Source organism: Nonlabens ponticola (genome assembly GCF_003966335.1).
GTDB classification, from domain to species: Bacteria; Bacteroidota; Bacteroidia; order Flavobacteriales; family Flavobacteriaceae; genus Nonlabens; species Nonlabens ponticola.
Genome location: NZ_CP034549.1, coordinates 1 through 87,500 on the forward strand (window position 1 = coordinate 1; position 87,500 = coordinate 87,500).

The following is an 87,500-nucleotide window of genomic DNA, read 5'->3' on the forward strand; positions in this document are numbered from 1 at the left end:
ATGGTCTCATGGGCGGCTTGAGTAATTTTCAAGGCGTTATTGATTTCTTTCCAGAAAAAAGGCTATCAGGTCATTGCGCCATCTTTACCACTTTACACCATGCCTCTGGTTAAAACTAGCGTAGGCACGTTTGCAAAACACATCAAGAAATTCATTGACCATCTAGGGTTGGAAGATGTCATTCTTTTAGGCAATTCGCTAGGCGGACACATTGGTTTAGTGACTACAAAACTGTATCCAGAAAAAATCAAAGCACTCGTTATTACTGGAAGTTCTGGTTTGTATGAAAGTGCTATGGGCGAGAGCTACCCTAAACGTGGTGACTATGAGTATATCAAGAAGAAGAGTGAAGATGTATTTTATGATCCTGCGGTAGCGACTAAGGAAATTGTAGATGAGGTTTTTGGAGTGGTGAACGATCGTAAAAAATTGATTAAAACCTTGGCCATTGCAAAAAGCGCCATACGCCACAACATGTCAAAGGACTTGCCTAACATGACTACGCCTACCTGTATCATTTGGGGAAAGCAGGATGGCGTAACGCCACCAGATGTTGCCATTGAGTTTGATGAAAAGCTACCTGACAGCAAACTGTACTGGATTGATAAGTGCGGCCACGCAGCGATGATGGAGCATCCAGACGAGTTCAACGAGGTGCTGTATAGCTGGTTGCAAGAGCGACAATTCTAGAGATTATTCTTTTACTTACTGAGTTATGAAAATCAACACGGCAGAGTTTGTTATATCCAATCAGGACGTATCAAAATGCCCTAAGAACCGTATACCTGAATATGCCTTTATAGGTAGATCCAATGTGGGTAAATCTTCTTGATCAATATGCTGGCAGACCCATAAAAATCTAGCCAAAACATCTGGAAGACCTGGAAAACAACAACTCATTAATCACTTCTTGATCAACAAGGAATGGTATCTGGTAGATCTACCAGGTTATGGATATGCACGAGTTTTCAAAGTCAATAAGAAGAAGTTCCAGAAATTCATTACGAATTATTTTGAGCAACGCGAGCAACTGGTAAGTGCATTTGTTCTTGTCGATATACGCCACGAGCCACAGCCTATTGACATGGAGTTCATGGAATACCTTGGTGTTAATGGCATACATTCAGTATTATATTTACTAAGGCTGATAAGTTGAAACCTAATGCAATAGATCGTAATGTAGAGGTCTACAAGAACATTTTGCTAGAAAGCATCTGGGAAGAGATACCACCTTACTTTATAACAAGCTCCAGCCATAAAACGGGTCGCGATGAGGTGCTTAACTACATCCAATCGATTAATGAGAACATGAATCAGTGATCGTTGATGGTATTCTTTCTTATATCCTTTAATAAGTACTCGATACCTTCAACTTTCATATCGCAAACGGTTTGAAGATATCTACCTAGCTTACCATCAGGAAATCCCTTGCGGCGATACCAGATATAATAAGGCTCTGGAATATCGCTCAAGAACTGTCCTTTGTATTTGCCATAAGGCATCTTGTACCATGCAAGTTCAACAAGCGACTTTGGATCTAGCAAATGTCGCTTTAGGAATCCTTCTTAAGATCCAGCTTCTCTGCAAAGTAGTCGCAAAAGTCAAGCATCGTATCACGCATCTTCTCATCGTTGGTTGCTCGATGATAGGTATCTGCCATGCTTACCAGTGTCTGGTGAAAGAAGACACGCATCTCGTCAACAGGCATATCCTTTGTCCATAAATCAATACGGAAGCTCTCTTTCTCGACGCTATCCCACATGGATACCATCATGGCTTTTGAAACGGCAGTATCACGCCACCATCTGGCGCGCTCCACACGATGTTCTCGGGAACTCGATTCTCATCCAGCTCAATTCCTATACGTATCTCTGATCTTTTGCTCTTCTTACTCATTACTATCTTGCTGGTTTATATTTTGAATCGTTGAATAAAGTCGTTGCTGGCACACTAATTAAATCTTCTAGCTGTATAACGTTGTTATCCATATAAGCTGATACGATCTTGTAACCTATGAATCGTGCAATCGCACCTGGAGTCTGGTTATCTATTTCTAGATAAAATTTAGAAAAAGGTCCAGGTGCCATAAATCTAGCTTGTAACTGTTGGTCGGTGCTGTACAACACATCATTATCAATGAAGTATCGCCACACTTGTTCCTCGCTATTGACCGCAAAATCATATTTCTCTTGAGAATATCCCAATCGATATGAAGCTGCCGTAGTTGGCGCAAATTGTTCCTGCAGGTACAGCAACTTACCGTGATAAATCATCTGGTCTAGAAATGTGCGGCCTTGAGCTGGTGGCACAAATAGTTGTGCATACTCCATGGCAACATCAGGTACGATATTCTCGGGATTCATGCGAGCAGTTTTGTACCTACTTATACCAGCATAAAGTTCATGGTCGCTGCCCAGATAGTTATCGATACCTATGATAAGATATTGCGGCGTGGCTACTACATTAAGATCGTCATCAACTTCAGTCAAGACAGTGACGACATTAGTCTCTTTAAATTCTGGAAAGTAATACTTGACATGGCGCATCACATCTTCTACCTCATCCTGTAGTTGATCGTATTTAAAATCGGCCTCATTCACGGCATTCATGAGTAGATTGTGGATGGTGTCGCGACCTTGAAGTTTTGCTAGCCAGATGCTATCGGGAACTGATGCAGGAAAAAAAAACCGGATACTCACTTTGAAAAGTTGGTAATTCTGCGGGTTTTAAATTGTCAAACTCTTGATGAAATTTGATAAACTCAACTTGCAATGGGATATTTGATATCTCGGCTTCTTGTTTGCTTGAAGATGTGCATGAGGATAACGCTTTCGCGAAAGCTAACACTACAAAAACCCTTAGCATCTTGTTAATCATAAGAACGTTGAAAAGAGATTGAATATTTTTACAAAAATACGATTATGAAGGTAGATCTAGTAGCACAGGCTATTGCAAAATGGCTTAAAGATTATGCTGATAACGCAGGCGTCAAAGGATATGTTGTTGGAGTAAGCGGTGGTATTGATAGCGCGGTGACCTCATCTCTTTGCGCACTAACAGGGCTGGATGTCTTGTGCGTTGAGATGCCTATACATCAGCATAAAGATCATGTAACGCGTGCGCAGGAACATATCAAACAACTCAAAGCGCGATTTGACAACGTGCGTGACGTGCGCAGTGACCTTACACCAGTATTTGACAGTTTTATAGCTGCCATGCCTGAGAGTGAGATGAATGACCTGGTGGCACTAACCCAAGGAAACACGAGAGCACGATTAAGAATGACTACACTTTATTATCACGCAGGGATCAATGGACTATTAGTCGCAGGTACGGGAAATAAAGTAGAAGATTTTGGTGTAGGATTTTACACCAAATACGGTGATGGTGGCGTCGATGTAAGTCCCATTGCCGATTTATTAAAAAGTCAAGTATATAAATTAGGAAATATTTACAGGTTCCTGAAAGCATCATGACTGCAGCTCCCAGCGACGGACTTTATGGTGCAGAAAAAACCGATGAAGACCAGATAGGCGCGAGTTATGATGAGCTTGAATGGGCTATGAAACAAGTAGATAAGGATAAAACTGTAGATGCTTTTAAAGGACGTGAAAGAGAAGTCTTAAACATATATTTAACGTTGAATAGACGTAACCAGCACAAGATGAAACCTATACCTGTTTGGGAATTTCCAACTCAATTACAATAAGTTTAACCATAAAGTGCTGTGAAGTACGTATTTACCTACGAATATTAACGGTAAAAAGTGTTTATTGATTCTATCTTTGTATCAAACAAATGTTCATGAAAGTTCTTTTGGCAGATCATCATCCTCTATTTAGGCGTGTATCAAAAGCATGATGAAAAGCAGTAAGAAATTCAACTTTAAAGGTAAGGTTGAAGATGGACGTTTCTTGATATCTGAAATTCAAAAATTATCTCCAGACATTCTTGTTCTTGAAGTTGATCTACCTAACTCTAATGGAGTAGGCGTTCTAAGAGAATTGAGAACCGAGTTTCCAGATCTTAAAGTACTAGTAGTAAGCTGTCATCCAGAAGAGATTTATGCTCATTCATCCATAAAAGCTGGAGCTAACGGGTACATTGCCAAAACAAGATCAGTCAAGGAAGTGAAAAAAGCTTTTGAGACTGTTGCAGCTGGGAAGAAATTTCTATCAGAGAATATTAAAAGAAAAGAAAGCAATAAAGCCACTAGCGCTGAAGTGCTGAGATTTAAAACACTTTCTACCAGAGAGATTGAGGTCCTTAACCTACTTTCAAGAGGTAAGCGCAATAAAGAGATCGCTCAATCACTAGCCATCAATGAGAAAACTGTAAGTACTTATAAGACTCGTTTACTCAAAAAGTTGAATGTAGATAACATTGCAGAGCTGATCCACCAGTCTCGATTGTTGCAAATTACCAACTAGATTACCCTATTCAATCGTTTACCTAGATCACGATAAAGAGCTTGATAGTTCTTTATTTGTGTTAATACTTCGAGATTAGAAGCTTCTGGATCGCTGGATATATCATCCATAGCAGCATTCACTTTCTTATCAATCAATAACCTACGGAAGTTTAGAATCGTTTCAGTCAAATACCGACTAATCATATCTTCTTTTTGAGTGACAAAAATTTGCTTGTCTTCCCAACGACTCAATGCATGTCTATCTTCATCCATAATGAGATCTGCTACCAGTTGTGCTTCTTGATCATCAAGCTCTGTCATGACGATGTTCATATCAATCTTGCCTTGCAGCAGCATCATATCGATGAGCTTAGGATAAAGATTCTTGAAGTAAGTATTGCTGAACTCAAACTCATCAGACTGTAGTTCTAGAAACATTTTTTCATACACTGGTCGCTCAGACTTCATCTGTTCCATCTCAATTTCACCTTCTACGCTATCTTGATAAAACACCTCTTCAAACACCTCGCTGCGATCACCATACATGAGTAAGATTTTGATGAGCGTGCGCTCCAGTACTTCTCTTCTATCGACAGTCTCGCTGGCTACGGTCTCTACTTTTTTGAGTCTATCGACCTCTTTATCGCGACGCTGTTTATCTCTTGTTTGCGTTACGGATGCGTTGCGCACCTGGGCGAGAGTCGAGAACAGCACGTCTTCTCCTATTTCAAGGATCTCAGCACTTTCTCGCACAAATATCTCTCGTGAGATATCGTCTGGTATTTTGGCAATGCTTTGTACGATCTCGCGTATCATACTTGCCTTTTTTATGGGATCGCCTGCAGCCTCATCCTTGAGCAAGCTGGATTTGAACCTGATAAAATCTACCGCATTCTCACTTAAAAATTCCTGTATCTCGCTTTGTGTGTGAGATTTTGCAAAACTATCTGGATCTTCTCCTTCAGGAAACGTGCATACGCGCACATTCATCCCAGCTTCAAGAATAAGGTCAATACCACGTATAGCGCGCGCATTCCAGCGGCATCACCATCATATAAAACAGTGATGTTTTTAGTAAGTCTGCTTATGAGCCTTATCTGGTCTGTCGTGAGCGCTGTACCAGAGCTGGATACCACATTTTGAACGCCAGCCTGATAGAGCTGGATGACATCCGTATAGCCTTCAACTAGATAACATAGGTCCTCTTTGGCAATCGCCTGTTTTGCTTCATAGATGCCGTACAGTACTTTGGACTTGTCATAGATCTCACTTTGCGGCGAGTTGAGATATTTCGCTGCTTTTTTTGAACTGTCTAATATCCTGCCGCCAAAACCCAGCACACGACCCGACATACTGCGTATAGGAAACATCACGCGCCCCTTAAAGCGATCAAATTGCTTATCTTCCTTAACAATCGTGAGACCTGTTTTCTCAAGAAACTCTAGCTTGTAGCCAGCCTTGATAGCAGCATCTGTAAGCGCACTCCAATTATCTGGAGAGTATCCCAGCTGGAAAAATTCAATGGTCTCATCACTAAAACCACGCTCTTTGAAATAGCTGTAGCCTACTGCTTTGCCTTCGCCGGTTTTAAGTTGATCATGAAACCACTGTGCCGTATATTTTGAGACCATAAACATGGACTCCTTCTCGTCCTGTTGTTGTTTTTGCTCATCAGTCTGCTCAGTCTCCTCGATCTCAATACCGTACTTTTTGGCGAGGTATTTTATGGCTTCGGGATACGTGAGATGCTCGTGCTCCATGATAAAGGATACTGCCGTACCGCCTTTACCTGATGAAAAATCCTTCCATATTTGCTTGACGGGCGACACCATAAAACTAGGTGTGCGCTCGTCTGAAAATGGCTCAGGCCCTTGAAGTTGGATCCTGATTTCTTGAGCTGCACAAAATCACCTATCACCTCTTCTACCCTTGCGGTGTCAAAAACGGCATCTATGGTAGCTCTTGATATCAACTCTTAATTTTTGCTGGTTCACCCCAATTTTTATATCAACACAGATAGTTGACGTCCCAAAAAGTAGGATCGTAAAAATAGGGATTATTGATGGTCACGCTTTCGCGAAAGCGTAAAAACCATTAACAATCCTGCAATAAAAAGGCTGTTGTCTTATCTAAATCTAAAGCCGATGCTGGCGTACTGTTGATCTACAGGTGAATCCTTAAAAATACTATTGAGACCATATTTTGCAAAAATTTGTAATGCGCCGTTACCAACGTAGGCACTAAGACCATAGACAAAATCTTCCATCTCATAATCATTGTAACGTCGCGTGGTGACGTCGCGCCCTTCATTCTCAAACTTGAGCAATTGGTTTGTCGCGGCATTGATACCTAAGTATCCACCCAATCCTATCGTCCAACTTTCAACATCATCGTACCTAGTAACACCGTTGTCATAGGTTATTTTATCCTGCTTACCGAATTCAAGATGCACCGGCGCAATGATGGTAAGCTGTTCAAATTTTGATTTATCAACGTTGAATCCGACTGGTTGTAATCTAGTAACGTCACCGCTAGTCTCAAACTCTTTATTATCGTTAATGCGCAGCGTTTGCCATTGAAACGACAAACCGTAATTGAAACGTACGGTGTTTGCCTTGTTTACTTTAGTGCTGAACTCCAATCCAAGCTCCCATATCCCAGAACCCCAAAAGCGGTAGTCCTCGCCAATACCGTTGTCATCGCCTAATGCTTGATTCCAGCCAACAGCAAAAACACCATTGGTGACCGTTTTTACATCGCGGTCCTCTCGTGAGCTATCAAAAGCGTCTAGAAAGTCGCTAGGCACTTCTTGAGTGTCCTGATCGTCATCGTTATCATCCTGCGCGTAGGACAGTGTAAATGCAAGTAAGCAAATTGATGAGAGAAAGAATTTTTTCATAGGTTTTTGTTTTAATTTCATTAAAGATAAAAGAACCCTTGCGATAATTGAAAGGGTTCTTTACTAGCTAACATGAAAACTTATCTTGGTCTTACCTTAGTCTGTCTGTAATCTAATACCAAAAGCCACGTACTGCCCATCAACAGATCCGGATTGAAATATGTCATTTAAGCCAAGCCTACCAAATAATGACCATGAGTCAAACCCAACATATGCATCAACTCCATAGACCAGTACTTGATTGTCAAATGCATTAATTGTAGTCTGTTTGATATCTGCGCCTGCTAGATCATATTTATACTTAAGTCTGCTACTCAAATTGAAACCAGCATAACCACCTATACCAAATTTGAGCTGATCATAATTGTAATATCTCTCGCGACCATCCTCGTAGGTTTTTTTATAGCGTGGACCAAATTCCAAGTGCATAGGAAATACGAATTGATCTTGTCTGAACTTCGCTTTATCCGCGTTAAAAGTCAATCGCTCAATCTGGGTATTATCAGGATCATCAATCGTAAAAGCTCTATTTCCATTAAGCTCAGTTCCTTGTGTTTGGTATTCTACACCGTATCGCCAGCGTATCGTCTGACTCTTATTCAATGCAGTGATCCAAGTTATACCTAGGGAAAAGTAGTTGTTGTTTCCATAACTGAAATCGTCAATTCCTAAGTCATTACCATCAATAAAGTTATACCCAAAGCCTAAAGACAAGCCAGATGTAGTTTTGATTTGCTTTTTATATTTATTAGTGTTCTTACCTATTTCAAACTCCATTGCCGTGTTGTTCAATAGCTTTACGCCATCACTGCCAAGGGAAGCATAATTCAATTCAGTAGATTCAAATTTTAACTTTGCTTCAATAAGCTTATTGTATGCGTCAATTTTATCTGCATAAGTCTGTGCGGTAAGCTCTTTATCTCTGCTTGCCATCGCGGCTGTGTAAGCATCATTTTGCTCCTGACGCTGATTTATCTTTTCTATTTTCTCGGCTAATTCAGTGCGCTGATTAGATTCGTAAAGACGTCTATCTTCCTTAAGTTCATCAATGCGTTCCAATCTTTTGGTTTCACTTCTCAAGAAAGCCTTTTCAGAATTATAATAAAACTTCGAAACTTTTCCATCTACGGTGTCGGTAACCACGTAATATTCACCTTCCTGAACTCCCGTTTTTAAATTCTGCGAACGGCTTAAAAGGATGCCAGCAAATGATAAAGTTAATGTGATAAGTAATTTTTGATTTTTCATGATGCTTGTTTTTTTGATATTGAATTCCTGTCGGCACTAATTAAAATGCTGATTATTATTGATTTATGTATTGTGGTTTAATTTCTGCTATCGATAAGCGCTACCGCTTCACGTTTCAAAATTTTAAAGCCGTCCTCGACAATATTTTGAAGCCTGTCCTGTCGTCTCGCTTCCAGATCCCATTCCGTTTCTCGCAGTAGTTGTTGAGGATTTATTGACGCGTTGGTGATCATGGTTTTCGTTGCCTTGCTTTGTAAGGCTTGATCTAATAATCTATTAGCTTCGTCCTTTGGTGAGAGTGCAACATCAGCTGCTTTAGAACTAACGATGTCATCTGCGGGTTCATCCATTGTGGATGGCTCTTCAATGATGGCAATGGCTTCTATCGGTTCAGATTGCGTAGCAATTGAAGATTTGTATGATTGTGATTTCGATTTGTTTCTTTCTTTGACAGTGCTTGTGGATCGTTTGGTGTCTTTTTTTATTCGCTTGGGTTCTGCAACAACTATAGCTTCTTGTAGGAACGGCTTTCTTTTACTTGACTTAACTTCTTCCGCATCTGGTTCAGTTGTTATGACTGATTCGCTACTAACATCATTTTCCAATACAACTGTATTTTCTGGTGACGAGCTCATTTCATTATTTGAAGTAATCACTGGTACTGCAATCAATCCTAAAATCAATATGGCCGCTATCGCGCCTAGCCAATAAATCACCGGTTTTTCATTGGTGCTTTTCTGTTCTGCATCTAGCATTCCTGATAATCGATCCCAAGAGTCTGCGCTAGGCTGGATCTCACGGTTATCAAATTTCTTCTTCATATTCTCAAGCTTCATAATGTTTCTTCTTTAATAGGGTCAATTGTTCTTGTAACATCAATCGCGCCTTGCGGTATTGACTTTTGCTGGTATTCTCACTTATGGATAGCATGATGGCAATCTCGCGATGTTTTAAACCGTCTAGTGCAAACATTACAAAAACACTTTTATAACCATCTGGCAAGGTGTCGATGCATTGCTGGATTTGATCAAGTGGCACATCTTCACTATCATCTTCAACCACATCTTCAAACTGATCGTCATCGATCTCACTACTCCATTTATAGGTTTGCTTTTTACGTAGGCAGTTAAGACATTCACGTATCATGATGCGTCGCACCCAACCTTCAAAACTTCCTTCGTGGTTAAAAGTATCCAGCTTAGTAAACACCTTTAAAAAACCATTGAGCATGATTTCTTCTGCGCTCTCTATAGGTGAGATGTATTGGCGGCAAACACTCAGCATTTTACCAGCGTGCTTATCGTATAGTCGACGTTGCGACTTGCGATCACCCTTTGCGGCTCGCTCGATAAGTTTTTTCTCGTTAGTGTATAGCTGAATCACCTTCACAATTTACATGCTTTCTATTTACATAGACACAGGTGCATTTGAAAGGTTGTCTGGTGAGGTGAAAAAATGATAGTATTCTCTGCTTACTCTTACGTGAGCTCGGTTGTAACGGCTGCGCCGTGGCATTTCCCAAGAGGGAAAAGTTTATTTTTCTAATGGAAACTTGGACGTTGAGAGGCGCGGTCCTCAATTTTAAACCTAAACTTGAAAATCCAAGGAAACATGAAACAGACCATCAACTAAAAAGCCTACTTGTTATCACCTTTATAGCCAAAACGCCTTAATTGTTTCTCATCACTACGCCAGTTCTTATTCACTTTTACATACAACTCAAGATGGACTTGCTTGCCGAAGAATTTCTCAAGATCCTTCCTTGCCTCAACGCCTACGCGTTTTACCGCTGTCCCTTTATGACCTATAATGATTCCTTTTTGAGTCTCGCGCTCCACCATAATAACTGATCGTATGCGGATGATATTCTCGTCCTCAAAAAACTCCTCAGTATCAATTTCTACTGAATACGGAATTTCTTTCTTGTAATGAATCAGGATTTTCTCGCGTATGCTCTCATTGACAAAAAAGCGTTCTGGCTTGTCAGTAAGAGCATCCTTGGGATAATAAGCCGGAGAAACTGGTAGTAATTCTATAATGCGGTTAAGCAATTGCGGTACACCAAAGTTTTCAAGTGCACTTATGGCAAAAATCTCAGCATTAGGCAAACGCTCTTTCCAATGGGACAAAGCTTCTGATAATTGGTTCTCGTCGCCTTTGTCAATTTTGTTGATGAGTACAATAACCGGAACTTCCGCAAAGGTTAATCGCTTTTCAAAGTCTTCATTTTTGAGCTCTTTCTCACCTAGCTCTACCATATACAAGATGCAGTCTGCATCTTCAAAAGCATTCTTGACAAAATCCATCATGCTCTCTTGCAGCTTGTAAGCTGGTTTCATAATACCAGGTGTATCGCTCAATACCATCTGGAAGTCATCACCATTTACAATACCTAGAATCCTATGTCTAGTAGTTTGAGCCTTACTAGTAATGATAGACAAACGCTCACCTACCAGAGCATTCATGAGCGTGCTCTTACCTACATTAGGGTTTCCTACAATATTTACAAATCCTGCCTTGTGTTCCATACTGTAAAGTTAGTCCAATTAAAAATCAATGACGCCAGCGTTATCACCAAGCGGTAAAATATTGTTAAGCGCATAGTATCATGGATTCAAAAAATTATTTTTGAAAGATATGATGTTGACAATTTTACAATTAGCCCAAGCGGCTCAAGATAAATCCAAAGAAAATTCAGGCGGATCTGGATCAGGCGGTTCAGAGTCTGGTGGTAGTGCAGCCGATAAAGCTGCCAATGGTGCCGAGAAAGGTAAAGATGCCGTTGAGCTTATTCTAGGACAGCTAGAATCGTGGTACACCAGTTTTATAGAAAACCTACCCAACCTTGCCGTAGCGATCGTATTTCTAGTAGTAGCATTTTTTGTTTCTAGATGGGTCAATACAGGTGTTCAAAAATTACTTAACCATCGAGTACCACAAAAAAGCATCAAGAGAATCGCAGGTAAGTTTGCAGCGGTCATCGTTGTGCTTGCAGGTATTTTTATAGCGTTGAGTGTCATGAACCTAGACGATCTAGTAAGCGGTATCATCGCCGGTGCTGGTATATCTGGTCTAGTGGTAGGTCTTGCCTTGCAAGGCACATTATCTAACACCGTTAGTGGTGTAGTGTTATCCTTCCGTAAGCAAGTGCGCATAGGCGATTGGGTAACCACAAATGGTTATGAAGGCGAGATCGTGGATATAAAATTGAGCACCACCGTAGTAAAAGAGCCTGACAATAATCTAGTCATCATTCCCAACAAGATGGTATTAGAAAACCCTATGAAGAACGCATCATTGACTGATAAAATGCGTATCATCATTGAGTGCGGTGTTGGTTATGAGACAGACTTACAACATGCCAAGGATGTTGCGTGTAAAGCAATAAGCGATGCGTTTGAAGATGTAGAAAAGCCAGAAGATGTAGAGTTTTACTACCGTGAATTCGGCGACAGTAGTATCAATTTTATGTTGCGATTTTGGTACAATGCAGAGCGTGGTATCGAACGATTAACATCGACCAGTAAGGCTATCATGGCAATTAAAAAGGCTTATGATAACGAGGATATTAATATTCCATTCCCAATACGTACGCTGCAATTTGACAACGAGCTCACAATGAACCAACCGTCAAAAAGCAAGAAGAAAGGAAATGACAAGACCCAATCTTCTGCTGAAGAAGAGTAGCAACTTGTTATAAATTATTTGAGATTAAATCCTGCTTGTAATAAGCAGGATTTTTTGTGAATTACGCTTTCGCGAAAGCAAAATCATCACCAAAACCATGACATGAATAATCAATCTTAACAAAAGAATAAGCATGTCAACAAAATAAGCGAGCCAAAAAAAGGTTGTAACCATACCTTAAAACCCTAAAAAATGAAAAACTACCCAAAAGTAGTTGCTGCATCCCTTGTAGCTGCTGCAATGACAGTAAGTTGTGTATCAAAGAAAAAATACACAGAACTTGAAAACGATTACAATAACACTCGATCAGAGCTTGTGAAAACTCGAGTAGCTAAAGAAGATCTTGAGGCAAGATTTGAGGCTATCGAACAACGCGTGGATCGCTACAACGAGAAAATCGCATCTCTACAAGCATCGCAAGAAGGCATGATGGTCAAGACTGCAGATGGTGACCTTGTGTTAAGCGATAAGAACAAGGCGGCCATGCGTCGTACATTACAAAATGTGCCTAGCGAAAAATTATCAGGAGCCACAACACTCAAGGACAGTGTAAATCTTGCCATATCATATAAAATGAGCCAGCGACTATCTGGCGTCAATGAAGGCAAGAACATTGACATGAAGATAGAAAACACCGTAGTCATGATTGAGATCGCCGATGAAATGCTATTTAACGACAGTAGTTACCGTGTTGGCAACAAGGCGGATGATATCCTTGAAAAAATCGCACAAGTCGTCAATAGCGAGCCGTCACTAGAGGTTCTAATTGAAGGACATACCGATAGTCGCACTGTGCGAGAAGGCAGCTACATCAAAGACAATTGGGACCTGAGTACAGAACGTGCTGCGGCAATCGCTAGAAGATTGTCAACTAAATTTGAGGTGCCCAACGAGCAATTAATCGTTGCAGGTAGAGCAAGTTATGATCCAGTTGCAGCAAACGATAGCAATGAGAATCGAGCGCGCAACAGGAGAACCCAAATCATCATCATGCCAGATCTCGATAAATTCTTTGGAATGCTAGAAAGTGAGACTCAAATTGTTAATTAGCAATTCTTTTTAATTTTCATTGATCTTGTATTTAACACGCGGCCAGCTGACTCATGTATAACGCGCCGTTAAAGGCAAGGTCTAAATTGTTAAATATCCTTTAATCTATTGGTAAACAAACGTTATGAGCGATGCGTGCGAGCGCATCCTCATATACCTTTGATTCACAATTAAATCAACAATTATGAATTTTACAAAAGTATTGAGTATCGCATTGATCGCAGGAACAGTTACACTTGTTTCCTGTAATGATGCAGAGAAAGAAAAAGCAGAAAAAGAAAAAATGGAAATGGAGCAGCGCGCAGCAGACTCTGTAGCCATGGAAGAGCAAAAAATGAAAGAGCGTGAAGACAACGCAATGATGGTAGGTGGTGCAAAAATGTACCAAGATCAGACTATCGTTGAGAATGCTTCAAAAGCTAACAACTTGACAACTCTTGTAGCGGCAGTAAAAGCAGCTGGTCTTGTAGAGACTCTTAACAGTGATGGTCCATTTACAGTATTTGCACCGGTAGATGATGCATTTGCAGCACTACCTGATGGAACTGTAAGCACATTATTGAAGCCAGAGAACAAAGAAACTCTTTCTGGTATCTTAACTTACCACGTGGTAAGCGGTAACGTTGATGCAGCATCATTGACTAAAATGATTCAAGACAACAACGGTAGCGTAACTGTGGACACGGTAAACGGTGGTAAACTAACAGCAGCTATTGAAGGTGGTAATGTAGTTATTACTGATGCTAAAGGTGGAAAAGCAACTGTAGTAGTTGCAGACATCAAGCAATCTAATGGTGTAGTACATGCAGTAGATGCAGTATTGATGCCAGCTAGCTAGGAGTTAACGTCCTTTTAAAAATTAGAAAGCCTGAAGCGATGCTTCAGGCTTTTTTTATGGTACACAATTAATTGCTCTTACTTGATCAACTTTATATTCTTGATGTTAAGTTGTTTAAGTCGTTCAAATTGTGTGGCTGCATCGCCTACAATAACATAATACATAGCATCTGGATTGATGTACTGCTGGGCGAGAACCTTCACTTGCTCTACCGTTAAATTTCTAACATATTGTTGTTGCTGTAAGGCATAGTCTGCAGGTTTGTCAAATGACTGCATCGTATTAAGTAATTGCAATTTTGCTCCTGCGGTTTCATACTCTCTGGCACTTGATTTGACCATGTAGCTCTTTGTCACCTCAAGATCCTGGTCACTATAAGAATTGGCATAGTTTCTCAATATATTTCTTATTAGAGCAGTTGACTCTAACGTGACATTGCTGCGCACACCACTGCTCAATGTAAATTCACCTAGGTCCTCGTTTCCTGTAAATCTAGAGCCTATGCCATAGGTGTAACCTTTTGCTTCACGCAACTGTTGCATCAATTGGCTTGCAAATCCACCACCGCCTAAACGATAGTTCATGACCTCTACCGCATAATAATCTGGATGCATCGCAGAAATTGATGGGTTCCCGAATCTCAATACCGATTGTTTTGCACCAGGAACATCATAAAATAAAACGATTGGCTCACTAATGGCTGGTGCTGGGTCATAAACCGGTATTTCCATACCAACGGTCGTCCAGCGCTCATTTAAACTGGTTAATGACTGACCGATGGAATCTTGATCTATATCACCTACCACCATAAAAGATGTATTTGATGGTGCCATCGCCGTTGCATAGTATTGCTTAAGGTCATTGATCGACAAACTGCCAACTGTTTCTACTGTTCCTAGGCCGCTGTGTGATAATACGTGATCGTCACCGTAGAGCGCCTTATAATATTTAGAAGACGCGATGGCATTAGGATTACCCAGCTGCTCTTCAATAGCGCTCAAGGCTTGTTTCTTGAGTATTTCAAACTCTTCTTCATCCCAACGTGGTTGTAGCAGTATTTCTTCAACAAGCTCCATGGTTTTATCATAATTGCGTGCCAATGTGGTACCCGTAGTAGTGACTGATTCATTTCCTGCAAAAATATTGATGCTCGTTCCCAGATCATCAAGCGCTTCTTCTAGCTGTTGCACACTTTTATCTTGAGTTCCTTTAAGCATTAACAAGGCAGTTAGTCTAGCGGCACCAGCCTTATCTGCAGGCTCTAATAATTGTCCACCTGCTATTTCCATATTAAAAGTGACTAAGGGTACCTCGTCATTAGTAATCCCGTAGATCTTAATACCACTTGATAAACTATCAGTCCATACTTCTGGAACTTTTAGTGAAGGTTCTGCACCGTAAGCTGGTTCTATACTACGATCAAAGGACGATGGTGTTTTCTCGTAAGTTGCGACAACATTGGGATCCACATTATCATTGGCATTATTGACAATTACTTCTTCTACTACCGTTGCCATTTTTGAATCTTTTAATGCTAGTGAACTAGCACCACGAGGCACAAAACTAGTAGCAATGTATGGTTTGTCCTTAATGTATTTTTTGAACACTCGATTCACATCATTTACCGTTACTGATTTGATGTTTTCAAGATCTTTGTTAATAAACGCAGCATCGCCAGCAAAAATTTCATATTGTGCAAGCTGGAATCCCTTGCCAAGTACGCTGGAAAGACCGCGGTAAAATTGAGTCTCGTTTTGAGTCTTAATGCGTTCTAACGCTTCACTCGTGATTGGATTTTGATTATAATTTGCAAACGTATTCATCACTGCATCATGAACACTGTCTAGATCCACCTCCTCAAACGCTCTAACGGTCAACTTTACATCGCCTGCAAGCTCACCAGAATTATTTCTCATGGATACACGGGTCGCCATATTCAAACTATCAATGAGTACTTGATTTAAAGGTGCTGCTTTACCGTCTGACATATATCTGACAAGCATATTAAGAGCATAGTAGTCCTTACTGTATTGCTTGACGCCAGGCCAGGTCATGCTCAATTGTGGCAACCTGGCAAAGTTATCTTCATACATCAAGCGCTTTGAATTAGCTAATGCCACAGCAGGAACGCTTTGCTCTTCAAGCTTTTCTCCAGTTGGTATCTCACCAAAGTATTTTTCTATCCATTCTTTTGCCTGAGCTTTTTCAAAATCTCCTGCGATTGTGAGTACCGTATTTCTAGGCGTATAATACTTACCGTAAAATTGTTTAACATCTTCTAGCGTGGCGTTTTGTAAATCTTCCAGTGAGCCTATGACCTGCCAATGATATGGATGATTTTCAGGATACAGATTGCGATCGATTACATAATCCTCGTGGCCATACGGTTGATTATCCACACCTTGACGCTTCTCGTTTTTTACCACTTGCTTTTCTTTGGCAAGCACTGGTTGAGTCACTGTATTGATAAAATACCCAAGTTTATCAGCCTCTGCCCAGATCATTTTTTCTAGCGCATCATTAGGTACCGTCTGGTAATAATTTGTCCTATCCCGATTTGTGGAACCGTTGGCACCAGATCCACCTATGCGAGCACTCATGGCGTCCAAACCACCTCTTCCCAGGTTTTCAGATTCCAGGAATAGTAGATGTTCAAATAAGTGTGCAAAACCTGTACGTCCCTTTACTTCTCTCGCACTACCTACATGTGTTGTTAGCGCCACTGCCACGACTGGATCAGACGTATCAGTATGTAGCACTACGGTCAGTCCATTATCAAGCGTGTATTTCTCGATGTTTACATCAAGCGATTCATTAGTGGTTGTAGATTCCTCGTTCTTTTGCTTGCATGAGGTGATAAAAAAGGCAAGCAAGACTAGTAATAACGCTGAGTGCTTTAACATGGTGGTTATATTTTTCATGATATGAAATTAAGTGAACTGCATAAATAAAGCCGCTATGATAGCGGCTTTTGTTACAATGATTTTTATGGATTACGCTTTCGCGAAAGCGTAACAAGGCATCTACCTCTCTACAATTATAAACTCTGATCTTCTATTGAGTTGGTGCTGCTCTTCACTACACTTAACTCCATTAGAACACTCATTGATAAGTTGGTACTCGCCATAACCTTTGGAGGTTAATCGACTCGCATCAACACCTTTTGAGATAAGGTAGTTCATGGTACTCATTGCGCGACGGCTGGATAATTTCTCATTGTAATCATCATTACCTCGACTGTCAGTATGTGACCTTATATCGATTTTCATGGTAGGATTATCCTCTAGGACGGCAAGAACTTTTTGTAGTTCAAGCTCTGCATCCTCACGTATGAATGAACGATCAAAGTCAAAATAAATAGGATTGAGATTCAATAGTTTTGCAAGATCGTCACCTACTTTACCTGTAATCGTTGTAGGCTGTAGCGCTAAAGGAACATCAATATTGCTTGTTACTGTTGGAGTGTTTACAAGCTCCTCTGCAGTGTTGTAAGCTCGTTTTTCACCTCGAACAAAATAAGTCTTATCACAAGCTAATTTAAAAGCAAATTTACCGTTGTCTCTGGTCCTACGAGACGCCACGATATTATTATTGACATCAATCACGTTTATTACGGCGTTTTCTAAAGGTACTCCAGTTTGCTTATCGGTAATTGTGCCGGTAACGAACTGCTCACAAGTTTCACGCAAATCCTCTAATTGAATGAAGCGATAGATTTCATCATCATTACCGCCACCTATCCTATTAGAACTGAAATAGCCAGTGTCATTACCTTCATCAATTATAAATGCAAAATCATCGTCAGTACTATTTGCAGGCTCGCCTATGTTTACTGGATTACTCAAACTGCCATCGTCATTAATTGTACTCACAAAAATATCTAGACCACCTAGTCCTTGTAAACCATTACTGGCAAAGTACAGATTGCCGCTACGGCTGATGTAGGGATAGCTTTCACGGCCTTCTGTATTAATTGGTGACATATTCTCTGGCTCGCCATAGCTACCGTCTTCATTAATAGCGACGCGCCATATGTCAGTTTCTTTAAATTTGCTTTCCATACCCATAGTTCCCAGCATATTGCTTGAGAAATAAAGGTATTTACCATCTGGTGTTAGTGCTGGATGTGATGTGGTGTAATCTTCATCAGAGAATGGTGTTCTTTCAGGTCTGGACCATTTACCATCTTTTTTAACTGATTTGAAAATCTGTAAACGATTGACATTTTCATCGTCGCGCTCGAGATCACCTTTCTGGTAATTATTCCTGGTGAAATACATGGTATTCAAATCTGCAGTAAAGGTTGGCGTGCTCTCATGTAGTATTGAGTTGATGCGCTTGTCAAACTTTTCTGGGTTTGATAGTTTACCTTCAGCATCTCTATCTGCGATGTATAGATCAAGAAAATAGCGCTCATTCCAAGAATGGGTTCTTTTGTAAAAAACTCCAGTATCACGGGCACTTGCAAAAACGACTTTATCAGGACCATAATAAGCCGTCCCAAAATCTTGCTCGTCACTATTGACAGAAACTTTTTCTACCTCAAACCTACCTTTTTGAAAATCGATAATAGTTAAAAAATTAGGCATATTGCGAGCCGCACTAAGCCTTGAATCCTTAAGACCTACTACATTGAATCCAGATAATATTTGATTTGCCTTATCGTATTGCTTATCGCTTTTAAGTGCCTGTGCATATCTAAAGAAATATACTGTAGGAATGCTTTTTTGATCTAGTTTAAATAGCTGATTATACCATTTTAAAGCATTACTATAATCGTTATTGAAATAGTAAGAATCACCGAGATTTGAAAATATCTCAACACTCTTAAAACCACGATCTGCCATACGCTGATAGATGTCACGTGCCTCAATAAACGCGTACTTCTCTACCTTGCGCTCTGCTCGTGGTGAGTCTGCTTTTTGCGCCTGCGCAAAGGTCACTACTAGAAAAAACAGAATAACGGGAACCCTAAGCAAGTTTTTCAAGTTGTGTTTTTTCATGATTAAAAGAATCTAGGAGTCAATAGCTTATCGTAATCTCTAGTAAGTTCATACCTTAAGAATACCTCAAAACTACCGTCGTTGAATTGAGTGTTACCTAAATCTGTAGTTTCACGATCGTAAGCCAATCCTATTTGAAATTGATTACTTATCTGATACCCAAGTAAGCCACTTACCGCAGCATCCCATCTGTAAGCAGCTCCTAATGTAAGTCGCTCATTAATCAAAAAGTTTGCAGTTACATCGACTTGTAAAGGTGCTCCTGAGACTGCCTTGATCATTGTGCTAGGCTTGAACATCAAATTGGGATTGATGTCAAATACATATCCTGATGTCAAATAATAATGAATACGTTCTCTTGCTACAAAGGATGCCGTATTGTTGTTATTGGACTCTTCAAAATGCTCATTGCGCAATAAATTGGGTGCACTCAAACCTGCATAAAACTTGTCGGTATGAAAGTAAATACCTGTACCAATATTAGGCGAAAGCTTGTTGTCGATGTTTTGCTCAAAAGCTGCATCATCTAAATCAAAACGCTGCAATTCATCAAAGTTTACGTCCAGGACGTGCGCACCTAATTTGACCCCAAAGCTAAGCTTGCTATTGTAACCTGTATCAATGGTATAACTAACATCACCATTAAAGTAAGTCTCGCTGGTAGGTCCTAGCTTATCGTTGACAATAGAAAGTCCTAATCCTACTTTACCAAACCCAACTGGACTGTGTAAACTTAGACTTTGAGTTTCTGGAGCACCGTCGAGACCTACCCACTGACTTCTGTGCAACAGTATTGCACTGAACATACCTCTGTTTCCTGCGTATGCTGGATTTATAGACAAAGTGTTGTACATATACTGTGTGTACTGTGCATCCTGTTGCGCTATTCCTTTAATAGAAAGAGAAAAGAGAAACACGGCTATCAAATATTTCATCGATTGTATTTTGTTATTAGTATATCTCATTATTTCTATCTCTGTATATAAATGTAACCTGCTACTGACTTGCGTTCACCGCTTTCATCATCCTGGTAATTGAGAACGTAGTAATAGGTTCCTACAGGTAATTCTTCTCCTTGCTGGATTGTTGCTCTACCTTCAGATATTCCTCTAAATACATTACCGTTGACCCCATAGCTTTCGGTTTCATAGACTAGCACACCCCAACGATTGAAAATTTGTAAATCATTAGTTGAGAAACAGTCTAGATTTTCAATGACTAAGAAGTCATTTCTAGAGTTACCATCTGGAGAAATTCCGTTGTAAACTATTGGTTCACCGCAGACAACTTCTTCATCAAATTCTAAATAATCAAAGATTCCATCGCCATCAGTATCTCTCGTGTTTCCAGTGTTAGGATTTTGATCATTATCTGGATCTGGACCTTCGTCGATAGTATCAAAAGCATCACCATCATCATTATCATCTAGATAATCAGGAATACCATCACCATCGGTATCTTGATCTACTGGATTATCATCACCATCATAATCTTCAAATACTGTATTCACCGTATCTCCATCATCGTCAATATCGCGATAATCCACGTCCTCAGTACCGTCTAGATCTGGAAGCTCAGATGGATCACCATCTAATTCTAGACCATCTGGATCACCATATCCAGAAGTATCACCATCATAAGCATCATTAAGACCATCGTTGTCAATGTCTTGATCACTTGGTGAAACGTCTGCAATACCATCGTGATCAAAATCATGACCTTCTAACCTATCCAATACATTATCATTATCTGAATCAGAATCGATATAATCTTGAAGATCGTCGCCATCAAAGTTGAATTCTTCGATTGGTGAGCCATTGGTATCATAAGCATCATCAACACCGTTATTATCTTCATCTTGACCTGATGGACTTATATAGTCAAATGTATCTTGAGACTCTACATTATCTGTAATACCATCATTATCAGAGTCTTGATCAAGATAATCAGGCAGTAAATCTGTATCAGTTTCTCGTGGTGCTGTTGAAACACCGTTACCGTCGATACCATCATCTTCTACCGCATCAGGTATACCATTCACACCTTCTGGCCCGTCAACCATACCGTCGTTATCAGCATCAAGTGCAGAGTTTCCTGTCTCATTGACATCATAGATACCGTCATTATCGCTGTCAAGGTCTAAATGATTTGATATTCCATCACCATCAGTATCAAATTCTGGGTTTACTGCATTGTCATCGTCACCAACAGTTGGATCGTTATCATCGTCATCTAGGTATGCAGGTACGCCGTCACCGTCGTTGTCGATATCAGGATTTGATCCTACTTCTACAATATCAGGAATACCATCATTATCGTCGTCTTCGTCAAATAGATTAGTATCGTCGGTAGCGTCAAGATAGTTAGGCGTACCGTCTCCATCAGTATCATCATTGGTTGGATCGCCGTCATTATCCACATCTTCACCTTGTTCAGGATCATTATCGTCACCACCACCTTCAAAAGTTAATAATCCATCATCATCATCATCCCTATCACGGAAATCTGGGTTGTCATTTGCTCCATCTCTATTAGGTAAATCGAATGGATTGTCAATGACTAATAAACCGTTAGGGTCTTCAAAATCTCCCAATGATCCGTCATATGCGTCATCCAATCCGTCACCATCATTATCTACACCAGATGGATCTACATCCGCCACACCATCTGCGTTGTAGTCACTACCCTCGATGGAGTCAGGCACATTATCATTATCAGAATCAAGATCTAGATAATCAGGAAGTTCGTCTCCACCATCATCATCATTACCATTGTCAAAATCCTCATCTGTGTTGACTGGCTCAATAGGTGCACCATTAGTATCATAGGCATCGTCAACTCCGTTAGAATCAGAATCCATCCCTGATGGTAAGATATAATCAGCTGATGATTGAGATTCAATGTTATCTGTAATTCCGTCGCCATCAGAGTCCTGATCCTTATAATTAGGGATGTCATCATCGTCGAGATCAGACTCAAGAGGATCATCGCCAACACCATTTCCATCAACTCCATCATCCTCGGCAGCATCAGGAATACCATTAACGCCTGCAGGACCGTCTACCATACCATCATTGTCTACATCTAGATCTGAATTACCAGTTTCTACCACATCATAAATTCCGTCGTCGTCTACATCTAGATCTAATTGGTTAGGTATACCATCGCCATCCAAGTCTAATGATGGATCAAACAAGCCATCTTCATTTCCTACAAAGAAGTCGTTATCATCATCATCAAGATAGCTGGGAACACCATCTCCATCGTTATCTATATCTGGATCAAAGCCATCTAGTTCTTCTATATCCGTGATACCGTCATTATCGTCATCCAAATCAATATTATCTGGAATAGAGTCATTATCTCTATCTATAGACACGATTGTAGGATCATCTGGCTCTCCATCATTGTTTTCATCGAAGTCATTTGGATTGTTTGGATCATCAGACGTATCTGTAACATCAACACCATTAACATCTTCTCCGATACCGATTAAGGAGTTGATTGCGCGGTTATTTCTAACGTCATCTTCGTCAATTGTTTGAGTCACGGTTGCTATTACGCTTTCGCCAGGAGCTATACTATTGAATGTATCAGGCATTATGCTACCCGCATCCGCATTATCGTCTGATATCACAACATCTGTAAGAGTGATATTTCCTGTGTTTGTTATTACAATGTCATATGTAATAACGTCACCAATATTTCTGAAGAATTGCTCACGAGCAGCCTTAGTGATGCTCATCGAACTTTTCTGTCCCAGGTCCGTATCCGTTGGATCGTCGCCCACGTTGCTGTCATCATCCGAGTCATCACTTACCGTGTTGCCATCCGGAGTCTCTCCGCTCACCACTGCCTGGTTGCGTACAAAGCCGCGGTCGATGTCATCCTGAGTGATCGTATAGCTACCCGTAAAGGTCGTATCGTCAAAGGCTCCCGGTGACAGGCTAGCGATAGGACCGCCGCTTAGTGTACCGTTGGCGCCTTCCAATAGAACGTCCTCAAGGGTGATGTTCGTCAGCGTCGTGCTTCCGGTATTCGTTACCCTGAAGCTGTACGTGATCGTCTCGCCCACCTGTGCCGTACCGTTGCCGGCATCATCCGTATCACCGCTGCCGGCATCATCAAACACCGACGTCTTGATCACCGCGATGCTGCTGTCCTGTCCCAGGTCCGTATCCGTTGGATCGTCGCCTACGTTGCTGTCATCATCCGAGTCATCACTTACAGTGTTGCCATCCGGAGTCTCTCCGCTCACCACTGCCTGGTTGCGTACAAAGCCGCGGTCGATGTCATCCTGAGTGATCGTATAGCTACCCGTAAAGGTCGTATCGTCAAAGGCTCCCGGTGACAGGCTAGCGATAGGACCGCCGCTTAGTGTACCGTTGGCGCCCTCCAATAGAACGTCCTCAAGGGTGATGTTCGTCAGCGTCGTGCTTCCGGTATTCGTTACCCTGAAGCTGTACGTGATCGTCTCGCCCACCTGTGCCGTACCGTTGCCGTCATCATCCGTATCACCGCTGCCGGCATCATCAAACACCGACGTCTTGATCACCGCGATGCTGCTGTCCTGTCCCAGGTCCGTATCCGTTGGATCGTCGCCCACGTTGCTGTCATCATCCGAGTCATCACTTACCGTGTTGCCATCCGGAGTCTCTCCGCTCACCACTGCCTGGTTGCGTACAAAGCCGCGGTCGATGTCATCCTGAGTGATCGTATAGCTACCCGTAAAGGTCGTATCGTCAAAGGCTCCCGGTGACAGGCTAGCGATAGGACCGCCGCTTAGTGTACCGTTGGCGCCTTCCAATAGAACGTCCTCAAGGGTGATGTTCGTCAGCGTCGTGCTTCCGGTATTCGTTACCCTGAAGCTGTACGTGATCGTCTCGCCCACCTGTGCCGTACCGTTGCCGGCATCATCCGTATCACCGCTGCCGGCATCATCAAACACCGACGTCTTGATCACCGCGATGCTGCTGTCCTGTCCCAGGTCCGTATCCGTTGGATCGTCGCCCACGTTGCTGTCATCATCCGAGTCATCACTTACAGTGTTGCCATCCGGAGTCTCTCCGCTCACCACTGCCTGGTTGCGTACAAAGCCGCGGTCGATGTCCTCCTGAGTGATCGTATAGCTACCCGTAAAGGTCGTATCGTCAAAGGCTCCCGGTGACAGGCTAGCGATAGGACCGCCGCTTAGTGTACCGTTGGCGCCTTCCAATAGAACGTCCTCAAGGGTGATGTTCGTCAGCGTCGTGCTTCCGGTATTCGTTACCCTGAAGCTGTACGTGATCGTCTCGCCCACCTGTGCCGTACCGTTGCCGTCATCATCCGTATCACCGCTGCCGGCGTCATCAAACACCGACGTCTTGATCACCGCGATGCTGCTGTCCTGTCCCAGGTCCGTATCCGTTGGATCGTCGCCCACGTTGCTGTCATCATCCGAGTCATCACTTACAGTGTTGCCATCCGGAGTCTCTCCGCTCACCACTGCCTGGTTGCGTACAAAGCCGCGGTCGATGTCATCCTGAGTGATCGTATAGCTACCCGTAAAGGTCGTATCGTCAAAGGCTCCCGGTGACAGGCTAGCGATAGGACCGCCGCTTAGTGTACCGTTGGCGCCTTCCAATAGAACGTCCTCAAGGGTGATGTTCGTCAGCGTCGTGCTTCCGGTATTCGTTACCCTGAAGCTGTACGTGATCGTCTCGCCCACCTGTGCCGTACCGTTGCCGTCATCATCCGTATCACCGCTGCCGGCATCATCAAACACCGACGTCTTGATCACCGCGATGCTGCTGTCCTGTCCCAGGTCCGTATCCGTTGGATCGTCGCCCACGTTGCTGTCATCATCCGAGTCATCACTTACCGTGTTGCCATCCGGAGTCTCACCACTGACCACTGCCTGGTTGCGTACAAAGCCGCGGTCGATGTCATCCTGAGTGATCGTATAGCTGCCCGTAAAGGTCGTATCGTCAAAGGCTCCCGGTGACAGGCTAGCGATAGGACCGCCGCTTAGTGTACCGTTGGCGCCTTCCAATAGAACGTCCTCAAGGGTGATGTTCGTCAGCGTCGTGCTTCCGGTATTCGTTACCCTGAAGCTGTACGTGATCGTCTCACCCACCTGTGCCGTACCGTTGCCGTCATCATCCGTATCACCGCTGCCGGCGTCATCAAACACCGACGTCTTGATCACCGCGATGCTGCTGTCCTGTCCCAGGTCCGTATCCGTTGGATCGTCGCCCACGTTGCTGTCATCATCCGAGTCATCACTTACAGTGTTGCCATCCGGAGTCTCTCCGCTCACCACTGCCTGGTTGCGTACAAAGCCGCGGTCGATGTCATCCTGAGTGATCGTATAGCTACCCGTAAAGGTCGTATCGTCAAAGGCTCCCGGTGACAGGCTAGCGATAGGACCGCCGCTTAGTGTACCGTTGGCGCCTTCCAATAGAACGTCCTCAAGGGTGATGTTCGTCAGCGTCGTGCTTCCGGTATTCGTTACCCTGAAGCTGTACGTGATCGTCTCGCCCACCTGTGCCGTACCGTTGCCGGCATCATCCGTATCACCGCTGCCGGCATCATCAAACACCGACGTCTTGATCACCGCGATGCTGCTGTCCTGTCCCAGGTCCGTATCCGTTGGATCGTCGCCTACGTTGCTGTCATCATCCGAGTCATCACTTACAGTGTTGCCATCCGGAGTCTCTCCGCTCACCACTGCCTGGTTGCGTACAAAGCCGCGGTCGATGTCCTCCTGAGTGATCGTATAGCTACCCGTAAAGGTCGTATCGTCAAAGGCTCCCGGTGACAGGCTAGCGATAGGACCGCCGCTTAGTGTACCGTTGGCGCCCTCCAATAGAACGTCCTCAAGGGTGATGTTCGTCAGCGTCGTGCTTCCGGTATTCGTTACCCTGAAGCTGTACGTGATCGTCTCACCCACCTGTGCCGTACCGTTGCCGTCATCATCCGTATCACCGCTGCCGGCGTCATCAAACACCGACGTCTTGATCACCGCGATGCTGCTGTCCTGTCCCAGGTCCGTATCCGTTGGATCGTCGCCCACGTTGCTGTCATCATCCGAGTCATCACTTACCGTGTTGCCATCCGGAGTCTCTCCGCTCACCACTGCCTGGTTGCGTACAAAGCCGCGGTCGATGTCATCCTGAGTGATCGTATAGCTACCCGTAAAGGTCGTATCGTCAAAGGCTCCCGGTGACAGGCTAGCGATAGGACCGCCGCTTAGTGTACCGTTGGCGCCTTCCAATAGAACGTCCTCAAGGGTGATGTTCGTCAGCGTCGTGCTTCCGGTATTCGTTACCCTGAAGCTGTACGTGATCGTCTCGCCCACCTGTGCCGTACCGTTGCCGTCATCATCCGTATCACCGCTGCCGGCATCATCAAACACCGACGTCTTGATCACCGCGATGCTGCTGTCCTGTCCCAGGTCCGTATCCGTTGGATCGTCGCCCACGTTGCTGTCATCATCCGAGTCATCACTTACCGTGTTGCCATCCGGAGTCTCTCCGCTCACCACTGCCTGGTTGCGTACAAAGCCGCGGTCGATGTCCTCCTGAGTGATCGTATAGCTACCCGTAAAGGTCGTATCGTCAAAGGCTCCCGGTGACAGGCTAGCGATAGGACCGCCGCTTAGTGTACCGTTGGCGCCTTCCAATAGAACGTCCTCAAGGGTGATGTTCGTCAGCGTCGTGCTTCCGGTATTCGTTACCCTGAAGCTGTACGTGATCGTCTCGCCCACCTGTGCCGTACCGTTGCCGTCATCATCCGTATCACCGCTGCCGGCGTCATCAAACACCGACGTCTTGATCACCGCGATGCTGCTGTCCTGTCCCAGGTCCGTATCCGTTGGATCGTCGCCCACGTTGCTGTCATCATCCGAGTCATCACTTACCGTGTTGCCATCCGGAGTCTCACCACTGACCACTGCCTGGTTGCGTACAAAGCCGCGGTCGATGTCATCCTGAGTGATCGTATAGCTGCCCGTAAAGGTCGTATCGTCAAAGGCTCCCGGTGACAGGCTAGCGATAGGACCGCCGCTTAGTGTACCGTTGGCGCCTTCCAATAGAACGTCCTCAAGGGTGATGTTCGTCAGCGTCGTGCTTCCGGTATTCGTTACCCTGAAGCTGTACGTGATCGTCTCACCCACCTGTGCCGTACCGTTGCCGTCATCATCCGTATCACCGCTGCCGGCGTCATCAAACACCGACGTCTTGATCACCGCGATGCTGCTGTCCTGTCCCAGGTCCGTATCCGTTGGATCGTCGCCCACGTTGCTGTCATCATCCGAGTCATCACTTACAGTGTTGCCATCCGGAGTCTCTCCGCTCACCACTGCCTGGTTGCGTACAAAGCCGCGGTCGATGTCATCCTGAGTGATCGTATAGCTACCCGTAAAGGTCGTATCGTCAAAGGCTCCCGGTGACAGGCTAGCGATAGGACCGCCGCTTAGTGTACCGTTGGCGCCTTCCAATAGAACGTCCTCAAGGGTGATGTTCGTCAGCGTCGTGCTTCCGGTATTCGTTACCCTGAAGCTGTACGTGATCGTCTCGCCCACCTGTGCCGTACCGTTGCCGGCATCATCCGTATCACCGCTGCCGGCATCATCAAACACCGACGTCTTGATCACCGCGATGCTGCTGTCCTGTCCCAGGTCCGTATCCGTTGGATCGTCGCCTACGTTGCTGTCATCATCCGAGTCATCACTTACAGTGTTGCCATCCGGAGTCTCTCCGCTCACCACTGCCTGGTTGCGTACAAAGCCGCGGTCGATGTCATCCTGAGTGATCGTATAGCTACCCGTAAAGGTCGTATCGTCAAAGGCTCCCGGTGACAGGCTAGCGATAGGACCGCCGCTTAGTGTACCGTTGGCGCCCTCCAATAGAACGTCCTCAAGGGTGATGTTCGTCAGCGTCGTGCTTCCGGTATTCGTTACCCTGAAGCTGTACGTGATCGTCTCGCCCACCTGTGCCGTACCGTTGCCGTCATCATCCGTATCACCGCTGCCGGCATCATCAAACACCGACGTCTTGATCACCGCGATGCTGCTGTCCTGTCCCAGGTCCGTATCCGTTGGATCGTCGCCCACGTTGCTGTCATCATCCGAGTCATCACTTACCGTGTTGCCATCCGGAGTCTCTCCGCTCACCACTGCCTGGTTGCGTACAAAGCCGCGGTCGATGTCATCCTGAGTGATCGTATAGCTGCCCGTAAAGGTCGTATCGTCAAAGGCTCCCGGTGACAGGCTGGCGATAGGACCGCCGCTTAGTGTACCGTTGGCGCCCTCCAATAGCACGTCCTCAAGGGTGATGTTCGTCAGCGTCGTGCTTCCGGTATTCGTTACCCTGAAGCTGTACGTGATCGTCTCGCCTACCTGTGCCGTACCGTTGCCGTCATCATCCGTATCTCCGCTGCCGGCGTCATCAAACACCGACGTCTTGATCACCGCGATGCTGCTGTCTTCTAATAATAGAGTGATGGTTGGATCATCTGGCTCACCGTCTGCTTCTGTATCTACATCTGCATTGTTATCTGGATCGTCACTGATATCTTGTATAACAGCATCCGATGGGGAATCAGCCGAGACAGTAGCACTATTTTGATAGCGACCAGCGTCAATATCGTCTTGGGTTAAAATATAAGTTCCCGTAAATGTTGTGCTGTCAGAAGCTCCAGGCTCCAACTGGGCAATCGCCGTACCTGTCACTGTCGTTCCAAGGTCTGAAACTTGAAGATTTGATAATGTAGTGGTTCCTGTATTTGTAATGACAAATTGATATGAAATAATATCGCCGGCGTCGGCAACAGAATTACCATTGGAATCCTCATAAGTGTCAATTTTCAATAAAGTTACGGAGCTAGAAGGGTCGAATGATACAACCGTAGGGTCATCTGGCTCACCGTCACCATTATTATCAATATTATCTGTGTTCAAAGGATCATCTGAATCATCCACCACTATGATACCATTAGGATCTGTGGCTTCTACGCTAGCTTGATTTATAAATGATAAATTATCAATATCTGATTGTTGAATAGTATAAAATGCTGAATACGAAGCATTGTCAGATTCTCCAGGAACTAGCACAGCAATCCCACTCCCATTGACAACTACTCCAGCAGTAAGATCTGAAACAGTGATACCTGTCAATGTAGTATTTCCAGTGTTAGTTATTCTAAACGAGTATAGAATGCGATCACCAGCATCAATTACTCCATTACCATTGAAGTCTGATGCGACTCCTTGTTTGGAGAGTTGAATTTCGGAGTTGGGATCAAGAACTGTCGTCGTGGTATCATCCTCCAGGTTGCTGTCGTCATCAGATACGTCGCTCACATCGTCGCCGTCATCAGTCGTTCCCGTGGCAGTGGCCTGGTTGTTCACGAAGCCTCGGTCGATGTCTGCCTGCGTGAGCGTCAACGATCCCGTGATCGTTACACTAGTACCCGGTGCCAGATCCGCGATTGGGCTGCCCGTGATGCTACCGTTGGGTGCCACCAGTAATGGGTCGCTCACCGTGATGTTGTTGAGCGCCGTGTCTCCGGTATTGGTTACCGTAAAGTCATAGTCGATCGTCTCGCCTACCTGGGCGAAACCATCTCTATTGGCGTCGTTGAACGTACCTTCCTTGATGATCGCGATGCTGTTGTCCTGTGGAAGTGGCGTCGTCGTCGTATCATCCTCCAGGTTGCTGTCGTCATCGGATACGTCGCTCACATCGTCGCCGTCATCAGTCGTTCCAGTGGCAGTGGCCTGGTTGTTCACGAAGCCTCGGTCGATGTCCGCCTGCGTGAGCGTCAACGATCCCGTGATCGTTACACTAGCGCCTGGTGCCAGATCCGCGATTGGGCTGCCCGTGATGCTACCGTTGGGTGCCACCAGTAATGGGTCGCTCACCGTGATGTTGTTGAGCGCCGTGTCTCCGGTATTGGTTACCGTAAAGTCATAGTCGATCGTCTCGCCTACCTGGGCAAAGCCATCTGCGTTGGCATCGTTGAACGTACCTTCCTTGATGATCGCGATGCTGTTGTCCTGTGGAAGTGGCGTCGTCGTCGTATCATCCTCCAGGTTGCTGTCGTCATCAGATACGTCGCTCACATCGTCGCCGTCATCCGTCGTTCCAGTGGCAGTGGCCTGGTTGTTCACGAAGCCTCGGTCGATGTCTGCCTGCGTGAGCGTCAACGATCCCGTGATCGTTACACTAGCGCCTGGTGCCAGATCCGCGATTGGGCTGCCCGTGATGCTACCGTTGGGTGCCACCAGTAATGGGTCGCTCACCGTGATGTTGTTGAGCGCCGTGTCTCCGGTATTGGTGACCGTAAAGTCGTAGTCGATCGTCTCGCCTACCTGGGCAAAGCCATCTGCGTTGGCATCGTTGAACGTACCTTCCTTGATGATCGCGATGCTGTTGTCCTGTGGAAGTGGCGTCGTCGTCGTATCATCCTCCAGGTTGCTGTCGTCATCAGATACGTCGCTCACATCGTCGCCGTCATCCGTCGTTCCCGTGGCAGTGGCCTGGTTGTTCACGAAGCCTCGGTCGATGTCTGCCTGCGTGAGCGTCAACGATCCCGTGATCGTTACACTAGTACCCGGTGCCAGATCCGCGATTGGGCTGCCCGTGATGCTACCGTTGGGTGCCACCAGTAATGGGTCGCTCACCGTGATGTTGTTGAGTGCCGTGTCTCCGGTATTGGTGACCGTAAAGTCGTAGTCGATCGTCTCGCCTACCTGGGCAAAGCCATCTGCGTTGGCATCATTGAACGTACCTTCCTTGATGATCGCGATGCTGTTGTCCTGTGGAAGTGGCGTCGTCGTCGTATCATCCTCCAGGTTGCTGTCGTCATCGGATACGTCGCTCACATCGTCGCCGTCATCAGTCGTTCCAGTGGCAGTGGCCTGGTTGTTCACGAAGCCTCGGTCGATGTCTGCCTGCGTGAGCGTCAACGATCCCGTGATCGTTACACTAGCGCCTGGTGCCAGATCCGCGATTGGGCTGCCCGTGATGCTACCGTTGGGTGCCACCAGTAATGGGTCGCTCACCGTGATGTTGTTGAGCGCCGTGTCTCCGGTATTGGTGACCGTAAAGTCGTAGTCGATCGTCTCGCCTACCTGGGCAAAGCCATCTGCGTTGGCATCGTTGAACGTACCTTCCTTGATGATCGCGATGCTGTTGTCCTGTGGAAGTGGCGTCGTCGTCGTATCATCCTCCAGGTTGCTGTCGTCATCGGATACGTCGCTCACATCGTCGCCGTCATCAGTCGTTCCCGTGGCAGTGGCCTGGTTGTTCACGAAGCCTCGGTCGATGTCTGCCTGCGTGAGCGTCAACGATCCCGTGATCGTTACACTAGTACCCGGTGCCAGATCCGCGATTGGGCTGCCCGTGATGCTACCGTTGGGTGCCACCAGTAATGGGTCGCTCACCGTGATGTTGTTGAGCGCCGTGTCTCCGGTATTGGTTACCGTAAAGTCATAGTCGATCGTCTCGCCTACCTGGGCGAAACCATCTCTATTGGCGTCGTTGAACGTACCTTCCTTGATGATCGCGATGCTGTTGTCCTGTGGAAGTGGCGTCGTCGTCGTATCATCCTCCAGGTTGCTGTCGTCATCGGATACGTCGCTCACATCGTCGCCGTCATCAGTCGTTCCAGTGGCAGTGGCCTGGTTGTTCACGAAGCCTCGGTCGATGTCCGCCTGCGTGAGCGTCAACGATCCCGTGATCGTTACACTAGTACCCGGTGCCAGATCCGCGATTGGGCTGCCCGTGATGCTACCGTTGGGTGCCACCAGTAATGGGTCGCTCACCGTGATGTTGTTGAGCGCCGTGTCTCCGGTATTGGTTACCGTAAAGTCATAGTCGATCGTCTCGCCTACCTGGGCAAAGCCATCTGCGTTGGCATCGTTGAACGTACCTTCCTTGATGATCGCGATGCTGTTGTCCTGTGGAAGTGGCGTCGTCGTCGTATCATCCTCCAGGTTGCTGTCGTCATCAGATACGTCGCTCACATCGTCGCCGTCATCCGTCGTTCCAGTGGCAGTGGCCTGGTTGTTCACGAAGCCTCGGTCGATGTCTGCCTGCGTGAGCGTCAACGATCCCGTGATCGTTACACTAGCGCCTGGTGCCAGATCCGCGATTGGGCTGCCCGTGATGCTACCGTTGGGTGCCACCAGTAATGGGTCGCTCACCGTGATGTTGTTGAGCGCCGTGTCTCCGGTATTGGTGACCGTAAAGTCGTAGTCGATCGTCTCGCCTACCTGGGCAAAGCCATCTGCGTTGGCATCGTTGAACGTACCTTCCTTGATGATCGCGATGCTGTTGTCCTGTGGAAGTGGCGTCGTCGTCGTATCATCCTCCAGGTTGCTGTCGTCATCAGATACGTCGCTCACATCGTCGCCGTCATCCGTCGTTCCCGTGGCAGTGGCCTGGTTGTTCACGAAGCCTCGGTCGATGTCTGCCTGCGTGAGCGTCAACGATCCCGTGATCGTTACACTAGTACCCGGTGCCAGATCCGCGATTGGGCTGCCCGTGATGCTACCGTTGGGTGCCACCAGTAATGGGTCGCTCACCGTGATGTTGTTGAGCGCCGTGTCTCCGGTATTGGTGACCGTAAAGTCGTAGTCGATCGTCTCGCCTACCTGGGCAAAGCCATCTGCGTTGGCATCGTTGAACGTACCTTCCTTGATGATCGCGATGCTGTTGTCCTGTGGAAGTGGCGTCGTCGTCGTATCATCCTCCAGGTTGCTGTCGTCATCGGATACGTCGCTCACATCGTCGCCGTCATCAGTCGTTCCCGTGGCAGTGGCCTGGTTGTTCACGAAGCCTCGGTCGATGTCTGCCTGCGTGAGCGTCAACGATCCCGTGATCGTTACACTAGCGCCTGGTGCCAGATCCGCGATTGGGCTGCCCGTGATGCTACCGTTGGGTGCCACCAGTAATGGGTCGCTCACCGTGATGTTGTTGAGTGCCGTGTCTCCGGTATTGGTGACCGTAAAGTCGTAGTCGATCGTCTCGCCTACCTGGGCAAAGCCATCTGCGTTGGCATCGTTGAACGTACCTTCCTTGATGATCGCGATGCTGTTGTCCTGTGGAAGTGGCGTCGTCGTCGTATCATCCTCCAGGTTGCTGTCGTCATCAGATACGTCGCTCACATCGTCGCCGTCATCCGTCGTTCCCGTGGCAGTGGCCTGGTTGTTCACGAAGCCTCGGTCGATGTCTGCCTGCGTGAGCGTCAACGATCCCGTGATCGTTACACTAGTACCCGGTGCCAGATCCGCGATTGGGCTGCCCGTGATGCTACCGTTGGGTGCCACCAGTAATGGGTCGCTCACCGTGATGTTGTTGAGCGCCGTGTCTCCGGTATTGGTGACCGTAAAGTCGTAGTCGATCGTCTCGCCTACCTGGGCAAAGCCATCTGCGTTGGCATCGTTGAACGTACCTTCCTTGATGATCGCGATGCTGTTGTCCTGTGGAAGTGGCGTCGTCGTCGTATCATCCTCCAGGTTGCTGTCGTCATCGGATACGTCGCTCACATCGTCGCCGTCATCAGTCGTTCCCGTGGCAGTGGCCTGGTTGTTCACGAAGCCTCGGTCGATGTCTGCCTGCGTGAGCGTCAACGATCCCGTGATCGTTACACTAGCGCCTGGTGCCAGATCCGCGATTGGGCTGCCCGTGATGCTACCGTTGGGTGCCACCAGTAATGGGTCGCTCACCGTGATGTTGTTGAGTGCCGTGTCTCCGGTATTGGTGACCGTAAAGTCGTAGTCGATCGTCTCGCCTACCTGGGCAAAGCCATCTGCGTTGGCATCGTTGAACGTACCTTCCTTGATGATCGCGATGCTGTTGTCCTGTGGAAGTGGCGTCGTCGTCGTATCATCCTCCAGGTTGCTGTCGTCATCGGATACGTCGCTCACATCGTCGCCGTCATCAGTCGTTCCCGTGGCAGTGGCCTGGTTGTTCACGAAGCCTCGGTCGATGTCTGCCTGCGTGAGCGTCAACGATCCCGTGATCGTTACACTAGCGCCTGGTGCCAGATCCGCGATTGGGCTGCCCGTGATGCTACCGTTGGGTGCCACCAGTAATGGGTCGCTCACCGTGATGTTGTTGAGCGCCGTGTCTCCGGTATTGGTGACCGTAAAGTCGTAGTCGATCGTCTCGCCTACCTGGGCAAAGCCATCTGCGTTGGCATCGTTGAACGTACCTTCCTTGATGATCGCGATGCTGTTGTCCTGTGGAAGTGGCGTCGTCGTCGTATCATCCTCCAGGTTGCTGTCGTCATCAGATACGTCGCTCACATCTGGACCACTAGGTGGTGTACCTGTAGCTGTAGCTTGATTATTTATGAATCCTCGATCAATGTCCTCTTGAGTAAGAGTTAAGGAACCTGTGCGAGTTCTTACTGCACCTACAGGTAGATTTGCAATGTTACCTCCATTGATCTGGCCATTGGGAGCAACAAGTAATGGGTCTGTAATTCTAACATTAGTCAAATCACGATTCCCTGTATTTTCTATCGTAAAGGTGTATGTTATTTCTTCACCAACTTGTGCAAATCCGTCTCCATTAGCATCATTTAATATACCTTCCTTAATGATGGCGATATCGTCATTTCGCGTAAGCGGAGTTATTGTAATATCATCTGGATTACCATTTCCATTTGTATCAACATTTGTATCGTCATCTGGGTCATCAGATAAATCTGAGACGTCGTCACCATTTGAATTGATACCAGCACCAGTGATCTGATTACGGACCTCACCAGCATTAAGATCATCTTGTGTAATCGTATGACGTGAAGTGGTTGTGATCGATTGACCTACATTGAGATTCCCAATGAAATTCCTATCTAATGTGCCGTTGTCATCAGTTAAATTAATATTACGCAGTACCGTGTTACCAGTATTAGTAATCACAACGTCATACGTAATCACATCGCCTACCGAGTCGTATGTACCATCTCTATCATCCTTGGTAATTGATAGGATACTACCCACGCTGAGAAGTGCTGCATTACTTACCTCACGCGCACAAGCATAAGATGAGCTTGTAACAACTACCCTGTATAGATTTCCATTAAATGATTCTGGCGCATCCGTAACTGTGAGTGTATTAGAAAAAACACCACTATAACGAGCATTGTTATTCAAATTTGTAAAATTACCTCCATTAGTGCTTACCTGCCATCTATAAACTGGATTGCTGCCAGTAGCGGAAACGGAAAACTGTACACTATTATCGTCAGGAGTTACGGCGGTGGTAGCATCTGGCTGATCTGTAATATTGATGTCAGTTCCTGCTTCTAGAAAGTCTGGCGTTCCATTATTATTTCCATCTCGAGGTGTAGAATATCCATTACCACTTGTTACCAAACCATCTTCATCGACGGTAGGCGGAACTTGATTTCCTAATTGACCATCGCCATCATTGTCAATAAAACCTGCCTCAATTACATCTGGACATCCATCATCATCTGCATCGCGATCGATTCTATTAGGCAGTCCTGTACCATCTGTATTAGCCGTATCGCCACCTTCATCAACATCTGTAATACCATCATTGTCATCATCAAGGTCAACTGAGTCTGCTAGACCATCCTGATCGAAATCGGGTCCATCAACAAAATCATTACCAACTCTTGATGCCTCACGTACAACGACTGTTATCTCATTATCATTAGCTCCATCCGTATCAGACACTGATGCTATATCGAATCCTGTAGGCACGTCAGTTTGTAGATCGATTTCTCTAATGGTAAATACTTGTTCATTAGTCCCATCTCTAACTACGGTGAATTGGTAATCTCCATTTGCATCAGTAGTTGTGGCTTCAATGAAATTACCGCCTTCATCATACAGCTCTACTCTTACACCTGAAATTCCTGAACCGCTATCTCTCAATACCGTTCCACATATTAGTGGGTTTGAGACAAATGTTTGGACTGGTTGTTGAAATTCTGCCCTTTCAAGAACTAGAGCGTAAAAACGATTTGACTGAGTTCCATTACCTACTTTACCAACGCGGTAAGTAAAAGTATTTCTACTCTCATAATAATTACTAAAGGTGTAGCGAGGATCTTGATCAATAGGCTCTACGGGCGCGGATCGTCCATCAATATTCTGTCCTCTAATGATAGTACCATTAGCACCCGTGCGGTCTATATCAATTTCAGTCACTGCAGATACAGTATAAGCATCTGTCAAGGAAAGCTCTGCAAATTCACGTATGCTATTGGCTCCATTCCCGCCGCCACCATCTATGTCAAATGGTGACGCGTAAAAACACACATTCTGACTAGGTGTATTAGTTCCAGCATTAACCAGCCTGATAGTAAATAATGCGTTTATATTACCAGAATTATTTGCAGAAATACGTGGCTGAAAAGCCCTAGGCAAACCTGAATCTGAAACATCAATATCTAAAAGCGTCGTACGATTAAGTTCTGTGATTTCAACTAAGATATCGATAGCAGGATTGCTTGCAGTGGCTCCTGCAGCGTTAGGAAACCTATACACTGTACCCACGGCGAGCGGTGCACCACCATTATCAATTACAGGATCAGAATCAAAAGACACTATATCAAAACAGTTCTCTCTCAAGCAAGATCGCGACTGAGCTATCGCTGTCAGTGAAAAACAGCTGACGAGAAAAAATAGTAATAATGATCTAGTAGGAAAATTGTTTACTAAAGTAGAGTTGTTCATCGACAATATTATTATGATAATAAGACTGACTAGAAAGGGACAACTTTCCTACAAAGCAAAACACGAAGCAGAAACTGAGCCCCTAACCTCAGTCATCTACATTCTTAAAATTATTAGAATGTCTTGCAAAAGTAAACGTTTCGCGCTGTCCCACAAATACTTTCGGCTGGGACGCATAATAGTCGTTTAAAAGATGCTAGCGATCTTTATTGTTAACATTTGTTCAGTTAACACAGGTTGCATTTAGATTTTATTTTAGCATGTCTCCATAGATAAAACCTTTAATCCATAAAAAAAGCCATTCAACTTATATACTTAGCTTTCACGAAAGCGTAATACGTAAAACAGCCTATCTAAAAGAGTGTGTTTTTTGCGCATAATGCCGCGACCGTAAGATTATGATTTAACCCTTAACAAAGATTAAGGCTCTCTAATAATCAGTGTATGGCCAGATAAAGTGACGCATAGAGATTAAGTGATTGATAAAAAAACAGAAGCGTAGATGTATAGGATAAAGCAAAATTATCGCGTTGAATGCTCGTCAAGTTCTAGCAATAAAAAAAGCCTTTCAGTTTCCTGAAAGGCTTGCTTAGTAGCGGGAACTGGACTCGAACCAGTGACCTTCGGGTTATGAGCCCGACGAGCTACCTACTGCTCTATCCCGCGATATGGACGGCAAATATACAACTATTTCTAGATGCACAAAGCATGGATCACTAAATATTCTCGTCCTAGCGTTAAACATGTCTCAAATGACAGGTTATTAAGATTTTGCAATCTCTTTCATTTTATCTTCAAACAAAAAATCATGGATACGCAAGAAAAATTAAATGCCTTATTAGAAAAGACCTATGATGCACAACGAGGTTATGCCAATGCAGCTGAAATGGCAAAAGATCCCAATGTCAAAAACTGGTTAGCACATCAGGGCGCGCGTCGTACCGAATATGCAGCCGCTATTACAGGCGAGATGAAAGGTATGAATAAAGAACCAGAGCTGGACGGCAGCATGACCGGTGACTTACACCGCAGCTGGACTAATATTAAAGCGGCGTTGAGCAGTGAAAAGGATGAGATTGTTCTTGAAGAATGCATACGAGGCGAGAAAGCCGCGGTTGAGGAATATGAGGATGTATTAAATGATGCCTCTCACCTGCCACCAACGGTAGTAAGTATCCTACAGGCGCAAAAGGATGAAATATCTGCAACGATTAATTCAATCAAGCGCATAGAAGATATCGTTGAAAATTCAAATGACTAAATCACATCATTGAAATGTCAAAACAAAACCAGACTCGCGTCTGGTTTTTTTATTGACCTATTTCTCTAGCCTCAAAACTTACCAACTCGCCATCTTCAAAAGCTACTGATAACTCAATTGGATTGCAACAGACCTCACAATCTTCTACATAGGTCTGACTATACGCTGGATCCAGCAACATAGATATTTGCTGCCAGCAGTGTGGGCAAGAGAAAAAGTGCTCAATCATAGGCTTACGTTTAAAAACTGCCCAGTGAGCTGCAACAATTGATATTCCGCTAATTTGGCGTCATATTTAGCCAGGGTTTTTGTGGTCTGCGCATTTATGAGATTGAGTTGCGCCTGCCTGAATTCAATAGAAGTTGCCTGACCCAATTTAAATCGTTCTTGCGTACGATTAAAGTTATCTGTGTTGGTCACTAGATTTTGCTCCTGCATTTCAAAAATTCTCAAAGCATTTGCATAATTACCTCGAGCGTTGAGTACATCTCTTGTCACCTCATCGATGGTTTGCTTTTTAAGCAATTGCTCATTATCTAGATTTATCATCGCGTTGCGTATACTGTTGATAGATCTACCGCCGTCAAAAATATCCCATGTCAGATTTGCGCCTACAGCTAGGGTTTTGCTAGTGTTAGTAGTTGTAGCATCAGGAAAGAATGCACTACCAGGATTTTCCCTACGGTTCCAACCATAGGAACCTGTCAATCCTATACGCGGCAGCAATAACGAGCGAGCCACCTTAATGTCATAATCGCTTATGGTAACATTCTGTTCTGCTTGTAAGAGTCGTACATTATTCTCTTGTGCCTGTTCCACAAAGGAATCGATTACCAATAGATTTTGTAGTGTCACCGTGGTATCGACTGTAAATTGTTGATTGAAATCGCGATTGAGCAATAAGTTCAAATCGCGTTTTGTATTGCGCAGCTGTTGTCTAGTATTGAGAATATTGATACTATCTGTATTAATATCTACGCGTGCATTAAGTACCTCTAGTTTGTTTACCTGTCCATATTCAAATTGATACTGTGCCCTTGTCTCGCGCTGTTTATTAATCTCAAGACTTTGCTCAAAAGTTGCAAGGTTTTCCTTTAAACGCGCTATTTGCAAATACACGCTCATCAATTGCACACCTGTGGTTTCAATGGTAGAACGCACTTGCAGTTGACTCAATTCATACTGCTCTTGTAAAATTTTGAAATTGTAGTATCGGCCCAATCCATCAAATAATAGATAATTTGCATTGATAGCCGCACTGTAACTTCTCGTTTCTGCATCATTTTGTACAAAAGGTTCTCGTGGCTCGCCTTGTTGATTCTCTGCACCACCAAAATCGGTTCTGTTATCACTCAATTGATATTCTGCATTTGCGGTGCCCTGTAAGGTTGGTAGGTATCCAGAGTTGAGAAGCCCTGCATTATTATCGGCGATCTCGACTTGATTGCGTGCCACGATGATCCCGTAATTATTTTGCAACATGCTATCTAGAGCCATCTGCCGTGTGAGCAGTGGTACGTTGGATTGTTGGGATTCCGCTTTCGCGAAAGCAAAAACCAAGACCAGCAACTTTACATATAACAAGCTTTTATTCTTCTTCATATTCCGTATCGTTATGCTTTTCTTGATAGGCCGTGGTAACTTTTCTCTTATCGGGTTTCTCGCCTGTCCAAAGCCACGTGAGCCATACCTGAGCATTGTTACCAAAGGACAAAAAGAGCGGCAACAACAATAATGTAAGTAGCGTTGCCAAGCCAATACCGTAGGATATCGATATCGCCATAGGTTTGAGAAATTGTGCCTGCCTGCTTGTTTCCAACAACAGCGGCGCCAGACCTGCAATAGTTGTAAGTGAGGTCAGGAAAATAGCCCTAAACCTGCTCTTACCAGCTTCATATAGCGCCTCGTCAAACTCAAGACCGCTTTTAAGCAAGGTGTTGAACTTGCCTATAAGCACAAGACCGTCATTGACCATGATACCAATAAGGGCAATGATACCCAGCATCGACAATATATTTACCGGGAAACCGTGAATCCAATGTCCCCAACCTACTGCAATCAAACTAAATGGAATGAGCAAGATCAACATGATAGGCTGCGTAGCACTGCGAAAGGTAAACGCGATCACAAAGTAAATGAGTACCAGCACCATCGGGAAAACAACCGATGCGCTCTCGCTGATCTTGTTTGCCTCACGTGCCTGTCCCGATAAATAATTGGGCGATATTGTCGGGTACTTTTTTTGTAATTCTGGAACTATATTCTCTCGAATATTTGTCAAGATATCTGTCGTGCTTTGATTAGGGTCTACAAGATCTGCGGTTACCTGAATCTCTCGACGACCTTCTAGGTGGTTAATGACTACCTCACCACGTTCAATCTGATAATCTGCAATATCACGTAATGGTACCAGCGATCCATCTGGCGTGGTGATGCGCAATTCATCAAGATCTTTGATACTATTCCTGTTATCGCGATCGTATCGTACCCAGACACGTATCTCGTCTTGACCACGCTGGAAACGTTGTGCCTCACGCCCAAAAAATGCCGCTCTCACCTGACTCATGACCTGTTGCAGGTTGAGACCCAACGCATAGGCGTTCTCTTTGAGCTCCAGCTTTATTTCTTTAATACCTGCTGGATCATTATCTGTAATATCCTTGAGTAATGGATTTGATTGGAGCTCAGCTTTAAATTCTGCTGTAGCGGCTTTGAGCTCATCGATATTGTTACTTAACAAGGAAACTGCCACTGGACTACCACCAAAGTTACCACCAGAACCAAATATTAAACGCTCTGCACTAGGTATATCACCTACCAGCTCTCGCAATCTATTGGAAACGATACTGGATTTGAGGGATTGCGGCCGTTCCTCACCGGGCAGTAAATTGATGGATAGGTTTGCCGACGATGACGAGGTTTGAGAGGTAATGATATTCTCGAAAAGCTTTACAGAATCTGGATAATCTTGTAGGTACTCCTTAGTGAGTTCTTGATTGACGATTTTGGCCTTGCTTTCTATGTGAGTAATGATAGAATCGGTAATCCTTTCTGATGTGCCGTTAGGCATTTCTAATGTTACAGAAACCCGATCGCTCGAGATTTGTGGGAACAGCGTCACACCTATGATCCCACCATTGATGGAGCCTAGTGTGAGAATGAAGGCTACCAAAAAAAACGAAAACACCAACACCTTAAAATCAATGGTAAATTTGAGCGCTGGCGCGTAAACGTTATCACGCATCCAGTTCATAGCGCGGTCGCCATACTCGTTGACCGATCGCATTTTGGCAAACAACTTACCTATACCTTTTTTAGGTTTTTCAGATCTATCCTCTTGATGTTTTAGCGCTTTAGAATGCGCCAAGTGTGCTGGTAAAATGATTAGTGCCTCGACCAAAGAGACTACCAATGTCAAAATAACTATAACGCTTACCTCGCTAAAAAACTCGCCTATACGACCATCCAGAAATAAGAACGTCGAAAATGCCAATATGGTGGTGATAATAGCAGACATGATAGGCGGAATCACTTCCATCGTTCCTTCTACCGCAGCGTCTATAGGTGATTTGCCATCCTCATAATGCTGGTAGATATTTTCTGCAATCACGATACCATCATCTACCAGTATACCTATCACGATGATCATACCGAATAACGATAGTACATTGATCGTCACATCAAACTGTCCCGCAAAAATGAACATTCCCAAAAACGCAATGGGCAAACCGAATGCTACCCAAAATGCCAATCTAGTATTTAAAAACACCGATAGGAAAACCAATACTAATAACATACCGATAATCGCATTTTCAGTAAGTAATGCGGTACGTTGGTTCAATACTTTGGATTGATCGCTAACAACATTAAGCTGCACGTTGCTGTATCTCTTATTGAAGTTCTCGATGTACTCCTTAGTCTTATCTGCGCTATCAATGAGATCTTCGGCATTTGTGCTGGTGATGGTGAGCGTTACTGCAACTTCATCATTATACTCTGTACTATTGGGAGTTTCAGAAAATCGATCTCTGACAATAGCAACATCCTTGAGCAATATTTGAGTCCCATCTGCTCTGGTCCTTACAGGCGTGTAATTAAGTTCATCACCGTAGTAGGATCTACCATTAGCACGTATCAAATATTCTTCAACATCAGTCTTGATGTTACCACCTGTGACCAGAATATTGGAATTACTCACGGCTGCGGCAACCTCTGTAAAAGTGACATTGTAAGCGAGCAGGCTATTTTCATTAACGGCGATCTCAATCTCTTCTTCAGGAAAACCTGAAATGGTGATTTGCGAAATTCCTTCAATACCTCGCAAATCGTTCTCAATATCTCTAGAGATATCCTTAAGTGTCTTGAGCGGTACGTTAGAACCACTTAATGCAAAGGTGATAGTAGGCCTGCTCTCTTCCTGCTTTGCTACCACCAGCGGTTCCATACCTATCGGGAACGATGGTACGCGATCCACTGCATTCTTGACCTCTAGCAGCATGAAGTCAATGTCGTAGCCTTTGATAATCTCAACGGTAATTGTACCGCTATTTTCTCGCGATGCAGATGTCACGCGGTCAATTCCTTCTATTCCCTCGAGGTTATCCTCAATCTTGAGAACAACGCCTTCTTCAATCTCTTGTGGTGATGCTCCTGGATAAATTACATTAATTAGAATGACCTTAGAGTCAACCAATGGGAAAAATGAAGACTTAAGTGACAAAGCGCCGACGATCCCAAAAATGATAAATGCAAAAATCACGATGTTCACCGCGATGCTGTGCTTTATAAAGTATGCTATGACATTTCTCATGATTCTCTCGCCTGTGCTATGGAATCCTGAGTCTTCTTCCTGGTGGCCTGTTCCTGCGTCTGAACTTTCATGTCCTGGTAAGCGCCTGACAATACTTTATTAATAATCACCGTGTTGTCATCTAGTCCTTTAATCACAACCGTTTCATCCGTATAAAAAACTGGATCGATCTTGACTAGATCCAACCTGCCATCTACTACCGTAAATATTGAATTGCCTTGCTGCAGTAAACTACGATCTAGCTCTACCGCATTCTCAATTTGTTGTACGTTTAACCTAGCCTTGACATACATACCTTGTTTCAGGTCTGGATGACTTACCTCGATTACCGTTGTAATGGTTTGTGATGATGGATCAATTTTGGCATTGACTCTAGTTACTTTACCTACATAGGTTTGCGTACCGCTTGTATTCTCTAGCATTACAGTCTCACCTACCTGCAGGAGATCTGCAAACTCACCGCTTATCGCTACCTGCAATTCATAAGTTCCTGTAGCGATAAATTCACCCAACTGCTGGCCGTTGCGCACTAGCGTACCTTCAGTCACCATGGCCTCTGTAAGTACACCCGTGAAAGGCGCTGTCATTACAAACTTGCCCAATCGCCTCTCTAGGTTTTTGATATTGTAATAAGTGGCATTGATACCGCTGTTGGTAATAAAATATTTCTCACGATCATTAACTGGTTGCGGTAATGCTGGTGTTGAGTTATTGAGATTCCAATTATCAAGATATGATTGCCATTGCGAGAATGACTCTGGATAATCCAATCGCAAATCTGCCATGATTGCGGCGATCTGATTATACAAGGATGTGCGCGAACTTTGCACCTGTGCATAGAACTCCGTATTGTCAATACGTATCATGGCCTCACCAGCGCTATAAGCTTGACCTGTTCTAAAAAGCTTATTGACCGGCCTAAAAACGCCAGTCACTTCAGAGAATAGCTCAACTCTGCGCTTTGCAGTCAAATTACCATTTGCCGGGATAATGATGGGCACCGTTGAATTTTGTACCGTATCGGTCTCAACAATTTTGATCTCTTCCTTGACTTTTGATTGGGGCTTTTCCTTGCTTTCAACGATAAAATATGCGGCTGCTACGGCGGCAATAACGAGAACAACGCCTACAATGGATAGTACAGTCTTGCGCATGTAAGTAATTAAATTAGTGGCTGGTATACTTACAAAGCTAGGCTAGGATTGAACGCGCTGTCTTAAAGAATTCTTAAAGCTATGCTCGCTGGCTATTGGTTTATGGCGTCCAGCTCCTCGCTTATCGCTTCCCATTTTGACATCCACACGTCAAGCTCTTTTTTCTTCTTGTTATACTGATCAAAAAATAGTGGATTGGCACTCACTGCATCATAATCTGCAGCTAGCTCGGCGTCCTTTTTCTCTAGGTGACGCTCCAGTTTATTGATTTCAGATTCTGCATTTGACAAGCGATTGTTGAGCGATTTGAGCTTTTTCTGGTCTTCATAGGATGGTTTGCTGTCGTTGCTATTTTGCTTTCGCGAAAGCTTGCTCCCATCATCCTTACTGCTCTTTTCTATCTCTCTCATGTCACGAGCCTTGCGTTGCTCTAGGTAAAAATCTATATCACCCAAAAACTGAAATAACTGATGATCTCTAAATTCATGAACCACATCTGTCAAGCCCTGAAGGAACTCACGATCGTGTGATACCACGATGAGCGTACCATCAAATTTGATGAGCGCTTGTTTCAATACATTCTTTGATTGAATGTCCAGGTGGTTGGTAGGCTCATCCATGATTAAGACGTTAAATGGCTGCAACAACAGTTTACAAAGCGCCAATCGATTGCGCTCACCACCGCTCAATACCTTAACCTTTTTCTCTACTTCATCACCTCTAAACAGGAACGAACCCAACATATCGCGTACCTTGATCCTATTGGTATCATCGGCGGCATCCAGCATGGTGTCGAGTATGGTTTTCTCGCCGTCTAGATATTCTGCCTGATTTTGTGCAAAGTATCCCAGCTGGACATTGTGACCTAGGTTCACATTTCCCTTCTCATTCTTGACATCGCCTACAATGATTTTGGCAAGGGTTGATTTTCCCATACCATTTTGACCTACAAAGGCAACGCGGCTGCCTCGCTCAATCATGAGGTTAACACCGCGCAGTACGTTTTTATCTGCATAGGATTTGTGGACGTCTTCAATCTCCAGAACAACCTTTCCTGGCTGTACAGACTTGGTAAAGTTGATATTCATGGCTGCATTATCAACCTGATCAACCTCTACCACATCCATTCGGTTCAATTTCTTGACCAGTGATTGCGCCATGGTGGCTTTGCTGGCTTTGGCCTTGAACTTTTCTATTAGCTTTTCTGTTCGCTCAATTTCTTTTTGTTGATTCTTGGCGGTTGCAGCCTGTTGCTCGCGCATCTCAGCACGCAATTCTAGAAACTTCGTATAGGGTTTAGGGTAATCATAGATGCGTCCCAGACTTATCTCGATCGTTCTATTAGTAACATTATCAAGGAACATCTTATCGTGACTTACAATCACCACAGCGCCTGGATACGATTGTAAAAATTGCTCCAGCCAAAGTATGGAATCAATGTCAAGGTGATTGGTAGGCTCATCCAACAGTAGGATGTCATGTTTTTCTAGTAGAAGTTTTGCTAGTTCAATCCTCATGCGCCAGCCGCCAGAAAGCTCATCAGTCAACTTATCAAACTGCTCTGGTTTAAAAGCTAGACCTTTTAAAATTTTCTCCGTTTCACCTTTGTATAGGTAACCGCCTATAATTTCATATTCATGCGTGATGTCTCCTATATCTTGGATAAGCTGCATGTAGCTATCACTCTCGTAATCTGTTCGTGTAGCTAATTGATGATTGATCTCTTCCATTTGGGTTTCTAGGGATCTCGCTTTCGCGAAAGCGGTATACGCCTCTTCTAGAACTGTGCGTCCTTGTTCAAAATCTATGTCCTGACGCAGGAAACCAATGCTTACCTCTTTTTCAATAGCCAGCGAACCTTGATCTGCCGGTATATCACCAGCGATGACCTTGAGCATGGTGGATTTACCAGCGCCGTTTTTACCTATCAAACCCACGCGATTACCTGCGTTAAGTCTGAAGGTTATTTCTTCAAAAAGTGGCTCGCCGCCAAAGCTGACGTGCAAATCATGAATATTGAGCATAGCGATTTTTGTAACCTTGCAAAGATGCGGCTATCGCAGTTAACTCTAAAATTTAAACATGCCAAAAGGCGTCAAATTATAAAGCATTATGAAGTAATTATGTCCTGTGTGCCGTCAGGAATCGCTAAATGCGAATACACATTATTTCAACTACCGTTTGACGGAAAAAAGCGCGTGCGTCGTTCTAATCTCAACACAAAATACAGGATCAAATCGTGCCTTTTCCATAGATCTATGTTTCTCATCTCTTACTTCTTCACTGACTTGGATCGATAGTCAACATTCTTTAATGTCGTTACTGGGCTCACCGTTATGAAACCTGCAAGAATACGCTCGTAGCATAATTTATGGATGTATGTAGTCCGTTACCAATGAGCTAAAGATGCAAGTAATTAATTATTGAATCTTGCTATATCCATTTCTAATGGTAGCGATTCATGATTATAAATATGATTGAACAGTAATTGCGCTGCCCAAGGTGCGACAAGGGAAGCCCTGCTTCCCATCCCGTTGAATACATAAGATTGCTGCTGTTGCAACGAACCTAAAAAAGGTCTTCTATCAACAGTAGTAGGTCGTATACCTGTTTTATGCTCCACAACTTCATACGGTAATTTTAAGAATTGTTGCAGCCTAGCTTCCAGCCATTCTCTAGCGTGAGTGGTAGTTTGCTTACTTAAATCATCTCGATCATAAGTCGCACCTACCCAAAACAGGTCATCAGTGTACGGCATTAAAAATACAGAGGACTTGATGATACTATCCAGCTTTAAACCTGTACAACGAATTAACAGCAACTCGCCTTTGTTGCCTTGCATAGGTAACTGCGAAGTCTCTGGATTGTTGATAGCAGCATAACCTTGAGCCCAAATAATGCTATGTGCTACTGCACCATTGTAGCTGACTGAATTTACATCGTATTGTAATTTACCAGGCATCAGTTCCTCTAGCCTAACCTTTTGGTGCTCCGTAAAAAACAGTAAACTTTTTTCAATAAATACATTCACGTCCAGCCATCCAGATTGTAGCACCTTACCAAATCCATAAGGAGCAAAAACACCAGCCATTTCCCCTGCAAAAACATCATTACTCATAAAAGCATTTAGATCTTCTCTCTGGGACTTGCGCTTCCAAGTTTTAATTTCAGCTTCATCATGTAATCGTCTCCATATCTCTATGGGATGAGATACTTTAATCCCTAAGAGCTTTTCGATTTGTGGGTAAAAAGATTGCAGAACATTGAGTTGATCGGCTGCTTGCCAAACAGGTGAAAATCTTTTGAGAACAACAGGATTATATACGCCTGCGGCTACATGGCTGGACCCTTTTTTATCATCAAGATACCAGACAAATTCCTTGCCTTGCAAATACCATGTCCATGCCAGTACACAGCCTGAAATACCACCACCAACAATTATTGCATCTTTCATAATTCAAAGCTAGTTTAAAACTCAGGACATAAAAAAAGCTCTGTTTTCACAGAGCTTTTTTGAGAAGTTATATGCTATTAATAATTCCACATATCAATTTCAAAATTGCGGATAATCTCTTGCAATCTTTGAGATTCTAAAAGCTGCATCATGGAATTATCTGCAATGTAAGAGTCGATATCCCTATCGCCTTGTACATTGTCAATCTTATAGATCACAGCGTTAAACCTTCTAGAGTTCAACAAATGATCAAAGGATATTGGCCGTGCTGAGTTTTGCGAATTGAAGGATTTTGCCTCGTGTAAAATGTTGCGTGCGTCTGGATAGAACACCCAGAACAACTCTACCCCAGTCTTATCTTCTAAGAAATTTACATCTGGCGTTACTGGCGCTATACCTATCAAACGATACTTTAGTTCCGCTTGACGCGTGTCAAAATACCAAACACCACGTATGCGGTACTCATCTACCATGTTAGCGTTGATGGTGGTGGTTGTGATATACTCAGCAGGAACACTACCGGTTTGATTATAAATTTCAATACCAGCATCTGATGTATCCACGCGACGTAAACTGCTACCTAGGTCTTGGAAATTTGCCTTAGTATTGAAGTAAGAATCTCTGTATAATTCGATTTGTCCTTCACGAGCTGCTTTGGTCAATACATGAAACAACGATCTACGATTACCACCTACAAAGTTGGTATCCACAGGATAGTACAATGGGAAGTTCATACGCTCGTCCAGATCAATAGATTCCCAAACATTGCGCTGCCACAATATGTCCCGATCACCTACAAAACCGTAAGGTAAAGGCTCATCATTATCGTTAATTAATTGCTCTAGCGTTTTCTCACCTATCTCGTCCGGTGATTTTGCATTGAGAATATTGTTCTGTGCTTGCAAGCTTCCTGTGATAAACACAGCGACAAGCAATAAGAGGACTTTATTCATAATTTCTTTTTTCAATAATTAGTCTGTCAACTCAATAGAAACAGGAGTCGTTGACTTTAACTGCTGCCCTGGCACTGTTGACTTGATCTGTGCAATTTGTACTATAGCTCCTTGAGGTGCTCTTGCTAGTGCAGCCTTAGCCGCTGCATTCAATTTATTACCAGAAACCTTTACACCTGGCACACCAGGTACTTTGAAAATAAATTGAGTTACTCGTGGAGTAAGATCAAAGTCAAAGTCTAAGAACTCTGATGATACGGTAGATATTGCAAGGTTTGCACGATTTTTACGCACACCATCAAATTCTCCTGAAATCATACCCGTAGGATTAGGCAATCCTTTAATACGGAAGGTTTTTGAATCACGTACTGTCTCGCCGGTTTCTAGTGTACCTGTGACATTGATATCCACTGTTGCTCCTGAACTTGGTTTCATATTATAACTAGCTCCACCACGTGAACTCAAACCTGGCGCACTTGCCTTAACTCTGTTATTAGGAACACCTGCAAAGGATATGGTCATAGGATTATCAACACCTCTATATACCACGTTCATTTTGTCTGCACTAATAGTTGCACTGTTCGGCTTTCCTATTACAGAGTATTTTTGGTTAATAGGAATTACTATCGTAGAATCGCCTTCCATAAATTGCATCTCACCACTGATCGTCTTGTCTCCTACTGATCCAGCACCAAAGCTCAACTGAACTGCACCATTTTTAATCTGACTTGCAGGAACTTCAGAGCCATTGATAATTACTTTACTTGGTTTCAGGTTAGAGTCGTAACGACCCAACACTACTTCACCTGTAACAGTTTCTCCATTAAAGAAAGCTCCTTTATCTAAACTAACAATAGTTTGATAATTGTTCATGGACGCGATCTCGATCAACTCACCTTGTAGCAATTGACCTAAAACATCCGCTTGAGCATTCTTGACATCATTCTGCATTTGTGTCAACTTTGCTTTTGAAGCAATCAGTGGATAACCTTCATAGTGATATCTCAAATAGTTAATCTTTTCACTATCTGGATCATCCATCTCTGAAGGAACATCACTTGTGTCGAATTTCTCCTTGATCTCAGTTCTCAATTGATCGTATCCTTCTTCAGGTAACGCATCTAACATGCCGGTACGATATGCATCCATTTGAGACAAAAACTCCTGTCCATCTGGTGACAAACCATCACCGCTAAATAATTTAGAATCTAAATAATCGGTTTTATCCTGAGTCTGAAAATCACCTCGGTCTTCTTCTGGAATAGATTCCATCATCCCGCTTTTGAGAGAAGCTAGGTATTCATCAAATCGATTAGAAACTTCAGAAACCTGCTCGGCAGATGCAACGGCTTCTTTGAACTGTTCTGGTTGTTCCTGCGCTTTTTGCTCTAGTTGAGCTAGAGAAGCCTCATTACGAGTCTCTAGGGTAGCATTATTCTCTGCAACACTTTCTTCAATAATACCGAAAGCCGTAAGAACCTCTTTACTCATATTAAGGGCCAGCATCGCGATAAAAACCAAATACATTAGGTTAATCATCTTTTGCCTTGGGCCTTGTCCTCCTGCCATAATTGTAGTCTAATTGGTTGTTTTTAATTAATTGAAATGAAGAACTAATTATCCTTTCATTGCTCCTAGCATGTTTCCATACACGCCATTAAGACTACTCAAATTATTGGCAAGACCTTCCATTTGGTCCTTAAGTCTAGCAGCGTTGTTAGCAACCTCTTGGTTAACTTCTGCCTGACGAGCGGTGCTTTCTACTTGAACCTTATATAGACTATTTAATGATTCCATTTGTGCTGCGGCAAGTGCCATTTCCTCAGAGTATTTCTTAGTGGAAGACATTGCTTCAGCCGTCGGTGCCATTCCTTTGGCAGCACCTTCAAAGCTTCTGATGCTTGTTCCTAGACTCTCCATTAGTGCAGCATCTACTTTTGCTTCTTTAAGCATTTCATCCAGCTTTTTAGATAGCATACTCTCTGCCTCTGCAGTTTCCTGTAATTGATTTTTCGCTTTCGCGGAAGCGGTACCACCAGCAAGCTCTGGATAAACTAGTGACCAATCTAGATCATCATCAACTGGTTCAAACGCAGAAATCGCAAAAATCGCAGCCTCGGTGAGAAGACCAATTGCTAAAAGGTCACCACCAGTAAGAGTATAAAATCCTAAAGGAAGTTCCCAGTGTAGAATTTTAAATAGAGCTCCAACGATTACAATTGCTGCTCCTAGGCCATAAGCCATGTTAAATAATTTCTTTGTTCCTTTAGATTGTGCCATGTGTTAGGGTACTTTATTATTAAATGTTGAATAAACTTATCTAGTTGACGCGTTGAGCGTCACGTCTGTACCGACATAAGATTGTACGGTACGGAAACCAATATAACTCCTTGCTGAATCTTGATACTCATAATCGCGAGTACCTACTTGTAAAAAATACGAAACGTCTTTCCACGATCCACCGCGCACGCCTTTACGGCGATTGTTAGCGTCGTTAACCACAGGGTTCATTGAACTCATATACTCATACGCTCCTGGCTCGTAGGATGAGTTCACCCATTCTGCCACGTTACCAGACATATTGTAAAGATTGTAATCGTTAGGCTCATAAGAATCTGCCTCGACCGTATACAATGCTTGATCAGCAGCGTAATCTCCACGCAATGGCTTGAAGTTAGCTAAAAAACAACCACGGTCATTTTTTGCATAAGGACCACCCCATGGATAAGTTGCACTTTCTAGACCACCGCGAGCGGCGTATTCCCATTCTGCCTCACTAGGCAATCTGTATTCAAAAACATCATCACGGCCTTTTTGTTTTCTCACATAACCATTGTGATACAACGTTCTCCATTGAGCAAACGCCTTTGCTTGCTCCCAATTGACTCCAACAACAGGATAATCACTGTATGCCTCATGATAATAGTAATCATTGTGCATAGGTTCATTATAGCTATAATTAAAATCTCTAATCCACACGGTAGTGTCTGGATAAACATTAATCGTTTTTGTTTGAATAAAATCCTTGCGACTCATATCAGGATTTCTTGCAGCACCTTCAGAATCCTTCTCTGAATATCTAAAAATCAATTTCTCAACATCAATTGTTCTCTTACCATTGTACGCCTCTTCAAAAGGTATGTACATACTATCGTAAGCTTCAGCATAGTATTCATCAGGAATATCTTCTGTATCCCAGATAAGCTCTTCTCTCCAATTTAATTTGCGGCCCTCGTATCCAGTCTCGCCCAAACCAACATAATTGTCAATAACATACTGCTCCCATACTGTTGGGTTTTGATTGTTGGCATCAACAAAGGCAAAATCACCAGTGCCACCGCTACCAGCAGTAAGACCTTCATCATCAGCAATAATCGCTAACCTCATTCTAAGAGTAGAATCACGTACCCAATTAGTAAATTGGCGGTATTCAGAATTAGTTATTTCCGTCTCATCCATATAAAAGGAGGAAACTGTAACAGTTTTGGCAGGAGCATTTTGCACAGCAGCAATATCGTCGTCTGCCTTACCCATAATGAAAGATCCACCTGGAACTAGTGTCATTCCATACGGTTTTTCTGGATACCATTTTTTACCATCTACGCCTACTAATTGACCGCGATCGCCCTTACCACAACTAGCAAGAAAAACAACCATCACGACGAGCATGAGTAACTTTTTCATATGTAAATCCCTATTAGAAACGAATTTCAAGCTGGTAAACCTATTGTAAAGAATTTAATTACCAAACTATAATTCTCTTGTTAACGTTAATTTTAAAAGGTGCAAGATAGTTATTATACCTCATTTTTTTGCCTGGCTTTTAGCCATCTTTTTGGCAAAATTTGGTCGGCTGCCATGAGGTAGTCATTCTTATCACAGGGTAATAACGTGTACTGCTTTAATTTATTATTGAGATTTGAGATAAACGGCAGCTCAATCCACCATCGCCCTGTTTTACTGGACTCATAGAAGATAAGCGTCTGGTCGTCTACTGGTACTTTGTACTTTTTAAAGCCCCTATTTATGTCTATTGGGTACTCACCGCTACGGTATGAGTAGCCTTCAATGAAGTACCAAAGTGCCTGCGCAATGACCTTACTACCTGCTAATGAAATGCCATCAAACAGTTCAAAAAAACCTACCGCCTTTAGTCGATCACTTAATCCAGAATATCTCGATAAACTGCATAATTGAGCTGAAGAAAATCCATTAGGCTCTCCATTTGGATTTTGTAGGTCGGCTGCCTTGACACTTTTCAAGTCAAAACCTATGAGATCTGCATCTCGCAAAATAGGTTCGGCTAATTTTATATCTGCATCCAATTCACCCAATCTAATTGCGTCAAAATACATACGCTCTAGAAGATCAATCTCGTCCTGTGAATTGTAATAGGTTTGAAACCCTAAATTGCTGTAATTAAATAAATTATAAGGCTCATTAGCTACCATCTTGCCTATGTAGCTGCGACTGGTAATGGACTCCTCAATATTCCCTAGATCAAAACAATTATCTACATTGACAACATTAATCATACTCTTGATGGAGTCAAACGACCGATACATGGGATACATGAGATCTTGACTACCGCCAATGATGACTGGTATGATGTCTTGATCTATTAAAAATTCCGTGATCTTTTGAACTACAAAATAAGTATCGGTAACACTTTCTCCTGGAAGTACATTACCCAAATCAACTATGCGAGTAGGCCAATTTCCTGGAAACAATTCGTAAAACGCAGTGCGCACCGCATCTACTGAACTTAAAGGCGACATCGCATTCAAGTCATTACGATTCTCTAGTACTACTATGATCGCAATATCAATCTGATCTAAGTCTGGTAAACCATCCTGATTGCTGTGTAGAAGAATGTTGTTACCTAGGGCTTGTTGATCTTGCATTTTTGCATGAGCAACCGCCGTATCAGATATTGGAGTTAAATACTCTAACGCCATTTAGACTACTTCTTTTTAGCTTTTGATTTTGTCTTTGTAGCTGCTTTCTTTTTAGGTGCAGCTTTTTTCTTGGTGGCCGTTTTCTTTTTGGCTGCCGCTTTTTTCTTAGGAGCCTTTTTGGCAATCATCTCCTTGGCTTTTTCTAACGTGATTTTCAAGGGATCAATCGTTTTTGCCAGCTCGACTTTGGTCTTGCCTTTGATGATGTTGTGACGACCCCAACGCGCTTTTTCAATACGTATGCCTTCATCTTCCCAATCCACGATAAGCTTATCTTTCTCTTTCTGGATCTTGTCCTTGATCAAGGTCTCAATATCATCGTTAGTCAAGTTATCAAAATCATACTTTTTATTGACTGATATAAACATGCCAGCCCATTTAATATAAGGACCAAATCGTCCGACACCTTTAGTCACAGGTTGCTCGTCATACATATATATAGGAGCATCAGCCTTTTCTTTTTGAGCGATCAACTCTGCTGCACGATCAAAAGTTAGCGTCAATGGATCATCAGTATCTTCAAGAGAAACAAATGTTTTCTCATTGAACTTAACATAAGGGCCGAATCGTCCTTGATTCACCTCAACAGGATGACCATTATACTCGCCTACCGTTCTAGGTAATTTGAAGAGATCCATAACCTCTTCTAGCGTTACTGTATTAAGTGATTGTGATGGTAATAAACTTGCAAACTGCGGCTTTTCTTCATCTTCGACGGTTCCTATCTGAGCCATTGGACCAAATCGCCCCAATCGCACGGAAATCGGCTTGCCTGTTTTAGAATCAGTTCCCAGGATACGCTCACCTACCTCACGCTCTGCATTTTCTGCCACGTCGGTAACAGTTGGATGAAAGTCTTTGTAGAAATGATCCATCATGTCTTTCCATTCCTCTTTTCCTTCAGCGATGTTGTCAAAGGACTCTTCAACCTTGGCGGTAAAATTGTAGTCTAGAATATTGCCAAAATGCTCTACTAAAAACTCGTTCACTACTCTACCCACGTCAGTAGGTACCAGTTTCCCTTTATCGCTTCCTGTAGTTTCAGTCAGCGTTTCTTCCTGTACCTCACCATCAGCTAGTGTCAATTGTGCATACGATCGTTCTTCACCGGTATTGATACCCTTTTGCACATACTTACGATTCTGTATGGTGGTAATGGTTGGCGCATAAGTAGATGGTCGCCCTATTCCTAGTTCCTCTAATTTTTTGACTAGTGAAGCCTCGGTATATCTGTATGGTGGTCTTGTAAAACGTTCAGTTGCGACGATTCTTTTATTTGATAACGACTGTCCTGTTTTAAGCTCTGGTAACAATCCTTGTTGTTCAAGATCTTCATCATCAGTGCTTTCTAGATATACTTTTAGGAAACCTTCAAATTTTACGATCTCACCGTTTGCAGTAAAGTTTTTATCGTGCGTGTCTGCCTCAATAACAACATTAGTTCTCTCCAGTTGTGCATCACTCATTTGGGATGCTATGGCACGTTTCCAGATAAGCTCATACAATCTGGTCTGGTCACGATCTGCGCCAGCGCTGTGCAATGCAAAATCTGTAGGGCGTATGGCCTCGTGCGCTTCTTGAGCACCTTTTGACTTGCCTTTATAATTGCGTTCCTTGTGAAATTCCTTACCGTAAGCTTTTTGAATCTCGGCACTGGCGCTAGATTTCGCCTCCTTGCTCAGGTTGACGCTATCCGTTCTCATATAGGTAATGAGACCAGCCTCATACAATCGTTGTGCTAGTTGCATGGTACGACTTACATTAAAGAACAATTTGCGCGATGCTTCTTGCTGTAATGTTGATGTAGTAAATGGTGGTGCTGGCGATTTTTTTGCTGGCTTTTTAGTGAGATCAGCAATTTTGAATTTGGCTTTTTTATTAAGGCCTAGAAATTCTTCGGCTGCCTTTCTTGATTTGATGTTTGACGGCAATTTTGCTTTGAAACTGCTACCATCTGCTGTTTCAAAAACAGCATCTACCCTATAAGAAGCTTGTGGTTTAAAGTTAAGCACCTCATCCTCGCGCTCGACGATCAATCGCACAGCGACGGATTGTACACGACCAGCACTGGCACCGCCCTTTACCTTTCTCCATAATATAGGAGATATTTCATATCCAACAATACGATCCAGCACGCGACGTGCTTGTTGTGCATTTACAAGATCATAATCAATAGTACGTGGATTATCGATGGCGTGTTGCACCGCACTTTTTGTAATCGCATTAAAGACAATGCGCTTGGTATTTTCCTCCTTTAAATCTAGTTGTTCTGCTAGGTGCCACGCAATGGCCTCACCTTCTCGATCCTCATCGCTAGCCAGCCACACCGTTTCAGATTCGGCTGCCATTTTCTTGAGTTTTTTGACAAGATCCTTCTTGTCGCTACTCACGATATATTTAGGTTCAAAATCCTTATCCACCGCTACGCCCAGCTCCTTTGCTGGCAGGTCTGCAATGTGGCCAAAACTCGACGCCACCTTATAATCCTTACCTAGAAACTTCTCAATCGTCTTTGCCTTTGCAGGCGACTCCACTATCACTAGATTCTTTGCCATTAAGCTCTCAATTTTGGTGGCAAAGGTATATGATATTTTTATTTAAAGTACAAAATGCTGTTAAACAGCGGTTTACGAGCCGGATTCTAGAGTTAATGATTTCATCTGTCGTGAGTTATATAATAAGGACGGTAAAAAAGTTTGCTAAGTTTATGGGCGTTTCACTTCGGCACTGCAGAAAAAGCATCGCCTCGTGTCGGGCTTTACGTTGCAATCTTTATCGCCTATCACTCATAATCAGTAAGGCGATAAAGGATTTACACTACAATCCCTAACGCATTGTCAACCGCCTTGATGGACAGACAATTGCTTTTATATAGTATCTATCTGTTGGGAGAATCAACTTTCGCGAAAGCGGTATCACAGCAAAATATAAATTGCTGCCACTTTGTCACTCTCTTATTAAAAAATTTTACCTTTGCAGCCTGATTATCGATCGTGAATGGAAAAGATTATTGAAGAAGAAAAACAGGGAACTACTGTCGCCGTAGCACCCAAAAGTGAGAACAAACGCAAGCTTTATATAGAAAGTTACGGCTGCCAGATGAACTTTGCAGACAGTGAGGTCGTGGCATCCATTATGGCAACGCAAGGATTTAATACTACAAATGTACTTGAGGACGCAGACCTTGTGCTGGTCAATACTTGCAGCATACGCGACAAGGCAGAACAAACCGTGCGCAAACGACTGGAAAAGTACAATCGCGTGAAGCGCAAGTCTAATCCCAACATGAAAGTTGGCGTGCTGGGCTGCATGGCAGAGCGTCTTAAATCCAAGTTCTTGGAAGAGGAAAAAATCGTGGACATGGTCGTAGGGCCAGATGCCTACAAGGATTTACCAAACCTTTTGACTGAAATTGACGAAGGACGTGACGCGGTCAACGTTATATTGAGTAAAGACGAGACTTATGGCGATATCGCGCCGGTACGTTTAAATACTAATGGTGTCACTGCATTTGTTTCCATTACTCGTGGTTGTGATAATATGTGCACTTTTTGCGTGGTACCTTTTACCAGAGGTCGCGAGCGCAGCCGCGATCCATACTCTATACTTGAAGAGGTAAACGATCTATGGGATAAAGGATTTAAGGAAGTAACCTTATTGGGTCAAAATGTAGATTCATACTTATGGTACGGTGGCGGTCTCAAAAAGGACTTTAAAAAAGCCAGTAAAATGGCCAAGGCAACCGCGGTAGATTTTGCCCAGCTATTACATAAGGTGGCCAATGCGCAACCTAATATGCGCGTACGTTTCTCAACGAGCAATCCACAAGATATAAGCGATGATGTGCTACACGCAATTGCCGCACATCGTAACATTTGTAATTACATTCACCTGCCCGTACAATCTGGTAGCGATCGCATATTAAAAGAAATGAACAGGCTTCACACTCGTGAAGAGTACATGAGACTTATTGATCGCGTTCACGCCATCATTCCTAATTGTGCGATATCACAAGATATGATTGCCGGTTTCCCTACTGAGACCGAAGAAGACCATAAGGATACCTTAAGCCTGATGGAATATGTGAAATATGACTACGGTTTTATGTTTGCCTATTCTGAAAGACCAGGAACCATGGCAGCACGCAAGATGGAAGACGATGTGCCAGAAGATGTGAAAAAGCGAAGACTCAACGAGATCATTGCGGTGCAGCGTCGTACGGGTCATGAACGTGCTCAGTTTTTTGTAGGTAAAACTGTTGAATGCCTTATTGAAAAGGAATCAAAGAAATCACCCGATGAATGGGCTGGTCGCAACACCCAAAATTATGTGGCTGTATTCCCTAAAGAGAATTATAAGGTAGGCGATTATGTAATGGTGAAAATTACAGATTGTACCAGTGCAACCTTAATAGGTGAAGCTGTTGGTTATAGCGATATGGTAGGACCTACAACATTGGATCAATAATTATGGAAAGTGTACAAGCGGTCAAGCAACGATTTGAACTTATAGGTAACGACCCAGCATTTAATCGTGCGGTAGAAAAGGCATTGCAGGTAGCGCCTACTGATATATCGGTATTAGTAACTGGTGAAAGTGGTGTAGGTAAAGAGAGCATTCCGCGGATTATTCACTCGCAATCATTCCGCAAACATGCAAAGTATATTGCGGTCAACTGTGGTGCAATACCAGATGGGACGATTGATTCAGAGCTTTTTGGGCATGAGAAAGGTGCTTTTACAGGTGCGACTCAAACAAGATCAGGATATTTTGAGGTGGCAGATGGTGGTACCATTTTTCTAGATGAAGTAGGTGAATTACCGTTGCCTACCCAAGTGCGATTACTGCGTGTTCTAGAGAATGGTGAATTCCTTAAAGTAGGATCCTCGCAAACTCAAAAAACAGACGTCCGCATCGTGGCAGCGACTAATGTCAATATGTTTCAAGCGATAGAAGATGGTAAGTTCAGGGAAGACCTTTACTATCGTTTGAGTACGGTAGAAATTGAATTACCTCCGTTGCGTGATCGCAAAGGCGATATTCACTTACTATTCCGCAAGTTCGCGTCTGACTTTGCCAATAAATATAAGATGCCCACATTACGACTGGATGAACAAGCAGTAGGTCTGCTTACCAATTATCGCTGGAGCGGTAACATACGACAGCTGCGCAACATTGCAGAACAGATAAGCGTTCTAGAAAAAGATCGAGACATTGATGCACGCACCTTGCAAAATTACCTGCCAGATGCTGGCAAAAATCTACCGGCTGTCATTAATTCATCATCTAAGAAATCTGATAGTGAGTTTGCTAATGAGCGCGAGATACTTTACAAAGTGTTGTTTGACATGAAAAACGATCTAAACGATCTTAAAAAACTGACTAACGAGTTGATGACAAATGGTGTTGATCAAGATGTTCCAGAACAGAACAAGCAATTGATCAACAGATTATATGGCGAGGACGAGAATAGCTATGATTATGAAGAAGTCATCGATCAGGCCTATGAAGTAAGCCAAGAAGATACGCTACCTAAGCCTGCTACGCCAGTTCATAGCGAGGTGGAAACAACGACAGATCGATATGATTTTGCTCAAGAGATTGAAGAAGAAGAATCTTTATCGTTAGTGGATAAAGAAATAGAATTAATCAAAAAATCACTGGCCAGACATCAAGGCAAACGCAAGGCAGCAGCAGATGATCTAGGAATTTCAGAACGAACCTTATACCGTAAAATAAAGCAATATGACTTATAGAGGTTTTACCATTGCGTTTCTAATATTGGTAGCCACTCAACTCAACAGTTGTGGTTTCTATAGTTTATCGGGTGTTTCTATTCCAGATAATGTAAAGACTTTTGAAGCTCCATTTTTTCAAAATGTGGCGACTCAGGTAGAAGTAGGTATTGCAAGAGATTATACACTGGCGTTACAGGATCTTATACAAGATCAAAGCAGCTTGTCGCTAGTAACCAATAATGGTGATTACATATATCAAGGAGAAATAACTCGATACAACATCTCTCCTATTACTGCGACTGCAAACAACACAGCATCTCAAAACAGGCTAACTATAGGAATCAACCTTAGGTTTACCAATACTAAAATTCCTGATGAGAGTTTTGAAAAAGGTTATAGCTTTTATCATGATTATCCAGCGGCAACCTTACTTCAAGGAGCTGCGCTGGAAGAAGCGCTCGATGTGATATTTACACAAATCACGCAGGAAATGTTCAATGATACATTGGCCAAATGGTAAACAAGGATCGACTTTATACTGTCCTTGCTCAACCTGAACAGGTTCATGCAGATGATTTGCCATCGCTGGATCATGTAATAGAATCCTATCCGTATTTTCAAGCCGCTCGCAGTGTGCGGCTCAAATGCCTGCACAACAATAGCAGTTCTTTATATAATAAAGAGTTGCAGGCAACAGCTGCTCATACGGCAGATAGATCTGTTTTATTTGATTTTATAACTAGTGAAGAGTTTTTGCAAAATCGCATAAGCGAGCAAATCAAGAAACGTCAAGACCATCTAGAATCTATCGAGGTAGATGCCGAAGAAATAGAAATAGAAAGTACAGACCTCAACGCAGATACCGATTTTACGCAGGTGATTGATGTAGACCTATTTCAAAAAAAGGAATCCATAGTAGACCAGCCGCTCACCTTTTACAGCAATGAAAAATATAGCTTTACCGAGTGGCTGAGACTTACCCAACTCAAACCTATTGACCGAACTGAAGAAAAAAAGAAATCGTCTGCAGGTCAAAAAGCTACAAAGCCAGTAGATACCAGCAAGAAATTGCGCCAACGTCAAATGGAGAAGATTGATCAGTTCCTAGCTGATAAACCTAAAATCAAACCTCGTAAATCCAGTACGAGTGACACACCGCTGCAATTGTCAAATGACAACAGCAAACAACTAATGACTGAGACACTTGCACAGGTTTATCTCGCCCAAAAAAACTATGAGAAAGCGATAAAATCCTATGAGATATTGATATTGCAGCATCCAGAAAAAAGTGGTTTCTTTGCAGACCGAATTCAGGAAATCAAAAACCTACAAAGTAATACTTAAATGACTACGTTTTATATATTTCTAGGCCTTATCGTACTGGTAGCCTTTCTATTAGTTGTTGTGATTATGGTTCAAAACCCTAAAGGTGGTGGACTTTCTTCCAGCTTTGGAGGTGGTGGCACACAGCAATTAGGTGGTGTAAAAAAGACTGGAGACTTTCTAGACAAGAGTACTTGGGTACTTTCTACAGCACTGTTGCTATTGATTCTTGCAGCAAGTACTTTCCTGATCAAGGAACGTCAAGGCAACACGATTCAAATCACAGATCCTAGCGCCGTTGAAACTCCTGTAATCCCAGCAAACGATAACACCGTACTGCCAGAAACTGAATAGTACATTTCAACATATACTGACAAAATATCCAGCTATACCAGCTGGATATTTTTTTATATGATGTTTTGTCAGCAAACATGGCGTGGCACGTTAATAGCCTTACACAAGCATATTAATCAAATAAACATTTATTCAAATGGCATTAAATATTCAACCTCTCTCAGATAGAGTTCTTGTCGAACCTATGGCCGCAGAACAAAAAACAGCGTCTGGTTTATACATTCCTGACACTGCTAAAGAGAAACCACAACAAGGTAAAGTGGTGGCTGTAGGTAAAGGGAAAAAGGATCACGATATGACTGTAAAAGTGGGTGACACCGTGCTTTATGGTAAGTATGGCGGCACAGAGTTAAAGCTGGATGGTAACGACTATTTAATGATGCGAGAAGATGATATTCTTGCAATCGTGTAGATAGATTGTTACGCTTTCGCGAAAGCGTAATCCCAAAAATCATTTAAACATAACATTTACAGGGCAGTAAGCTCTAACATAAACTAACAAAATGGCAAAAGATATAAAATTTGATATTGAAGCTAGAGACGGCATCAAGCGTGGTGTGGATGCTCTAGCAAATGCAGTAAAAGTAACTTTAGGACCAAAGGGTCGTAATGTAATTATAGGAAAATCATTTGGCGCGCCAGTCGTGACCAAAGATGGTGTGAGCGTTGCTAAAGAAATCGAGCTTGAGAACGAGCTTGAGAACATGGGTGCGCAAATGGTAAAAGAGGTCGCTAGTAAGACTAACGATCTTGCAGGTGACGGTACAACTACAGCGACCGTTCTTGCTCAAGCAATCGTCAAAGAAGGTTTGAAGAACGTTGCTGCTGGTGCAAACCCAATGGACCTTAAAAGAGGTATCGACCAGGCGGTTGAGGCCATCGTGAAAGATCTTGAGAAGCAAGCCAAAAAAGTTGGTGACTCTAGTGAGATGATCAAGCAGGTAGCAAGCATTTCTGCAAACAATGATGAGGTTATTGGTGATTTAATTGCTAAGGCCTTTGGGAAAGTTGGTAAAGAAGGTGTGATCACCGTCGAGGAAGCAAAGGGAACTGAAACTTATGTGGATGTTGTAGAAGGTATGCAGTTTGACCGCGGTTACCTATCTCCATACTTTGTGACAAACAGCGAGAAAATGACTACAGAGCTTGAGAATCCATACATCTTGTTATTTGACAAGAAGATCTCAACGATGAAAGATTTGATGCCAGTATTGGAACCTGTTGCACAAACAGGTAAGCCATTATTGATTATTGCCGAGGATGTTGATGGCGAAGCGCTTGCAACTCTAGTAGTAAACAAATTGCGTGGCGCACTAAAGATTGCAGCTGTTAAGGCTCCAGGATTTGGTGACCGTCGTAAAGCAATGCTAGAGGATATAGCGATTCTTACTGGTGGAACAGTGATTAGCGAAGAGCGTGGATTCACACTTGAGAACGCTACGATCGATATGTTAGGTACTGCAGAGAAAGTGGATATCAACAAGGACAACACAACTATAGTGAATGGTAGTGGTTCTAATAAAGATATCACCGCTCGTGTAGGCCAAATCAAGTCACAGATTGAGAACACAACATCTGACTATGACAAAGAGAAACTTCAAGAGCGTCTTGCAAAACTTGCTGGTGGTGTTGCCGTACTTTATGTTGGTGCCGCGAGTGAAGTTGAGATGAAGGAGAAAAAAGACCGTGTAGATGATGCACTACACGCGACCAGAGCTGCCGTTGAAGAAGGTATCGTTGCTGGTGGTGGCGTTGCACTAGTAAGAGCAAAGTCTGTTCTTGCAAAACTTAAGGCAGCAAACTTTGATCAAGAAACTGGTATCTCTATCGTTACTAGAGCTATCGAGAGCCCATTGAGAACCATTGTAGAGAATGCAGGTGGTGAAGGAAGTGTCGTTGTATCAAAAATTCTTGAATCAAAAGGCAACCAAGGATACGATGCTAAAAACGATAAGTATGTTGACATGCTCAAGGAAGGTATCATTGATCCTAAAAAGGTAACTCGTGTGGCATTAGAAAATGCAGCATCAGTTTCTGGAATGATCTTGACTACTGAGTGTGCACTTGTTGAAGTGAAAGAAGATGCACCAGCTGGTGGTGGCATGCCAGGTGGTATGCCAGGCGGCATGGGTGGCATGATGTAATTTCACTCACTGATAATTATAAAGCGATCTGGAAACAGGTCGCTTTTTTTATGCTGTAAATTGACATATCCAGATAATTTTACGACTCAAGTATCTCAAAAAAAGGTAAAGCACTAACTTAAAGCATCATGAACAAGGTCATCAAGTATCTTGACAGTTACTACCTATCGCTGGATGAGCGCATGCGTTGCTGCATTGATGTGTCTTATCACTATGCTTTGGCATTTAGCATCTGTGTGATTGTAGGCAGTTTGACCTACTATTTTGGAAATATTGGTGTAGAGTTGTTTTTAGTTTCTGCGGTCGTTGCCGTGCCCATGATCGCTATACGTATGCTGGCATTGCGGTATCTCAAATCCCATCAACAAGATTTATACATTAAAGAAGTGCTCGATCAAGTGCTTTATACAGAAGATGAACAAGACACAAACAATGACATAGACCCAGATGAAGATGATGATGACTGGTTTATGAAAATCGCCAAAGGCAAGTAGGCTACCGAAGTTTTGATAGACAAAACGCAACGCCTATCTGCTGAGATCAAACAAAAAAGCCAGCTCGATGAGCTGGCTTTTTAATTACTGAACCACTGTTTATTGTTTGATAAACTGCTTGATGACTTTCTCGTCCTCGATATTCAATTCAATGAAATAAGTGCCGGCAGAAAGTTCGCTTACATTTATATCTGACACGACCTCATCAGATTGTCGCACGGTTTGTCCCAGCGTGTTTATGATGCGATAACCATCGATCGCGCTCTCGCTATTGATGAACAACTGGCTTGTTACTGGCACTGGATAAATTTGGAGTCCGCTGCTTAATTCAGAGACATTTTCTTCTACAGATTTACCACCTGCTGGAACACAGAAAGTTTTAGTATCCGTAGATCCAAAAGACCCACCAGATGCCAGTACCCTATTCTCGCTAGTTGATGTAAGCGTGTAAGAACCATTACCATAAGCGCAGCAAATACCATCACCGTAACTATCCTTGAAAACAAGAGTATAACAACCAGGTGCTAGCGTCTTGTTAATCGTTATGGTAGATCCAGGCGTTCTGTCACCATAATTGTTTCCAGAAGTTGCTAGCTGATTGTTACTGTTTCTAATTTCCCAGCTAGTCTCAGCAGGATAATTGTCAAAGGTGATGCGCATTGTGATATCATAGCTAGACGGCTGTGTTGTGGTCGTATTAGTAAACTTAACGTTATCAACAGCCATATCGCCTTGCCAGGTCGTGCCAGTAACACCATTGAATCTCAATTGGAGTTTTTCTCCTTTAAAGCTATCAAGATTCAACGTTGCCGTGCGCCACTGGTTGCCTTGATTACCACTGCGTGACCAGATGGTGTTCCAATTAGTGCCATCCAGGCTAGCCTGTACCGATAGACTACCCATGTTACTAGCTCCATACATATGATACTTGAATTCAAATTGAGGCGATCCGGAAGATGGAATATTTACACATGGACTATATAATACAGCACGCTTACTACTGTAATTAGGCGATGAAGATTCCATGAAAATATAATCACTGCCTGAAGATGCGCTGGATGGACCAGTACCACTAGATGGTGTGCCACCAGATTTGCGAGACCAGTTAAAATCATCATTTCCAGCTTGACTCCATGCACCAAAACCAGATTCGAAACTCTCAACATAAGGCAAGGAAGTTATAGTGGTTGAACAAAGAGAATTGCCGCCACCAGAACCAGTTCCTGTTCCAAATCGATCCTCAGCCTGTGGGCCGTTCCAGATCGCAGTTGCAAAAGCTGGATTATCAATAAATGGATTACGGTTTCCTTGAATACCTTCGATAATGTTATTGCGATTTAGCTCATAATTATCTACAGGATCTTCCACATTCCATTCTAAGAATAAATTAAGCATATTACTGTCAGCACTTGCAGCCGTTCCTACACCTACATTTTTGGGCAAGCAACGACTGCCATAGCGCACATACATAAACATCATCATGCGCGCGACATCGCCTTTAAACTCGTCACCAGGATACCAGTGACCTTGAGCAGTGATTCTTGAATTACCGCTACCATCAGCAAACTTGCGGTTGCTGCGAGATCCATTTCTGGACACGTCTGCTGGTCGCAGGTGGTGCATGTCAGATCCTGGCCCAGTTGTTCCTAGATTGGGATTTCCCAGTGATTTAGGATAGACGTGCTCTCGATTCCAATCAGTGCTGCCGCCACCATTTTCGTTCTTGCTACGCGTGCGATCTGTGTTTGAGATGCCATCATTATCATTGTATCCGTAAATAAGGATTACATCGTTAGAATTTGTTGGGTCAAGATCTGCTTGCTTCATGGCATTCCATACGCCTGGTGTGTAGGACAAGTTGGTGGTTTGCGTACTGGATACTTTTGATGCCAGCTCTGACCTGAGAGAAGATCCTGTAAGATTGATGTCCACATCATTATAATAGGATGGCACTTGCGCCCAGCCTAGTGATGCCATCAATAAGCCAGAGAGAAGTAATAGTTGTTTCATTTTAGGGATTTTAAGGTTGGTTAAATATATCCCTATCTTCTCGCAGTAAAGGCTATTGATTGTTATGGTAACTTTAAGTTTTTAACATATAGTTAATAGTGAGTTACGTTTTCGCGAAAGTGTAATCACAAAAAACCATAAAACACAATTCTATTGTCTATGGCTCCAATGTGCCACTAGGAACTCCCATTTCAAGAGGGTTTGAATTCTGGGCATCATATTTAAGTGGCCAAATATCAATCACTTTTTCACCAGACGCATTTATGTAATACGCGCCAAATTCATCAGTCACTTGTGCTATGCCATTTTTAAATGGTTTTGCATCCATGTAAACAAAAGGTATCACGGTCTCAAACTTGCTATTGAGATAGCCCCATTTTCCTTGTCTTTTGGCAGCGGTTAATCCTTGCACAGGCACATTCATAAACTCAAATTCATCTATAAAAACTATCTCGCCAAATTGATCTAAAACAGGAGTAAAATCAATATTAATATCATTGAAGCGGATGACGCTGTAACCTAAGGCTTGCTCGTTTTCAATCGATGTGTATATTGATATGGAATAAGTACCTCTCAATCTATCTATAGCGCGCTTGAATTTCTTAGGGTTCTCTTTTATATCGTCCAGATCTTCCTGAGAAATTTCATGTTCCAGCATATATTGAAGCATAGGAGCTAGGTAAGCAATGTAGCTAAATGGGGTTTCCGGGAAGTTATCTAGCAAAAGTTTGCGGGCATCATTTTTAATAAAGCTCTTTTTTTCACTCCAGCTTATGTTGTCCTCTGACTCGCCATAATACTGTCGGTTATTGACCTTAGTTATAAAGGTATAGCTGTTATTCCATGTTCCAGTTCGCTCACCATTGTCATAGTACTTTACACTAGTTGTCTTGAGCTTTTTACCTGGTTTCTTGCGGTATTCCTTAAACCATTCTCCATCCTTTTTACCATTTATGTACTGGAATTTAAATCGCTCTTGTAATTCACCACTTTGAAAACTTTGAGTTGTCTCCCATAATCCTACCGGCAAGTCCTGTTCATACTGTCCTATTGTTTTAGCCGATCCATCGACTATGGTGATTGCGCCATCTCTAAGACCATTTTCCTCAAACTTGAGATTTGTAACCCGAGCATTATCGATAATTTCCCATGATCCTACTCGCAAACCATTATCATAGGTGCCAATTACGGTTTTTTGATCGTTTGTGAACTTATAGGCATCATCATACTTACCGTTATTAAGCGAGATGACATAGTCATCTGTACTTAAAAGCTGACCTGTTTTTTCCTTCAATTCACCCTTATTATAGGTAAGCTTATATATGTCCTTATCACCTTGAGAATTTTTCATGAAGTGTGTGCCTATTGCTACACCATTATCAAACTCACCTTGGGATATAACCTTGCCCTCTGGAGTGAAACTTCTCTTGAGTCCATGATACATATTATCCTTGAGACCTACTTGTAAAAATTTATTATCATCGCGGTAAAAGGTAAATTCTCCTTTAGGCTTACCCTTGCTATAAAATCCTTCAATATTCCTGTCACCATTTATATAGAATAACTGCATCTCTCCATCCATCTCTCCATCAACAGCACTGCCTATCATTCGTATAGTGCCGTTTTTATAATATGTCACTTGTTCACCGTTTAAGATCCCATCCTTGTATTGAGCTTTTTTCAACATATTACCTTCCACATCATAAAATGAATTGAATCCATTTTTAAGCCCATCTACCGCTACATAGGTTTCTTTAAGTTTAGGTTCGCCCTCAGACCTATAAAAGCTTTGTTGCAATCCATTGAGTTTATCATCCTTGTACGATAGTATATCACTTAAAAAAGTCGCACCTTCTTGTATTTTTTGATAGTAGTACCATTTACCCACTTTTTTACCTTGATAAAACTGACCTCGAGTAAGCACATCGTATTCTGAAGTTTTACTGACGACATATGTAGAGGTAAATGTCCCATGAGATAAATTATCTTCAAAGAATAGATTCTCTCTAGTATACTTATATCCATATAAAGGTTCATGCACTGGTTCAACATTATAGCGACCCTTGTCATTAGGTGAAGTTCTTCTCGCTTTCCATTCACCTTGTTTCCCTTTCATGTTTCTAAACCCTTCTATGTATTCATTGTCATATTTATCATAGACTAACCAGCGACCTACCTCATACTCTTGGCCATCAACAGTAACAATTGCTCCATAGGCCGTAAACTCATTGGGCCTAGTATCGGAGCCACTCTTAACAGGATACTCCGCGATTTTTTCTCCGTTTACATACAAGTATGCCTTTGAGTCGTCGTAATTTGTTGAATAATACCAGATACCTTTAGATTTAAATGGGGTATACTCCAGCTCAACCCATATACCATCTTTTTTACCATCGATATATTTCCCGGTCACTTGAGGTAGCATTTGCTTGCTATAATATGTCCATACTCCTTGTTTCCTGCCTACTTTATCATAAAGGCCTTCGCCATCTTTGACTAGAGCATATTCTGCTGCCCATCTTTGCTGCCTGCTTTCATTTTCTGCTGCACGGCGAGCGGCACGCTCTTGAAATATAGAAACAACGGTAGCGGCTCCAGCCACCGCAAGATTTGTGTAGCCTTGAGCTTCAGTTTGTGCTTGAGGTAAATTTGCAACAACTGCTGCGACATCTATATTTCCTGATCCATCAAAAGCATTGACAATAGCTTGTTGTACACCAGCATTGAAATATTCAATTTGTGCCTGTTCCTGTGCAATTTGATTATTGTAATTATCCAGGGCATTTTGATATACCGTTTGAGTGCTCTGCTGGTCCTGATAAGCTGGTGATAGCGAGTTGTCTATACTAATGGTGTTTTCTACCGTCGACGATTTATCTTCCTCGATCCTTTTCCTTAAATCAGCCTTGCTACGTTCAAAATTCTCTACTTGCTGCTGCGCTCCTCTATCACTATAAGAGCGATTCATAGCTATAATTCTATCAGCCATAGAAATTGCACCAGACCAGTCCTTGTTATTTAAGTACTGTCGATATTCAGAAAATAGCTGTGAGTGCTTTTGTTCCCGTTCTTTAATTTTAGAATATTCCTCACGCTGCTTTGCCTTACAATTTTTATGACAACATTCATAGGCGGCAAATTCTTTCAAACTTGGATTATCGCCATTGTATGAGCAAGGATCTCCAACCAATTCAGGTATAACTGTGCCATTCCATTCAGGACAATCACATTGTTGTGAGAATCCTTGGAAAACGATTAGAGACAATAAAGCGGTAAAAAGAAAAGATTTTTTTGACATAATGGCTGATTTGCCTCAAAGCTAGATGTAATTGAACGTCTATAAAATACCCTAATTAGGGTATATTTCAAAAATTGAAAATTGCAACTGATTGTTTTTCAATTTCTTAAGAAACCTGTGCAATGAAGATTTTGATAATTACGCTTTCGCGAAAGCAAACACATCCACCTACTTACTAACACTTGTTAAGACAGGATTAAGAAAATATTAGCAGTTGTCTTGTATATTTAAAGTCACTAAAAAAGACTTAATGAATTCAATCAAAACTTTTGTTCTTCTCTTGATGACAGCCACTCTTGTGGTGAGCTGTGGTGGTAAGAAAGGAGCTTACAAAGGTGATAGCGCAACGGCTGCCGCCAGTAAAAAATCAAAAAAAGATGGTATGAAACCTTATGACAAGGTGATTACCAAGGACGCCAAAAGCGACGAAGGCCTGTTTACTGTTCACATGGTAGACGATAAGTATTTCTATGAGATTCCAGATAGCTTACTAGAGCGCGAGATGCTGATGGTAACTCGTATTGCAAAAACTGCCGCAGGCATAGGCTTCGGTGGTGGTAAAGCAAACACACAAACCCTAAGATGGCAACGTAAGAATGATAACATCCTATTGAGAGTGGTTTCTCACTCTGTAGTTGCCGCAGATTCTTTACCGGTAAGCATTGCGGTAGAGAACTCAAACTTTGAACCTATTCTCTACTCGTTCCCGATTGCGGCAATGAAAAAAGATAGTGTGACTAACAACGCTGTTATCGATGTGACTGATTTCTTCACTAAGGACGTAAAAGCAATAGGCTTTCCTCAATCACAACGCAGTCGCTATAAGATCTCTAGATTAGATGACTCAAGATCTTACATTGATACATTGAGATCTTACCCAGAGAATATTGAGAGTAGACATGTAAAAACTTACTTGGCCAGCAATCCACCGTCAAACGGTAGTACACAGTCAGTTTCTTTAGAGATGAGTAACTCAATGATTTTATTGCCTAAAGAACCTATGAAGCGCAGGTATTTTGACCAGCGTGTAGGATGGTTTGCTCGCGGTCAACAAGATTATGGTCTTGACGCACAAGAAACCAAAACAGTGCGTTACCTAGACCGATGGAGACTTGAGGTGGCAGATGAAGATATGGATGCCTTTAATCGAGGTGAGCTAGTCGTACCTAAAAAACAAATCGTTTACTATATAGATCCTGCGACACCACAGCAATGGAGAAAATACATCAAGCAAGGTATTGAGGACTGGCAAGTAGCTTTTGAAGAAGCTGGTTTCAAAGAAGCCATCATTGCAGCAGATGCGCCTAGTAAAGAAGAAGATCCAGACTGGAGTCCAGAAGATGTACGTTATTCAACGGTGCGTTATCTAGCTTCACCTATACCTAATGCCAATGGGCCACACGTATCAGATCCACGTAGTGGAGAAATCCTTGAGTCTGACATCAACTGGTACCACAATGTGATGACGTTGTTGCGCAACTGGTTCTTTATCCAGACGGCAGCTATCAATGAGGATGCTCGTGGTGTCGAATTTGATGAAGAAGTAATGGGACGTTTGATACGTTTTGTAAGTGCTCATGAGGTAGGACACACATTAGGATTACCACATAACATGGGAAGCTCTGTTGCGTACAAAGTAGAAGACTTGAGAGATCCAGCATTTACCAAAGAGTATGGAACTGCACCTAGTATTATGGATTATGCACGTTTCAACTATGTAGCACAACCAGAAGATGGTGATGTTGCTTTGATGCCTAACATTGGACCATACGATAAGTACGCCATCAAATGGGGTTACAAGCCGTTACCTAATTTGACCGCAGAAGAAGAGAAAAAAGTTCTTGATGAGTGGATTCTGGAAAAAGCTGGAGATCCTATGTACAGATTTGGTCGTCAACAATTCGGTGTAGTAGACTACTCAAGCCAGACGGAAGATCTAGGAGATGACAGCATGCTTGCTAGTTCATATGGTATTAAGAACCTTAAGCGTATCGTCCCTAACCTAAATGAATGGACTGGTGAAGAAGGTGAAAACTACGATGACCTTGAGACTATGTACGGACAAGTGCTAAGTCAATTTAACCGATACATGGGTCATGTTGCTGGTAATATAGGTGGCGTTAAGGAAACTTATAAAGCTTATGGGCAAGAAGGTGCTGTTTATGAGCACGCACCACGAGATAAGCAAGAACGTGCCATGGAGTTTTTACAGGAACAATTATTTGAGACTCCAGAATGGTTGATAGACCAAGAGATTTTCAACAAGATTGAGTCTGATGGTAGTATTGAGAGAATACGTGGTATCCAAGTAAGAACATTAAACAATGTACTTGACTTTGGACGTATGGCCAGATTGATGGAAAATGAAGAAGTAAATGGTCGTGAGGCATACGGACTTCTTGAAATGATGACTGATTTGCGGAAAGGAATCTTTAGTGAACTACCTCGTGGGTCACAGATTGATCGTTACCGCAGGAACTTACAACGTGCATATGTAGAACGTTTACAGTTTATCATGGAGAATGAACAACAACAATTACCAGCGGCATTTAGAGCATTTGCTGGTCAAAGTAGTATTGATGTTGCTCAAAGTGATATACGACCTATAGTGCGTGACGAGTTGCAAACGCTATTGCGTGATACACGCAGAGCAGCAAACCGCACGAGCGATCGACTATCGAAAATTCACTTGAGAGATCTAGCGGAACGCATTGATATGATCTTAAATCCAGTGTAAGCAATACACTAGATTAAAATTCAAAGCCTTGCTTTTATAAAAGCAAGGCTTTTTTATTGATATATAATTTGCTTGAAAAAATTATTGAGAAGCGGTTCTCAAAAATTAACTCGATCGTGAGAACGAATTCAGTTTACGCCAGGCTTTGTTGGCTAGTGCCTTAGTTAGATTCAATGGATAGTCACGTTCTCCCATGACAATAGACACCATTACATCATTGACTCTTTGACCGTGATTATACAAGAAATAAGCTCTTAGTTTTGAATCACCGTAAATGAAGTTGGCCAGTTTTTGTGCCGTTTTGAGTTCTTTAATTAATCCATTGTTCAGTCGCTGTTCATATAGATTTTGTGCCTGTTGCATGTCAAGTTTACCATCAATAATACTTTGTGCTGCCAATTGACCAGAAAGTATAGCATTGGCAAGACCTTCGGCAGTTATGGGATCTGCGAGACCTGCGGCATCACCTGTTAGAAAAATACCTTGACGGCAAAATCCATCAGTACGCGGTGATAGCGGTATTTGAAATCCGTGCATTTCCTCAGATATTGGGTTTTCTAGTTTCAAAACCTCAATCATGTATTTGCGATAGAGTTCTTTGAGATTACCCTTAGATTTCCTAAAGCTTGCTATACCAATGGATAAGTGATTCCTTTTAGGAAAGCACCAGCCGTAACCTTGCGGCATGGCGTCAAAATCAAATCGTACTGATGACGATAGTCTAATATAATCTTCACTCGTTACCTCAACCTCGTACTCTAATGCAGGTATCAAGTATCGAGTTTCTTCCCAGCCACCTAGTCTTGCTGTGGTACTCAAAACGCCATCTGCGGCAATGATCATTTTACATTCAATAGATCCTTTTGACGTTTCTAGAGTTGAACCTCCATTGGCATATGTTAAGTTTTCAAGCTTGCAGTCATCAATCAAGGTTGCACCTTTACTTACTGCTTTTTGAACGAGATCATGATCAAACGTGTCTCTCATAACCATATTGATGATGGGCTTTTCTTTTAAGGCTGTAAAACTCAAATCATCCTTTAAAAAATTACTATCTACCTTGTAAAAAGCCTTCTCTACAGATTGCTGTACATCCACTGGTAGATAGTTGATAGCTCGATTGGTCAATCCACCACCACACGTTTTATAGCGTGGCAATGATTCCTTTTCTATAATGGCGACATTAATATCTTCGCTCGCCAATGTGTAGGCCGCCATTGCACCAGCTGGGCCGCTGCCCACTACCACTACTTCATAGGATTGCATAGAATCTGTTTGTAACAAATTTACTACTCTGTAGATAAGGAGCAGGAATCATTATAGAAATTAAGGGGCTATATCATCAAGCCTGTATAATGTTATCTTTTTTGTAAGTGATAAATTCTTAAATTGCGTGCATGAATTTTCTTCTATATTTTGATCCAGGATTAGGTGCTATGATTGCACAGGCTGCTATTGCAGCATTTGCTGGATTCGTACTTTTTTACAAAACGGTCATTGCTACGGTAAAGCATTGGTTGGGAATGGACAAGACTGATACCGCTGATAGTTTTGACGACGCCTACCAGCAAGAAGAAAAAGAACAATAATGAGTGATAGGCTAGCATCGTCCTATCGTGATCCTTCAGGTTTTATTTTTACGCAGGATCAGGAGATTTATCGACAAATCAATCCTATATATTTTGATGAGTACACTAGCGTAAAAAACTCTGGAGTTTACGAGGAGTTATTTGAGAAAGGCTGGCTAGTTAAGCATATTGAAGTCAGCGCAACAGCAGAAAAGATAATTCTCAAGCCGGAGCAGTTACCGTTTATCACCTATCCATATGAATGGTCGTTCACACAATACAAACATGCAGCGCAGCTCACATTGCGTATACAACTCCTTTTATTAGAACGAGGTTTCAGTTTAAAGGATGCCAGTGCCTTTAATGTGACGTTTCACCATGGCAAGGCATTATTTATTGACACGTTGAGTATAGAAAAATATGTTGATAATTCACCATGGCGCGCTCTAGAACAGTTTAATAAGCACTTTTTTGCACCGCTCTTACTCTCGCAAAAATATGGTGCCCACCATCTCAAGATATTACAACAACATATTGATGGACAGACATTATCACAAACGGCAGCCCAATTATCGTGGAAAACTAGATTTCATCCAGTAATCTATCCGCATATTCACTTGCTTGCCAAAACTGAGGCTGCCATAGCCTCGACCGATAAAAGCAGCAAAACGCCAAGTATTTCTAAGGCAGCACAAATCAAAATGCTCAAAGTGCTAGAAATGCATATAGGCAACATGAAACTGAATGAGTCAACTGAGTGGAGTGCCTACTACCATCAAACCAATTATGAGCAACAGGCTTTTGAACTCAAAAAGAAATTAGTTCATGAATGGTGTGATGAAATAAACACAACTAGAGCGATCGACCTAGGTGGCAACGACGGCACCTTTGCCAGTGTGCTACCTAACAGCGTTCACATGGCTATCGTGAGCGATATTGATCAAAGCGCGATTAATCAATGCTACACACAGCAGCTCAAAGCGACCAGCAAGAGACTCATACCAATGGTGACTGATCTCATGCAGCCTGCACCATCGATAGGTTGGAATAACAAGGAGCGTGATAGTTTTATCAAACGGGTGCAGCAATTTAAGCCTGATGTGAGTCTCGCACTTGCATTGATACATCACATTACACTTACGGGTAACGTACCTTTCGACATGAGCGCGGCATTTTTTGCCTCCATGAGCGAGTATTTACTCATAGAATTCCCTGATAAAGAAGATAGCTGGGTGCAATACATTCTTGAAAGTAAAAGGGATGCTAGACATTTATTCGAGGATTATGGGGTTTCCGCTTTCGCGAAAGCGTACTCCCAACAATTCAGCATCATTAAGGAAGAAAAAATCGAGGGTACCCATAGGACTTTGTACATGATGCAGCGTAAATGAAGGATAGGTTACTCCAATATTTGAAGAGCCAGCGGCACCTATGGTGGACGATTACCGTAATTCCTGGAGTCTATTCTATACTATATCTATATACCAACAATTTTACCCTGGTAAACTCATGGCATCAAGTGATGATGTGCGTTCTAGCATTTGTGCTATTACCTGTTATCGAGATTCTCATTCTGGACGCAGCTTTTAAAAAATGGCTGCCAGCGCATAGAGACAAGTTATACTGGTCATACCTTATCATCAACTTCTCTATACTCCTATCGCTCACGATCTATCTAGGCTGGCGTTGGAAGGCATTGATTCTAATCGCGGTGATAGCCATTGCCTTGTCATTTTTTATAGCCCAGCATTATAAAAAGCTCGTATTGCTCATCGCATTCATGACCGTGGTTGCCTTTTATCAATTTGGGCATTTTTATATAGAACGAGTTGTTTCTCGCGAGGATTGGGTCACTACTCAAGAGTTTGAAAGTTATAAATTCACTAAAAAGCCGAATGTCTATTTGATACAGCCAGATGGTTTTATAGGCAAGCAAGCTGCGACTGGCCCTATTTACGATCTTGACTTATCTGCTTTTTATAATGAGCTAGAACAAAGAGGATTTAATATCAACCATGATTACCACAGCAGTTACCATTCTACCTTGACGTCCAATAGCGCTCTATTTACTGGGCAGCACCACTATTTTGAGCAAGGTAATATGAATAATGAATTATACGGCGCTCGCGAAATTATTGTTGAAGAAAATCCAGTACTCAAGACGTTCAAGAGCAATGGATATCAAACTAATCTCATCTTACAACACAGCTACCTGCTACTCAATTTTCCAGACACTGCCTATGACTATATCAATGTCGATGAAGATGAACTAAGCGCACCCATTCCTGATTATTTTCTTGACAAGGATTATGCGGCAGACTTTAAAGACGCGGTAAACAATGCCAATGCCTTACCTCAATTCTATTTTGTGGAGATCCTACAACCAGGTCATATCACCACAACACCCAATGGCAGTGAACCGCAAGAACAGACTGATATCTATAAAAGTCAATTATTAAATGTTGTACCTGTAATAATTGATATGATCGATTTTATAAAGCAAAAAGATCCCAATAGTATCATCATCATCGCAGCAGATCATGGTGGGTTTGCAGGATTGAACAGTACTGGAGATGCTTATGCAGAACCAACAGATAACGTCGCTATCAAGCAAAGTATATTTAGCGCGCTATTTGCAGTGAATGCACCAACAGATTTTCAATCATATCAGTCCAGCATCAAGTCATCAGTCGCGGTGTTCCCTAATTTAATAAGTTATCTGGCTGACAAAAAAATAGCCAAAGATTCATTAGATCAAAGCAGCTATATTTTTATTAATAAAGGAGCCGATAGAGGCATCTTTAAATATTTTGATTCTAATGGAAATCCCGTTACCCAAAAGGTTGACTAAATCTTTATTCTTGCTATTATTTATCTGCGCGGGCTTATCAGCTGCTGCGCAATCCTGCGTTTGTGTCAAAAAAGACTTACTGAATGATTTTAAGGACACTGACTTTATAGCGGTTGTTACGATAACTTCAAAAGAAGTCCATGAATTCAATCCTGATGTTGATGTACTTGAGTTCACCGTGCAAGAACTTTTTAAAGGCAAACCCAGAAAACAATTGCTCATATTTCAAAAAACTGGTTTTGGTAAAAACAACGATGCTTGTCGATTGTATCTAGAGCCTGGCGATGAGCTTCTACTTTTTGCCAATGAAAAAGCAAACTATCTCTATACCATACCTTGTTATCGTAATAAAAAACTGTCTATAGAAGACGCTGCTTATCAAGATAATTTACTCAATGACATTTTGATTTTAAGACAACTACAACCATTTACCAGTGTCATAGAATCCACAACCACTAGATGTAATAATATCAATGCAGATGTCAAGACTAGAGATGTTATAGAAGATATTTCTTTGCATAGGGCAGATGATGATCAACGTATGGGATTGTATAAGGTAAAATTCACACCAGATAATCTCATTGATCGCATCACGGTTGTCGCGCCATTTAATGAAGATATAGATAAGGCCGTACGCATAGCACTAATCAAGCGCAAATGGCAACCATGTGAATTGGGAGAAAAACGAGAATTGATCCTTGGGTATTTCTACAATCCCAAAACCGAATATCAAAAGGCTTTTTTGAGTTCTTTATAGTCGTGAAGTTGATTTGGACTTCAAGTAATACAGTCCAGCTACCATTATGAATAATAGTATGGGATGGATAAAAAAACGTCGGGTGTAGAACAGCGCCATTTTTACAAAATCGCCATCAAGTGTGCATAATATTGTGAAGAAAACACCTAACGCGGTACCAGCAAATAAATATGTCCACGCACTAGCCTTAAGATAGCTGCGCTTTTTGTATAAGAACCATATGACTGCAAGCGATAGCAACGAGTTTATGATATATCTGCCTGTAGTTGATAGTACGAGCAATGGTAAATTGAGTTCTGGAATAGGCCTGTTTTGAAAATTAGTATGAAAATAATCCAGCAATGGATCGTAAAAAATAGATTTCTCATAAACGCGCACCAGCACCAGTAAACTTGCAAGAGCTAGTGCAACACAGCCATTAAAAACTCTGTGAATCGTCACGATACATTAGGTTTTTTGAGCCAGTACAGCCATAACAAAATGACAGCGCCGTATATCACCGTTGGGAATCCTATGTCATGAGCAAAATCCTGATATTGAGGATAGTCTTTGTAAACAATGCCTAGGATAACCAATCTTGCAACGTTGACTATATATAGAAATGCTATACCTATCAATAGGTATAATGCTGTTGGTTTCCACGCTTTCGCGAAAGCAATAACAAAAGCAGCAAATAATACCATCACACTAATCGCATTGCAGCCTTCAATCACCCGATAAACGATTTGTTCATCAATATACATCAAGACCGATGGGTCAAAAGGCGAGTTGGCAATAACGGCATCATAGCCAAAAAGTATAAGCAATTGTTGAGTCTGATAGGCTACTTGAGCCGTCACTGGATCAGGGAAAAGCACACCCGAATAATCCTGCTGCAGGTAAACATAATAAATCAACGAGAGTACCGTGTAGATCGCACCAAATGTGATGACAAACTTGAAAACCGGATAGTAAGGCCTTAGGATAGACAATCGAGATTATTTATGACAAAGTTAATTATTTACCCACGAGTGCATTATAATTTTGAGGTAATCAAATGTAAACCATGAGTAAGTCACAATTAAAACCACAAATAGAATCAATTATTGCCAAGCCATTGTTGGAACCAAAACAAAAAATGCAGGCAATTTGTGATCTATTGCAAGAGCAGATAGATACTTATGATTGGGTTGGATTTTACATGGCAAACCACGACGAGCGCGTGCTTAATTTGTGGTGCCAAGCTGGTGAACAGACTGATCATGTGCAGATTCCTTTTGGTAAAGGGATTTGCGGTCAAGTGGCAGTTTCTAACGAGAATTTTGTAGTAGAAGATGTCAAAGCTCAGGATAACTACATCGCTTGTAGTATTCATGTAAAAAGTGAGGTAGTAATACCATTATTTAAAGATGGTAAAAACATCGGGCAAATTGATATTGACAGCAATACCATAGATGCTTTTGATAAAAGTGATGAGGAATTTTTGGAATGGGTTAATGCTCAGGTGGCAGCAATTTTATAGATGAGCAAAAATTACTATTTACTATTCCTCTTATTTCTAGGTGGCGCTTTTGCCGTGAGCGCGTAGTCCGTTTATGTTACTAAGACTGGAACTAAATTTCACAAGGAAACTTGTTTTCATTTAAAAGAAAGCAAGAGAGAATTGAGCTATGAAAAGGCTAGAGATTTAAAATACACCGCTTGCAAAGTCTGCAAACCTAGATCCGAAAGCAACTCAAATAAAGCTAATAGTACACCAACAGTAACTAAAGCTGCCGTTGCCGCTCAATGCACTGGAAAAACCAAAGCTGGAGCACGCTGCAAGCGCAAGACCAGAAACATTAACGGTCGTTGTTACCAGCATTAATATTTATCGCTCCTAACATACTGCTCCCATTTCCATGCAGAGATTAATGCCTCTGCTAGCGAGGACTGTGCTTTCCAGCCTAGGACATTTTGTGCCTTTGCTGTATGGGCATAGGCTGCAGTCACGTCGCCAGCGCGTCGATCTACTAATTTGTAATTAAGCTTCTCGCCTGTTACTTCTTCAAAAGTATGGATGACTTCTAGCACTGATGATCCATTGCCTGTCCCTATGTTGAATATCTCAAAATTGGTTTCATTTTTTGATTCCAATAATCTTTCTAACGCGATAACGTGGGCTTTTGCCAGGTCAACGACGTGAATATAATCTCTAATAGCGGTACCATCTGGCGTATCATAATCAGATCCAAAAACAGATAATTCATCGCGAAGACCTATGACCGTTTGAGTAATATATGGCACCAAATTCTGCGGTGTTCCCAAGGGTAGCTCACCAATTAGTGCGGTATGATGGGCACCTATAGGATTAAAATATCTCAATGCGATGGCATTGATGCTGTTGTAAGCTTTACAGGCGTCAATGATGATTTCCTCACCTATCTGTTTAGTATTTCCATAAGGCGACATGGCGGTTTTGATAGGAGCAATCTCGGTAATTGGTAGTTCATCAGCCTCGCCATAAACTGTACAGGAAGAACTAAAAATTATCCGTGCATCGCGATCTTTGAGTTCCTGCAGCAAGTAAACCAGTGCATTTATATTGTTCTCATAATAGTCGAGCGGTTTTGCAACGCTCTCGCCTACAGCTTTGGATGCTGCAAAATGGATAACACTTTGTACATCACTATGGTTTGAAAAGAAACCTTTAACTGACTTTTTATCGCGTAAATCAAGTTCTACAAACTCTGGCTTAATACCAGTTATAGCTTTTATTTGATCCAACACCTTGATTGAACTGTTGAGTAGATTGTCAATTACGATAACCTCGTATCCTTTTTCTTGAAGCTCAACCACTACGTGCGAACCTATGTATCCTAAACCTCCTGTAACAATGACTTTCATGAAAATACTTTACAGTCTGTAAATATCTATAAATAAAAAGAAAAGCGGCTGCCTTATGGCAACCGCTTTATATTTCTATTTACAATTGAGCTGGAATCTAACATCAATAGGTATGGAATTCATTAGGACCCTAATGATGCAATGCGTTTCAATTAATCCGCAAGCAGCCCACGAGAAATAACGATCTTCTGTATCTCACTGGTTCCTTCATAGATCTGTGTGATCTTTGCATCACGCATCAGTCGCTCCACATGATATTCTTTTACATAACCATTACCACCGTGGACTTGCACCGCTTCAACAGTAGTATCCATCGCAACTTGTGATGCATAAAGTTTTGCCATCGCACTACTCATATCATAATTATTGCCTTGATCCTTATCCCATGCGCTTTTCATCACGAGATGACGTGCCGCTGTAATATTGGTGTGCATATCGGCTAGCTTGAAGGCAATAGCTTGATGGTTACAAATCTCTGTACCAAAAGCCTTGCGTACCTTAGAATAATCTCTGGCTAGTTCATAAGCACCGCTAGCAATACCTAATGCCTGTGCCGCAATACCTATACGACCGCCAGATAATGTCTTCATGGCAAACTTAAATCCAAAACCATCGTCCCCTATTCTATTCTCCTTAGGAACCTTGACGTCATTGAAGATTAATGAATGTGTGTCGCTACCTCGTATTCCTAGTTTATCTTCCTTGACACCAACTTCAAATCCTTCCCAACCTTTCTCAACGATAAATGCATTGATACCACGGTGTTTTTTCTCACGATCTGTTTGTGCGATTACTAGATAAAAGTCTGAACTGTTACCGTTGGTAATCCAGTTTTTAGTTCCATTCAAGATATAGTGATCGCCTTTATCAATCGCCGTTGTCTTTTGTGATGTGGCATCGCTACCAGCTTCAGGCTCTGACAGACAAAAGGCTCCTATGGATTCACCGCTCGTGAGCTTAGTTAGGTATTTTTCTTTTTGAGCATCTGTACCATAAGTGTCCAGACCCCAACAAACTAAAGAATTATTAACTGATACAATTACAGATGCACTAGCGTCAATCTTAGACAATTCTTCCATTACAAGCACATAAGAGATGGTATCCATACCACCACCGCCGTACTTAGGATCTGCCATCATACCTAGAAAGCCCAGTTCACCCATTTTCTTGACTTGCTCAGTCGGGAATTCCTGTTTTGTATCTCTTTCTATTACGCCAGGCAACAACTCTGTACGAGCAAAATCTCTGGCTGCGTCGCGTATCATGATGTGCTCTTCAGTAAGGCTAAAATCCATTAGGTTCTCTTTAGTTTATTATTAATGCTTGCAAATTTAAGTCTAATACAGGGTAATTTCAATACTTTTAACCAATGAACCACCAGTACTATAACGTTATAGGCGTCATGTCGGGCACCTCGCTGGATGGCATTGATATAGCCCGCATTGAATTAGTACGCACAGACTCTTGGAACTTTCAAATTTGTGAGCGCAAATGCGTATCCTATAGTTCTCAATGGCACGATCGATTAAAAGATATCACACTGCTTGATCCTGATAAAATTCATATGGTTAATCAACAGTACACTGAGTTACTCGCGCAATGTATCAATGATTTTATCATTGAACATCAACTAACAAACATACTAGCCATATGCTCTCATGGGCATACTGCAACCCATGATCCAGTTAATGGTCATACTCTGCAGATAGGTAACTTGTCGCAGCTAGCGAGACTTGTAAACCATCGGGTAGTGTGTGATTTTAGAGTTCAAGATGTGACCATGGGTGGTCAAGGCGCACCGCTAGTTCCCATAGGTGATCGATTACTTTTTAACGAGTATGATTACTGCCTCAATTTGGGTGGTTTTGCAAATTTGAGTTATGAGCAAGATGATCGTCGCATTGCCTATGACATCTGTGCAGTAAATGTGGTGTTGAATCACTATGCTCGTCAATTGGGTAGAGAGTATGATGATGATGGCGCTTTCGCGAAAGCGGGAACACCACACACACCAACACTAGAAAAATTGAACGCACTACCATTCTACACCTTGCAAGCTCCCAAATCACTAGGCATTGAATGGGTAAATGAAAACGTTTTCCCCATACTTCAAAAACTCACTGATACAAAAGATGCGTTAGCGACCTATTGTGCTCATATAGCCATCCAGATATCAAAAAATATAAAAGCTGGATCCAAAGTACTGGTTACTGGCGGCGGCGCATTCAATACATACCTAATACAATTAGCTGCAAATAAGTCAAATGTAAACTATCATATTCCAGACGAGAAACTTATAAATTATAAGGAAGCGCTCATTTTTGCACTGTTAGGTGTGCTGCGACTGCGCAATGAAAACAATGTCCTAGCCAGTGTAACAGGCGCAAAAAGAGATCATTGCAGTGGTATGATTTACTTACCTTAACTTATCTAATTTTCCCATCAATTAGAGCGCAGTATTTTTATATTTGTGGAAGAACCCACCATGGATGAAGGAGCTTTTAAAGCGTTATGAAAATGCAGAACCAGAGATCGTTTTTCACTGGAATGACCCAGAAACAGACGCTCAAGGCTGGACAGTAATCAACAGCTTGCGTGGTGGCGCTGCTGGCGGCGGCACACGTATGCGAGTAGGATTAGACCGTAATGAGGTCTTGTCGCTGGCAAAAACCATGGAAATTAAATTCACCGTTTCTGGCCCAGCAATAGGTGGCGCTAAATCAGGTATTAATTTTGACCCTAAAGACCCGCGCAAGAAAGGCGTGCTAGAACGTTGGTACAAAGCAGTATCGCCCTTACTTAAGAGTTATTACGGCACAGGTGGTGACCTTAATGTGGACGAGATCCATGAGGTAATCCCTATTACTGAAGAAAGCGGTGTGTGGCATCCACAAGAAGGAGTTTTTACAGGTCACTTCTCACCTACTATTGCAGATAAAATTAATCGGATAGGTCAACTGCGACAAGGCGTGATCAAGGTCATCGAGAACCCAACTTATTCACCAGACGTCTCACGCAAATTTACAGTCGCAGATATGATTACTGGCTACGGTGTATCAGAGGCTGTGCGTCATTATTACAACATTTATGGCGGAGATATTAAAGGTAAGCGCGCGGTTGTTCAAGGCTTTGGTAATGTCGGTGCTGCGGCAGCTTTCTATTTAAGTCAAGCAGGTGCCAAAATTGTAGGCATCATTGATGCTGCTGGCGGCTTGATAGATGAAGACGGGTTTTCTCATGAAGAGATAACAGATCTATTCCTTCAAAAAAACGGCAATACATTAATATCAGATAACTTGATTCCTTTTGAAGAGGCAAACAAGTCTATCTATTCTATAGAAACAGAGATTTTTGCACCTTGTGCCGCTTCTAGATTGATCAGTCAAAGTCAAATTGACCAGATGATCGATTCTGGTCTTGAAGTCATATCTTGTGGTGCAAACGTGCCGTTTGCAGATAAAGAGATATTCTTTGGCCCAATCATGGAACACACAGATTCAAAAGTGAGTCTCATACCCGACTTTATCTCAAATTGCGGGATGGCAAGAGTATTTGCCTATTTCATGGAGCGTCGCGTTCAAATGACCGACGAGGCTATTTTTAACGATACCAGCATGACCATTCATAATGCTATCCAGAATACATTTAATAACAATAGTTCAAAACAATATATAAGCTCTACAGCTTTTGAAATCGCTTTAAAACAACTCGTATAATGTTCAAATATTTTTTAGGTAATAGTCCGCACTGGTTTAAGTACACCATGATAGGTTTTTTAATCTTAAATACCGTTGCGTTTTTTAGTGGTGTATCAGGAACCGTTCTAGGTTGGGTTTTTATAGGTGAATTTATTTTTTGTCTTGCGATGGCTTTAAAATGTTATCCGCTACAATCTGGTGGTTTGCTTGCCATTCAAGTCCTCGCACTGGGACTCACGCATCCCATGTATAAAATGGATGCAGTAAGTCACAAGTATGCTCTAGACGAGGTAGGAAATAAAATTATCGGTGGTGTGTATGCAGAGGTTGCACAAAATCTTGAAGTGATCTTACTACTCGTTTTCATGGTAGCTGGTATCTATTTTATGAAGCCACTGCTCATGTACATCTTTGTAAAGTTGTTTACTAAGGTCAAGTCAAAACTCTTTCTATCTCTAGTGTTTGTACTTATAAGTGCAGTTCTATCAGCATTTCTTGATGCTTTAACGGTTACCGCAGTCCTAATAAGCGTCGGTCTTGGATTCTATAACGTTTATCATAAAATTCACTCCAGTGATCTAGATCTAGACAATGACAATCAGCTCGACAGAAAACAGCTAAGTGGTGAGACGTTGGAAGATTTCCGTTCATTCTTGCGTAGTCTAGTAATGCACGGTGTGGTAGGTACTGCTCTTGGTGGTGTTTGTACCATTGTTGGTGAGCCGCAAAACCTACTCATAGGAACAAAGCTCAACAATGCATTGCCTTACGAGTACGGTTTTGTAGAGTTCTTTCTGCACATGGCACCTATTACTATACCTGTTTTAATTGCTGGTTTGTTGACTACTGTATTTTTGGAAACCACAAAGACATTTGGATTTGGCCAGAAGATGCCACCCGTTGTTCGTACTATCATTGAAGGATGGATGGAAAAAAGAGATCAAGAACGTACCGATAAAGAAAAATACGGTCTTATCGTTCAAGGTGTATCTGCCATTCTACTTATTGCCGGTCTCGCATTGCACATCGCACCAGTTGGATTCATAGGTCTAGGGCTTATCGTGGTACAGACAGCCTTCATGGGAATCACTGATGAACATAGTCTAGGTAAAGCATTTGAAGAGGCATTGCCTTTTACAGGTCTATTAGTTGTATTCTTTGTAATCGTTGCGATGATTCACGATCAGCACCTGTTTGCCCCAATTATAGAATGGGCATTATCCCAGGATCCTAGCAGCCAGCCGGCATTTTTCTATCTGGCAAATGGTTTCTTGAGCATGATATCAGACAATGTTTTTGTCGCTACCGTTTACATTAATGAGGTAGGCAATGCATACGAGGCTGGTAGAATAACCCTTGATCAATATGAAAATCTTGCTGTTGCCATTAATACTGGTACAAATTTACCTAGCGTCGCGACACCTAACGGTCAAGCAGCATTCTTATTCCTGCTTACATCGGCTTTAGCACCCGTGATCAATTTGAGTTATGGTAAGATGTTCAAGATGGCGCTGCCTTATACCATTGTTTTGACGCTGGTAGGATTGGGGTGTGTTGTTTATTTCTTGTAGAAAATTTTGGGTGGTTACGCTTTCGCGAAAGCTTAATCCCAACAAGCCTCTTGCAACTAGCAAACACTAGATTTAAAATTTAAGCGTTAGTACTCATAGAATAAAAAAATACTGAATGATTCAAGATTTGAATGCCGCTGATGCTGCACAGCAGCCAATTGTAGAAGAAAAGACCTTGTCGCTATACGATCTAGTGGCGAGTGGTGGCACCGCTGGGACTATTGTGATTGTGATATTGCTAGTCCTGTTGTTTGTGGCTTTATATATTTATTTTGAAAGATTGTTCAAGATCAGGGCCAGCTCAAAAATCGATAGCAACTTCATGCTGCAGATCAAGGATCATGTGACTAATGGCCGTATTGATAGTGCCAAAATGCTGTGTGCAAAAGAAAATTCTCCAGTGGCACGTCTTACCGAAAAAGGTATAAGCCGCATAGGGTCGCCACTTGAAGATATCAATGGTGCCATTGAAAATGCCGGTAAGTTAGAAATCTACAAGCTGGAAAAGAATGTTAGTATTCTTGCGACTATTGCTGGTGCTGCACCTATGATAGGCTTTTTGGGAACAGTTATAGGAATGGTTCTTGCTTTCCATACACTTGCAACAAGTGGCGGACAAGCGGAAATGGGAACACTTGCAGAAGGTATTTACACCGCAATGACGACCACGGTTGCGGGTCTGATCGTGGGTATTATTGCCTACATAGGCTACAATCATCTAGTTGTCAAGACCGATAAGGTAGTACACCAGATGGAGGCCAACGCTGTTGACTTTCTAGACCTTTTAAATGAACCTGCTTAATTATGAATTTAAGAGGTAGAAATAAGGTTAGTCCAGAGTTCTCAATGTCATCAATGACTGATATTGTTTTCTTGTTGTTAGTTTTTTTCTTGCTTACATCGCCGTCTATAACACCTGAGGCACTGGATTTAATACTGCCTAAAGCTTCTGGTAAGAGTTCCAACGTTCAAAATGCATCAGTAAGCATTACTAAGGATGGAGAGTTTTATGTCAATGCTACAGCAGTTGATGAAGCATCCATGGAACAGGAATTGATTACCATTATGAAAGATCAAGAAGATCCAACCATTATCTTGAGAGCTGATGGTGATGTCGCTATGAACCGAGCCGTAAAAGTAATGGATATAGCAAATCGCAATAAGTTCAAGATCATCCTAGCGGTTAAACCAGAATAGCATGGGTTATTTAGATACTAAAGAGAAACGTAAAGCATTTTTGATTTCGTCTAGTGTGATGGCGTTGTTGCTCTTGGTATTTGTTTTTGTAACAGTCTTTACCGTTCTAGATCCTCCAGAGGAAAGTGGTATCGCTATCAATTTTGGAAATACAGATGTTGGATCAGGCCCTGTAGAACCGGCAAGACCAACTAAGGTGACACCGGTAACCAATAAGACATCTAATCCTACACCATCTACACCAGCTGAAAATATCCTTACAGAAGAAACTGTTGATGAAAAGCCAGTCATTGAATCGACACCTAAACCAGCAGAAAGCAAACCGGTAGTTAAACCTGTGGTCAAGCCCCAGCCTAAACCAGAGCCAAAGCCAGACAATTCGGTTCTAGATGCGTTGAATAACGTTACAGGTAGTGAACCGGCAGCAGGGGAAAAGAATTCAGGAGAAGGCCCTGGTGATGGCCCAGGTAACAAAGGTGATATCAATGGAGATCCATATGCCAACACCTACTATGGTGCGCCAGGCAGTGGTAGCGGTGGTAAGGGCTACGGATTAAATGGTCGTGGCAAGATAGGCGGTCGTGGTATTGAACCAGATTGTCTAGAAACTGGAACCGTAATCGTTGAGATACGTGTTAATCGCAGCGGTAATGTTATAGATGCAATTCCAGGTAAACGAGGTACAACTAATAGAGCTGCTTGCTTGCTGGATGCTGCACGTAAGTCTGCGCTCACCTATAGATTTAGCTCAGCTCAAGATGCTAACGAGGTTCAAATAGGTTTTATTGAAGTGATTTTCAAAGTAGGTGAATAAATTTGAAAACTATGACGACTGTGTGTCGTGGATGTTCAAACAACTGCCGATGTACCAAAACATGGGTAAAAACGCATACCGCAAGGATTTAGGTAACATTATCAAATTAGATAATCACTTAGGAAATCCGCACCAAAACTTTAAAAGCATTCATGTCGCAGGAACAAACGGGAAAGGAACTACTTGCCATTTACTCGCTAGTGTCCTACAGGAAGCTGGGTATAGAGTTGGGCTATACACATCTCCACACATAAAAGACTATAGAGAGCGTATCAGGATCAATGGAGAAATGATCCCAAAGTTAGATGTTCTTGATTTTATGAATGAAAACGTAACATTTTTTGAAAAGGAAAACCTTTCCTTTTTTGAAATGACCGTAGGGTTAGCGTTTCATTATTTTGCCAACCAAAAGGTTGAGATTGCAATTATCGAAGTGGGTTTGGGAGGTAGACTTGACTCAACAAATGTTATAACCCCAATTTTATCTGTGATAACATCCATTGATCTTGATCACACAGATATACTAGGAGATACTCTAGAAGGAATTGCCATTGAAAAAGCGGGAATCATTAAACCAAGAATTCCGATTATTGTAGGTGAACAACGATTAAGTTTGCAAGCAATATTTGAAGAAATTGCCATTGAAAATGATTC

56 protein-coding genes, 1 tRNA gene and 5 pseudogenes (1 of these 62 running past the window's edge) are annotated in these 87,500 nt (G+C 42.7%); 29 read left to right on the forward strand and 33 right to left on the reverse strand.

Features of this window, described 5'->3' with window-relative positions; translation table 11 throughout:
• Positions 1–2: 2 nt before the first annotated feature.
• Both EJ995_RS00005 and yihA read left to right on the forward strand, forming a co-directional pair.
• Positions 3–690 (forward strand): annotated as a pseudogene (locus EJ995_RS00005) (alpha/beta fold hydrolase); the annotation flags it as partial.
• 25 nt (positions 691–715) lie between these two features.
• Positions 716–1,320: pseudogene (yihA, locus tag EJ995_RS00010) on the forward strand (ribosome biogenesis GTP-binding protein YihA/YsxC).
• On the opposite strand, the gene EJ995_RS00015 reads toward yihA, so the two are convergent.
• The 3 genes and pseudogenes from EJ995_RS00015 to gldB all read right to left on the reverse strand — a co-directional run bounded on the left by EJ995_RS00015 (position 1,314) and on the right by gldB (position 2,699).
• Positions 1,314–1,544, reverse strand: a complete 231-nt coding sequence (locus EJ995_RS00015) for a DUF3820 family protein (RefSeq protein WP_126444399.1) — start codon at positions 1,542–1,544, stop codon at positions 1,314–1,316. The pseudogene yihA and the gene EJ995_RS00015 sit on opposite strands and share 7 nt — an antisense overlap.
• An 8-nt stretch (positions 1,545–1,552) precedes the next feature.
• A pseudogene (gene gldC, locus EJ995_RS00020) lies at positions 1,553–1,896 on the reverse strand (gliding motility protein GldC).
• A gap of 2 nt (positions 1,897–1,898) precedes the next feature.
• On the reverse strand, positions 1,899–2,699 hold the full coding sequence (gene gldB / locus EJ995_RS00025; protein ID WP_126444401.1) for a gliding motility lipoprotein GldB: 801 nt from the start codon (positions 2,697–2,699) through the stop codon (positions 1,899–1,901).
• A 222-nt stretch (positions 2,700–2,921) separates the two neighbouring features.
• Here gldB and nadE point away from each other — a divergent pair.
• Together nadE and EJ995_RS00035 are read left to right on the forward strand one after the other, a co-directional pair.
• Positions 2,922–3,709: pseudogene (gene nadE, locus EJ995_RS00030) on the forward strand (NAD(+) synthase).
• A 151-nt stretch (positions 3,710–3,860) separates the two neighbouring features.
• Positions 3,861–4,430: a LuxR C-terminal-related transcriptional regulator gene (locus EJ995_RS00035; RefSeq protein ID WP_126444403.1), complete on the forward strand. Its 570-nt coding sequence runs from the start codon at positions 3,861–3,863 to the stop codon at positions 4,428–4,430.
• Here the strand turns inward: EJ995_RS00035 and dnaG are convergent.
• From dnaG to era, 6 genes and pseudogenes are all read right to left on the reverse strand, one after another.
• Positions 4,427–6,383 (reverse strand): annotated as a pseudogene (gene dnaG, locus EJ995_RS00040) (DNA primase). The gene EJ995_RS00035 and the pseudogene dnaG sit on opposite strands and share 4 nt — an antisense overlap.
• Positions 6,384–6,536: 153 nt before the next feature.
• The gene (locus EJ995_RS00045; RefSeq protein WP_126444405.1) at positions 6,537–7,310 is read right to left on the reverse strand and encodes a hypothetical protein; all 774 of its coding nucleotides are present in this window, start codon (positions 7,308–7,310) and stop codon (positions 6,537–6,539) included.
• Between the two features lie 96 nt (positions 7,311–7,406).
• Positions 7,407–8,558: a hypothetical protein gene (locus EJ995_RS00050; RefSeq protein ID WP_126444407.1), complete on the reverse strand. Its 1,152-nt coding sequence runs from the start codon at positions 8,556–8,558 to the stop codon at positions 7,407–7,409.
• A gap of 77 nt (positions 8,559–8,635) precedes the next feature.
• The gene (locus EJ995_RS00055; RefSeq protein ID WP_126444409.1) at positions 8,636–9,379 is read right to left on the reverse strand and encodes a hypothetical protein; all 744 of its coding nucleotides are present in this window, start codon (positions 9,377–9,379) and stop codon (positions 8,636–8,638) included.
• 4 nt (positions 9,380–9,383) lie between these two features.
• Positions 9,384–9,947: an RNA polymerase sigma factor gene (locus EJ995_RS00060; RefSeq protein WP_126444411.1), complete on the reverse strand. Its 564-nt coding sequence runs from the start codon at positions 9,945–9,947 to the stop codon at positions 9,384–9,386.
• A gap of 248 nt (positions 9,948–10,195) precedes the next feature.
• Positions 10,196–11,086, reverse strand: a complete 891-nt coding sequence (era, locus tag EJ995_RS00065) for a GTPase Era (RefSeq protein ID WP_126444413.1) — start codon at positions 11,084–11,086, stop codon at positions 10,196–10,198.
• 109 nt (positions 11,087–11,195) lie between these two features.
• Here era and EJ995_RS00070 point away from each other — a divergent pair, with 109 nt between their 5' ends.
• The 3 genes from EJ995_RS00070 to EJ995_RS00080 all read left to right on the forward strand — a co-directional run bounded on the left by EJ995_RS00070 (position 11,196) and on the right by EJ995_RS00080 (position 14,133).
• On the forward strand, positions 11,196–12,245 hold the full coding sequence (locus tag EJ995_RS00070) for a mechanosensitive ion channel family protein (RefSeq protein ID WP_317126819.1): 1,050 nt from the start codon (positions 11,196–11,198) through the stop codon (positions 12,243–12,245).
• Positions 12,246–12,437: 192 nt separating this feature from the next.
• Positions 12,438–13,295, forward strand: a complete 858-nt coding sequence (locus EJ995_RS00075; RefSeq protein ID WP_126444414.1) for an OmpA/MotB family protein — start codon at positions 12,438–12,440, stop codon at positions 13,293–13,295.
• Positions 13,296–13,479: 184 nt separating this feature from the next.
• Positions 13,480–14,133, forward strand: a complete 654-nt coding sequence (locus EJ995_RS00080) for a fasciclin domain-containing protein (protein WP_126444416.1) — start codon at positions 13,480–13,482, stop codon at positions 14,131–14,133.
• Between the two features lie 77 nt (positions 14,134–14,210).
• Here the strand turns inward: EJ995_RS00080 and EJ995_RS00085 are convergent, their stop codons facing one another.
• The 5 genes from EJ995_RS00085 to EJ995_RS00105 all read right to left on the reverse strand — a co-directional run bounded on the left by EJ995_RS00085 (position 14,211) and on the right by EJ995_RS00105 (position 37,503).
• On the reverse strand, positions 14,211–17,054 hold the full coding sequence (locus EJ995_RS00085) for a M16 family metallopeptidase (protein WP_126444418.1): 2,844 nt from the start codon (positions 17,052–17,054) through the stop codon (positions 14,211–14,213).
• 102 nt (positions 17,055–17,156) lie between these two features.
• Complete coding sequence (locus EJ995_RS00090) at positions 17,157–19,136, reverse strand: OmpA family protein (protein ID WP_126444420.1); 1,980 nt, start codon at positions 19,134–19,136, stop codon at positions 17,157–17,159.
• 2 nt (positions 19,137–19,138) lie between these two features.
• The gene (locus EJ995_RS00095) at positions 19,139–20,071 is read right to left on the reverse strand and encodes a PorP/SprF family type IX secretion system membrane protein (protein ID WP_241234654.1); all 933 of its coding nucleotides are present in this window, start codon (positions 20,069–20,071) and stop codon (positions 19,139–19,141) included.
• Between the two features lie 35 nt (positions 20,072–20,106).
• Positions 20,107–36,837, reverse strand: a complete 16,731-nt coding sequence (locus EJ995_RS00100) for a DUF7507 domain-containing protein (protein ID WP_126444424.1) — start codon at positions 36,835–36,837, stop codon at positions 20,107–20,109.
• Positions 36,838–37,430: 593 nt separating this feature from the next.
• A tRNA-Met gene (locus EJ995_RS00105) sits at positions 37,431–37,503 on the reverse strand.
• 142 nt (positions 37,504–37,645) lie between these two features.
• Between EJ995_RS00105 and EJ995_RS00110 the strand changes: the two genes are divergently transcribed.
• Complete coding sequence (locus EJ995_RS00110) at positions 37,646–38,098, forward strand: ferritin-like domain-containing protein (RefSeq protein WP_126444426.1); 453 nt, start codon at positions 37,646–37,648, stop codon at positions 38,096–38,098.
• 49 nt (positions 38,099–38,147) lie between these two features.
• Here the strand turns inward: EJ995_RS00110 and EJ995_RS00115 are convergent, their stop codons facing one another.
• From EJ995_RS00115 to topA, 12 genes are all read right to left on the reverse strand, one after another.
• Positions 38,148–38,327 (reverse strand): CPXCG motif-containing cysteine-rich protein, encoded by a 180-nt coding sequence (locus EJ995_RS00115; protein WP_126444428.1) that lies wholly within the window; start codon positions 38,325–38,327, stop codon positions 38,148–38,150.
• A complete protein-coding gene (locus EJ995_RS00120) occupies positions 38,324–39,700 on the reverse strand; it encodes a TolC family protein (protein ID WP_126444430.1) in 1,377 nt (458 codons plus the stop codon). Before EJ995_RS00120 ends, EJ995_RS00115 begins: the two co-directional genes overlap by 4 nt.
• Positions 39,687–42,908 carry an efflux RND transporter permease subunit gene (locus EJ995_RS00125; protein ID WP_126444432.1) on the reverse strand — a complete coding sequence of 1,074 codons (3,222 nt, stop codon included), beginning with the start codon at positions 42,906–42,908 and terminating at the stop codon, positions 39,687–39,689. Before EJ995_RS00125 ends, EJ995_RS00120 begins: the two co-directional genes overlap by 14 nt.
• Entirely contained in the window at positions 42,905–44,062 is a 1,158-nt protein-coding gene (locus tag EJ995_RS00130; RefSeq protein ID WP_126444434.1) for an efflux RND transporter periplasmic adaptor subunit, read from the reverse strand. Before EJ995_RS00130 ends, EJ995_RS00125 begins: the two co-directional genes overlap by 4 nt.
• 92 nt (positions 44,063–44,154) lie before the next feature.
• Entirely contained in the window at positions 44,155–46,086 is a 1,932-nt protein-coding gene (locus EJ995_RS00135) for an ABC-F family ATP-binding cassette domain-containing protein (RefSeq protein ID WP_126444436.1), read from the reverse strand.
• Between the two features lie 392 nt (positions 46,087–46,478).
• The gene (locus tag EJ995_RS00140; RefSeq protein WP_126444438.1) at positions 46,479–47,516 is read right to left on the reverse strand and encodes an NAD(P)/FAD-dependent oxidoreductase; all 1,038 of its coding nucleotides are present in this window, start codon (positions 47,514–47,516) and stop codon (positions 46,479–46,481) included.
• 77 nt (positions 47,517–47,593) lie between these two features.
• Entirely contained in the window at positions 47,594–48,469 is an 876-nt protein-coding gene (gene porN / locus EJ995_RS00145) for a type IX secretion system ring subunit PorN/GldN (RefSeq protein ID WP_126444440.1), read from the reverse strand.
• 18 nt (positions 48,470–48,487) lie between these two features.
• Positions 48,488–50,038 carry a type IX secretion system motor protein PorM/GldM gene (gene porM / locus EJ995_RS00150; RefSeq protein ID WP_126444442.1) on the reverse strand — a complete coding sequence of 517 codons (1,551 nt, stop codon included), beginning with the start codon at positions 50,036–50,038 and terminating at the stop codon, positions 48,488–48,490.
• Positions 50,039–50,086: 48 nt separating this feature from the next.
• Positions 50,087–50,749: a type IX secretion system motor protein PorL/GldL gene (porL, locus tag EJ995_RS00155; protein ID WP_126444444.1), complete on the reverse strand. Its 663-nt coding sequence runs from the start codon at positions 50,747–50,749 to the stop codon at positions 50,087–50,089.
• 36 nt (positions 50,750–50,785) lie between these two features.
• The gene (gene porK, locus EJ995_RS00160; protein WP_126444446.1) at positions 50,786–52,153 is read right to left on the reverse strand and encodes a T9SS ring complex lipoprotein PorK/GldK; all 1,368 of its coding nucleotides are present in this window, start codon (positions 52,151–52,153) and stop codon (positions 50,786–50,788) included.
• A gap of 113 nt (positions 52,154–52,266) precedes the next feature.
• Positions 52,267–53,427 (reverse strand): formimidoylglutamase, encoded by a 1,161-nt coding sequence (locus EJ995_RS00165; protein ID WP_126444448.1) that lies wholly within the window; start codon positions 53,425–53,427, stop codon positions 52,267–52,269.
• A 5-nt stretch (positions 53,428–53,432) separates the two neighbouring features.
• Positions 53,433–55,982 carry a type I DNA topoisomerase gene (topA, locus tag EJ995_RS00170; protein WP_126444450.1) on the reverse strand — a complete coding sequence of 850 codons (2,550 nt, stop codon included), beginning with the start codon at positions 55,980–55,982 and terminating at the stop codon, positions 53,433–53,435.
• 442 nt (positions 55,983–56,424) lie between these two features.
• Here topA and miaB point away from each other — a divergent pair, with 442 nt between their 5' ends.
• From miaB to EJ995_RS00210, 8 genes are all read left to right on the forward strand, one after another.
• A complete protein-coding gene (gene miaB / locus EJ995_RS00175) occupies positions 56,425–57,894 on the forward strand; it encodes a tRNA (N6-isopentenyl adenosine(37)-C2)-methylthiotransferase MiaB (RefSeq protein WP_126444452.1) in 1,470 nt (489 codons plus the stop codon).
• Between the two features lie 2 nt (positions 57,895–57,896).
• Positions 57,897–59,183, forward strand: coding sequence for a sigma-54-dependent transcriptional regulator (locus EJ995_RS00180; protein ID WP_126444454.1), 1,287 nt, complete (start codon positions 57,897–57,899; stop codon positions 59,181–59,183).
• Complete coding sequence (gene lptE, locus EJ995_RS00185; RefSeq protein WP_126444456.1) at positions 59,173–59,685, forward strand: LPS assembly lipoprotein LptE; 513 nt, start codon at positions 59,173–59,175, stop codon at positions 59,683–59,685. Before EJ995_RS00180 ends, lptE begins: the two co-directional genes overlap by 11 nt.
• On the forward strand, positions 59,679–60,509 hold the full coding sequence (locus tag EJ995_RS00190) for a hypothetical protein (protein ID WP_126444458.1): 831 nt from the start codon (positions 59,679–59,681) through the stop codon (positions 60,507–60,509). The genes lptE and EJ995_RS00190 overlap by 7 nt, the downstream gene beginning before the upstream one ends.
• The gene (gene secG / locus EJ995_RS00195) at positions 60,510–60,842 is read left to right on the forward strand and encodes a preprotein translocase subunit SecG (RefSeq protein ID WP_126444460.1); all 333 of its coding nucleotides are present in this window, start codon (positions 60,510–60,512) and stop codon (positions 60,840–60,842) included. It begins immediately after the preceding gene.
• A gap of 136 nt (positions 60,843–60,978) precedes the next feature.
• On the forward strand, positions 60,979–61,254 hold the full coding sequence (locus EJ995_RS00200; protein ID WP_126444462.1) for a co-chaperone GroES: 276 nt from the start codon (positions 60,979–60,981) through the stop codon (positions 61,252–61,254).
• 91 nt (positions 61,255–61,345) lie between these two features.
• Complete coding sequence (gene groL, locus EJ995_RS00205; protein ID WP_126444464.1) at positions 61,346–62,986, forward strand: chaperonin GroEL; 1,641 nt, start codon at positions 61,346–61,348, stop codon at positions 62,984–62,986.
• 128 nt (positions 62,987–63,114) lie between these two features.
• Complete coding sequence (locus EJ995_RS00210; protein ID WP_126444466.1) at positions 63,115–63,480, forward strand: hypothetical protein; 366 nt, start codon at positions 63,115–63,117, stop codon at positions 63,478–63,480.
• 99 nt (positions 63,481–63,579) lie between these two features.
• Here the strand turns inward: EJ995_RS00210 and EJ995_RS00215 are convergent, their stop codons facing one another.
• Together EJ995_RS00215 and EJ995_RS00220 are read right to left on the reverse strand one after the other, a co-directional pair.
• On the reverse strand, positions 63,580–65,490 hold the full coding sequence (locus EJ995_RS00215) for an endonuclease (RefSeq protein WP_126444468.1): 1,911 nt from the start codon (positions 65,488–65,490) through the stop codon (positions 63,580–63,582).
• Between the two features lie 157 nt (positions 65,491–65,647).
• Entirely contained in the window at positions 65,648–68,788 is a 3,141-nt protein-coding gene (locus tag EJ995_RS00220; protein ID WP_126444470.1) for a WG repeat-containing protein, read from the reverse strand.
• Between the two features lie 250 nt (positions 68,789–69,038).
• Here EJ995_RS00220 and EJ995_RS00225 point away from each other — a divergent pair, with 250 nt between their 5' ends.
• Positions 69,039–71,525, forward strand: a complete 2,487-nt coding sequence (locus EJ995_RS00225; protein ID WP_206482253.1) for a zinc-dependent metalloprotease — start codon at positions 69,039–69,041, stop codon at positions 71,523–71,525.
• Positions 71,526–71,630: 105 nt separating this feature from the next.
• Here EJ995_RS00225 and EJ995_RS00230 read toward each other — a convergent pair whose 3' ends face one another.
• On the reverse strand, positions 71,631–72,791 hold the full coding sequence (locus EJ995_RS00230; protein ID WP_126444472.1) for a geranylgeranyl reductase family protein: 1,161 nt from the start codon (positions 72,789–72,791) through the stop codon (positions 71,631–71,633).
• Between the two features lie 131 nt (positions 72,792–72,922).
• Here EJ995_RS00230 and EJ995_RS00235 point away from each other — a divergent pair, with 131 nt between their 5' ends.
• From EJ995_RS00235 to EJ995_RS00250, 4 genes are read left to right on the forward strand one after another with little or no spacing between them, the layout of a single operon-like run.
• The gene (locus EJ995_RS00235) at positions 72,923–73,114 is read left to right on the forward strand and encodes a hypothetical protein (protein ID WP_126444474.1); all 192 of its coding nucleotides are present in this window, start codon (positions 72,923–72,925) and stop codon (positions 73,112–73,114) included.
• Entirely contained in the window at positions 73,114–74,484 is a 1,371-nt protein-coding gene (locus EJ995_RS00240) for a class I SAM-dependent methyltransferase (RefSeq protein ID WP_126444475.1), read from the forward strand. The genes EJ995_RS00235 and EJ995_RS00240 overlap by 1 nt, the downstream gene beginning before the upstream one ends.
• The gene (locus EJ995_RS00245; RefSeq protein WP_126444477.1) at positions 74,481–75,944 is read left to right on the forward strand and encodes an alkaline phosphatase family protein; all 1,464 of its coding nucleotides are present in this window, start codon (positions 74,481–74,483) and stop codon (positions 75,942–75,944) included. Before EJ995_RS00240 ends, EJ995_RS00245 begins: the two co-directional genes overlap by 4 nt.
• A 10-nt stretch (positions 75,945–75,954) precedes the next feature.
• Complete coding sequence (locus EJ995_RS00250) at positions 75,955–76,701, forward strand: hypothetical protein (protein WP_126444479.1); 747 nt, start codon at positions 75,955–75,957, stop codon at positions 76,699–76,701.
• Here the strand turns inward: EJ995_RS00250 and EJ995_RS00255 are convergent.
• Both EJ995_RS00255 and xrtF read right to left on the reverse strand, forming a co-directional pair.
• Entirely contained in the window at positions 76,696–77,142 is a 447-nt protein-coding gene (locus EJ995_RS00255; RefSeq protein ID WP_241234658.1) for an exosortase F system-associated membrane protein, read from the reverse strand. The two genes, EJ995_RS00250 and EJ995_RS00255, sit on opposite strands and share 6 nt — an antisense overlap.
• A complete protein-coding gene (gene xrtF / locus EJ995_RS00260; protein WP_126444481.1) occupies positions 77,139–77,672 on the reverse strand; it encodes an exosortase family protein XrtF in 534 nt (177 codons plus the stop codon). Before xrtF ends, EJ995_RS00255 begins: the two co-directional genes overlap by 4 nt.
• Before the next feature lie 74 nt (positions 77,673–77,746).
• Between xrtF and EJ995_RS00265 the strand changes: the two genes are divergently transcribed.
• Positions 77,747–78,202: a GAF domain-containing protein gene (locus EJ995_RS00265; RefSeq protein ID WP_126444483.1), complete on the forward strand. Its 456-nt coding sequence runs from the start codon at positions 77,747–77,749 to the stop codon at positions 78,200–78,202.
• Positions 78,203–78,543: 341 nt separating this feature from the next.
• On the opposite strand, the gene galE is transcribed toward EJ995_RS00265, so the two are convergent.
• Positions 78,544–79,566, reverse strand: a complete 1,023-nt coding sequence (gene galE, locus EJ995_RS00270; protein ID WP_126444485.1) for a UDP-glucose 4-epimerase GalE — start codon at positions 79,564–79,566, stop codon at positions 78,544–78,546.
• A gap of 152 nt (positions 79,567–79,718) precedes the next feature.
• Positions 79,719–80,861, reverse strand: coding sequence for an acyl-CoA dehydrogenase (locus EJ995_RS00275; RefSeq protein ID WP_126444487.1), 1,143 nt, complete (start codon positions 80,859–80,861; stop codon positions 79,719–79,721).
• 74 nt (positions 80,862–80,935) lie between these two features.
• Here EJ995_RS00275 and EJ995_RS00280 point away from each other — a divergent pair, with 74 nt between their 5' ends.
• From EJ995_RS00280 to EJ995_RS00310, 7 genes are all read left to right on the forward strand, one after another.
• Complete coding sequence (locus EJ995_RS00280; protein WP_126444489.1) at positions 80,936–81,991, forward strand: anhydro-N-acetylmuramic acid kinase; 1,056 nt, start codon at positions 80,936–80,938, stop codon at positions 81,989–81,991.
• A gap of 64 nt (positions 81,992–82,055) precedes the next feature.
• Complete coding sequence (locus tag EJ995_RS00285; RefSeq protein WP_126444491.1) at positions 82,056–83,282, forward strand: Glu/Leu/Phe/Val dehydrogenase dimerization domain-containing protein; 1,227 nt, start codon at positions 82,056–82,058, stop codon at positions 83,280–83,282.
• Positions 83,282–84,835 (forward strand): sodium/proton antiporter NhaB, encoded by a 1,554-nt coding sequence (gene nhaB, locus EJ995_RS00290; RefSeq protein ID WP_126444493.1) that lies wholly within the window; start codon positions 83,282–83,284, stop codon positions 84,833–84,835. The genes EJ995_RS00285 and nhaB overlap by 1 nt, the downstream gene beginning before the upstream one ends.
• Before the next feature lie 115 nt (positions 84,836–84,950).
• Positions 84,951–85,637, forward strand: a complete 687-nt coding sequence (locus EJ995_RS00295; protein ID WP_126444495.1) for a MotA/TolQ/ExbB proton channel family protein — start codon at positions 84,951–84,953, stop codon at positions 85,635–85,637.
• Between the two features lie 2 nt (positions 85,638–85,639).
• A complete protein-coding gene (locus tag EJ995_RS00300) occupies positions 85,640–86,032 on the forward strand; it encodes an ExbD/TolR family protein (RefSeq protein WP_126444497.1) in 393 nt (130 codons plus the stop codon).
• Between the two features lies 1 nt (position 86,033).
• Complete coding sequence (locus EJ995_RS00305; RefSeq protein ID WP_126444498.1) at positions 86,034–86,846, forward strand: hypothetical protein; 813 nt, start codon at positions 86,034–86,036, stop codon at positions 86,844–86,846.
• Between the two features lie 49 nt (positions 86,847–86,895).
• Positions 86,896–87,500: the 5' portion of a bifunctional folylpolyglutamate synthase/dihydrofolate synthase gene (locus tag EJ995_RS00310; RefSeq protein WP_126444500.1), read on the forward strand. 544 nt of this gene lie beyond the right edge of the window; only the first 605 of its 1,149 coding nucleotides appear in the window; the start codon lies at positions 86,896–86,898; the stop codon falls past the right edge of the window.

Coding starts and splice junctions, on each gene's coding strand:
- EJ995_RS00055 (WP_126444409.1), bottom strand. CDS start 9,379: ATGAAGAAGAAATTTGATAACCGTGAGATCCAGCCTAGCGCAGACTCT.
- EJ995_RS00095 (WP_241234654.1), bottom strand. CDS start 20,071: ATGAAATATTTGATAGCCGTGTTTCTCTTTTCTCTTTCTATTAAAGGA.
- EJ995_RS00210 (WP_126444466.1), top strand. CDS start 63,115: ATGAACAAGGTCATCAAGTATCTTGACAGTTACTACCTATCGCTGGAT.
- EJ995_RS00285 (WP_126444491.1), top strand. CDS start 82,056: ATGAAGGAGCTTTTAAAGCGTTATGAAAATGCAGAACCAGAGATCGTT.
- EJ995_RS00140 (WP_126444438.1), bottom strand. CDS start 47,516: ATGAAAGATGCAATAATTGTTGGTGGTGGTATTTCAGGCTGTGTACTG.
- EJ995_RS00180 (WP_126444454.1), top strand. CDS start 57,897: ATGGAAAGTGTACAAGCGGTCAAGCAACGATTTGAACTTATAGGTAAC.
- EJ995_RS00110 (WP_126444426.1), top strand. CDS start 37,646: ATGGATACGCAAGAAAAATTAAATGCCTTATTAGAAAAGACCTATGAT.
- nhaB (WP_126444493.1), top strand. CDS start 83,282: ATGTTCAAATATTTTTTAGGTAATAGTCCGCACTGGTTTAAGTACACC.
- EJ995_RS00295 (WP_126444495.1), top strand. CDS start 84,951: ATGATTCAAGATTTGAATGCCGCTGATGCTGCACAGCAGCCAATTGTA.
- EJ995_RS00280 (WP_126444489.1), top strand. CDS start 80,936: ATGAACCACCAGTACTATAACGTTATAGGCGTCATGTCGGGCACCTCG.
- EJ995_RS00075 (WP_126444414.1), top strand. CDS start 12,438: ATGAAAAACTACCCAAAAGTAGTTGCTGCATCCCTTGTAGCTGCTGCA.
- EJ995_RS00225 (WP_206482253.1), top strand. CDS start 69,039: ATGAATTCAATCAAAACTTTTGTTCTTCTCTTGATGACAGCCACTCTT.
- EJ995_RS00125 (WP_126444432.1), bottom strand. CDS start 42,908: ATGAGAAATGTCATAGCATACTTTATAAAGCACAGCATCGCGGTGAAC.
- EJ995_RS00230 (WP_126444472.1), bottom strand. CDS start 72,791: ATGCAATCCTATGAAGTAGTGGTAGTGGGCAGCGGCCCAGCTGGTGCA.
- EJ995_RS00080 (WP_126444416.1), top strand. CDS start 13,480: ATGAATTTTACAAAAGTATTGAGTATCGCATTGATCGCAGGAACAGTT.
- EJ995_RS00220 (WP_126444470.1), bottom strand. CDS start 68,788: ATGTCAAAAAAATCTTTTCTTTTTACCGCTTTATTGTCTCTAATCGTT.
- EJ995_RS00100 (WP_126444424.1), bottom strand. CDS start 36,837: ATGAACAACTCTACTTTAGTAAACAATTTTCCTACTAGATCATTATTA.
- EJ995_RS00050 (WP_126444407.1), bottom strand. CDS start 8,558: ATGAAAAATCAAAAATTACTTATCACATTAACTTTATCATTTGCTGGC.
- EJ995_RS00130 (WP_126444434.1), bottom strand. CDS start 44,062: ATGCGCAAGACTGTACTATCCATTGTAGGCGTTGTTCTCGTTATTGCC.
- EJ995_RS00245 (WP_126444477.1), top strand. CDS start 74,481: ATGAAGGATAGGTTACTCCAATATTTGAAGAGCCAGCGGCACCTATGG.
- galE (WP_126444485.1), bottom strand. CDS start 79,566: ATGAAAGTCATTGTTACAGGAGGTTTAGGATACATAGGTTCGCACGTA.
- EJ995_RS00200 (WP_126444462.1), top strand. CDS start 60,979: ATGGCATTAAATATTCAACCTCTCTCAGATAGAGTTCTTGTCGAACCT.
- porK (WP_126444446.1), bottom strand. CDS start 52,153: ATGAAAAAGTTACTCATGCTCGTCGTGATGGTTGTTTTTCTTGCTAGT.
- EJ995_RS00305 (WP_126444498.1), top strand. CDS start 86,034: ATGGGTTATTTAGATACTAAAGAGAAACGTAAAGCATTTTTGATTTCG.
- EJ995_RS00240 (WP_126444475.1), top strand. CDS start 73,114: ATGAGTGATAGGCTAGCATCGTCCTATCGTGATCCTTCAGGTTTTATT.
- EJ995_RS00070 (WP_317126819.1), top strand. CDS start 11,196: ATGATGTTGACAATTTTACAATTAGCCCAAGCGGCTCAAGATAAATCC.
- miaB (WP_126444452.1), top strand. CDS start 56,425: ATGGAAAAGATTATTGAAGAAGAAAAACAGGGAACTACTGTCGCCGTA.
- porN (WP_126444440.1), bottom strand. CDS start 48,469: ATGAATAAAGTCCTCTTATTGCTTGTCGCTGTGTTTATCACAGGAAGC.
- EJ995_RS00235 (WP_126444474.1), top strand. CDS start 72,923: ATGAATTTTCTTCTATATTTTGATCCAGGATTAGGTGCTATGATTGCA.
- EJ995_RS00300 (WP_126444497.1), top strand. CDS start 85,640: ATGAATTTAAGAGGTAGAAATAAGGTTAGTCCAGAGTTCTCAATGTCA.
- EJ995_RS00275 (WP_126444487.1), bottom strand. CDS start 80,861: ATGGATTTTAGCCTTACTGAAGAGCACATCATGATACGCGACGCAGCC.
- EJ995_RS00115 (WP_126444428.1), bottom strand. CDS start 38,327: ATGATTGAGCACTTTTTCTCTTGCCCACACTGCTGGCAGCAAATATCT.
- era (WP_126444413.1), bottom strand. CDS start 11,086: ATGGAACACAAGGCAGGATTTGTAAATATTGTAGGAAACCCTAATGTA.
- EJ995_RS00165 (WP_126444448.1), bottom strand. CDS start 53,427: ATGGCGTTAGAGTATTTAACTCCAATATCTGATACGGCGGTTGCTCAT.
- porL (WP_126444444.1), bottom strand. CDS start 50,749: ATGGCACAATCTAAAGGAACAAAGAAATTATTTAACATGGCTTATGGC.
- lptE (WP_126444456.1), top strand. CDS start 59,173: ATGACTTATAGAGGTTTTACCATTGCGTTTCTAATATTGGTAGCCACT.
- porM (WP_126444442.1), bottom strand. CDS start 50,038: ATGGCAGGAGGACAAGGCCCAAGGCAAAAGATGATTAACCTAATGTAT.
- EJ995_RS00215 (WP_126444468.1), bottom strand. CDS start 65,490: ATGAAACAACTATTACTTCTCTCTGGCTTATTGATGGCATCACTAGGC.
- EJ995_RS00120 (WP_126444430.1), bottom strand. CDS start 39,700: ATGAAGAAGAATAAAAGCTTGTTATATGTAAAGTTGCTGGTCTTGGTT.
- EJ995_RS00085 (WP_126444418.1), bottom strand. CDS start 17,054: ATGAAAAATATAACCACCATGTTAAAGCACTCAGCGTTATTACTAGTC.
- EJ995_RS00135 (WP_126444436.1), bottom strand. CDS start 46,086: ATGCTCAATATTCATGATTTGCACGTCAGCTTTGGCGGCGAGCCACTT.
- EJ995_RS00035 (WP_126444403.1), top strand. CDS start 3,861: ATGAAAAGCAGTAAGAAATTCAACTTTAAAGGTAAGGTTGAAGATGGA.
- secG (WP_126444460.1), top strand. CDS start 60,510: ATGACTACGTTTTATATATTTCTAGGCCTTATCGTACTGGTAGCCTTT.
- EJ995_RS00265 (WP_126444483.1), top strand. CDS start 77,747: ATGAGTAAGTCACAATTAAAACCACAAATAGAATCAATTATTGCCAAG.
- EJ995_RS00190 (WP_126444458.1), top strand. CDS start 59,679: ATGGTAAACAAGGATCGACTTTATACTGTCCTTGCTCAACCTGAACAG.
- groL (WP_126444464.1), top strand. CDS start 61,346: ATGGCAAAAGATATAAAATTTGATATTGAAGCTAGAGACGGCATCAAG.
- EJ995_RS00045 (WP_126444405.1), bottom strand. CDS start 7,310: ATGAAAAAATTCTTTCTCTCATCAATTTGCTTACTTGCATTTACACTG.
- topA (WP_126444450.1), bottom strand. CDS start 55,982: ATGGCAAAGAATCTAGTGATAGTGGAGTCGCCTGCAAAGGCAAAGACG.
- EJ995_RS00090 (WP_126444420.1), bottom strand. CDS start 19,136: ATGAAAAAACACAACTTGAAAAACTTGCTTAGGGTTCCCGTTATTCTG.